The 115343-nt window shown below is 45.2% G+C and carries 85 protein-coding genes and 1 pseudogene (1 of these 86 running past the window's edge); 49 read left to right on the top strand and 37 right to left on the bottom strand.

The window, feature by feature from the left end:
- Window positions 1-3211, bottom strand: partial view of a chromosome segregation protein SMC gene (locus tag BEL05_RS03490; RefSeq protein ID WP_069670309.1) — the 5' portion only. 197 nt of this gene lie to the left of the window's left edge; the window shows 3211 of its 3408 coding nt (coding positions 1-3211); it begins with the start codon at window positions 3209-3211; its stop codon lies off the left edge, out of view.
- Between the two features lie 187 nt (window positions 3212-3398).
- Between BEL05_RS03490 and cysZ the strand changes: the two genes are divergently transcribed.
- Both cysZ and BEL05_RS03480 read left to right on the top strand, forming a co-directional pair.
- Window positions 3399-4172, top strand: coding sequence for a sulfate transporter CysZ (gene cysZ, locus BEL05_RS03485; protein ID WP_028765414.1), 774 nt, complete (start codon window positions 3399-3401; stop codon window positions 4170-4172).
- Window positions 4173-4349: 177 nt separating this feature from the next.
- Window positions 4350-6701, top strand: a complete 2352-nt coding sequence (locus BEL05_RS03480) for a carbohydrate binding family 9 domain-containing protein (protein WP_069670283.1) — start codon at window positions 4350-4352, stop codon at window positions 6699-6701.
- Window positions 6702-6731: 30 nt separating this feature from the next.
- On the opposite strand, the gene BEL05_RS03475 is transcribed toward BEL05_RS03480, so the two are convergent.
- On the bottom strand, window positions 6732-7973 hold the full coding sequence (locus tag BEL05_RS03475) for a diguanylate cyclase (RefSeq protein WP_069670282.1): 1242 nt from the start codon (window positions 7971-7973) through the stop codon (window positions 6732-6734).
- Window positions 7974-8064: 91 nt separating this feature from the next.
- Window positions 8065-9156 (bottom strand): RDD family protein, encoded by a 1092-nt coding sequence (locus BEL05_RS03470; protein ID WP_069670308.1) that lies wholly within the window; start codon window positions 9154-9156, stop codon window positions 8065-8067.
- Between the two features lie 257 nt (window positions 9157-9413).
- Here BEL05_RS03470 and cysK point away from each other — a divergent pair, with 257 nt between their 5' ends.
- Complete coding sequence (gene cysK / locus BEL05_RS03465; RefSeq protein ID WP_069670281.1) at window positions 9414-10382, top strand: cysteine synthase A; 969 nt, start codon at window positions 9414-9416, stop codon at window positions 10380-10382.
- 75 nt (window positions 10383-10457) lie between these two features.
- Here cysK and BEL05_RS03460 read toward each other — a convergent pair whose 3' ends face one another.
- Entirely contained in the window at window positions 10458-11105 is a 648-nt protein-coding gene (locus BEL05_RS03460; RefSeq protein WP_028765419.1) for a TetR/AcrR family transcriptional regulator, read from the bottom strand.
- 282 nt (window positions 11106-11387) lie between these two features.
- Here BEL05_RS03460 and BEL05_RS03455 point away from each other — a divergent pair, with 282 nt between their 5' ends.
- From BEL05_RS03455 to BEL05_RS03445, 3 genes are all read left to right on the top strand, one after another.
- A complete protein-coding gene (locus BEL05_RS03455; RefSeq protein ID WP_069670307.1) occupies window positions 11388-12461 on the top strand; it encodes a methyltransferase in 1074 nt (357 codons plus the stop codon).
- 96 nt (window positions 12462-12557) lie between these two features.
- A complete protein-coding gene (locus BEL05_RS03450) occupies window positions 12558-13523 on the top strand; it encodes a TDT family transporter (RefSeq protein WP_069670280.1) in 966 nt (321 codons plus the stop codon).
- A 562-nt stretch (window positions 13524-14085) separates the two neighbouring features.
- Complete coding sequence (locus BEL05_RS03445) at window positions 14086-16923, top strand: TonB-dependent receptor plug domain-containing protein (protein WP_069670279.1); 2838 nt, start codon at window positions 14086-14088, stop codon at window positions 16921-16923.
- A 92-nt stretch (window positions 16924-17015) separates the two neighbouring features.
- Here BEL05_RS03445 and yfcC read toward each other — a convergent pair whose 3' ends face one another.
- Window positions 17016-18494 carry a putative basic amino acid antiporter YfcC gene (yfcC, locus tag BEL05_RS03440; RefSeq protein WP_028765423.1) on the bottom strand — a complete coding sequence of 493 codons (1479 nt, stop codon included), beginning with the start codon at window positions 18492-18494 and terminating at the stop codon, window positions 17016-17018.
- 456 nt (window positions 18495-18950) lie between these two features.
- On the opposite strand from yfcC, the gene BEL05_RS03435 reads away from it, so the two are divergent.
- The gene (locus BEL05_RS03435; RefSeq protein WP_069670278.1) at window positions 18951-19862 is read left to right on the top strand and encodes a LysR family transcriptional regulator; all 912 of its coding nucleotides are present in this window, start codon (window positions 18951-18953) and stop codon (window positions 19860-19862) included.
- Window positions 19863-19911: 49 nt separating this feature from the next.
- Here BEL05_RS03435 and focA read toward each other — a convergent pair whose 3' ends face one another.
- The gene (gene focA / locus BEL05_RS03430; RefSeq protein WP_083250289.1) at window positions 19912-21387 is read right to left on the bottom strand and encodes a formate transporter FocA; all 1476 of its coding nucleotides are present in this window, start codon (window positions 21385-21387) and stop codon (window positions 19912-19914) included.
- Window positions 21388-22320: 933 nt separating this feature from the next.
- On the opposite strand from focA, the gene BEL05_RS03425 reads away from it, so the two are divergent.
- From BEL05_RS03425 to pflA, 3 genes are all read left to right on the top strand, one after another.
- Complete coding sequence (locus BEL05_RS03425; RefSeq protein ID WP_028765426.1) at window positions 22321-23853, top strand: DUF3360 family protein; 1533 nt, start codon at window positions 22321-22323, stop codon at window positions 23851-23853.
- Between the two features lie 555 nt (window positions 23854-24408).
- Complete coding sequence (gene pflB / locus BEL05_RS03420; RefSeq protein WP_028765427.1) at window positions 24409-26691, top strand: formate C-acetyltransferase; 2283 nt, start codon at window positions 24409-24411, stop codon at window positions 26689-26691.
- A gap of 102 nt (window positions 26692-26793) precedes the next feature.
- Complete coding sequence (gene pflA, locus BEL05_RS03415) at window positions 26794-27534, top strand: pyruvate formate lyase 1-activating protein (protein ID WP_028765428.1); 741 nt, start codon at window positions 26794-26796, stop codon at window positions 27532-27534.
- 3 nt (window positions 27535-27537) lie between these two features.
- Here the strand turns inward: pflA and yfbV are convergent, their stop codons facing one another.
- Window positions 27538-27981, bottom strand: a complete 444-nt coding sequence (yfbV, locus tag BEL05_RS03410; protein WP_028765429.1) for a terminus macrodomain insulation protein YfbV — start codon at window positions 27979-27981, stop codon at window positions 27538-27540.
- Between the two features lie 197 nt (window positions 27982-28178).
- On the opposite strand from yfbV, the gene ackA reads away from it, so the two are divergent.
- From ackA to BEL05_RS03390, 4 genes are all read left to right on the top strand, one after another.
- Window positions 28179-29375 (top strand): acetate kinase, encoded by a 1197-nt coding sequence (gene ackA, locus BEL05_RS03405; RefSeq protein WP_028765430.1) that lies wholly within the window; start codon window positions 28179-28181, stop codon window positions 29373-29375.
- A 96-nt stretch (window positions 29376-29471) separates the two neighbouring features.
- On the top strand, window positions 29472-31610 hold the full coding sequence (gene pta / locus BEL05_RS03400) for a phosphate acetyltransferase (RefSeq protein WP_028765431.1): 2139 nt from the start codon (window positions 29472-29474) through the stop codon (window positions 31608-31610).
- Between the two features lie 353 nt (window positions 31611-31963).
- Window positions 31964-32395, top strand: a complete 432-nt coding sequence (locus tag BEL05_RS03395; protein WP_028765432.1) for a nuclear transport factor 2 family protein — start codon at window positions 31964-31966, stop codon at window positions 32393-32395.
- 616 nt (window positions 32396-33011) lie between these two features.
- Window positions 33012-33236, top strand: coding sequence for a hypothetical protein (locus BEL05_RS03390; RefSeq protein ID WP_028765433.1), 225 nt, complete (start codon window positions 33012-33014; stop codon window positions 33234-33236).
- Between the two features lie 94 nt (window positions 33237-33330).
- On the opposite strand, the gene BEL05_RS03385 is transcribed toward BEL05_RS03390, so the two are convergent.
- Window positions 33331-34254, bottom strand: coding sequence for a class I SAM-dependent methyltransferase (locus BEL05_RS03385; RefSeq protein WP_069670277.1), 924 nt, complete (start codon window positions 34252-34254; stop codon window positions 33331-33333).
- 26 nt (window positions 34255-34280) lie between these two features.
- Complete coding sequence (locus BEL05_RS03380) at window positions 34281-35360, bottom strand: AI-2E family transporter (RefSeq protein WP_069670276.1); 1080 nt, start codon at window positions 35358-35360, stop codon at window positions 34281-34283.
- Window positions 35361-35435: 75 nt separating this feature from the next.
- Here BEL05_RS03380 and folX point away from each other — a divergent pair, with 75 nt between their 5' ends.
- Window positions 35436-35801 carry a dihydroneopterin triphosphate 2'-epimerase gene (gene folX, locus BEL05_RS03375; protein WP_028765436.1) on the top strand — a complete coding sequence of 122 codons (366 nt, stop codon included), beginning with the start codon at window positions 35436-35438 and terminating at the stop codon, window positions 35799-35801.
- Window positions 35802-35884: 83 nt separating this feature from the next.
- Window positions 35885-36805: a TIGR01777 family oxidoreductase gene (locus BEL05_RS03370; RefSeq protein WP_028765437.1), complete on the top strand. Its 921-nt coding sequence runs from the start codon at window positions 35885-35887 to the stop codon at window positions 36803-36805.
- A 142-nt stretch (window positions 36806-36947) separates the two neighbouring features.
- Here the strand turns inward: BEL05_RS03370 and BEL05_RS03365 are convergent, their stop codons facing one another.
- The gene (locus BEL05_RS03365; RefSeq protein ID WP_069670275.1) at window positions 36948-39398 is read right to left on the bottom strand and encodes an ABC transporter permease; all 2451 of its coding nucleotides are present in this window, start codon (window positions 39396-39398) and stop codon (window positions 36948-36950) included.
- Window positions 39398-40123: an ABC transporter ATP-binding protein gene (locus tag BEL05_RS03360; RefSeq protein ID WP_069670274.1), complete on the bottom strand. Its 726-nt coding sequence runs from the start codon at window positions 40121-40123 to the stop codon at window positions 39398-39400. Before BEL05_RS03360 ends, BEL05_RS03365 begins: the two co-directional genes overlap by 1 nt.
- Before the next feature lie 34 nt (window positions 40124-40157).
- Between BEL05_RS03360 and BEL05_RS03355 the strand changes: the two genes are divergently transcribed.
- From BEL05_RS03355 to BEL05_RS03345, 3 genes are all read left to right on the top strand, one after another.
- Window positions 40158-40775, top strand: a complete 618-nt coding sequence (locus BEL05_RS03355; protein WP_373316144.1) for an arylesterase — start codon at window positions 40158-40160, stop codon at window positions 40773-40775.
- 792 nt (window positions 40776-41567) lie between these two features.
- Window positions 41568-44222 carry a parallel beta-helix domain-containing protein gene (locus BEL05_RS03350; RefSeq protein WP_069670273.1) on the top strand — a complete coding sequence of 885 codons (2655 nt, stop codon included), beginning with the start codon at window positions 41568-41570 and terminating at the stop codon, window positions 44220-44222.
- 54 nt (window positions 44223-44276) lie between these two features.
- A complete protein-coding gene (locus BEL05_RS03345) occupies window positions 44277-45449 on the top strand; it encodes an SO2930 family diheme c-type cytochrome (protein ID WP_069670272.1) in 1173 nt (390 codons plus the stop codon).
- Between the two features lie 52 nt (window positions 45450-45501).
- Here BEL05_RS03345 and BEL05_RS03340 read toward each other — a convergent pair whose 3' ends face one another.
- The 3 genes from BEL05_RS03340 to BEL05_RS03330 all read right to left on the bottom strand — a co-directional run bounded on the left by BEL05_RS03340 (window position 45502) and on the right by BEL05_RS03330 (window position 50322).
- Entirely contained in the window at window positions 45502-46515 is a 1014-nt protein-coding gene (locus tag BEL05_RS03340; RefSeq protein WP_069670271.1) for a helix-turn-helix transcriptional regulator, read from the bottom strand.
- A 141-nt stretch (window positions 46516-46656) separates the two neighbouring features.
- A complete protein-coding gene (gene sohB, locus BEL05_RS03335) occupies window positions 46657-47700 on the bottom strand; it encodes a protease SohB (protein WP_069670270.1) in 1044 nt (347 codons plus the stop codon).
- A gap of 135 nt (window positions 47701-47835) precedes the next feature.
- Entirely contained in the window at window positions 47836-50322 is a 2487-nt protein-coding gene (locus BEL05_RS03330) for a VolA/Pla-1 family phospholipase (protein WP_069670304.1), read from the bottom strand.
- A gap of 260 nt (window positions 50323-50582) precedes the next feature.
- Here BEL05_RS03330 and BEL05_RS03325 point away from each other — a divergent pair, with 260 nt between their 5' ends.
- Complete coding sequence (locus tag BEL05_RS03325) at window positions 50583-51320, top strand: YciK family oxidoreductase (protein ID WP_069670269.1); 738 nt, start codon at window positions 50583-50585, stop codon at window positions 51318-51320.
- Window positions 51321-51425: 105 nt separating this feature from the next.
- Here BEL05_RS03325 and fabB read toward each other — a convergent pair whose 3' ends face one another.
- Window positions 51426-52637, bottom strand: coding sequence for a beta-ketoacyl-ACP synthase I (gene fabB, locus BEL05_RS03320; protein WP_028765446.1), 1212 nt, complete (start codon window positions 52635-52637; stop codon window positions 51426-51428).
- 103 nt (window positions 52638-52740) lie between these two features.
- Here fabB and mnmC1 point away from each other — a divergent pair, with 103 nt between their 5' ends.
- Window positions 52741-54756 (top strand): FAD-dependent 5-carboxymethylaminomethyl-2-thiouridine(34) oxidoreductase MnmC1, encoded by a 2016-nt coding sequence (mnmC1, locus tag BEL05_RS03315; RefSeq protein ID WP_069670268.1) that lies wholly within the window; start codon window positions 52741-52743, stop codon window positions 54754-54756.
- A gap of 118 nt (window positions 54757-54874) precedes the next feature.
- Here mnmC1 and BEL05_RS03310 read toward each other — a convergent pair whose 3' ends face one another.
- The 6 genes from BEL05_RS03310 to prmB form a co-directional block, all read right to left on the bottom strand.
- The gene (locus tag BEL05_RS03310) at window positions 54875-55396 is read right to left on the bottom strand and encodes an RNA methyltransferase (protein WP_069670267.1); all 522 of its coding nucleotides are present in this window, start codon (window positions 55394-55396) and stop codon (window positions 54875-54877) included.
- A 5-nt stretch (window positions 55397-55401) separates the two neighbouring features.
- Window positions 55402-55683: a YfcL family protein gene (locus BEL05_RS03305; protein WP_028765449.1), complete on the bottom strand. Its 282-nt coding sequence runs from the start codon at window positions 55681-55683 to the stop codon at window positions 55402-55404.
- A gap of 57 nt (window positions 55684-55740) precedes the next feature.
- On the bottom strand, window positions 55741-56868 hold the full coding sequence (locus BEL05_RS03300) for an ATP-NAD kinase family protein (protein WP_069670266.1): 1128 nt from the start codon (window positions 56866-56868) through the stop codon (window positions 55741-55743).
- Window positions 56869-56903: 35 nt separating this feature from the next.
- Window positions 56904-58091 (bottom strand): MFS transporter, encoded by a 1188-nt coding sequence (locus BEL05_RS03295; RefSeq protein ID WP_069670265.1) that lies wholly within the window; start codon window positions 58089-58091, stop codon window positions 56904-56906.
- A gap of 266 nt (window positions 58092-58357) precedes the next feature.
- The gene (gene aroC / locus BEL05_RS03290; RefSeq protein WP_028765452.1) at window positions 58358-59452 is read right to left on the bottom strand and encodes a chorismate synthase; all 1095 of its coding nucleotides are present in this window, start codon (window positions 59450-59452) and stop codon (window positions 58358-58360) included.
- A gap of 112 nt (window positions 59453-59564) precedes the next feature.
- On the bottom strand, window positions 59565-60509 hold the full coding sequence (gene prmB, locus BEL05_RS03285; protein WP_028765453.1) for a 50S ribosomal protein L3 N(5)-glutamine methyltransferase: 945 nt from the start codon (window positions 60507-60509) through the stop codon (window positions 59565-59567).
- Window positions 60510-60588: 79 nt separating this feature from the next.
- Between prmB and smrB the strand changes: the two genes are divergently transcribed.
- Entirely contained in the window at window positions 60589-61119 is a 531-nt protein-coding gene (gene smrB, locus BEL05_RS03280; RefSeq protein WP_028765454.1) for an endonuclease SmrB, read from the top strand.
- 68 nt (window positions 61120-61187) lie between these two features.
- Here smrB and sixA read toward each other — a convergent pair whose 3' ends face one another.
- The gene (gene sixA / locus BEL05_RS03275) at window positions 61188-61658 is read right to left on the bottom strand and encodes a phosphohistidine phosphatase SixA (protein ID WP_028765455.1); all 471 of its coding nucleotides are present in this window, start codon (window positions 61656-61658) and stop codon (window positions 61188-61190) included.
- Window positions 61659-61877: 219 nt separating this feature from the next.
- On the opposite strand from sixA, the gene BEL05_RS03270 reads away from it, so the two are divergent.
- From BEL05_RS03270 to BEL05_RS03260, 3 genes are all read left to right on the top strand, one after another.
- Window positions 61878-64661, top strand: coding sequence for an insulinase family protein (locus tag BEL05_RS03270; RefSeq protein WP_069670264.1), 2784 nt, complete (start codon window positions 61878-61880; stop codon window positions 64659-64661).
- Between the two features lie 362 nt (window positions 64662-65023).
- A complete protein-coding gene (locus BEL05_RS03265) occupies window positions 65024-69262 on the top strand; it encodes an EAL domain-containing protein (protein WP_439332362.1) in 4239 nt (1412 codons plus the stop codon).
- 146 nt (window positions 69263-69408) lie between these two features.
- The gene (locus tag BEL05_RS03260) at window positions 69409-69957 is read left to right on the top strand and encodes a hypothetical protein (RefSeq protein WP_069670262.1); all 549 of its coding nucleotides are present in this window, start codon (window positions 69409-69411) and stop codon (window positions 69955-69957) included.
- Between the two features lie 275 nt (window positions 69958-70232).
- Here BEL05_RS03260 and BEL05_RS03255 read toward each other — a convergent pair whose 3' ends face one another.
- From BEL05_RS03255 to fadI, 3 genes are all read right to left on the bottom strand, one after another.
- Entirely contained in the window at window positions 70233-70421 is a 189-nt protein-coding gene (locus tag BEL05_RS03255) for a hypothetical protein (protein WP_245686933.1), read from the bottom strand.
- Between the two features lie 272 nt (window positions 70422-70693).
- Entirely contained in the window at window positions 70694-72814 is a 2121-nt protein-coding gene (gene fadJ / locus BEL05_RS03250; RefSeq protein WP_069670260.1) for a fatty acid oxidation complex subunit alpha FadJ, read from the bottom strand.
- A 4-nt stretch (window positions 72815-72818) separates the two neighbouring features.
- Complete coding sequence (gene fadI / locus BEL05_RS03245) at window positions 72819-74129, bottom strand: acetyl-CoA C-acyltransferase FadI (RefSeq protein ID WP_028765459.1); 1311 nt, start codon at window positions 74127-74129, stop codon at window positions 72819-72821.
- 405 nt (window positions 74130-74534) lie between these two features.
- On the opposite strand from fadI, the gene BEL05_RS03240 reads away from it, so the two are divergent.
- From BEL05_RS03240 to BEL05_RS03155, 18 genes are all read left to right on the top strand, one after another.
- Entirely contained in the window at window positions 74535-75491 is a 957-nt protein-coding gene (locus BEL05_RS03240; RefSeq protein WP_069670259.1) for an AAA family ATPase, read from the top strand.
- The gene (locus BEL05_RS03235; RefSeq protein ID WP_069670258.1) at window positions 75491-76420 is read left to right on the top strand and encodes a DUF58 domain-containing protein; all 930 of its coding nucleotides are present in this window, start codon (window positions 75491-75493) and stop codon (window positions 76418-76420) included. The genes BEL05_RS03240 and BEL05_RS03235 overlap by 1 nt, the downstream gene beginning before the upstream one ends.
- The gene (locus BEL05_RS03230; protein ID WP_069670257.1) at window positions 76421-76912 is read left to right on the top strand and encodes a DUF4381 domain-containing protein; all 492 of its coding nucleotides are present in this window, start codon (window positions 76421-76423) and stop codon (window positions 76910-76912) included.
- Window positions 76906-77907 carry a vWA domain-containing protein gene (locus BEL05_RS03225; RefSeq protein WP_069670256.1) on the top strand — a complete coding sequence of 334 codons (1002 nt, stop codon included), beginning with the start codon at window positions 76906-76908 and terminating at the stop codon, window positions 77905-77907. The genes BEL05_RS03230 and BEL05_RS03225 overlap by 7 nt, the downstream gene beginning before the upstream one ends.
- Window positions 77907-79862: a vWA domain-containing protein gene (locus tag BEL05_RS03220; protein ID WP_069670255.1), complete on the top strand. Its 1956-nt coding sequence runs from the start codon at window positions 77907-77909 to the stop codon at window positions 79860-79862. Before BEL05_RS03225 ends, BEL05_RS03220 begins: the two co-directional genes overlap by 1 nt.
- A complete protein-coding gene (locus BEL05_RS03215) occupies window positions 79856-81487 on the top strand; it encodes a BatD family protein (RefSeq protein WP_069670254.1) in 1632 nt (543 codons plus the stop codon). The genes BEL05_RS03220 and BEL05_RS03215 overlap by 7 nt, the downstream gene beginning before the upstream one ends.
- 88 nt (window positions 81488-81575) lie before the next feature.
- Window positions 81576-82139, top strand: coding sequence for a sigma-70 family RNA polymerase sigma factor (locus BEL05_RS03210; protein WP_028765466.1), 564 nt, complete (start codon window positions 81576-81578; stop codon window positions 82137-82139).
- Entirely contained in the window at window positions 82132-82836 is a 705-nt protein-coding gene (locus tag BEL05_RS03205) for a DUF3379 domain-containing protein (protein ID WP_028765467.1), read from the top strand. Before BEL05_RS03210 ends, BEL05_RS03205 begins: the two co-directional genes overlap by 8 nt.
- 137 nt (window positions 82837-82973) lie before the next feature.
- A complete protein-coding gene (gene putP / locus BEL05_RS03200; RefSeq protein WP_069670253.1) occupies window positions 82974-84425 on the top strand; it encodes a sodium/proline symporter PutP in 1452 nt (483 codons plus the stop codon).
- Window positions 84426-84776: 351 nt separating this feature from the next.
- A complete protein-coding gene (locus tag BEL05_RS03195) occupies window positions 84777-86087 on the top strand; it encodes an OmpP1/FadL family transporter (RefSeq protein WP_069670252.1) in 1311 nt (436 codons plus the stop codon).
- 115 nt (window positions 86088-86202) lie between these two features.
- Complete coding sequence (locus BEL05_RS03190; protein ID WP_028765470.1) at window positions 86203-86583, top strand: VOC family protein; 381 nt, start codon at window positions 86203-86205, stop codon at window positions 86581-86583.
- A 92-nt stretch (window positions 86584-86675) separates the two neighbouring features.
- On the top strand, window positions 86676-87386 hold the full coding sequence (locus tag BEL05_RS03185) for an SIMPL domain-containing protein (RefSeq protein ID WP_069670251.1): 711 nt from the start codon (window positions 86676-86678) through the stop codon (window positions 87384-87386).
- Window positions 87387-87508: 122 nt separating this feature from the next.
- Window positions 87509-88522, top strand: coding sequence for an efflux RND transporter periplasmic adaptor subunit (locus BEL05_RS03180; protein WP_069670250.1), 1014 nt, complete (start codon window positions 87509-87511; stop codon window positions 88520-88522).
- A gap of 33 nt (window positions 88523-88555) precedes the next feature.
- Window positions 88556-91804, top strand: coding sequence for an efflux RND transporter permease subunit (locus tag BEL05_RS03175; protein ID WP_069670249.1), 3249 nt, complete (start codon window positions 88556-88558; stop codon window positions 91802-91804).
- Window positions 91805-91813: 9 nt separating this feature from the next.
- Window positions 91814-92029: a YgaP family membrane protein gene (locus tag BEL05_RS03170; RefSeq protein ID WP_028765474.1), complete on the top strand. Its 216-nt coding sequence runs from the start codon at window positions 91814-91816 to the stop codon at window positions 92027-92029.
- 14 nt (window positions 92030-92043) lie between these two features.
- On the top strand, window positions 92044-92436 hold the full coding sequence (locus BEL05_RS03165) for a rhodanese-like domain-containing protein (protein WP_069670248.1): 393 nt from the start codon (window positions 92044-92046) through the stop codon (window positions 92434-92436).
- A gap of 490 nt (window positions 92437-92926) precedes the next feature.
- Entirely contained in the window at window positions 92927-95347 is a 2421-nt protein-coding gene (locus BEL05_RS03160; protein WP_028765476.1) for a S8 family serine peptidase, read from the top strand.
- 109 nt (window positions 95348-95456) lie between these two features.
- The gene (locus tag BEL05_RS03155) at window positions 95457-95780 is read left to right on the top strand and encodes a VF530 family protein (protein WP_069670247.1); all 324 of its coding nucleotides are present in this window, start codon (window positions 95457-95459) and stop codon (window positions 95778-95780) included.
- A 58-nt stretch (window positions 95781-95838) separates the two neighbouring features.
- Here BEL05_RS03155 and BEL05_RS03150 read toward each other — a convergent pair whose 3' ends face one another.
- From BEL05_RS03150 to rssA, 7 genes are all read right to left on the bottom strand, one after another.
- Window positions 95839-96672 carry a hypothetical protein gene (locus BEL05_RS03150; protein ID WP_245686930.1) on the bottom strand — a complete coding sequence of 278 codons (834 nt, stop codon included), beginning with the start codon at window positions 96670-96672 and terminating at the stop codon, window positions 95839-95841.
- A gap of 117 nt (window positions 96673-96789) precedes the next feature.
- Window positions 96790-97410, bottom strand: a complete 621-nt coding sequence (ribA, locus tag BEL05_RS03145; RefSeq protein ID WP_069670246.1) for a GTP cyclohydrolase II — start codon at window positions 97408-97410, stop codon at window positions 96790-96792.
- Window positions 97411-97655: 245 nt separating this feature from the next.
- Complete coding sequence (locus BEL05_RS03140; protein ID WP_069670245.1) at window positions 97656-98012, bottom strand: YibL family ribosome-associated protein; 357 nt, start codon at window positions 98010-98012, stop codon at window positions 97656-97658.
- Window positions 98013-98097: 85 nt separating this feature from the next.
- The gene (gene nrdG / locus BEL05_RS03135; protein ID WP_028765480.1) at window positions 98098-98565 is read right to left on the bottom strand and encodes an anaerobic ribonucleoside-triphosphate reductase-activating protein; all 468 of its coding nucleotides are present in this window, start codon (window positions 98563-98565) and stop codon (window positions 98098-98100) included.
- A 112-nt stretch (window positions 98566-98677) separates the two neighbouring features.
- Window positions 98678-100795, bottom strand: coding sequence for an anaerobic ribonucleoside-triphosphate reductase (nrdD, locus tag BEL05_RS03130; protein ID WP_069670244.1), 2118 nt, complete (start codon window positions 100793-100795; stop codon window positions 98678-98680).
- 250 nt (window positions 100796-101045) lie between these two features.
- A complete protein-coding gene (locus BEL05_RS03125; protein ID WP_069670243.1) occupies window positions 101046-101750 on the bottom strand; it encodes a hypothetical protein in 705 nt (234 codons plus the stop codon).
- Between the two features lie 479 nt (window positions 101751-102229).
- The gene (rssA, locus tag BEL05_RS03120) at window positions 102230-103165 is read right to left on the bottom strand and encodes a patatin-like phospholipase RssA (protein ID WP_028765483.1); all 936 of its coding nucleotides are present in this window, start codon (window positions 103163-103165) and stop codon (window positions 102230-102232) included.
- A 217-nt stretch (window positions 103166-103382) separates the two neighbouring features.
- Between rssA and BEL05_RS03115 the strand changes: the two genes are divergently transcribed.
- The 3 genes from BEL05_RS03115 (at window position 103383) to BEL05_RS03105 (ending at window position 106183) form a co-directional block, all read left to right on the top strand.
- Window positions 103383-104726, top strand: coding sequence for a DEAD/DEAH box helicase (locus tag BEL05_RS03115; protein ID WP_028765484.1), 1344 nt, complete (start codon window positions 103383-103385; stop codon window positions 104724-104726).
- A gap of 468 nt (window positions 104727-105194) precedes the next feature.
- Window positions 105195-105635: a DUF3010 family protein gene (locus BEL05_RS03110; protein WP_028765485.1), complete on the top strand. Its 441-nt coding sequence runs from the start codon at window positions 105195-105197 to the stop codon at window positions 105633-105635.
- A 47-nt stretch (window positions 105636-105682) separates the two neighbouring features.
- The gene (locus BEL05_RS03105) at window positions 105683-106183 is read left to right on the top strand and encodes a M48 metallopeptidase family protein (protein WP_028765486.1); all 501 of its coding nucleotides are present in this window, start codon (window positions 105683-105685) and stop codon (window positions 106181-106183) included.
- A 41-nt stretch (window positions 106184-106224) separates the two neighbouring features.
- Here the strand turns inward: BEL05_RS03105 and BEL05_RS03100 are convergent, their stop codons facing one another.
- From BEL05_RS03100 to BEL05_RS03090, 3 genes are all read right to left on the bottom strand, one after another.
- Window positions 106225-107511 carry a peptidoglycan DD-metalloendopeptidase family protein gene (locus BEL05_RS03100; protein WP_069670242.1) on the bottom strand — a complete coding sequence of 429 codons (1287 nt, stop codon included), beginning with the start codon at window positions 107509-107511 and terminating at the stop codon, window positions 106225-106227.
- Window positions 107512-107752: 241 nt separating this feature from the next.
- The gene (locus BEL05_RS03095; RefSeq protein WP_069670241.1) at window positions 107753-110809 is read right to left on the bottom strand and encodes an AAA family ATPase; all 3057 of its coding nucleotides are present in this window, start codon (window positions 110807-110809) and stop codon (window positions 107753-107755) included.
- Window positions 110806-111951 carry an exonuclease SbcCD subunit D gene (locus tag BEL05_RS03090; protein ID WP_069670240.1) on the bottom strand — a complete coding sequence of 382 codons (1146 nt, stop codon included), beginning with the start codon at window positions 111949-111951 and terminating at the stop codon, window positions 110806-110808. Before BEL05_RS03090 ends, BEL05_RS03095 begins: the two co-directional genes overlap by 4 nt.
- Window positions 111952-112378: 427 nt before the next feature.
- On the opposite strand from BEL05_RS03090, the gene BEL05_RS03085 reads away from it, so the two are divergent.
- Window positions 112379-113629: a valine--pyruvate transaminase gene (locus tag BEL05_RS03085; RefSeq protein ID WP_028765490.1), complete on the top strand. Its 1251-nt coding sequence runs from the start codon at window positions 112379-112381 to the stop codon at window positions 113627-113629.
- Between the two features lie 115 nt (window positions 113630-113744).
- Window positions 113745-113876: pseudogene (locus tag BEL05_RS21145) on the top strand (IS91 family transposase); the annotation flags it as partial.
- A gap of 289 nt (window positions 113877-114165) precedes the next feature.
- Here the strand turns inward: BEL05_RS21145 and BEL05_RS03080 are convergent.
- Both BEL05_RS03080 and BEL05_RS03075 read right to left on the bottom strand, forming a co-directional pair.
- Window positions 114166-114546: a hypothetical protein gene (locus tag BEL05_RS03080; protein WP_069670239.1), complete on the bottom strand. Its 381-nt coding sequence runs from the start codon at window positions 114544-114546 to the stop codon at window positions 114166-114168.
- 119 nt (window positions 114547-114665) lie between these two features.
- The gene (locus BEL05_RS03075; protein ID WP_069670238.1) at window positions 114666-114959 is read right to left on the bottom strand and encodes a hypothetical protein; all 294 of its coding nucleotides are present in this window, start codon (window positions 114957-114959) and stop codon (window positions 114666-114668) included.
- 207 nt (window positions 114960-115166) lie between these two features.
- On the opposite strand from BEL05_RS03075, the gene BEL05_RS03070 reads away from it, so the two are divergent.
- Window positions 115167-115343, top strand: a 177-nt coding sequence (locus tag BEL05_RS03070) for a phage integrase N-terminal SAM-like domain-containing protein (RefSeq protein WP_175427312.1), incomplete at its 3' end; no start/stop codon positions are given.

Genomic DNA, 115343 nt, shown 5'->3' with positions numbered 1-115343 from the left:
CTAGCGGTGCATCGACCTCATCCAACATACAAAATGGCGCTGGATTGAGCCTAAAAATTGCAAAGACCAATGATAAAGCGGTTAGCGCTTTTTCTCCACCAGAAAGCAGGTGAATTGTACTATTCTTTTTCCCTGGCGGTCTGGCCATAATGGTCACACCGGTTTCAAGTAAGTCATCATCAGTCAACGCCAGTTGCGCGCTGCCGCCGCCAAACACTTTGGGGAATAGCACACCTAAATCTTGATTAACTTTATCAAAGGTCTCTTTAAAACGTGTTTTTGTCTCTTTATCTATCTTACGGATAGCTTCTTCTAAACTGGTGAGCGCTTTATTTAGATCCGCATCTTGATTGTCCAGATACTGTTTGCGCTCACTTTGTTGCTCATACTCTTCAATCGCTGCCAGATTAATGGCCCCCAAATGTTCAATGAGCGCCCGGGTACGATCTAACGCTTTCTGTCTTTGCACTGGCGAGAGCGTATTGTCAAGTTGCGACGCAACAGCTTCCACTTCAATCTCATGGCCTTTGAGCAACTGCTGTTGGCTATCTATCTGGCCCTTATAACCTTCGCGACGTAACTTTAACGTGCTGATAGTTTGAGTCAAGTGTTCTATCTTACCAAGCTGTTGTTTTTGCTTCTTTCCTAGCTCATCAAGCTCACTTTGCAGCCTAGCTTGCTCCACTCGCAATGCATCCAATGCCATCTGTTTTTGCTGTTGTTGTGTCAGCGCTTCGGCCAACTCTTGTTGCATCTGGCGTACGCTGGCATCTTGGGCGGCATGCTCGCTCCCTTCCAGTTGCTGACGCAATTGCGATAAGCTCTCTTCAAGCTCCGCTATCTGCGCAGTATCTTGCGCGCGTTGTTGCTGATTTAGCGCCAATTCTGTATTGGCGGCTTGCACAAGTGCTTGTTGCTGCCGTAACTGAGTGACTAAACCAGCGCCTTGCAGCTTTAATCGTTTGATCTGCTCACTATGCTCTGCCAGTTGCGCCTTAACAGCTGCACTTTGTTGGACTAATAACTCTTGCTGCTGTTTATCTTCAGCTAAACGTTGATTCAATGCATCCAGCTGCTGTTGCTCTGTTTCTTGGGTGCCAGCAAGTTCATCTCTTTGCGCGTTGAGGCTTTGCACTTGCTCTTGCTGATGAGCGATACGCGCCTGCGTTGCACTGACCTCAGCTTTTAAACGAGCAAGATTCAACTGTACACCTTGCAGCTGTGATAAGGTTTGCTGCCCTTGGGCGCGCATTGCAAGCCGTTGTCGATGACTTTCCTCTGCATCACTTTTGACCATTTCAAGTAAATCAAGGCTTTGTGTGATACTAGCTTGTAATGCTTCTTTCTCAATTTTAAGTTGCAATAACGGGCTGGTATCATCGCTTTTTTGCAACAAAAAACCTTGTCCCAACAGATAGCCATCGGCGGTAACAATACGCTCATACGGTGCAAGTGTGACCAGCAGCTCTTTTGCAGCGGTAATGTCTGCGGCCCAACGTAAATCGGTCAACCAAGGCGCAAGGTTAACGGGTGCACTAAGTCCCTGCCATTGCTGGGGTGCTGTGAGCGCAAAGCCTGTGGTATTTTGTGTATTATCGACTTTCTGGGTGAGCAGATTGTCAAAAATAACTTCAATGGCTTTTTCCCAGCCGGGTGTCACATCAAGCAGTTGCCACAATGCTTGGCCATCAGTTTGATCTTGCTCCGGCAATAGGCGCTCAACCACATTAAGGCGCCCACGCTCCTCCGCCAATGACTGGCTTAGCGCATCCGCTTGTTCCGTCAGGCGCTTACTTTGTTGTTCTAATTCATTAAGCTGTTGAGTTTCTACTTGATGATTTGCACTTAACTTAACCTCTTCTTCGCTAAGGGTTTGCACCTGAGCCTGTTGCAAGACCAGCGTTTGCTCACTATTGTCTTGGGCCAGTTTAGCCAACTGTTCTCCAAGCGCTTCTCGGCGTTGCTGTTTCTGAGCCAAAGCGGATTGCAAATGGCTACGTTCAGATTGAGAAACTTGAAACGCTAAAGTGTGCTGACTGACCTGTTGCTGAAGTTGTTGATGCTGTTCATTGACAGCTTCAAATCCATATTCGGCTTCGCCAATTTGCTCCTCAATAAGAACCAGCGCTTGCTCGGTCTCTTGATGTGCACTGACCGCCGCAAGATGTTGCTGACTAAGCGTGTCGTGACTTAACGTCAACCCATGCAGATGCCCCTGTTTGAGGGTTAGCTTGTCATCCAACTGGGTGACTCGCTCGTTGAGATGGGCATCTTGTTGCTGACGGTGTTTTAGTGATTGCTCCAATTTTGCGATATGGGTGCCACTGAGGTAAAACGCTTCGACTTGACCATGCTCTTGTTGATCAAGTTCATCGAGTGCCACTTTTAAGCGAGTAACCTCGAGCTGTAACGCTTGGCTCGCCGCATCGAATTCACTCTTATTTAGCTCACTTTGATTAACTTCTTGGGTCAGTTTTTCGGTTTGTGCTTGCAGTTCTAACAGCCGTGATACCAAGAGTTGCGCCTCTTGGCTACGCTCTGTCTCTTTTAGTGCACGGTACTGTTTTGCCGACTCGGCTTGTTGCGCGAGTTTATCGATCTGCCGCCCTAACTCTTGACGTATATCTCCTAGTCGCTCGAGATTCTCGCGCGTATGACGAATACGGTTCTCGGTCTCACGACGGCGCTCTTTATAACGGGAGATCCCCGCCGCTTCTTCAATGAAAACCCTTAACTCTTGTGGCTTTGACTCAATAAGACGGGAGATGGTGCCCTGCTCAATAATCGCGTAGCTACGCGGCCCTAGGCCTGTGCCCATAAACAGATCGGTAATATCTTTGCGTCGGCATTTTTGTCCATTGAGAAAATAACTTGAATCGCCGTCGCGACTGACCTGACGTTTAACCGCGATCTCTTGATAACTGGCATATTGGCCCGCTAAACGCCCATCTTGATTGTCAAACGACAGTTCAACACTGGCGACGGACACAGGTCTGCGCGCCGATGAGCCGTTAAAAATCACATCGGCCATGGAGTCGCCACGCAGATGTTTAGCTGAACTTTCACCCAGCACCCAGCGCACCGCGTCAATCACATTGGATTTACCACAGCCATTTGGACCAATAATGGCGGTCAAGGGTTGATTAAAGGGGATTTTAGTAACATCGACAAACGACTTAAATCCAGCAAGTTTTATCTGTTTGAGTCTCATGGTGCTAGTCAGGTCGTCTTGATAAGGAGGAATAGAATCTTCCCTGTTATTATTGGTTGTCACTTTAACAAAGCACGCTGCATTTTGTAACGTTTTTATCGCGCTAACGGCCATTTTACGCTTGTTTTTATGTAACTGCTGACACACAATCGGTGCATATTAGGTTTAACGTGACACTCATAACATTATGAATCAAAAAGCGCGATCTTTGCCCAAAAGCGGGGTTAACTATTTTCTGGACGGATTTAGTCTGATTAAGCAACCAGGCCTTAGGCGGTTTGTATTTGTGCCGCTATCCATTAACTTACTGCTGTTTTCTGCGGTCATCTATTTTGCTATTGGCCAACTTGAGGAGGTGTTTGCTTGGCTAAGTGGGCAGTTACCCGACTACCTAAGTTGGCTCAACTTCCTGTTATGGCCCATTGCCGTGCTGACGTTACTGGTGGTGCTATCGTTTATTTTTAGTTCCGTCATGAACTGGATAGCCGCCCCGTTTAACGGGTTATTGGCTGAGAAAGTGGAACAGTATTTAACAGGCAAAGACCTCAATACCGGCACCACTGTTGACTTAGTGAAAGATCTACCACGAATTTTGGGACGAGAGTGGATAAAACTAAAATACTATCTGCCGCGCGCCATTCTATTCCTCATTCTATTTTGGATCCCTTTTATCGGTCAAACGGCTGCCCCCGTGCTGTGGTTCCTCTTTAGTGCTTGGATGATGGCGATTCAATATTGTGATTACCCCTTTGATAATCATAAGGTGCCCTTCCCTGATATGAAGTTTGCCCTAAAGCAAACGAAAGGCACCAGCTTTAGTTTCGGCGCAGCGGTTACCCTGTTTTCAATGATTCCTATTGTGAATTTTATCGTGATGCCAGTCGCCATATGTGGCGCCACCTCAATGTGGGTAGATAAATATCGCGTTGCTTATAAAAACGATCAGATAGCGCCTGACTAATCACAACAAACACGTGTCATCATCCAAACTAGCGGGCTGGTGACACTGGTTTTACCACTGAAAAAAGCCACAAATTTACACCTTTTGTAACAATTAGCCATCAATTAAGGCGCTGTTTTCTGTCACAATAGCGCCACACAAACATAACAACCCGCACCCAGATAATTCTAATAACCTATGAAACGACAACTACTGCTGGCTTGGTTTGCATTATGCTGCCTAACGCTATCTACAGCTGCGCTATCGGGCAGTGCCGAACAATTCCAATTGGTTATTCCAACGCTGGATACACCCGCTATCATCGACGGAGACTTAGACGATGCGGTATGGCAACAAGCCGCAACAACTCAATTGACGTTTGAAACCAATCCGGGCGAAAACACACCGGCCCCCGTCAAAACAGAAGCGAAAGTGTTTGCCACTAAAACCAGTCTTTTTGTAGCATTTTATGCGTTCGATCCAGACTCCAGCCAAACCAGTGACAAGGTGCGCGCCAACCTCGCCGATCGTGACGGTGTGTGGGGAGATGATCTCGTGGGCATTAAACTGGATACCTTTAATGATGCTCGTTTAGCCTACCAGTTTTTCATTAATCCCTATGGCGTGCAGATGGATTCTATAGAGAATGAACTGACCGGACAGGAAAGTGATGCTTGGGATGGCATTTGGTATAGCGCAGGCAGGAAAACCGCTAAAGGTTATCAGGTTGAGATAGAGTTGCCCCTGCGGATGCTCAATTTTGACAGTCAACAAGAGATACAGACGTGGGGTATTGAGCTAGTAAGGTTTTACCCAAGAAACCAGCAGCACCGGCTATCAACCCACAGCATTGACCGCAATAATAGTTGTCAGCTTTGCCAAATGGGCATTGCTACAGGCCTCAACGACGCACAGTCGGGTAACGATTTACAATTGACTCCGGCGTTAGTCTTAAACCGCTCTGGTAGCCGCGACATCAATCCCGTTGGCGATTGGAACAATGATAACAGTATTGAACCCGGACTCGACATTCGATGGGGCATCACTCCGAGTACTTTACTTAATGCCACCATCAACCCCGACTTTTCCCAGGTGGAAGCCGACGCTGGTCAGTTGGACATCAATAGCACTTTTGCGTTGTTCTTTCCCGAAAAACGAGCCTTTTTTCTCGACAACAAAGACTACTTTGACTCGCAAATGTCACTGGTACATACCCGAAATATTGTCTCTCCCGACTATGGCCTAAAGCTCACCAGTAAAGTGGGCAACCACACCCTTGGTTTCATGGCAACCAATGACACTCACACCAACTTTTTGGTGCCGGGTAATTTGAGTTCAGACATTGCCACCCTCGACAGTACCAGCTATAACTTGGTGGGCCGCTATCGAGCCGATCTCAGCGATGCACTCTCTGTTGGCACTATTGTTACAGCCAAAACCAGTGATGATTACCATAACTACGTGGCCAGCAGCGATGTGAAGTATCAGCCTTCGGAACAAGATACACTGACAGCCCAGTATGCATATTCTGACACGCTATACCCTGACACACTCTACCGCTCATTTTGCAGTAGCGATGACTGTGAGCCACGCATCAATTGCGACTTAGGCAACTGCGGTATTAATGAGCGAGTGTTACGCACCCAAATAGACGACAATATCAACGACAGCTACTACAAAATAAAATATGAGCATAAGCGCAGAAATTGGTATGCCTTTGGTCAGTATGAGTCTGTGGGCGATGATTTTCGGGCTGATCTCGGTTTCATCGATAAAGTCGACATGACAAAAACCGTCATTGGCGGCGGCTATAATTGGTACCCCAACTCAAACCTCCTCTCTTTTGTGTCCCTTCGTGGCGATTGGGACATTACCCATAATCAAGCCGGTGAACTGTTAGAGCGGGAAGCGGAAGCAAAAATAGAAATGGAAGGGGCAATGCAAAGTTACACCGCCTTTGGTTATGTACAGCGTGATAGAGTTGGCCGACGACACAATGGCGCTAGTCTCGCTATCGATGATAATACTCAGCTATTTAACGAAAAAATGGGCTGGTTTTATAGCAATATCACCCCTGTGAGCGCGTTAAAGCTGGAGTTAGATATCAATTATGGCGACGCCATCGATTTCGCCAATGACAGATTAGGCACAGAGCTGATGCTCAATCCTGGGTTGGTGTGGAAGATGACAGACTCAATGTCGTTAGACGTGTCACATATTTATCGCTCTTTAGATATTCAAGGCCGTGAACTGTTTAGCGCCAACTTGACCGACATTCGTCTAAATTGGTACATGACGATAAATCAATTTATCCGCGTATCGAGTATCTATACCGATATCCAACGCGATCCATCTATGTACCTTTACACTGATCCTCAAGCTGAGTATGCGCAGCTAGGTAATGAGGTACTCTATGGCTATAAGCTCAACCCGCAAAGTGTTTTTTATTTGGGCTACTCAGATGGCATGCGCCGTAATGACGAGATAGATTCGCTCACACGCGATGAGCAAACCTATTTTATGAAAGTCAGTTATGCTTGGTTGCTGTAACCGTTATACCAGTCAGTATAACGATGGGGGTTAACTATCAATACAGACCAGGTTGCGCCCAGATTCTTTGGCATCGTAAAGGGCTTTATCGGCCCTTTGAATTAAGTTGTCGAGGCTGTCATCGGTTAAGCTAGCCACTCCGATACTAGTCGTGATATTTAGCTCTCCATCGGAGGTTTTGATTGGGCTAGCAGCCAAATTGGCTCTAAATTTATCAAGTAAAGTAAAGGCTTTGCTGCCATTTAACCCTTTAAAAGCCACCACAAACTCCTCGCCACCAAATCGTGCTACCACAAAGTGCTGCCCAAAAAACTGCTTAAGGCGCTGAGCAAACTCAATCAGGACTTCATCACCGATATCATGTCCATAGGTATCGTTGACCTTCTTAAAAAAATCGATATCTAACAACCCCACAGAAAAAGCGGTTTGTTTTTGGTTTAGCGTAATCAACTGAGGCTCAAAGCGTGAGAAAAAGTAACGGCGATTATAGACTTCAGTAAGGTAATCAAGGTTCGCCTGCTCCCATAATCTTCTCACCATATCGAGAGCGTCTAACGTGTTTAATACGCGGCAATGAAACTCTTCATGCACAAAAGGTTTCTTTAAAAAGTCATTGGCACCATTTTTAATAAAGCGTGCCGAAAGGCTTTGGTCATCATCACTAGAAAGACCAATAATTGCCATCTCTTCACGGGTAAAACGCTCTCTGACTTTTAAAATCAATCCAAAGCCATCTAATCCCGGCATGTTGTAATCGGTGATCAGTAATTGAATATCCTCTTGAGTATTGAGAACGTCTAAAGCTGATAAGCCATCATCGGCCTCAATCACCTGATATAAATGTTGCTCCAATAAGCTGCGAACAAACTTACGACTCACAACAGAGTCATCGGCCACCAGCACTTTGACATGTTTATTGCGTTGTAGGCGTTTAACTAGCCGCACCGCATATTCATAACTAAAACGGTTCTCCTTGAGGATGTAGTCAACAATCCCCAACTGCAGCAATCGTTGGCGCTGCTTGCTATCTAGACTGCCCGTTAGCACGATACAGGGGATCTGTTGCGCTAAAACTTGTTTAACAATCTCCCCTTCTTGCGCATCTGGTAGGTTCAAGTCCGTGATGGCTACGAAATAATCGTGCGAGGCAAGCAGTTTCTTGGCACAGGTAAAATCCTCAGCAAAGTCAACTTCACAGCCTAACTCCTGAGCAATTAAGTGCTGCAATATACGAGAAACAACTTTGCTGTCCTCTACCACTAATATCCGCACTCGACTCTCCTTAATGTCTCAACTTTTAGCACTATTATTATTGATAAGCGTACAGGCAAAGATCACATGTGCCCTAACCCTTTTTTGTTTTTTAACTCTCACCTACTTGGACATTGGTGGAAATATCGTCAGGAGACTGCTTTGGCTTTGACAGATCAATCACAACCGTTGCCGATATTTTATCCTGTATCGCTTGTCGATTGGCGTCCCAATAAATCTGGATAAAACCCAATAACCCGGTAGCAAATCCTGCACCGTAACCCCCGTACCGCCCAAATGCATCCCACAAGGAGATTGTTGAGGCGTCTAACTGGATTACCCGAATATTCAACAATTTTTTGCCTAATGTTTGACCATCGAACCACGCGGTAAACACGGTAAAATAAAATGCGGCCCAACCAAAACCCAAGCCTAAATCGTTAAGGATCCCTTTAGCCCACTCCAGTAAACTGTATTTAGGTGCGCTATTATCAAGCCTCTCCTCTTCTGCAATCGCCTTTTCACCTATATCGCTCTCGGTTGACTGCGCCGCTGCCGAAGTTAGCTTATCAGCAGTATCAACTATTGCGTTGTCATCATTAATATCTTGAGTCGCGTCAACGGATGGTTCATTGACTGGCGTTACTGCAACGGGGCCCAATGCTTCATCAACAATCGCCATCAAACGCAGGCGCTCATCCGCGGTAAGGCTCAGATCCGTCACAACACCAGTGAGTATCTCGCGCTTCTCAGCCATGCTGATTGAAGCAAGATTAAGCTTATCAACTAGCACCATTAGCTTCTGCTCTTTACAGCTAAACTCCTCACAAAAACTTATTGCCAATATACTTGGCAACATCGCCAGTACTTCCGAGGTGTCTTCCCCTTTTTTTACTGATGATGAGGTTTCATTATCCAGTGATGCACTCCGATTATAGTCAATGATGTTGTCGCTCGTGACATAGATAGTCATGATAAGCATAGAAAAATAGAGGAACCATTTTAACACTCGGCCAATTTGGTGACTTTTACGCTCAATGAGCAAGGTAAGCCCCACAAGCAGAATAAACAATCCCCCCGCCTGTTCAGCCAATACTGCAATTAATAGTGCATCAACCAACATAGCTAACCCCCTTTTTGTGGGTGATGCTAGCGGCGTATAGAGGACACTGGGCGCAATACTAAATGCAAAAGGCGTGACCATGGTTTTGGGATCTTTGACTTGGTTCACACATCGACTCCATGATGAAGAGAGTAAAATGACCGCGAAATCACGGTAAATTCATTTTAAAACACTAATCTATCAAGCAGATCCGCTTTAGACTAGGCTTTATAGCGATACAATGATGATAGAAAGTTACCCTTTAATAACTAAATGGAATAACGAAGATGAAACTATCATTTCTAAAGCAGCGAAACCGCACTATGATTTAGCAGTATAAATAAAGGAGCACGCTATCCATGAGTAAAATTTTCGAAGACAATTCACATACAATTGGCAATACCCCTTTGGTTCGTTTAAACCGTGTTAGTCATGGCAAAGTACTAGCAAAAGTTGAAGCGCGTAACCCAAGTTTCAGCGTAAAGTGTCGTATTGGTGCCAATATGATATGGGATGCCGAAAAGAAAGGTTTACTCACTCAAGATATAGAGCTTATTGAACCAACTTCAGGTAACACTGGTATTGCACTAGCCTACGTTGCCGCGGCACGTGGTTACAAGCTCACCCTAACTATGCCTAATACTATGAGCCTAGAACGCCGTAAGCTGCTTAAAGCTTTGGGCGCAAACTTAGTGCTGACAGAAGGCGCAAAAGGGATGAAAGGGGCTATTGATAAGGCTGAAGAACTACGCCAGTCAGCACCTGAAAAGTACCTAATTTTAGGCCAGTTCGATAACCCAGCAAACCCTGAGATCCATGAAAAAACCACAGGTCCAGAAATTTGGAATGATACTGACGGTGAAGTCGATGTGGTCGTGGCTGGCGTGGGAACTGGTGGTACCATTACAGGTATCAGCCGTTACATTAAGAATGTACAAGGCAAAGCGATTACTTCTGTCGCTGTAGAACCTGTAGATTCACCAGTGATTGCACAAACTCTTGCAGGGCAACCTGTTCAGCCTGGTCCGCATAAAATTCAAGGTATTGGTGCTGGTTTCATTCCTGGTAACCTTGACTTAGAAGTCATTGACCGTGTTGAAGCCGTGACTAACGAAGATGCTATCGAGATGGCGCAGCGTCTAATGAAAGAAGAAGGTATCCTAGTCGGTATCTCATCTGGTGCAGCGGTTGTTGCTGCTAATCGCATCGCAGCATTGCCAGAATTTGCCGATAAGAATATCGTTGTCATTCTGCCTTCCGCTGCCGAACGTTACCTATCGTCTGTATTATTCCAAGGTCAATTTGGCGACGCGGAAAACGTACAATAACGTACTGAAAACATAAATGCTTCATAAAAAAAAGCCCTGATAATCAGGGCTTTTTTATGTTTAAACTAAATCGCTTCATTTCAAAATATTCTGTATCGTCGCACCGATGATCCCGTCAACCTTTGCTCGGTTAAACTCACCTTTCACTACACTTTGATATTCAACCCAGCGAATCACCGCTAACAACTGATGGGCGTCTGACATAGCAGAATCTCGCCCTAGCTGAATAAAGAAATTCTCAATCGTTGCGATAAAGCCATCATCTAATGCGCGGATAGCTTTGGCTAATTCAGGATTACGTAGCGCCTCTTCATGAAATGCGAACTCAAGCACCCTATCATCTCGATGACTCACTTGCTCTTCAACGTGATCACACAAAAACTGCGCTAAGTTAGCGGCAAACGCTTGTGATCCAATCGGTTGTTCACTATCAGCTAAGGCTTGCAGAAGCTGAAAACTCTTCTCCTCTAACGCATTGTTCATCCACAAAGTTTTCTCGGCAAAATAGGTCAATGCATCGTTAATCAGATCTTTAATATCTTTAAAATAATAGGTGGTTGAAGCAAGTGGCACATCGGCTTCACTGGCTACAGCGCGATGACGAACGCCTCTAATCCCCTCTTTAACGATCAGTCTAAGCGTTGCTTCTAAGATAGCAATTCGCCTCGCCTCACCATCGACTCGATGTGTTGTACGGCCAACATAACTTAAAGGAAGAAGCATAATGTGTCCTTTGCGATCAGAGGTATAAAAACGTTTCAAACCCGCACTTTAGTTGGATATTAACACTTAAGGATGATATCGACTAGTGAGCACCATGACCAACGCCCCATCGGCCACACCAGTATCGCCACGCAACGCCTCAAGCCGTTAACAAGACTGTTTGATGCATCACAAAAGCAGTGTTCAATAGGAGAGCTAGTTCTCTTAATGACCAATATTCTGATGTATCTTAGCGACGATAGCGCTACAGTGCCCCTTATTTATAATCAAAGAGTTGTACCGATGCCTTTTTATCAATCGCCAAAGAAAATTGGCGCTTTTGATGCCAAATTTGAAGCTCAAAAAATTGCCTTTGCACCAATAACCTTTCAAGTTGCCCGCTGCTTACTTAAGTTTAATCTTCTCGCGATAATCGACAGCCATGGCAAAACGGGCTGCACCTTACAGCAGATCACCGCCCAAAGTGAGCTGACCGAATACGCTATCGGAGTGCTGGTTGACATGGGTCTAAGCATGGGACTACTTTGGCATAAGGATGAGCATTACCATGTTGATAAAATTGGCCACTTCTTACTCCATGATAGAATGGCTCAGATCAACCTAAATTTTGTCCAAGATATCTGCTACCAAGGCCTCTATGATTTAGATGAGTCATTAAAATTAGGCAAGCCTAACGGCCTAAAAGTATTTGGGGATTGGCAAACTATCTATCCCACCTTAAGTGAGCTACCCGAAAATGCTAAAAAAAGCTGGTTTGAATTCGATCACTATTATTCAGATCATGCCTTTCCGGTGTTACTACCACTCATTTTTAAACACCGGCCAGCGATGATCGTCGACATTGGTGGCAATACCGGTAAATGGGCATTTGCCTGCACGGCATTTGATACACAAGTAAAGGTCACCATCATGGACCTCCCTGGCCAGTTAAATGTCGCTATGGCTAATGCTGTAACTCATGGTGTCAATGATAGAGTCACGGGGTTTGAGTGCGACCTACTCGATGACAGCACCCCTTTTTATGGCGGAGGCGATCTCTACTGGATGAGTCAGTTCTTAGATTGCTTCTCTGATGAGCAGATCCTTACTATTTTACAGCGCACCGCTGCCAATATGAGTAAAGACAGTGAATTATGTATATTAGAAACTTATTGGGACAGACAGCCATTTGAAGCCGGCGCCTACTGCGTTAACGCAACGTCTCTTTATTTTACCGCCATCGCAAATGGCAACAGCCGCATGTACCACTCAAAAGAGATGCTTAAACTAATCTCTCAAGCGGGCTTATATGTCGATGAAGACATCGACAACATTGGCTTGGGGCACACGTTATTGCGATGCAAACTCAAACCATAAGCAATTCTTAATCGACAAGTAAATAGAATCAAATTTTATTATCATTAAGCAGACCCTATTATGAGCAGCAAAGAATGAATCAGCAATGGGGTTACCATGATAAATAGTATCAAAGCACTTCACCACAGTACGTCACGCTTACCAAGCCCCATGGGCGGTCTCGCATTGGCCATAGCCAGCCTCGGCTGGGCTTGGGACAGTTTACTTCCACAATATAACGGCCTAGGACAGACAACAGGGGCAATAATTGCCAGTGCACTTCTATCAGCACTGCTATGCAAATTTCTGTTACACCCTAAAGTATTAAAAGAGGAGCTCACCCACCCCGTTGTTGGCAGCGTTATTCCAACGTTTGCCATGGCATTAATGGTGGTCTCCAACACACTTTGGCACCAAAATCCCTTAGCGGGTCAATACCTATGGCTGATTGCCATTTGCATTCATTTAGTGTTTTTAAGTATGTTTGTCTATTACCGAGCATTTGACTTTAAGCTTGAACACATGGTGCCTAGCTGGTTTGTTCCACCCATTGGCATTATTGTCGCGGCAGTGAGTTTTCCTAACGATGGGTACCACTGGGTCGCAACAGCCACACTGATGTTCGGGATGGGGTGCTATTTAATTATGCTGCCGCTGATGCTCTATCGACTTATATTTTGCCCACAAATACCTGATGCAGCAAAACCAACAATCGCCATCTTGGCGGCACCCGCCAGCTTAAGTTTGGCAGGTTACCTAACTATTGTTGAACATCCATCTGTCACGATTATTGCACTGCTACTGAGTGTCGCGCTACTGATGACAAGTGTTGTCTATTTAGCTTTTTTCCATCTCTTTAAATTACCCTTCTCGCCAGGGTACGCCGCATTTACATTCCCTATGGTAATCGGCGCAACCGCTCTATTCAAAGTCTATCACTGGTTAGTTGCTAAGTATGGTGTGACACAGTTGGCAATAAGTGTTGAAACAACCGCTATAATTGAGCTGTTAATTGCTAGTTTCGTGGTTATCTATGTCGCTTATCGTTACATCAATCACTATGCCACCAAAAGTTATAAATAAACCTAAAAATAAAAAAACGAATCCGATTACTCATTAAATATGAAGGTAAATACGATTAACTGCACACTTAAAATTGCCAAAATTTAAAATATATTTAACATTTAACGGGGTTTTAAAATTCATTTAGGTAGTGATATCGCTCACATAAAAGTCATTTCCTAAATATTTTTCAAATTTTACAAAAAATATTTAAATAACATTTGATACATATATAGAACATAGCAACCCCACTTGAAAAGCAAAATACAAACAAAATTAAACAATAGCAAAAACAAAAAAGCAACAACAAGCCACTTTATGCAACATGACACTGCAAAATAAAACAAAGTAGCGTAAGACGAAGCTAATGCGACACACATTTGTTTCGCCTTTGTTATTAAAAAGATAATAAGTAAAACCCTTTAGCCACAGATTCACCTGTAACCTCTATGTTGCAGTTGTTACCTCTCTATGATTATATCGATGGCGACGTAAAGACTTTTATATATAAGTAAATATTTTAAAAGTTTTTACTGATTCAAAAGTCACATCAATAAAATAATAAGTCTCAGGGAGAAACAAAATGCAGCCTAATTCTATATTGGCTAAAGCTGTGCGTTTTGCATTAATTGGCGGAGCGGCGACTGCAGCACTAAGTGCACCAGCGGTCTATGCAGCAGATGAAGACAAAGTTGAACGCATTCAAGTCACAGGTTCACGTATTATTCGTGAAGGGGCAGTAGCTCCCACTCCTGTGACAGTAATCAGTGGTGCCGAACTACTCGCGACAGGGGCTACGAACATTGGTGAAGCGCTTAACCAACTTCCAGCTCTCGGGAGCACTTATTCCCTTGCGAATTCAGGTAGAAGCATCGGCACGGCAGGTTTAAACGTTCTCGATCTACGCAATATGGGAACAGCCAGAACACTTGTACTAGTGGATGGAAAGCGTCATGTATCTAGTTCTGCAGGCTCACAGAGAGTTGATGTTAATACAATTCCAAGTAGTTGGGTTGAGCGAGTAGAGGTTATCACTGGTGGTGCTTCAGCAATATATGGTGCGGATGCTGTAACTGGCGTTGTTAACTTTATCCTAAAAGAAGATATTGAAGGCTTAGACTTTTCTGTAACTAAAGGGTTCGCAGATGATTCAAACCACTCCAAAGAGAAGTTCTCACTATCTTACGGTACAGAGTTTGACAATGGTAATGGTAATGTTGCCTTTGCTGTTGAATATGCAGGGCAAGATCGTTTACGTAGCCTAGATCGAGATCAAACAGCTGTATCATTTACAGAGTTACGTAATCAAGATCAGCAACCAGGTAGTATAGACCCAAATGATCCAGACAAAATATTAACGCCTAATGCAGGGTATTATGCTATTAATAAAGATGGTGTATTTAATCTAGATGGCTGGAAAACATTTAACCCTGATGGTTCAATGCGAGAGGTCTACACTGGTAGTAATGTTGACGGTGTAAAGTGTGCAGACTGTGACTCTTTTAACTTGAGAGAATATACAGACTTACAACCTGAGTTTAAGAGATATAACATCAATTTCAAGGCCAACTATCAGATTAATGACGACATGAAAGCTTATTTTGAAGCTAAGTATGTTAACAGCCAATCGAGTGATTATGGTCAACCAGCCTTTTTCTTTGGTACTCCATTAAAGGTTAAACGCGACAATGCATTTTTACATTCCAGCGTTACTGACCTAATGGATGCTCAAAATGCAGATACTATTGGCGTTAGATTGTTCACTGATAGTATCGGTCAACGTATTGAAGACGATACTCGCGAAACACAGCGATACGTATTTGGCCTTAAAGGTTATATTGCAGATGACTGGGAATACGATACATTTGCTATCTACGGACAGACAGATCTTGAGCGTGTAAATAAAAACAACATGATCAAGAAAAATTTTGCCTACGCCTTAGATTCCGTCATTGAAAATGGTGTTGCTGTTTGTCGCGATGCCGGCGCACGTGCTGACGGATGCGTTCCGCTCAATATTTTTGGTGCAGGCAATGCTTCTTCAGAAGCTCAAAATTATGTGAATACTGTCTCGACAGGAACCTCTGTCATTAAACAAACAGTATTAGGTGGAACCCTAACTAACTCAATGCTTTATGAGTTACCAGCTGGGGATATCGGCTTCTCGACAGGCGTTGAATACCGCAAAGAAGAGTCCATACAGAAAGAGCCGAAAAATGCTGAAGGTACTTTCTTCAATGTGTTAGGAGAGGACAGCGGCGAATACGACGTAAAAGAAGTGTTTGCTGAAGTGAATATACCTTTACTCGCAGATCTTCCTGCTATTCAGCAACTTGATCTTGAACTGGCAGCTCGTTACGCTGACTACAGCACAATAGGCGATGCTACAACTTGGAAAGCGGGTCTAAGCTGGCAGCTTAATGATGAACTTCGAGCACGTAGTACCTATTCTCGCGCTATACGTGCACCGAATATTGGAGAGCTATTTGGTGCATTAGGACAAAACTTCTTTAATATCGATGACTCTTGCAAACTAGATAACTTGAATGATCTAACACCTGAACAAGCGGCTATTCGCAAAAATAGCTGTGCAGCCCTAGGTGTACCGGCTGACTTTAACTCAGATTATGATTCAGCAAGTATCGAAGGTCTAAGTGGTGGTAACGAAGATCTTAAAGAAGAAACATCAACAAGTTATACCATCGGTGCCATTTACCAACCCGACTTCATATATGGTCTGTCTATTTCAGCTGATTACTGGAATATCGAAATTGATGATGCGATTTCAAGTGTAAGTGCACAAAACATGATTGATAAATGTCTCGACTCGACCACAGGTATCGACAACATATATTGCCAACGAATTACTCGCGATCCAGCCACTGGTGAGATCACCAGTTTGACATCTCAATCATTAAATATCTCCAAGCTTGAAGCCGCGGGTATCGATTTTGATATCGGTTATGTGTTTGATTTATATAATGGTGATGTCAACACTAACATGGTGGTGACTCACTTGCTTAAACGCAACGAATATCCGTTCCAAAATGAGCCTGGTACGAGCAATGAGTATGCGGGAACAACAGGTGAGGCCGAATGGCAAGCTAACTTTACTGCAACCTATAGCAAAGATAACTGGGGTGTTTATTGGAGAACTCGCTTTATTGATGGCGTATCGCTATATACGCCACAAGATCTAGAGAAAAATCCAAACCCAAGTAGCAACATGTCATATGGCAAGTACTTCATCTCAGATGCTTCGATTGCTTACTCTTTCGAGAATGGCATTAAATTGAAGTTTGGTGTAGATAACTTATTTGACCGTGATCTCCCGTACGGTACAACAGGGACTGGCGCAGGTTCAGCATCTTACGACAACGTAGGTCGCTACTACCATGCAACCTTTAGTTTCGCGATGTAACCACAATATTTAATTTTAAAAACGGCATCTTAGGATGCCGTTTTTTTATGGCGCTATTTCTTCTGATTCTCTAAAGCCATAGCAAACAGGGATTAGTTAAAACCCAGGTAGTGCGCGGTGACCACGACTACACTCGAGACAATAAATAGCGCCAACATAAAGCGCCATATGAACTTGAGCCAAGCCCCCCAATCGACGCGGCATACGCCTAAGGTCGCCATCAGTGATGCCGATGTCGGCACCAACACATTCGTAAAACCGTCACCAAGTTGAAACGCTAACACTGCAACTTGACGGCTCACACCAACAATATCGGCCAACGGTGCCATCAGTGGCATGGTTAGCGCGGCCTGCCCAGAGCCTGATGTCACAAAGAAATTAAACACTGATTGAAACAGCAACATGAACCACGCAGAAAACACAGCAGGAAGTTGACCTATCACACTGCCTGCGCCACTGAGTAAGGTATTGAGCACGCTGGGCTCTGTAGGCTTTCCACCGCCTAATAGAATTAAAATACCTGAGGCACAGCCAACCAAGATGGCGGGTTCCAGCATAGTGGTAGCGCCTTGTTTAAAGCTAGTGGCAATACGATTAACTGTCATGCCGTTTAAACGAAATATCACCGCAATCACACCAACGATAATCCCCATGGTAAAAAACTGGCTGGCGATTTCAGGGATAAACCAAGCTTGAGTAACGACGCCCCAGATGACCCACACAACAGTACTTAAAATGGTCAATAGCACTAAGATATCACCGAGGTTAAAGCGGCTTTCCAAACTCGCGCTAGACTGGTGGTCGCGGAAGTATTGATCACTTTGATAACAGTAAGATAGCTGGGGCTGCTTACGAATTTTTGCCCCATACCGCATGGTGAAAATAATCCCCATCAGGGTAAACCCGGCCCATAGCAGGCCACGCACTCCCGCGCCCGATAACACAGGGATCCCAGCAATGCCTTGTGCAATAGCAACGCTAAATGGGTTCATCCAAGAGCTGGCAAAGCCTATTTGGGTGGCGACATAAGTCACCATCACCGTCGTGATACCATCAAAGCCCAAACGTATCATCAAAGGACAGATGATAATGGCGAAGGCTATCGCCTCCTCACCCATGCCAAATACCGCACCCCCTAATGAGAACAAGGTGAAAATGACCGGAATGAACAAGCCTTCGTTACCGCGGGTTTTGTCGATAAGGCGCAAAATACCGTTGTCGATAGTGCCAGTTTCCATCACCACACCAAACGCACCGCCTATGACTAACATAAACATGATCACACCAATGGCGGTGCCCCATTTGGAGCCGGAGGTCATCCCCTCGAAGGCAAAGTTGAAAAAGCCGACCCCGCCACCGCCCTCAAACAACCCCACAGGTTGCTTGACCGAATTACCCTGTTCATCGATTTGGTAACGAAAGGATTCTGGGTCGACGACACTACGCGTCTTCTCTACGCCATCACTGACATAGGCTATCTCTTGCGTATCGAAAGCACCTACCGGCACAATATAGGTCAATAACATTGCCGCTAAGGCGACAAAGAAGATGATGACTAAGGTATCTGGCATCTGCCATGTTTTGTTTAAATCGGGAGAAGCTACGGGGCTTGATTGCGAAGGAGGGAGTGTTACTTTGTCCATTTTTAGCCATGGTTATTGTTTTATGACGCTAAATATAAACTAAAAGTGCGACAGTTCACAGTCAGCAAAGAGGATGATTGAACCACCATCACACCACAAAAATGGCAATAATAGTCACCATTATTTAACTAAGGTTCTTATATAAACCATCAGCAAGCTTCACCGTTCTTCAACATGGAAAATGGCCTAGCTCCCAACATCAATGTAAATCTGCGCCAGCGCACACTAGCATAAAAATGGTGAAGCCCCTCTAGCTTCAACTATTTAAATCAAACAGTTACTTGTAGCTTTGGCCTACAGCTCATAGAATCATCTTTAATCAATCATCAATAATATTGATAGTTTTAATTTGAATCTGTTTCAGATAGGAACCCTACACATCACATGAAATATTCACTTAAGCAAATTATCGTTTTTGACGCGGTAGCCAGCTTAGAAAGTGTTAGCGCTGCAGCCAGAAAGTTATCGATGACCCAATCTGCGGTCAGTATGTCTCTAGGACAACTGGAAAACCTGCTTGGCCGCCCGCTCTTTATCCGTCAAGGGAATCGCCTCACGTTAAGTCATTGGGGAAATTGGCTGAGACCAAAAGCAAGGCGCCTACTTCAGGATGCGCAACAGATCGAACTAGGGCTTCATGAACAGCATCTTATCAGTGGCAGATTTAGGGTGTGTTCTAGCCAAACAGCTGCAGAACACCTCCTGCCAGCGCTTATCAGTAAAATCGATACTGACTTTCCCGAATTACGCATAGAGGTCACAGTAGAGAATACCGAAAATGTGATCGAGGGCCTACTTAACTATGAGTATGACTTTGGTATCATCGAAGGTAGAAATGATGATAGCCGACTTTATCAAGAACAGTGGATAGACGACCACTTAGTGATTATTGCCTCTCCTCATCATCCTTATGCACGTTACGACACAACTAGCCTATCTCAGTTGGAGCAGGCCAAATGGGTATTGCGAGAACAAGGTGCTGGTACGCGACGCATCTTTGAAGGGGCAATACATGGCGTGATTGAAAAACTCAATGTCTGGAAAGAGTATGAACATGTCTCTTTGCTTAAAGCACTGGTTAAAAATGGGGTCTACCTCAGCAGCCTACCCTACTTAGATGTTGAAAAAGAGGTGGCTTCGGGCGAGCTAGTAATACTGGAAACACCGCAGCTCAATATGCAGCGTCACCTCTCATTTGTTTGGCGTAATGATTCGGGTGAAAACCCATTAAGAGATTGCTTTATTACCGAAGCGCGCCGATTGAGTAAACATCGGCAACTACACAAGCAAAATTGATCAATAAAAATGGGGCTAATAGCCCCATTTTTATTTGCTTGTATTGTGATTAGCTATAAACCTGTGACACTTTTAAGGCTATCATCTCTCTGGTAATCACCCCCACAAGCTTACCCTGTTCAACCACTGGAAAGCTGCTTGGCTTATTGGCATGCGCAAGTCTTAAACGCTCTTCGTAACTAGCGAAAGTTGTCCCCATCAATATGCCCGTGTCACTCACAGGGAACAGTTTCTCTCTGTCTACGACCATTAACTCAATAAGCTGCGCCACTGAATCATTCAAAGAAACCGTCATCACCCTTGTTTGCATTAAATCCGCCACCTTGTAACTAATGCCACGCACGTACTCCTCAGACCAAAGACTACGCAGCAAGTCTTGTTGTGACACATAACCCACCAGTTGTTGTCGACTATCAACCACCGCCGCGCCGCGCTGCTCAGCATTAGACAAACACTTAAGTCCTTCATAGACAGATAAATCAGGTGTTAAGGTAAAAGGTGTGGTATCCATCAGCTCGCTGACGGTAAGTTTTTGAATTGATTTTGGCATTGAAATATCTCCAGCAAGATTGATGTGATGTTTAGGATTCGATATTGGTAAGCATTGTGCTAAAGGAATAGGCGCCAATTGCAGCGCAGTTTGATGTTTGGGTTGTTGTTCTATCATCCAATAGCCTAAACCGACAAATAGGCCACCGCCGACGATGTTCCCAAGCGTCACAGGAATAAGGTTATTAATAATGAAATGGTAAAAGGTGAGATCCGCAAACTGACTCTGGGCAACGCCCAGCTGCGCAAAATAGTCAACAGAACCAAAGTTGGCGATGATGATCCCCAGTGGCACCATAAATAGGTTGGCAATGCTGTGCTCAAAACCGCTACTAACAAACATCGCCACGGGTAGCATCAGTAAAATGGCCTTAGTCAACGCATCTTTGCTAGCAAAGGTCATCCAAACCCCGAGGCAAACCAACATGTTGCACAATATCCCTAGGGAAAAGGCTTGCCCCCATCCATGGTGTAACTTGTGTTGGGCGATGTGCAAGGCATTTAGCCCCCACAGCCCGCCATCTAACTCATACATACGTGCACTAAAGATAAGCAGTAACATTAGTAAGGCACCGAGCAGGTTACCCAAGTAAACACGTAACCAGCAAACAAGCAGCGAACGTGTGCTTACCAGCTTTTGAGCCCATGCCACGCTGCTTAGTACTGTACTGGTAAAAAGCTCACCGCCGCAGATAACGACCAACATTAAGCCTAGGCTAAATGCTAGCCCCCCCGCTAGACGCACCAAGCCCCAAGGCCCCTCGCCTGCACCCGTTGTTACCGTAATATAAAAAACAAATGCAAGCGCAATGAATGCCCCAGCAAAAGTTGCTAAACCAAAGGATTGCCAAGGGGATTTAGTGATCTTCAATTGCCCATATTGCTCAGCCTGGCTAAACAAACTTTGCTGACGTAACGCTGTCCCCCCCTTTTGTACGACATGACGATGGGGTAGATTAATCCCTGACAATGCCATGAATGGCTCTCCTTCCTGTGATGATTGCGTCGATTAATGCGTTAGTTGGCATACCTATCTCCTAATATGAAGCTCGCTAAAGTTATTGGCTTAATTGCCTTGGCTCTCAAAACATTAACGACAAAAAGTCACAAATAAAATTGGGTAATAGTGATAGGAGCCATCAATTTATTTGATAAGGAAAGGGTTTTGCTATCAACATGTAAAATAAAATTGTTTTATTAAATATCAGTAAGTTAGTAACCTTTTCAAACGAGTGCTATAGATATTTAGTTGGTGTCCTATAGTCGCGTTAGCAACTTTGACTAAAAGGGAGATGGGTAATAAACAGCAGGCTTACCACTATGCGCTGCGCTATAAATTTACTTGATATGCTGCAAGAGAGCGTCAATAACACTGCAGGTTTAATTGTTTAGCTATAAACTTAATTTGCATTAAGCGGATGCTAAACATGACCGACAACACACTTTGGCGAGATTACGTGACACAGCCACCCTGATAAATGTGAGTACGTTGCATCAGTTCATAAAAACAGTGCCACAAGCCTCTTGGCTCGCAAAATAGCGATTAAAGGAGAGCTAGTGACAAACGCAATATATATGCCTAATGTAAATTTAATTTGAAGATTGGCTCACAAGTTGTTAACTAGATCTCAATTTGCTGAATCCTCCCCTTCAAGAATATTGATACTTAATGCCACACCCTGCTCGCTGTGTTAATATTTATGAGGTAAATTGGTCTGACCAATTTTAACAAGTGTTAGGGACACAACTGCTCAAGCCGAATAGGGACCTTATCTAATCGGACTGCGCAGATAAGTAAACTAAATCGCATCAACCAAACACGGTTACGGCTTAGTTTAACTTCAAGGAATTAATTGCAGTCATCATCATGTAGATGAGTCACTATGTTCTTCTCGGAGAATGAGAAATTATGTCAGAAACAGTCAAACACGAAGAAACGGAAGCCTCTGGGCAGTCTTATCAAGAGCTTCATCGTCCCGCCTCAGAGTTTAATACTCGAGAAGAATATTTAGATCATGAACTTAAGATCATGAAGCCTAGGCGCTGGGGACTGAACTTGCCAGGTAGAGATTTTCGCTTTGAATGGGAAGACCTAGTTCCTGCTATCGCAGGTACCATAGGTATTACCGTGATGTATTCAGCAGTGATGGCGGCATGGGCTTCTGGCCTAACAGAACGCTGGGACCACATTAACTTAGGGGCTGAATTTGCCATCCAAGTGGTACGGGTTGAGATGCTTATTCCTGCGCTACTTTTCTGTATTATCAGCTCTGGATTTATCAACCCTCGAGCCAACTTGGGGGGTAACCACGGACCTATGATTCCGCTGATCGGTGCCATCGCACTGGCAGGGGCACATCCGTTAGCATTAGCAATTTTGTTGGGGGTTTTTGGTCTTATCTTAAGCTACTTTAAGGGGGGGTCGCGACTGGTTAACCTCACCTCCAGTGGGGTTGCAGGGGGCTTACTGGTGTTCTTAGGCTTTATGGGCGCTAAGAGCCAAATCACGTCTCTGTTTGATTGGTCTGCGAGTTTACAGGACAAACATTCACTTGATTACAGTCTTGGGTACGTTGCCTTTTTCATCCTGCTCGCAAACGTTGTACTCTATGCGTTCTTGGCGAAAATCGGTAAGCGCTGGTTAGCGATTCCACTGTGTTCTATTTCGGCAATTGTCTTAGCGTTTGCACTTGGTGCGGGACTTGACCTTCAGTTTGTCACCGAGCCTGGCATCCCAAATCTTAACCCTATGTATTGGTGGGGATCGACCGAATATGGTTGGCAGCTTGGCCTACCTAACTTCGAACACTTCGTTGCCTCGTTACCATTTGCTATCTTGGCTGTGGCCATGTGGTCACCAGACTTTTTAGGGCATCGTATTTTTCAAGAGCTAAACTATCCAAAAGGTTCTGAAAAAGTATTGATGGATGTCGATGACACCATGACCACCTGTTCGCTACGTCAAATTGTCGGTACAGCGGTTGGTGGGGGTAACATCACCTCATCATGGGGAACCTACATGATCCCAGCGGCCATCGCTAAACGCCCAATTCCTGCAGGTGCCATCCTTTTAGGCGCACTATGTATTATTGTTGCTATCGTTGGTTACCCTATGGATGTGACCGTATGGCGTCCGGTAATGTCTATCGCGCTGCTTGTTGGTGTTTTCTTGCCATTACTTGAAGCGGGTATGCAAATGGTTAAAGACACCCAAAGCAGCCAAGCAGCTGGTATCTGTATCTTCGCATCGTTTGTGGCTAACCCTGTATTAGCGTGGGCATTAACCATGTTCTTAGATAACAATGGTCTTATTGGTGATAAAGAGCGTGCTAAAAACCTTAGCGTTGCCGATCGCCTCGTGATCCCCGGCCTTGCTTTTGTTATCTGCCTGGCTGCCATGTTAGCCGTTGGCATGATCCAGGGCATACCACCACTGCTTTAATCGCTTCCCCAGTAAGAAGAGAGCTGCGGCTCTCTTCTTGCCTTTCTCTTCTATACTTATTATCAATTTTATTTATAACACTAAGGCGCGCCAACTTCGCCTCGTAATGAACGCCAACTGTCGTCCGGTGATGATTATCCTTATCACTCTCATTAGCGGCGGTATCGCCAATTGAATTTGCTAAATAACTGACATCAAGTTGAGATGCAAATAGAAAATGACGCCTAAAATGATACCTTGATAACAGTTTTGGCAATATGTCGTGTAAAAGCGACCTGATTCGGATGCAGGCTATAAGCAGATATGGTAATATCTTTACGGTAAATTGGTCTTACCAATTTGTTGGTCGGGAAAACTGAGATAGATTTAGCTTATCGACTAACAAAATTTGAATTTCATCGACACGTTAACGCGGTTCGATAACCCGTTCCCATCATCAGGGCTATACAGTGAGGGGAGCTTTACGACTTAGCTATTGGTGTATCGCTATCATCGCTTGTATCAAGCCAACTAGATACCCAATAACCTTTATCTCAAACAGAAGGTATTAGTACGATGACCGAAAAAACTGAACTGTTCACCAAAGCGTGGGAAGGTTTTACTCCTGGTGATTGGAAGTCTGAAGTGAATGTACGTGACTTCATTCAGGCAAACTACACGCCATATGAAGGCGATGAATCATTCCTTGCAGGCGCAACTGAAGCGACTGACACTTTATGGGATAAAGTGATGGAAGGGATCAAACAGGAAAACCGCACCCATGCGCCTGTTGATTTTGACACTGACAAAGTTTCTACCATTACCTCTCATGCTGCCGGCTACATCAATCAAGATTTAGAAACGATTGTTGGTCTACAAACTGATGCCCCACTTAAGCGCGCTATGCTGCCTAACGGTGGTATCCGCATGGTTGAAGGTTCTTGTGCCGCTTATGGTCGTGAGCTAGATGCCGACATCAAGTACGTTTATTCTGAGCTACGTAAAACACACAACCAAGGTGTTTTCGATATCTATACCCCAGAAATCATGCGTTGCCGTAAATCAGGTGTCTTAACCGGTTTGCCAGATGCCTATGGCCGTGGTCGTATCATCGGTGATTACCGTCGTATCGCGCTGTACGGTATCGACTACCTGATGCAAGATAAATTTGCTCAATTTGGTTCACTGCAAGCAAAATTCGAAGCGGGTGAAGATTTAAGCTACACCATGCAACTTCGTGAAGAGATTGCTGAGCAGCACAAAGCGCTGGGTCAAATGAAGCAGATGGCTGCAAGCTATGGCTTTGACATCTCAGGTCCAGCTACCAATGCTAAAGAAGCCATTCAATGGACTTACTTCGGTTACTTAGCCGCAGTCAAGAGCCAAAATGGCGCAGCAATGTCTCTAGGGCGTACCTCTAGCTTCCTTGACGTTTATATCGAACGAGATATCAAAGCAGGTGTACTAACAGAGCAGCAAGCACAAGAGATGGTTGACCATTTCGTCATGAAGCTACGTATGGTGCGTTTCCTGCGTACACCTGAATACGATGAGCTGTTCTCTGGCGACCCAATCTGGGCAACTGAATCTATCGCAGGTATGGGCCTTGACGGTCGTACATTAGTAACCAAGTCTAGCTTCCGTTTCTTGCACACTCTGTACAACATGGGCCCAAGCCCAGAGCCAAACATCACCGTACTTTGGTCTGATAAGCTACCTATCGGCTTTAAAAAGTACTGCGCTAAAGTGTCAATTGACACTAGCTCAATCCAGTACGAAAACGATGACCTAATGCGTCCTGACTTCGAGTCTGACGATTATGCTATCGCCTGTTGTGTAAGCCCAATGGTTGTTGGTAAGCACATGCAATTCTTCGGCGCCCGTGCCAACCTTGCTAAAACCATGCTTTACGCCATCAACGGTGGTATGGACGAAAAACTTAAGACCCAAATCGGTCCTAAGTTCGCACCAATCACTGACGAAGTGCTTAACTACGATGACGTTATGGGTCGTTTAGACACCATGATGGATTGGTTAGCCACACAATATGTGTCTGCGCTAAATGCTATCCACTTCATGCATGACAAGTACTCTTATGAAGCAGCTCTTATGGCACTTCATGACAGAGATGTACGTCGTACTATGGCGTGCGGTATCGCTGGTCTTTCTATCGCTGCCGATTCATTGTCTGCAATCAAGTTTGCAAAAGTAAAACCTATCCGTGACGAGCATGGCATCGCTGTCGATTTCGACATTGAAGGTGACTACCCTAAATTTGGTAATAACGATGCACGCGTTGATGATTTAGCCACAGAGCTAGTAGAACGTTTCATGGCTAAGATTCGTGACATGAAAATGTACCGTGATGCGATTCCAACTCAGTCAATTCTCACCATCACCTCTAACGTGGTTTATGGTAAGAAGACAGGCACAACACCTGATGGTCGCCCAGCTGGTGCACCGTTTGCCCCTGGTGCAAACCCAATGCATGGTCGTGATGAAAAAGGTGCTGTAGCATCGCTGACATCTGTTGCTAAACTTCCATTTGCTCATGCTCAAGATGGTATCTCTTATACCTTCTCTATCGTGCCCAATGCACTGGGTAAAGATGATGATGGACGCCGTGCAAACCTTGCAGCCTTGATGGATGGCTATTTCGCACACAACGATTCACGCGAAGGTGGTCAACACCTTAACGTGAACGTGATGAACCGCGAAATGTTGGAAGATGCAATTGTAAACCCTGATAAGTACCCACAATTAACGATCCGTGTTTCTGGTTATGCTGTGCGTTTTAACGCCCTGACACCAGAGCAACAGCAGGACGTTATTACACGTACTTTCACTCAAGGGATGTAAATCTCCATATTCCCACGCTGAAACGGTAGATTTTTGGTGAATTTAAGCTAGGCTGTGCTCTAATTTAGTACAGCCTACTTTAATGAAGTAAACGGAGTCACAATGGCAGTAAAAGGTCGGATTCATTCACTTGAGTCCTTTGGTACAGTCGATGGTCCAGGCATCAGGTTTATCGCCTTTATGCAAGGCTGTCTAATGCGCTGCCAATATTGCCATAACCGTGATACGTGGGATCTTCACGAAGGTCGTGAAGTCGAGGTCGATGAGCTAATGGAACAGATCATTAGCTATCGCCCTTTTTTGGAGTCTAGCGGTGGTGGCGTAACCGCCAGTGGTGGTGAAGCTATTCTTCAAGCAGAGTTTGTCAGCGAACTATTTAAAGCCTGCAAAACCCAAGGTATTCATACCTGCTTAGACACTAACGGATTCGTTAGAAAATACACACCTGTTATCGATGAACTGCTCGAGAATACCGACTTGGTACTACTTGATATCAAGCATATCGATGATGACAAACATATAGAATTAACCAAAGTCAGTAATCATCGCACACTGCAATTTGCACAGTATCTGCAACAAAAACAACAAAAAACTTGGATACGCTATGTTGTAGTTGGAGGATTTACCGACGATATCGACTCAGCCAAAAAGCTCGCTGAGTTTATTAAGCCTATGAGCAATGTGGAAAAGGTTGAATTACTACCTTACCACGAACTGGGTAAGCATAAATGGGAAGCGATGGGAGAAGAGTACGAGCTTAGTAACATCTCCCCGCCAAGCAGAGCAACCATGGACCAAATAAAACAGATCTTTTTAGAGGCGGGGATTAATGCCGTTTATTAGCGGCTAAAGCTCTTCCCAATAGCTAGTGTCGAGACGTTCAAAGGCGACTTTTAATATGATGGCCATATCTCGATAGCAAGCATTAGCCCCCAAGGGGGCACAAGCGACCCCCATACCTTGCAGTTTGTTGGATAGCGCATTACACCAATCAAACAGGGTTAACGGCAAAGGGTGCTGCGCTCGCCAGCCGAGCCAAAGTAAGCCTTGAATAGGCAAACTGAGAAAAAATAGTGCGATAGTGATCGCTTGGGGAAGGAACGCCCAGCCATAAAGATACACTTGGCTAGCCCCAGCAAACAGCGCCAAAACAGGCATTAACTTAATGGCCAGCATGGTTGCCCGCACGACACGATATTCTGGAAAGTAAAAACTAAGTTGTTTGACCATAGGCCAAGTCTTCATATAACGACGACCCTCACCTAAGGTTTTTAACACTTTAATGGTCAATGATGACACCTAACTTTTGAAACACTGACTTTAACATAGCACAAGCACAGCAAGAGCCCCAAGCACTCTGCGTGCACAGAAGACAGTTTTCAACGCCTTTATTCGGGCACATAACGTGGTTTTCAACTTAACTGGTTGAGGCCATTTTAATTTCGGTGAACGCAACAGATTCACTAACTTTGCAAAAGGTTTTAAACATGTCAAACAAACTGGTATTAGTACTAAACTGCGGCAGCTCTTCGTTGAAGTTTGCTATTATTGATGCCTTAACAGGTGACGACCAGATCTCGGGCTTAGCCGAGTGCTTTGGTCTTGAAGACTCTCGCATAAAATGGAAAGTTGATGGTAAAAAGTTTGATGCAAAATTAGGCGCTTTTACCGCTCACCGTGAAGCCGTTGAGTTCATCGTCACCAAGATTCTTGGTGAGCACCCACAGATTGCCGAACAGATCCAAGCAATTGGACATCGTGTTGTTCACGGTGGTGAGAAGTTTACCCACTCTGTGATCATCGACGATAGTGTTATCCATGGTATCGAAGAAAGTGCAATATTTGCGCCGCTACACAACCCAGCTCACCTAATCGGTATTCGTGCAGCCCAAGCCTCTTTCCCTAATTTGCCACAGGTTGCTGTGTTTGATACCGCATTTCATCAAAGTATGCCTGAACATGCCTATATCTATGCCCTACCTTACAAGCTATATCGTGAGCATGGTATTCGTCGTTATGGTGCACATGGTACCAGCCACCTGTTTGTCAGCCGTGAAGCAGCGAAAGCCCTTGGTAAAGAGTTAGACGACACCAACGTCATCTGCGCTCACTTAGGCAATGGCGCCTCTGTCACCGCTATTAAAGGTGGCAAGAGTGTAGATACTTCAATGGGACTAACGCCATTGGAAGGACTCGTCATGGGCACTCGTTGTGGCGATATGGATCCATCTATTGTTTACCATCTTATTCATAAGCTTGGCTACACTGCTGATGAAGTTAACAACTTGATGAATAAACAAAGTGGTCTGTTGGGGATTTCTGAGTTGACCAACGATTGCCGTGGTATCGAAGAGGGTTATGAAAATGGCCACAAAGGTGCAACCCTTGCGCTAGAGATTTTCTGCTACCGTCTTGCTAAATATATCGCGTCATACACTGTTCCACTTGGCCGATTGGACGCCTTAGTCTTTACTGGCGGCATCGGCGAAAACTCAGATTTGATCCGAGAAAAAGTGCTTAACCTGTTGAGTATCTTTAACTTCGAAGTGGATAAAGAGCGTAACACAGCAGCGCGTTTTGGTAACCAAGGTCAAATCACCACAGACAATGGCCCTATTGCCATGGTTATCCCAACGAACGAAGAGTGGGTGATTGCTGAAGATGCTGTATCACTGCTGAAATAGTCATCATTGTATTTTGTCATGTGGGCTAAAGCCCACATGACCCATTGCATTTATTTTTCTAGCCTTTAGGCAAAGAGAAACCACATTGAGGTATTTATGTCTCGCAATATCATGCTTATTCCTAACGGTACTGGAGTTGGCTTAACGTCCATCAGCCTTGGTATGGTTCGTGCGTTAGAGCGCCATGGAGTAAAGGTTCGCTTTTTTAAACCGATTGCCCAGCAACGTCCTACTGATACAGGTCCAGAGCGTTCAACGACCATCTTAAGTAAATCGCCAACGGTTAATCCGCTTGAACCATTCGATATGGAACATGCTGAGAAACTTATCCGTACCGATCAGACCGATGTATTAATGGAGCAGATCATTGCTCGCGCAACTGAATGTGCCGATCCGTCCGAGACATTGATTGTTGAAGGTTTAGTACAGACGCGTAACCACCCTTTCTCGGACGACATCAACTATCAGATTGCTAAAGCGCTCGATGCCGATATCATCTTTGTTGCCGCACCAGGAAATGAAACCCCCACTGCGCTGATGAATCGCCTTGAAATTGCCCATAACGCATGGGGCGGTAGTAAAAACAAACGTCTTATCGGCGCTATCATCAATAAAATTGGTGCGCCTGTCGATGATGAAGGCCGTGCTCGCCCAGATTTGTCAGAAGTGTTTGACCATCAAGATATTCAGCGTCCCGATGCAGCAAGCATGTTCCAGCTTCCAGGTAAGAGCAAATTACGAATTTTAGGCAGTGTACCTTATAACCTAGATCTCGTGGCACCACGTGCCTCCGATTTAGCCAAGCACTTAAGTGCTCGTATCATCAATGCAGGTGAGATGCACACACGTCGTCTACGTAAAGTCACCTTCTGTGCTCGTAGTATTCCTAATATGGTTACCCACATTAAGACTGACTCATTGTTAGTCACATCGGGCGACCGCTCTGATGTCATTGTGTCAGCGTGTCTGGCTGCAATGAACGGTGTTAAAGTTGGCGCGTTATTGCTAACAGGTAGCTATGAGCCAGAACCAGAGATCATGGCCCTTTGTGACCAAGCTTTCGAAACTGGCCTACCCGTATTTTTAATTGACACCAACACGTGGCAAACATCACTTAACATACAGCGCTTCGATCACGAAGTGCCTGTCGATGATGCGGTACGTATTGAAGAAGTCCAAGAGTACGTCGCCAGCCATATCGACCAAAATTGGGTTGAAACCATTACGATGAACTCGCCACGCGAGCATAGACTATCACCACCAGCCTTTCGTTATAAGCTTACCGAACTTGCACGCGCTGCGAGCAAGACGGTGGTATTGCCTGAAGGTGATGAACCAAGAACAATTGAAGCGGCCGCTATCTGCGCTGAACGTGGCATTGCCCGTTGTGTACTTATCGGTAACCGTGAAGAGATTGAGCGTATCGCAAGTCAACAAGGCGTCATATTAGGTGATGGGGTTGAAATCATTGAACCTGAAACGGCTCGAGAGCGCTACGTTGCACCTATGCTTGAGCTTCGTCGTCATAAAGGTTTAACTGAAGTTGTTGCCCGTGAACAACTTGAGGATAACATGGTACTGGGTACTATGATGCTGGCTCAAGGTGAAGTTGATGGTATTGTCTCTGGCGCGGTAAACACCACAGCCAATACAATTCGTCCACCACTGCAGTTGATTAAAACTGCACCAGGCTCAAGCTTAGTCTCCTCAATCTTCTTTATGTTGATGCCGGATCAAGTGCTTGTGTATGGTGACTGTGCCATCAACCCAGATCCTAATGCTGAGCAATTAGCCGATATCGCAATCCAATCAGCCGAAAGCGCGATTGCATTTGGTATCGACCCGCGTGTTGCCATGATCAGCTACTCTACTGGCAGTTCAGGTACTGGTTCTGACGTCGATAAAGTACGTGAAGCGACCCGTATTGCAAAAGAAAAGCGTCCTGATCTGATCATTGATGGTCCGTTACAATACGATGCGGCCGTAATGCCAAATGTGGCGCAATCTAAAGCGCCAAACAGCCCTGTAGCGGGACAAGCAACAGTATTTGTATTCCCAGACTTAAATACGGGTAACACGACTTACAAAGCGGTTCAGCGAAGTGCTGACTTAATCAGCATAGGTCCAATGCTTCAAGGTATGCGCAAGCCGGTTAACGATCTATCTCGTGGTGCATTGGTCGACGATATCGTCTATACCATCGCGCTAACTGCGATTCAGGCGTCTCAGAATTAAGATTGTTGCGGTAACAAAAAGGCCTGTCATCTGACAGGCCTTTTTTTTGAAAAATGAGCTGTAAAACTTAATTTTAAGCTGCTGTATGAGTGAAAATAGTCCAACAACACACAATGCATCAAAATTTAACCAAATTAATTTATCATTTAAGTTCAATAACTTAAAAGTTATGCATCTACTCTTCAACATAGTTGTCCACAGATTCTGTGGATAAGAGTAAAAAAAGCTTCATTCAGATATGCCCGACTCTATCCCTGTAGTCAACAAATAAATGATTGCCCACACTAAAAACCTCACTTGCCAAGCAAAACCATAATCGCGATACTAAAACCAAAGTCTTGATGCCGAATTATATGAAAAAACTAATTTTTATTGTCACACTATTACTACTTGGTTGTAGCCAAGACTCTGAAACCATGAGCGGAGCACAAACTCCTGAGCAGGTCTCTCTAGGGTTTTTCAAGGCAATCTATGTCGATAGAGACGTAGAGCAAGCCAAACAATATGTCGATGAGCCGATGCAAAAGGTACTGTCTCATTACTACATCGCCTCGGCAGTACAACGCCATGTACTCAATCTATCCATGACTAATGTCACCATGGAGATTGAAGAGATAGATATCGATTTTTTCCGTAAGTTTACAGATGACGTGACAGTGATCGTAAAAATGCAGGGCGTAAGAGGTAGTGAGAACTGGGTTGATGATCGAACCATTCGATTACATAAAGTAAAAAAACAATGGGTTATCGTCGAGATACTCCCTGAAAAAGGCAATTTAAATTAATAATACCACTGGAATGTTTAGCCCATACACTGCGCTTTATAGGTTATAGCCTTGAGTCTTTAGCATTAATCAAATAAAAAAGAGCAACCTAAGTTGCTCTTTTTTTATCTGACGCGAGTGTTCTGCTAAACATATAGCGACACTAACCTATGGGTGTTTGGATACTTAACTAATCCAAAAACGCTTCTTCGTCTTTCTCTAACGGTAAAGACTCCATTACTTCATCTTGTACTTGGTAATATGCGCTTTCGTATTCACGAGCTTCCATAACAACTCCAGATATTAAGTAGGGTACAGGCATGCTATTTTTACTGCATTTTGCCTGGGGTTAGGTATTTGCCTATCTGCAAACTCCATGGCAAGAATAATAACATCAAAAAAGCTGGAGTTACAGAAAACTTTCAGTTTGGGCAGCTAAAACAGCTGCAAAACCGACTCAAACACTAAAAAGCCTCAAAAATACGAACCTCAACATGAAAGACTTTCACCTTTTAACCTCCAATAACGCTAAAAAACAGTTCTGTTAAAACAAATAGGTCTAGGGAAAAGCTAAGAAGCTGCTATCAATTAATAGATAACAGTAAAAATGTTTGCTGGATAGGATGAGGGGCAGTCAATGAATGCACTAGTTGAGTTTGAAGCAAATAAACTTGCAGATCTATTTTCCCAAGGGGACATCTTATCCATTCATATGTTCATGGATACCATGTCGATCTCTTTTGATGTACAAGACGTTCTCTTTACACGGATATCGGCGCTGCGACAGCCAGATCCCATCAAAATCGCGCAGATTATTGAATCTTATGGGGCGTCCTTAATTCATGAGCAGATGAGATATTAGAGTTAATTTAACGAATCGAAACACCTAACGGCTATGTCACACATAAAAATGAGCATAGCCTATTAAGTTATTTATCAGTATCTTAGCAGAAACGCTAGATAAGCGATGACAGTTTATGCCGATACAGTAGAACTTTCAGTGCTTTATTCGGGTCGACATCGGCAAATACAGTAGGGTTATCAATTTTCTCAACAAATTCAAGTTGAGGGCTTTGCTGTGATACTTGCTCTTTTAAGAAATCAATGTCTAACTCGGGCGCATTCAAACAAAGTAACAAGTCCCCTTGGTGCGCAAGTAAACTTGGCAGACGCTTGAGTAAGCGGGCATAGTCTTTCGTCGCAACAAAACTACCTCTCTGGTTGCTCGGTGGATCGGCGACAATGAGATCATAAGGCCCCATTTTTGTCAGCTTACCCCAAGACTTAAAAATATCATGACCTAAAAAGCGTGCTCCATGGTTGAAGTCATTGAGTAAATGGTTCTGCTTACCGATAGATAAAGCGCCTTTACTCATATCGATATTAACCACCTGATCGGCACCACCTTGCAACGCCATCACCGAAAATCCACAGGTGTAGGCAAATAAGTTCAAAACATTACGCTGCTGGCTGTGCTGTTTTACCCATTGACGACCCGCTTGCATATCGAGAAACAAGCCATGGTTTTGACCGCGCAATAGATGAATTTGAAATAGCGCGCCGTTTTCTGTCACGACATGAGGTTCTGGCACCTCCCCTTGCAATAGCGTCGTCTCAGTTTGCCCACCACAGCGATGTTGAAACACTAAATTAAGTGGCTCACTAGGGTTCAGCTCATTCCAATGCTCACCAATGGCCGACGTTAGTTGCGCCACTTCCTCTTGCGAAGTGGCTTTAAAACTCGTCAATAATAATACTGGAGGAAACCAATCCAAACAGAGATGTTCTGAACCGGCATACATGCCACCACGGCCGTGAAAAACCCGTTGAGCTTCTTCGCCAAGGGTGACATTGTGTAGCGCTTGTAAAAATAATTGCATTAAATTCGTTAACCTATCGAAATATTCTACTTATCGGTGTTGTCTTCAACAACGTCTGTGGTATCAAGGCTTACCTCATCCACTTTGTCACTGAGTAAAATGGCTAACCATCCACCATTTTTACTCGACTCAAGAGCGATTTTAACAATCATAGTAAGGGGCACTGATAGCAACATGCCCACGGAGCCCAATAGCCATCCCCAAAAGATCAATGATAGGAACACCACTAAGGTCGATAATCCAAGCCCTCTGCCCATATACTTAGGCTCAATAACATTGCCCATCACCATATTAGTACTCAGATAAAGCAGCCCTACTCCGCCTGCGGCAGCAGGACCGATCTGAATAAACGCTAATAATACAGCTGGAATCGCAGCAATGATGGAACCAATGTTAGGAATATAATTAAATAGAAACGCAACAACCCCCCATAGCAGCGCATAGTCGACTCCTATGATAGCGAGCACCACACCGACAATAATACCTGTACCTAGGCTCACTAACGTCTTAATCACCATATATTGGTTGACGGAATGCAGAAACTTATCAATCTGCTTCAAACGCATATCAGGGTCATCAAGGGCAAAATGCAGTTTCTTAGGTAAGATTGTTGCTTCCGATAGCATAAATACCACAGTCAGAATGATCAGAAACAGGTTAGCCATGACTCCACCAACGCTAGATAGCATATTGGTTGTCATTGACAAGGCGACACCTGGGTCGAAATAGGCCAAAATCTGCTCTCTTGACAGAGAGATGTTAAACGCCTCCAGTTTGGTGAGTATCCAAGCAAATTGCTCTACCAATTGATCGCGATATTGTGGCAATTGACGAGAGAATTCATTAATCGAACTGCCAACTAACTGCGCCAACCACAATCCCATCAATACGATAAATATCATCATGAGTACCACGGCTAAACCACGTGGCACGCGCATCCGCGTCATCCAATTGATAACGGGATTACAGATCACGGCAACAAACGCAGATAATACGAATGGCACCACAATTGGACTAGCAGCCTTAATGCCCGCCAAAATGACCACTATAAAGGCCATGATGGCAAATCCTTTAAACGCCATACCTTGATTGTCAAATCGAGTCATAAAAAATAAAGTCCTTCTGAATTACTCATAAAATTGATAGGCTTAAAATATCTAACAATTAATACACTACCGCTTATGAAACCTGAAATCGCCATAATTAGAGTTAAAAACCTGCGCCTACGCACCTACATTGGCATCAAAGATGACGAGATAAACAATAAGCAAGATGTCACCATTAACGCTGAAATTCATTATTGCGCCGTGAAGGCGCGCAACAGTGACAACATGGACGATGCATTAAATTATCGCACGATTACTAAAAAAATCATCGCTTTGGTTGAAAACAATCGTTTCTCTTTGTTAGAACACCTCACCGATCAGGTCCTCAATATCGCGAGCGAGCATGACTGGGTTGATTTTGCTAAAGTTGAAATCGACAAACCCCATGCATTGCGATTTGCCGATTCGGTATCACTGCAGCTATGTTACGCCAAACAATAACTATTATTCCTACCACTAAAAGTTGATCCTAACTCCGCTTATTGGTGTATATTTTTGATATCCCCCGAAAAAGCGGAGTATCAATGAAAATTCTCATCACTGGTGGCACAGGTTTTATTGGCAAGCAATTAGTTCAGGTATTAAGTGCGGACAACGAACTGACCTTACTCACCCGTTCCGCTGGTAAAGCTCATCTCGAACTGGGTAATCATCATAGGTTTTTAGGTAACTTGGGTGCACTCACTTCACTCGATGGCTTTGATGTCGTCATTAATCTCGCTGGTGAGCCTATCGCTGATAAAAGGTGGAGCCTAGAGCAGAAGCAGAAGATCTGTGACAGTCGCTGGGATATCACCGCACGGTTAACCGATCTATTTCATGCCAGTGAGAATCCACCGCATCTCTTTATCAGTGGCTCCGCCATTGGGATTTATGGCGATCATGCCCAGAGTGAGCCTGTGGATGAATCATTTAATTTAGCCCATTTTGACAATACTGATGCTAACGAAATGTTCCCCCATAGCGTCTGTAGCCGCTGGGAAGAGCTAGCTCTGGCTGCGACAGATAAAACTCGTGTCTGTATCATCCGCATAGGCCTCGTCTTAGGCTGCGAAGGCGGTGCATTAAAGAAGATGTTACTGCCTTTTAAACTCGGCGGCGGAGGGATTATTGGCAGCGGTGAGCAGGGAATGAGTTGGATACATCAGCAAGACTTAATTGGCATGATTATCCATCTCATGACACATCCAGAATGTCAGGGGATTTACAACGGTACAGCCCCTGCGCCAGTTAGCAATAAGCAATTTACTCAATCATTGGGCCAAGCATTGCATCGCCCCACATTTCTGCCTATGCCCGCTTCTGTGCTTAATATCGCCTTGGGTGAGATGTCGCAACTACTAACACAGGGGCAATATGTGTACCCCAAGCGAATATTGGCATCAGGCTTTGAGTTTAGCTATCCAACGTTAGATGAAGCCCTAGCAGGGCTGTTGCAGCGATAACACGCTATTGGGCATGCCCTCAACTCAGTACATTTAAAAACTAGAAATCGATAAAAGCAGCTGCTACAAACGACAAACCGAACCCTTTAACTCTTGATTAGAGTGGTTCGGTTATAATGCCAATCAGTATCGAAACTGCTATTTACGCTTTTAGTAATTCACTGCACGACTTTTGTAACAGCTGCCTACAGCGCCAGGTACCCAGCAATGCAACCACCAAGGCACCGCTCAACGGCGCTATCGCCCACCAGTTCCAATGCATATAGACCACTAATTCAAACACCTGAGTCTTAAGCAAATAAAGGGTAAATTCAGCAACAATCACCGCGAGCAAGCCGGCAATGGTCCCCAACAGCGCAAACTCCAAGGCGGTCGCCATACGAAGTAACCATCCTGATGCACCAAAGGTTCTCAGCACTGCAAGCTCTCTTTGCCTAGTTGCCATTCCTGCTTCTGTTTGTGCAATCATCACCAAACTACTTGCCAAAAGAACTAACACCAAGACTAACGTCAGTGACAAAGAGACTTGATCGATGATCTCGCGCAATTGTTTAACCATCGCACCAACGTCAATAATGGATACCGTTGGAAAAGACCTAATCAAACCCAGTACTAAGTGCTTCTGTTCCTCTTCAAGGTAGAAACTTGCCATTGAGGTATAGGCAAACGGGGCTAAGGCTTCTTTGGTAAATATCATGAAAAAGTTAGGCTGTAAGGTTTCCCAATGCACGCCTCGTATACTGGCAATGGTTACCGTTAACCTTTGATTATCGATCACATAGGTCAAGGTGTCACCCAATCCAACGCCCAGACGCTCTGCAACACCAGACTCGACTGATACCTCATCGGCAGCTTGATTGAACTTACCCTCAAGCAGGTCATTGTTAGGCGGCAGTGAGTCGCGCCAGGTTAAGTTAAGCTCTCGAGAGATCCCCACTCGTCCCTCAACCCCGTCATTAGCTTGAGCGGATGAGATCAAAGTTTCACCATTAACTTCAACCAAACGGCCACGGATCACAGGGTAGATATCGGTCGCTTGAATGCTGTTTTGGCTAAAATAATCCTCAAGTGGTTGCTGCTCATCGGGTGCTATATTGACCAAAAAGTAGTTAGGTGACTGTGCTGGCAACTGCTTTTGCCACTCATCGAGTAGATCCTGACGTAACGCAATAATGGTCAGCAGCAGCACTAGAGCACTACTAAACCCAACCAGTTGTACTGCATTTTGCTTTGCTCGACGCCGCAGTCCCGCTAGGGCTAACTGCATAGGATTGGTGGTTTTCATGCCAACGCTGTGGCCCGCTCTGATCAGCAAAAAACCAAACAGGCTCAATAACACACCCAGCAGTAATACCCCAGCAACAACCGTTAAGGTCAATGGCAGGCTTTGGGAATAGAGGTATCCCAGTAATGCCATAGCCGAAACACTCAATAGCAGGTGAAGCCACATGCCTAGCGCAATGCCTTCAAGTTGGCGTTGCAACACACGCAGAGGGGGGATCGCTAGCAAACGCATCAATGGGTAGGCCGAGAACATAAACGCTGAAATAAGCCCAGTCGCAACACCTAACCCAATAGGTCTAGCCACTGGTGGAGAATAATCTGCTATGGTTTGAGGTAGGTAAGCTGTAATAATGCCATCTAATATCAATCCACCAATTAACCCTAAGATAATCCCAAGCGATGTAACCAACAGCAAGTGCACGCCAAACAAAACCCGAATCTGCTTACTCGATGCGCCAAAGGTCTTGAGCATAGCGACCACGTCAAAATGACGTTGGCAATAACGTTGCGCTGCAATGCCAATTGCGGCACAGGCAAGCGCTATTCCGAGTAAACTAGCTAGTAACAAAAAGCGCTCGGCTCGCTTTACCGCACTGGCTATCGGCGAATCTCCAGACTGCACATCAACCCAGCGTTGCGAATTATTCAATAATGGTTTAACGGCCTGCTCAAACGCCGTTAACTGTGCTGCTTCGCCAGTAAATTGATGCACATAGTTCACCCGACTCCCAGGTTGAATTACCCCAGTTTGTGCTACATCATCTAAGCGCATTAACACCACAGGAGAGGAAGCGAACGGATTAAAGCCAGCATCAGGTAAACGTGCAATTTCAGCACTTAAGTTAAACTCACTATTGCCCAACTCTAAACGCTTGGGGTGAGCCAAAATGCCACCTAAACGGCTCTCATACCACAAGGTTCCTTGCTCTGGTAGCGCTTGAGTTATGCCAGTTGTTAGCTCAATCTTTCCCTTTAGGGGGTAGCCTTCATCAACGGCCCGCACCGTTACCAGTTGAAAATTATCATTGGCATACACCATGGAGTTAAACTGCATGCTGGCAACATGTGCTAAGCCTAACCTTTCAGCTTGTAGCACTATGTCGGGGTTTAATGGCGTGGGTGAATTGATAATACGATCGGCGGCAATAAACTTTGATGCTTGGCCATTGATTGCAAGCTGTAACCGCTCACTAACCCGAGACAAGCCTGTCACAGACAGTACTGCTAAGGTAATGGCCAAAATAATCAGCATCAGTTGACCTTGAAATAGCTCGCGCTTAAATAACTTCCATGCGATGCGCATCTCCATTAGCTCGCCTCCACTGAGACCGACTTCATCACAGGCTGACTCTTGCTTGTCGACTCACTGAGTTGACCCGACTGCATTAAGAATTGACGTTCGCAGCGATTGGCCAGTTGCATATCATGAGTCACCAGAATCAAAGTAGTATCACTTTCTCGGTTGAGCTCAAACAACATATCCGCGACTTTGTCGCTATTTGCACCGTCAAGGTTACCCGTAGGTTCATCGGCAAACAGTACCTTTGGCTCACAAATAAACGCTCGAGCAATGGCAACACGCTGCTGCTCTCCACCAGATAATTGGTTAGGAAAATGATTTAACCTATGACTCAGGCCAACGCGCTCAAGCATAGCCTCCGCTTTCTGTTTAGCATCCACGATACCCGACAGCTCAGCTGGTAGCATCACATTTTCTAAGGCATTGAGCGTATCGACCAGCATAAAGGACTGAAAAATAAAGCTCACACTATGCTTTCTCAAAGCGGCCTTACCCTCTTCATCGAGTACGCTCAGTGCAGTGCCATCAAGCCAAATTTCACCAGCACTAGGCGAGTCCAATGCCGCCAGCAACCCTAGCAAGGTTGACTTCCCCGAACCCGAAGGGCCGAGAATGGCAACACTCTCTCCTAACTTGACATCCATGTTGATGCCGTTGAGGATAGTAAGTTCTCCCTCTTGGGTAGCCACAGACTTAATGAGATTATTTACCGTGATAGCGCTATTTTCTGACATAAAATCCTTCTTTGCTTCCAACTCTAAAATGATGATGGGAGTGACATCTTTAATTTTGTTGTGCGCCACTCAATTTGCCCATGCTAACCCTATATTAATCCTAGGTGATAGCCTAAGTGCAAGTTATGGCATGGAACAAGACAAGGGCTGGGTTAACCTTTTATCAAAAAAGATGCCCCAACAAAACATTATTAATGGCTCGGTTAGCGGCGAAACCTCCGCTGGAGGATTGCGTAGACTCCCCACCCTGCTTGAATCCACTCAACCACAGCTGGTGTTAATTGAACTCGGCGGTAACGATGGTCTCCGTGGTTTTTCGCCTAAACAGCTGAAAGATAATCTTACAAAAATGATCCAACTTTCAAAGCAAGCTGACGCCAAAGTGATATTAAGCGAAGTCATGGTGCCACCTAACTACGGCCCCCGCTACGCAAATATGTTTACTCAAGTATATAAAACGTTAGCTCAAGAGCATGAGATCACTCTGATGCCTTTTTTTATGACTGAGGTCGCGATACATCCAGAATTAATGCAAGCCGATGGCATCCATCCCAATGAACAGGCACAAGCGCAAATAGCTGAATTTGTAAAACCTTGGTTAGAAGCGGCGCTAGCCGATACCAAGCCGCTCACCTCAGTAAAGCTTAATTGATGATGGCCTAAAAGTTATTGTTAAACGGTTAACAGTAGAGGTGTTATTTATGGCCACCCCTTAAACAACGCTGTGCGAGGCACTTTGACGCTAAACCTTTGTTTTACGAATTTAATCCGTTCTTAAGCAGTACTCAAAATGATGAAGAGATCCCGCTGACGAGTGATGTCTAAAGTAGCACAGCCCTCGTGATTGAAATGGTTTATGATACTGAATTAACAGATGATATCGATTTTAACGCTTTATATCGTATTAACTACGCAAATTAAGACTTCGGTGGTTATTCCCGCCATACTGTCGCCACATTTGGCATTGAGCTGACCGACATGTTTGCTCTAGACCTGTCTTTGGAATGGGATCACATTGGTACGCCACAAGGGGACTCAGAAGATACGACGCAGAATAAAAGTGACTCCCATTGACTGCCGGTTTTATGTCGGTTTTTAGCATCGATTTTTAACGATCTGGTCCGTAACTGTAACTAAAAGGCTTGCTCACGGTCTTTGCTCAAGCCACCCTTTGGCGCAACATTAAGCCAACAAATCCACTTCAAGCGCATTATCATGTCTTTTCCTATCACTGGTCGGAGGCCTTATCAAGTCGAAAGTATCCGTTTAATAAAACACGCTACCTGTTGTTTTTTATTAACAAAAAAACAAACACTTGTTTAAACCCTTTCAAAAGCACCTTTGATAACAAAATGTTATCAACTTGTTGGCCAGATTTCACATTGCATATATGGTACGTCAGTGCAATCTAAGGCAGGAATAATAAAAATAAGCTGGAGACGCTATGTTCAACAAGAAACCCCATTGGTTAATTCCAACGCTCGTGGCCAGCGCCGTGGCGTTAAGTTTAACTGCTTGCTCATCAGACGATGAAGATACTCCCAATGTTGAAGTACCACCCACGGCGGTAACGCCACCAACAGATCCCACCGCAAACTTTCCTGAAGGTGCCATCTTAATCGAGGAAGGTGAAAACCTGACCACTCGAATTCAAGAAGCGCTTATCAATGCACAAAGTAATGATGTCATTGTTCTGCCTAAAGGTAATTTTAAAATTGAATCGACGCTGCTGTTTGACGGCGATGTTGATGGTGATGGCGCCTACGCAAAAAACATCACCATTATGGGATATGGCATGGATGAAACAGTATTAGACTTTTCAGAGTCCATCACTGGTGATGGTATTTTTGTGCAAAATGCTGTCAATGTGATCATTCAAGATCTTTCGGTCAACGAAGCGAAAAACAATGGTATTAAACTAAAAAATACCAACGGTATCATCTTAAGAAGACTTGCCACAGTTTGGGAAGGTGAACTCGATGAGGATAACGGTGCCTACGGGCTCTATCCTGTTGAGTGTGAAAACATTCTGATTGAAGACACCTATGTTCGTGGTAGCGCCGATGCAGGTATTTATGTCGGTCAGTCGCAGTACATTGTTGTGCGCCGTAATATCGCAAAAGAAAACGTGGCCGGCATTGAAATTGAAAACTCGAAATATGCCGATGTGTATGACAATGAAGCCATGGGCAATACGGGGGGGATCTTAGTTTTCGACCTGCCAATCAATAATCATAGATATGGCTCTAGCGTGCGTATTTTTAATAACAAAGTTTACGACAACAATACGAAAAACTTTGCCAATGCGTCAGCCAATCCAGCTGGAGTACACATAGTACCGCCAGGTACCGGCATGATCATCTTGTCTACAGATGATGTGGAGATTTTTAATAACGAAATCACCAACCACGACACCATGGGCGTGACCATATCTAGCTTCTTTATTGCAGAACCTGACATGAACGCCTTCGTCGGTAACTATGGCCAACCTGGTCAGCCTATTGAAGATGGTTGGCGTCCGACACCCCGTAATATTTATCTCCATGATAATGTGATCACCGATTATGGTAAAAAGCCTAATGGCTACTTAATTGATGACATTATTAAAGCCTACCTGTTTACCCATGGAGCTTTCCCTGGCGTACTGTATGACGGCTTAGGGGAGATGCTATCTAACAATGGCACAGCGGCATATTTAGGGCTTCAGGAGCTACCTTTTGCACCAGACGGCAGCGACAATGTCTGTGCGCAAAACAACGGTGATGTTTCATTTGGTCGTCTCTATGCCAATAACAATACTGATATCAGTATTGCAGATGTGCTTTATGAAAAAACACAGCAAGATATCATGACCTGTGCCCAAGTGAGCTTGCCCGTGCATACCGTGACATTTGGCGATCAGATATTTGGTTGTGGCGTCGATGATGACGTCGCAGGTTGTGACGGTGGCAACCTCGTTGGGGGGGGCGGCAGTATTGGCGAAGGGGAAGGAGGCCTTGTTGGTGATGGTGACTTGGCCTTGTGTAGCAGCACAGCATCTGGCGTTAATTGGGATGCGCTATTAGGCGCTAACTGTCCAAATCTCTCAGATTATAAACTGTTTGCCGATGCAGCGAACCCAAGCACAGGTGCCAATTCAGGCGGCCTGCCTTACGATCTTAATACTCAGCTATTTACCGACTACTCGAGTAAGTATCGTTTTGTATTTGTACCTGAGGGGCAAAAAGCAGACTACTCTGCAACCGAAAGCATGGACTTCCCTGTCGGCACTGTGATCACTAAAACCTTTGCCTTGCCAGCGGATACGGCTAAACGTGGTATTGCTAACGAGTCGTTAGTTGAAACTCGCCTGCTGATCAAGCGTGCCACGGGTTGGTCTGCATTACCTTATGTGTTTAATGCTGAGCAAACCGACGCCGTGCTTGCTAAAGCGGGAGCCATTCAAGCAAAACAGGTGGTTCACAATGGTGAGACCCTTAACTTTGACTATGTTGTGCCAAGCATGAATCAGTGCAAACAGTGCCATCAGTTTAAGGCCGATGATGATAGCCAAGCCGTATTTGTACCAATTGGTCCTAAAGCACGTCATCTCAATAAAGACTATGCCTTCAGCGACGGCACCATGAACCAACTGTTGAAGTGGCAAGCAGCTGGTATATTGCAGGGCGTGCCTGACGTCACCACAATCGATACTGTGCCGGCTTTCCATGATGGTGATGAGATAACATTAGCGGCGCTATCCGATGAAGCCTTGATGAAAACGGCTAAAGGGTATCTTGATATCAACTGTGCCCATTGCCATCGCCCTGAGGGCAATGCTTCGAATACCGGTCTCAAGCTTGAGTACTGGCGAACCTATGATGAGGATGCAGGTTATTCTCATGGCACCTGTAAGTCTCCTGTCGCTTATGGAGGAGGCTCGCTGAGCTACGATGTGGTCCCGGGCAGCGCAGAAACCTCAATCTTGCACTTCCGTATGGATTCGACCAACCCCGGCGATCGTATGCCAGAGATTGGCCGCAGTTTATCCCACGGAGAAGGCAGTGCCTTAATTGCAGAGTGGATAAAACGTTTACCAAGAGCGAGTTGCTCACTTTAAACGCCCACAGAAAAGGCTGCCAATAGGCAGCCTTTTTTCACTGAGAGAGACATTATGCGCATCATCAACTTACTATTGATAAGCCTTATACTGTTTGGCTGTGGCGGCAATGATGATAGTTCATCCGCTGTAAGCCCGCCGCCCGCAGTCACGACACCACCGCCAATAAGCGGTAATGATAGCTTATGCAATAACCCAAGTAACCAGATCAACTGGGATGCTTTAATGAACGAGGATTGCCCGCAGCTGGCCGATTATCAGCTATTTAGCCAAGCTGATCATCCGACGACAGCCCCAAATACTCCAGGCATAAAATACGAGCTATCGACGCAGTTGTTTTCTAATTACGCCAATAAATACCGCTTCATTTTTCTGCCAGAGGGGAAAACTATCAGTTTCAATGAGTTTGATACCTTTGGCTTGCCTGTCGGTACAGTGTTAACCAAAACCTTTGCCCTGCCCTTCGATACCCAAGTCAGTGGCAGTGAAAATGAGGTAATGATCGAAACCCGCTTGTTAATTCACCGAGAAGCGGGATGGACAACACTGGCTTACCTTTGGGAAAATGGACAGGCGACACTCATTCAAGCAGGGGCAAATGTCAGCCATACGCTCAATCGGCAGGGTGAGCAACTCAGCTTTAATTATCACGTGCCGAGTCGCGCCGAATGCAAGCTGTGCCACCAAGTGACAAGCGGCACCGACAACCATATCAGCCCAATCGGTCTAAAATCTCACCTGCTCAACCATAAGATTGAATACCAAGGCGTCACCATAAACCAGCTAGCATTGTGGCAACAGAAAGGCTGGCTAGACAGATTACCCGCCGCAAACGAACTTAGCAGCGCGCCCGCCATCGATGATGGAGCCGCATCATTGACCAACAGAGCCAAGGGTTATCTGGATATTAACTGCGCGCATTGCCACAGAGCAGAAGGATTTGCCAGCCTGTCAGGTTTACGCTTAGGCTACAATGTCGATCACACCAGCTTTCAATATGGTATATGCAAACAGCCACCGGGTTGGGATGGGGGCGAAAAAGGCTTGAGCTACGATATCATTCCTGGAGATGCAGAACATTCTATTTTGCTATATCGGCAAGAATTGAATAACGCCAAAGATCGTATGCCCCCTATTGGGCGCAGCCTAGTACATCGAGAGGCCGTCACCATAATTAGAAAGTGGATTGACACCATGGCCCCCTCAATCGGCACTTGCCAACATTAAGGTTTTATCGCCTATTAAGCATGTTATTAGGCCTGTGACAAAACCGGCCTAATTAAATTTTGCGGATAAAATGCCCAGGAGGATAACCGAGCCAATGTTTGAAACTCTGGCGAAAATGGCTGACATCACTAAACCCCATCAAATCGGCTATCTCAACCACACTTCTGTCTCCTTGCACAATAAGACCGATAGCGATTTGCGAGCGAACCTGATCAACAAGGCGCTGATAGGTGGTTCCTGCACTGGCTAATCGACGACGCAAGGTTCTATCACTGATATTGTTCATCAAGGCCATCTGTTCTAGTTTAGGCAGCTCAGGAAAGTTCGCTTTAAGCTGATTCAATATTTGTTCTATATAGGAAGCTTCTCCCAATGCATGTTCCGTCATCACCACGCTTTCAAAATCATACAAAATCGGCAATGTTAGCTCTTGATGTCCAATAGACCACTGATAGAATTCACGTTCAAACTGAACGTCACATTGGGTAAAATCTTGTAAAAACTGTGATTGCCTTGCTGATTCGGCCATATGGATTTGCATTAACGCAATTGGGTGTTGTGTCAGTTGCCTTGCTAAAGCCAACATAGAACAGACACTATGTTGAAACTGCATGCCAAAGCGTTCTCGATCAATCTTACCAGTGTTAAGCCATCGAAGAGATAAGACTCCTGCATTATTACTGATCAATGTATCGGAAAAGCTCCCAACTAATTCGGGGTGAGACAAGACAAATTGCAGACAATCACCTAAGTTGGCACATTCTTTCAAATGATTGAGCATAAACCCCAAGTCCTCGACTTGGTAGCAAGCACCCAATTTTGCACCTAACTCGAGATCATGTTCACGCTGCTTAAGATAAGCCATCACATAATCGACTTGCCACACAAACACCAACTGCATCTGCTGTAATTCGTTAATGCCAACTCCAATCTCTTGACATAATTGCTCTCGTTGCTCAACACCATAGTGCAGTGAGACATAACTTAGCAGATACCTAAGCTCATACGCGGGATAGGACTGATCGCCCACCATTAAAGTAGGCTTGTAACTGCGAGCACTCTTCATCTTTGAATACTTATCATGCTAGAGGTATCTATTTTGTATAAGATTTCAATGAATAATTAAAGCCTAAAAGAATAAAAATTCAATAAAGATAAAAAAACCTGCATGATGCAGGTTTTCAGTAACGAATAGTGCGCGTTAAGACTAACTAACAGGTTGGTTCTTTTCCGCCAACTTATTAAACAACGCATTCAATGACATCGAAGCACCATGCGCAATCTTGTCAGCTAACTTTTTCTTTAGCTGATAGCGTACTTTAATCACGGTTTTATCCTTTGCCAGCTGCATGACAACATCATCGCTTGTTGATAAGGCATCGATCAAACCTAAATCTATCGCTTGTTGCCCATACCAATGCTCCCCTGTTGCCACTTTGGCAATATCAAGTCCTGGACGGTACTTAGCAATAAACGCCTTAAATAGCACATGGGTCTCTTCAAGCTCTTTTTGGAACTTCTCTCGCCCCTCATCAGTATTTTCACCAAATACCGTTAACGTGCGTTTAAAATCCCCAGCGGTGTGCTGCTCGTAGTCAATATCATGCTTTTTAAGCAAACGGTTAAAATTTGGAATTTGCGCCACAACACCAATAGAACCAACAATCGCAAACGGCGCAGCATAAATTTTGTTCGCGACACATGCCATCATATAACCGCCACTGGCCGCCACTTTGTCAACACAGATGGTCAATGGGATATCAGCCTGACGCAAGCGGTCTAACTGACTTGAAGCAAGTCCATAACCATGGACCATACCGCCACCACTTTCCACATTAACAACCACTTCATCGCCAGGCTCGGCAATGGTCAAAATTGCGCTGATCTCTTCACGTAGTGATGCGACTTCTGCAGCATCAATACTACCGTTAAAGTCAATAACGAATACTCTTGGCTCTACTGGTGACTCAGTTTGGTTTTTCTCTGCTTTCTCTTTGGCTTTCTCTTTGGCTTTTTCATCAGCTTTTAACTGCTTTTCATAGGCTTTGAACTGCTTTTTGGATAGCAACTCCTCTTTCAAATCATGTTTTAACAGCTTCAACTCTTCAGATAAGTTAGTGAGTTTTAACTCGCCCTTATCTGATTTCTGTTTCACCGCTGAGGCCAATATCACAATCACGACAGCAGCTATCGCAATAACGATAGTGACGGCCTTGGCGAGGAATAATCCATACTCGTACAAAAATTCCAAAATAAGCTCCGTTTGAGGCTTTCTTGTTACCCTTAAAATGTGGCAGTTATTCTATCAGTCAAGTCGGGAATAACAAACGCCACAATAAAAAAACCCAGCAAACGCTGGGCTTTTGTTTAGTTATTTGTGCAGCAATTAGCCAGCAGGTACAGCGCAAGGCTGAAGCATCGACTTGTCTTGTACTAAAATAGTCGCTTGCTCTTTACCCGCAGTCAACGCGAAGGCCGCTACTTGTTGTTGCATCTCAACGGTGGCATCCGCCGCTTTGCCATCTGTTACACCTGGTATCTCGCTTGGGCTAACAATCGAGCTATGGTGACCTTTACTAAAGCGCACCGCACCAGAACCTGCGCTTGTTGTATCAATGCACTCTAGGCCTAGGTTAGCAATCAACGGCTCTGTACCCGATAGCGGGAAGTTCTCGACACTATTTGGCAACACCTGATCAGGTAGGTTACTAGCATCACCAACCACCTCAACTAGATGAACCGGTAACTCAGTGGCTTTTAGCGCTGCGGCGTGATTAACAGGATCCATACTATCGACCGCTGTTTGTACCGCAAAGGCGAAGGTTGGCAGAAATTGAGCATATACAGCCTGAACAAGCGCGCTATATTCTGGCGACCCAGGTTCATAGCCAGCCGTATTAGCCTCATCAACTAACGCTTGGAAGCTATCTGTTGCAGTTACAGTGCTAAACAATACTGGACCAAAAGTCGCTGAGCCGATAAAGGCACCCGCAACACCTCCCGCTGGCGCCACTAATGACACAGCATTGATCTTATGCACATAACTTAAATCTGCACCATTTTCTGGGTGAGTTAAGCCGGTGCTAGCATAAGTCGCAAAATCCGTTCCGACTATCGCACCTAAGCTAAGCCCTTGTGCGCTTATTTTAGTAATGTCGAACATCTGCGGCATCTGCGCCGCCGCAAGACCACCAGCAAGCCCTGTTAGCGATGCACGAAGGCCTAAATGATCAACAGTTGCTTGTCTGAAATTATCTCGCACAGACAAAGTACTCGCGATATTAATAAAGACTAACGGACTGCCATTTTTAAAGGCGTCTTCATTGCCAACCACAGCTCCGTAAGACGGATCGGTCGCAGACACCTCATAAATACCATCACCATTTGCATCGAATGATCTTGCACCGTGCAGTGGCATATCAATGGCAATCGTCGCAACGCCCATCGCCGCATAGCTGCCAGCATAAGCTAATGACATCTCTTTACCACCGCCTAGACCATGCATAGCAATCGTTGTCGGCCAACCCGCTGTCGGTGGCGTAAACGGTAAACCTTGTGCGCTATAAAAGGCCGCTAAGCGCTCTGCATTTGGCATAGAAATTAACACTGGCACAGTTTCGCTGCCAGTCGGCGCTGGGATAGGATTAAACTTAGTCAGGTGTTTAGCTTTATCGGCTGCTGTACCATCATCTAATAACCAGGTTTTACCCGCCAGTAACGCTGGATTAGCTATGCCCTCAGACGGGTCTATCCCGTAACCCATGGCTTGAGCGCCATAAGTTTGTTGACTCATGGTGCCAGACTGTAGTGCTAATAACACTGACACTGGGCTATCGCCAAGCGCACGCCAATTACCATCGATACCGGCACACGTTACCGAGTTACAGGCGCCATAGGTTGGCAGCGTTAACTCAGCCACATACACATCCGCCAGGCTCGACACGACATAGGCAAGACCATCAGCTTCAGTCAAGCCTGCCGCTTGGGCGACGGTAATACCATATGGATGCGGCATTGGGACTGTCATAGACGGCGCAAAAGGTGAACCCTCTTGCAGCATTAACAGTTTGCTTGTTTCATAAACATCGCTAATCGCCTGAGTTGTAAACAAACCGGCATAGCTTATCGTTGCGGCATCAACACCGTGGGCCGATGCCATTCCCTTCTCATAGCTATTGACCAGCGTTTGCAGCATAAGCTGCTCAGGCGTTTCTAATGGCTTAGTTTCAATGTCTAATTTTAACAAACCATAGGTGCTTGAAGGCGCTATCGGACGACCTTCTGAATCTTGAATCAAACTCGTGGTTGCGTAGACATAGGATTGACCCGCTTTTAACGGTTTAAGTGGCACAATCGCAATCGTGTTACCAGAGGCTTTAGAGACAAAGTCCACGCCGAACTGTAGCTCGTTACCAATCTTACAGGCAGAGACTGAAGGCGCTGATTGACACTCTGGGTCGGACGACAGTGGTCCACCAACCGTGGCTTCAAACATGCGAATCGCACCAGGCTGAAATACCGATGCAGCAGAAAGTGTCAGTTTAGTACCGTCGTGGTCGGTAGCAGGGTCAACCGTTATAGAGATGGGTGAAGTGGTTGACCAACCATCAAGCGCACCAAGCGCCATTTGTGGGTCAGTATAGTCGCTACTGCCGTCGGCTTTCTCTCCTGGGATAGTGATAGTACCGTCGAGTGTTCCGCTAAATAATAAATCGTTTGGTAATGGTACCTTTCCGTTTGCCGGATCGAACACCATGTGAGATTCAGGAATCAGTGGCTGCGTCTTTTCTGTAAGCTCATCGACACTATCTTCGCTACAACCAGTCATTCCTAAAGCGGACGCAATTGCGACACCCAAAAAGAGTCTTTTCATCTTTTTTCCCCAAATCTTGTTGTAATAATTTTGTTTTCCCCAAAAATTGGTCACAATAGTCTTCCTTGCGTGACCAATAGGACTTTTTAAGTCCCTAGCTTTGCTCAAGTTAACGTAAAATTATTGAGTTAGCTACATTTTTGTCACACTTACAGGCTAGATAAATGGTCGTTAATTAATCATTTGTTTTAAACAGGCGTTTCAGGCTTGAATAAATCACAGAAATAGCGGGCAATTCCGCGAACGGGAAAATTTGACTCATGTTGGAATATCAGGCAGCAAAAGATTTACTAAAAGATAAAACTATTCTGGTTACTGGTGCAGGTGATGGCATTGGACGCGCCGCTGCACTGGCATACGCCGAACATGGCGCAACGGTAATTCTATTAGGCAAAACGGTAAAGAAATTGGAAGCCGTTTATGATGAGATTGAGCAAGCTGGCTGCCCAACACCAGCGATTGTTCCCCTCGACCTTAAAGGCGCGTCTGAGCAAAACTACATTGATATGGCGGAAACCATTGAGCAGCAGTTTGGTCACCTTGATGGCTTATTGCATAACGCCAGTATGCTAGGTGTTTTAGGTCCGTTTGAGCATATCTCTATGGATTCAGTGAAAGAGGTTTTACAGGTTAATCTGGTGGCTGAAATCATGCTCACCAAAGCCCTTTTACCGGTAATGAAGAAATCGCCTTTGGCATCACTAGTGTTTACATCGAGTAGTGTTGGCAGGCAGGGACGTGCATTTTGGGGCGAATACGCCATCTCCAAATTCGCCACAGAAGGTATGATGCAATCAATTGCCCATGAATATGAAGGTACCAACCTTAGGGTCAACAGTATTAACCCTGGTGCAACCCGCACTGGTATGCGAGCTAACGCCTATCCGGCTGAAAACCCACAGTTACTAAAAACACCGGCAGAAATTATGCCTACCTACTTGTACCTGATGGGTGATGAGTCAAAAGCGGTTACCGGTCAGCAGCTAAACGCTCAGTAATCCTTTCTGATACTGATTGTTATCATTCCAACCAGCGTCTGACATTCAACGCAAACAAAAAAGGGAAGCTATTATGCTTCCCTTTTTTATTAATGCTGCCAGTACTTATTTGTACTTGCGCATCACTAATGTTGCGTTAGTGCCACCAAAACCGAAGCTGTTGCTCATGATAGTATTAAGCTCCGCATCGCGATACTCAGTTACAATCGGCATACCAATCGCTTTATCATCAACGTTATCGATGTTAATGCTTGGTGCGATGAAGCTGCTTTCCATCATGATTAAGCTGTAAATCGCTTCATGAACACCAGCAGCACCAAGGGCATGGCCTGTCAGTGACTTGGTCGAGGCGATAGCAGGAAGATTATCACCAAATGTTTCCGCCAATGCTTCAAGTTCACGCATATCACCTACTGGTGTAGATGTACCGTGGGTGTTGATGTAATCGATTGGAGTGTCAACATCAGCTAGAGCCATCTGCATACAACGCACAGCACCTTCACCTGATGGCGCAACCATGTCGTAACCATCTGACGATGCGCCATAGCCAATCACCTCAGCGTAAATCTTAGCACCGCGAGCTAACGCATGTTCCAGCTCTTCAACGACAACGATTCCACCGCCACCAGAGATAACGAAACCATCACGGTCAGCATCATAGGTACGAGACGCCTTCGTTGGCTCGTCATTGTATTTGGTCGATAGCGCGCCCATGGCATCAAAACCCATGGTTAAAGTCCAATCGACTTCTTCTGCACCACCAGCAAACACCATATCTTGTTTGCCCATCTGGATTAGTTCAACAGCATGGCCAATACAGTGAGCACTGGTTGCACACGCAGAACTGATTGAGTAGTTCATGCCTTTAATCTTAAATGGTGTTGCCAAACATGCGCTTGCCGTGCTCGACATAATACGTGGCACGATATATGGCCCTACGCGTTTGACACCTTTCTCGCGCAATGTATCTGCAGCTTGAACTTGGTTCGCTGAAGATGCACCACCCGTACCGGCTATAATACCGACGCGATGATTAGAATATTGCTCTTCAGTAAGACCAGCATCGTTAATCGCTTGCTCCATGGCGATATAAGCGTACGCTGCAGCATCGCCCATAAAACGCAGTGCTTTGCGATCAATATGCTCTTTAGGGTCTAACTTAATGTCGCCCCAAACATGGCTACGAAGCTTCATTTCTTCAAACTGATCTGAGTGGGTAATACCGCTACGACCCGCTTTGAGTGATTCGGTTACTTCTTGCTTGTTATTACCAATACTTGAAACGATGCCAAGTCCGGTGATCACGACTCTTTTCATTATTTACTATCCATTCCGTACGTGTAGTACCAATTTTACTGGGCCAATAGTAGCGCTTTTGTCGCATTTAAGTGGTCAGCTTTCCATAAAGGCGGGTAAAATAATGCCTAATATCATTGTGAGAGTAAATTCATTGACCACAGAACGTGAAGATAAAACACAAATAAGTGTAAACATAAGTGAAATCGACTCATTATTTAGTCATTTAACGACAAATACTCCGTTTGGCGCCCCCATAATTGTAGGCGTTATTGGCAAAGATCATGCGACGATACTTAAACAATGGTTAGTTTATCACGGCTCTTCGACCAATCAGAGCCGTTGGCAACTGAAGTTTTTCATCAAACATGTCGATGAAATCACAGGTCTATGCGACGCAATCAGCCAGCTCACGGATATTGCTACTCATCTGCAGGATATCCGAGACGCAAAGATCAATGGCTGTCACCGTATCTCCTTATTCGACGGCACACTCAGCCTAGATCTGCATATAGGAGACACAGCTCCACAATTGCGAGAAATAGTTAGCCAAACGGATATAAAATTTAAGAGCTGGTTAATCACTACGCCAACAGTGACTGAACACTTAACCCAAACGGATCTGTGGCAGATGGCAAAACTCAGCCACGTATCAGCATCTATCGTGCAAGTTACACCTCTAGATATTCCACAGCATACGTACCTCGCCTCAATGTGTGACTTATGTGGATTTGAGTTCATCGCACTCACGGGGGGGAAGGCTGAAACCAACAAAGAGCTAGCGAAAACTAACGCAACCCAAACGCTCAATCGAGAGCTCGCACTTAAAGAACGCTGCGCCTTACTGCGGCAACAACAAGAAAGTCTAAACTTTAATCCCTTAACACCGGCAAGTAGTGGTTCAATTGCAGTTATTGGCGGCGGTGTCGCCAGTGCTTGTTTGGCGCTGTCATTAGCTGAGCGTGGCAAGTCTATTTCGCTATTCTGTATGGATGGTGCTCCGGGCCAGCAGGCATCAGGAAATAAACAAGGCGCCATCTATCCCTTGTTAACACCCGAGCATGGCACACTGAGCCACTTCTTTTTACAGGGATACCTGTTTAGTCGTCACCGTATTCATTCATTGGTCAGCCAAGGCTACCCCATTGACCATGACTTTTGCGGCGTATTGCATACCGGTCATGACGCACGTAGTCGCGCACGTTTACAGAAAATTATTGCAGGCCAACCTTGGGCGATGAACATAGCTCAAGCTGTAACAACAGAGCAAGCAGATGCGATGGCGGGGATCAGCATCGATGAAGCTGGTATCTATTATCCTTTGGGTGGCTGGGTCTGTCCCCATCAATTGACTCAAGCCGCTTTAGATAACGCTAGCAGCATCACAGACAACAAGTTGTATTTTAATACTCAAGTTACCGCTATTGAACAACTCAATGATAAGTGGTTTTTAACTGCTGTAGCGAACGGTAACACGACACGATTTGGCCCCTTCGATAACGTAGTACTCGCCAATGGCCGCCACTTGACCGATTTCCCCCAAACCCGTGAACTGCCTATCAGTGGCTTTCGTGGTCAAGTTAGCCACATTCCATCCAGAGGCGCATTAAGCCAGTTAAATACAGTGCTTTGCTCTCACGGCTACTTAACCCCCAACCATCAAGGCTTACATTGCACTGGCGCAAGTTACGTCAAAGATGCCCCAAATAATGAGTATAGTCACACCGAGCAGTTTGAAAACCTGGATAAAATACGCCAAAGCTATCAAGGCGACTGGACCAAAGAGATCGACATTACAGGTCACAGCGCCAGAGTCGGCGTACGAATGGTAACTCGCGATCATGCGCCTATGGTTGGCTGTGCACCAAATTATGACGCCATCATGGCTGCGTACCAAACCCATCAACACACTAAAGAGAGTATTGATTATTGGGTTAAAACCCCTGCCCCCACTCATAAAGGACTATTCATTCTCGGTGGGCTAGGCTCAAGAGGATTGACTTCGGGTCCGTTGTCGGCAGAAATACTTGCCGCGCAAATGTGTGGTGAGTTATTACCCACCACTACAGATATATTGACACTATTAAACCCCAACCGAATGTGGCTGCGTAAGCTGTTGAAAGGCAAAGCACTGATTTAGACTAACAAGGACTTGCTCAGCATACTGAAATCGCTCGAGACTACAGCAAACATTGCACCAAATTAAAACAGCCATAAAAATGCCACCCTTTTAGGTGGCATTTTTACCTCGAATCAAGTTAACGTTTTACTTTAACCCGATTATTGGTATCACGGCTTTGCCTTATCAGAGCATCACTTCCCGTAGGCGCGCCTTTAGCAAGCCTATCGTAAAGCAATACATTGACCGAAGAGGCTAGATTCATACAACCAACCGTCGGCACATAAACAACCGCATCAGCGCTATCAATTAGCCCCTGATCTATGGTGCCATCTTCAGGACCGAACACGTAGATCGCTTTAGCTGGATGCTGAAACTCTGGTAGTGCTACCGCGCCTTCAACCAGATCGACACACACCACTTTGGTGTCACTATCGAGCCCCTCTAATATGGTGTCTACGGCAATTAGAGGAATATTCTCGCTCGCGCGTTTGGTATCTGTGTTGTATTGCTCGCCGCGATTTTTAGCTGCCAATGCATAACGCTTACCCGTATAACGCACTTCGCTAGCCTGATAACAGCCTGCCGCTCGCATTACTCCCCCGACATTTGTCGGGCTTTTGGGATTGACGAGACCAATCTTAACCAAGGTTGCGCTCATGTTGATCACGCTGCAACGCTAGCAGAGATTTTTCCACTAAGTTCATGCCAAGCCGCCAAGACCAATTGAAAATCAGCAGGTTCAAGCTCAGTTTTAGCGGTATCTAAACAGGCTGCCATTTTCGATTCTAGTGCTTGTTGCCCTTGCTCGGTTTCAACCTCTAATTGTGATAACACCACAGCAAAATGGCCTTGAAGATAGCCACTGGCAAACAGTTGGTCGTCATCACCTTGCTCAACAATTGCACCAATCCACTCTTCTAATGCCTGTTCGTACTGCTCTAACATGATCTGTCTAATCCTATTTTATGGGTAAATACTTTAACAACAATGCAGTGGTTCAGGCTATGCTACCAAATCAGGGTTAGCAACCTGATACATGACATAATCATGATAGCCAGTGATCACTTTGAAATAGCCACACAACGCTTTGTCTAATTCCGGGTCGCCACTATCCACAATTAGTGGCCGTCCTTCAAGCGCTTTTAACTTAGTTTTTGTTGCCAAGAGAATAATATTGTCTCGACCGACACGGCGAATGAGTGCCGGTGATAACTGTTGATTACCTCGCCCGAGAATGTGTCCTTGACCACCAATTAAGGTGATCACTAATTTACAAGGACTAGCCTGAGTTTGTGCCAATAGGGCTTGAGCACTCAAATCGCTTGCGACAAGTTGCTGATGCTGAACCAGATCAACCCCTAAAAGGGTGTTGTCTAACCCTAACTCAGCCATCACTGCAGCCACTGTACTGCCAGAGCCCATGATAAAAAGCTCATCGTCCATCTGCTCAATGACTTCTGCCGCCATATCATGTAGCACTAACTCATCAACTTCCTTACCGCCCATTTTCACCGCTTGAATATAGCGCGGTTCTGCGGGTACCTGCATCTCACCAAATCGGCGCGCTTTGACAGTGCCAGAACGAAAAGCCACTTCATCGATATCCATCACATCGGCTGCCATCAGGCTCACTAATTCACCATCGAGTAGCATTTTCACCACCATGCCTGATGCATGAGGGGTGATACCGTAGACACCCGAATGAATTTTGACTCCAGCAGGCACCCCTAGCACTGGTAACGCTTCATCAACAACCGAAAAGAGATCGCGAGCCGTACCGTCACCCCCAGCAAATAACAACAGATCTAATCCGTAAGCCTGCAGCGCAGTCGCTGCCGCTTGGGTATCGCCCGCCTCAGTCTGTTTATTCGCCTGATAAGCCACTGTCACCTTAAAGTCCATCTCCTTAGCAAGTAACTCCCCCATCTCTCCTGAGGCGGTGATAATTTCAATGCGATCGCGATAGGCTAAAATCACCTCAAGCGCTTGAGCCATCCTTAACTGCGCCTTGGGCTCCGCGCCACGGGCAAGGGCTTCTTTTGCCACACCATCACTGCCTTTAAGGGCGACGCTGCCGCCTAAACCTGCCAAGGGGTTAATGATCAAACCAAGACGAAAAATCCTAGACATAACTTACTTAATCTCTCCGAAATTGTTTGCGGTAATCATGCAGTGGCCTTTGTATGATCGCTATTATCGCGATTATCGACCTTAGGGATCAACAGTATTGCGAGCATGGATAGCAAGGCACAACACGCCGCCCCAATCCATGCTAACCATGCGGTTGAGCCATCACCCCAAATCACACCGCATAGCCAAGTACCTAATGCCCCACCAACCCCAAAACTTAAACTGGCATACAAAGCCTGTCCTTTGCTGCGATGACGAATATCAAAGCGTTGATGTACAAACTGAATAGATGCGGCATGTACTAAGCCGAACGTAAATGCATGTAATAATTGGCTAATGCCTAACGCAAAAGGATTATCCACCCATAACCCCATGATCAACCAACGCAACGCTGTCATCGTGAGGCTAACCAGCAACAGTGGCCGCACACCAAATCGCCCCAGCAATTTAGGTGCAATCATAAACATTAGAATTTCAGCCAACACCCCTGCCGCCACGTATACACCAGCAATCGCTTCGCTGTAACCAGATTGCTTAAGATAAAGCACAAAGAAACCGTAAAATGGTCCAGCACTCATCTGCAATAGCATTGCAGAAACTAGAAACCAGAAAATGCCTTTATCTATATTAAGCTTGCCATCGCCAATCTTCTTACTGACGACCACTCTATCGCTAGGTAACGGCATAGCACTGAGGAGTAGCCCAATAAATAGCAGCATGCCAACATAGGGCAGTACTTCGGTCCCCCAAATATTAATGGCAAATCCCATTCCTACAACAAAGATCAGGTACCCCAAACTACCGAAGCTACGAATAGCACCATAACGTGCGGTATTCTCACCGAGAGTCTCTAAAGTAATCACCTCAAGCTGCGCCAATATGGCATTCCAGAAGAAAGTATAAATGGTTAGACTAACGGCGAGGTAGGTAAAGCTGCCATTGTAGAAAAAGCTCAAATAGGTCACAGACGCAGCGGCAGCGCCCCACTTAACCAATTGCGAACGCATACCGGTTTTGTCGGCAACCATCGCCCAAATATTTGGCGCAATAATCCGCGTTGCCATCAAAATAGCGAGTAAGAAACCAATCTCTTGTGGATTAAAACCCCGGTGCTCGAAGAACACCCCAAGATAAGGCACCATCACACCGAGTATGGCGAAGAAAAAGAAATAACAGCTGCTTATCCAAACCAACTGGCGACTTGGTTGTCCTGCTTGATTCATAGTTGACTGTCTTTAATCACAATTACATTGAGTTAGTGATTGTTTGTTGATGATTGCAATGGGTTTACACAAGGCGTAAGCGCCACAACTGTTTATATGATTTAAGAGCATACGCTAACCATAAATCGCAGCAACAAGCGCTACCGCTGTTATCAAGCAACGCACTGATGCTCAATGCCAAAACGTCTATTAGGTAGACGAAAAACGCTCACATGCATTAACGCAAGAAGGCACATAAATGTGCCCTCTTTTGTTTAACGTTTCGCTTAACGCATGCCTAATATTGGGGTCTGACTATGAACATCACTATTTTGAGCGCGATGTCTCAACATGTGATCCATCAATACAATGGCTAACATCGCTTCGGCAATAGGCACTGCGCGAATGCCCACACAAGGATCGTGACGACCTTTAGTCACCACCTCAGAACGCTCGCCTTGAACTGTCATGCTTTCACCAGGAACGCTGATACTTGAAGTCGGCTTCATGGCGATGTGCGCGACAATAGGTTGACCGGAGGAGATCCCACCTAAGATACCACCAGCATGATTTGATGCAAAACCCTCTGGTGACATCAAGTCGCGATGTTCTGAACCTTTTTGATTAACCACCTCAAAGCCATCGCCTATCTCAACACCTTTTACAGCATTGATGCCCATTAAGGCATGGGCGATATCGGCATCGAGTCGGTCAAATACGGGTTCGCCGAGTCCGACAGGCACATTGGTCGCAACCACTGAGACTTTAGCACCAATCGAATCACCACTCTTTCTCAAATCGCGCATATATTCATCAAGCGCTTCCAATTGACTCACATCAGGAAAGAAAAATGCATTTTGTTCTACCTGAGCTAAATCAACATTCTGAGCGGTGATCGGCCCAAGCTGCGACAGGTAAGCATTCACTTCGATGCCGTGCACTTGCTTTAAATACTTTTTTGCAACCGCGCCGGCAGCAACACGCATTGCCGTCTCGCGAGCAGAAGAGCGACCGCCGCCACGGTAATCACGTAAACCATACTTCTGCTGATACGTATAGTCGGCATGACCTGGACGGAACTGATCTTTGATATTGGAATAATCTTGGCTACGTTGATCGGTATTTTGAATCACTAAACCAATCGATGTCCCTGTAGTTTTGCCTTCAAACACACCAGATAAGATCTGTACTTCATCAGCTTCACGTCTTGCAGTGGTATAACGAGAGGTGCCAGGTCGACGACGGTCAAGGTCGTGTTGCATATCAGCTTCACTCAGCTCAAGTCCCGGAGGGCATCCGTCGATAATACAACCCAGTGCTTTACCATGGCTTTCGCCAAAAGTTGTCACCACAAAATTTTGACCTATACTATTTCCCGACATCCGCTTCCTTCACCTCTTTGTTATATAGTCACTTTTCAGCATAACCCAGTTTAAACCTGCGCCATATTCCTAAATCAACTTACTCATTCATAAGCCTTAGCAATAGCCGCTATTATTCACTATCTTTGTAGATGGCGAATAGTGATTCATTTTCAAGTAGCTGATCACGGCTAATCACAAACACACCGTCACCGCCATTCTCGAAACTTACCCAAGTAAAAGGTACATCAGGGAATTGCTCAATCAAATGCACCATAGAGTTACCCACTTCAACGACCAGTAGGCCATCTTCAGTGAGGTAATCCGTTGCATTCGCTAAAATTCGCTTGGTTAAATCTAGGCCATCGCGTCCCGATGCTAAGCCAAGTTCAGGCTCGTGATGGTACTCTTCAGGCATATCACCAATGTCTTCAGCATCAACATAAGGTGGGTTGGAAACAATCAAGTCGTATTGTGGGCCTTTAGGTATTGCACTAAATAGGTCTGATTCAATAGGGAAAACTCGGTCCATCACGCCCAAGGTTTCAATATTAATTTGCGCTACTTCTAGCGCATCAGCACTAATGTCTAAGGCATCGACTTCTGCAGTATCAAACTCATAAGCGCAGGCAATGGCAATACATGCACTACCAGTACATAAGTCTAATACCCGGTTCACAGGCTTGTTGTATAGCCATGGGCTAAAACGGTCGGCAATCATCTCCGCAATGGGCGAACGAGGTACAAGGACACGCTCATCCACATAAAACTCAAGCCCCGCAAAATAGGCTTTATTAGTTAGATAAGGCACGGGTAAGCGCTCACGTACACGACGAATAATCAACTCAACAATTTTGTGTTTTTCACTGCTGGTCAAATTAGTGTGGATCACCTGCTGGCCAATCTCTTCAGGGAGGTGTAAAGCATGAAATACCAATGCAATCGCTTCATCCCACGCGTTATCAGTACCATGACCGTAATAGATATTCGCGTCATTGAAGCGGCTCACCGCCCAGCGCAACATATCACCAATTGTCCGTAATTCTGTCACGGCTTCATCTACAAAAATCTTATCCAAAACTTGCTCCAGCTAGATAGTTCTGAATCATTGTAACTGAACTCTATTCATATGGCATCGGATTCAATAAAATAGCCCCATGAATAAAGAAAAAGATGAGGGTATGGCGCTTTTTTCAGCGTTAACCCAAGGCATAAAGCCATTAAAACAGAATAAACGTCACTTCGCCGCGCCACAAAGCCCGAAGAAGCAGCTTGAGGAAAAAACAACTCAACTGCACGCAGACAGTTACTTTTCAGATACCTATCAACCATTGTTACCACTAGAAGGGGCGATGCGCTGGGCACGAGAGGATGTGGACAGTTATGAGGTCAAGCGATTACGTCGCGGCGATTACCAGCCTGACTTGCTCTTAGACTTACACGGTATGCGCCAAACTGAAGCCAAACTGGAAATCGCGGCACTGATCCAAGCCTGCATTAAGCAACACAGCCACTGCTGCTGCGTCATGCATGGCCATGGGAGCGGCGTGTTGAAACAAAACATTCCCATGTGGCTGGCCCAGCACCCCCATGTGAAAGCATTTCATAAAGCCCCTAAAGAATGGGGTGGTGATGCAGCGCTATTGGTATTGGTCGATGTCGGTGAACATCCACAGTGGGATGACTAACAGCCTTAGACAAGGTAATAATTGACCTGAATGTAAAAAGGACGCCTCGGCGTCCTTTTTTGTGTTCACTAACTCACTGTGTGGGGTGTTTGCTGCCAAGTAAGCGAGGCGCTCTCGCCATGTTTATCGATTAAGGTCAATCCCGATGTTGCAAACAGTGGCGGTTCAACACCCGCCACTAATTCACTCACCATATAACCAAGTAGCGGCATGTGAGCAATCACTAGCACTTTATCGGCCTTAAAATGGTCTGCATAAGCTAGCAATGTATCAACTGCGACGCTTGGTTCTCCCGAGGGGATTAAATCATCCATCACTAGCCACTTTCTGGGCTCAGGAAAGTGTTTACTTACTTCTTGCCAAGTTTGTTGCGCTCGTAGATACGGGCTCACTAGCACCAAATCAAATTCTGTCACTGACCGCGCGAGCCAATTACTCATCAGTTCAGTTTGATAACGGCCAACTTCAGTCAACACACGCTCTCTGTCTGAATGAGCGTTATACCCAGCCTCACCATGTCGCATCAAATATAGCTGCATACTACTCTCGCTATGATTATTTTTGTTCTTCTTTGCAATTGTAGCGTTAAAGTGCGTAGCAACAAACCAAAAGTCAGTTAATAATTAGTCGAATAGATCATAAGATATTTGCCAAAGTTGATTTTGCAGCCCAATATGTACTCTTGTCGCTTCGACAAACAGATACTTCACTTTTCAACGCTATCACTGCCCCCTACCCAATGGAGCGACCAATTGCCAATGACGACGCTAATCACTAAGAGTCCAAATGATCACCGCCAGTATCAATACATCCAATTGGTGAATGGTCTGCGAGTGCTACTGGTTGAAGATCAACAGGCGAATCAGGCGGCGGCATCCATGGCTGTTAATGTCGGTCACTTTGACGACCCTGTTGCTCGCCCAGGTATGGCCCATTTCCTCGAACACATGCTCTTTTTAGGCACAGAAAAGTACCCTCAATCGGGAGAGTACCATCAATTTGTCAATCAACATGGTGGCAGTAATAATGCGTGGACAGGAACTGAGCAGACAAACTTCTTCTTTTCTATTGATAATGAGGTATTTGAGGAGTCATTAGATCGTTTTAGCCAATTTTTTATCGCACCCTGTTTTGATTTAGAATTAGTCGATAGAGAACGGCATGCCATTGAGTCGGAGTTTAGCTTAAAACTTAAAGACGATGTACGTCGAACCTACCAAGTTCAAAAAGAGACAGTCAATCCTGCGCACCCTTTCTCAAAATTTTCCGTGGGTAATCTTGCAACGCTCTCAGGAGAAGAATCCCAGTTAAGGGATGAACTACTCGCTTTTTATCAGCAGCACTATAGCGCAAATTTAATGACGTTATGCATGGTGGCTCCGTTGCCGTTAGCTAAGTTAAAAGCATTGGCGGAACGCTACTTTACCTCCATAGTCAACGGTAACTTACTCAAACAATATCCAGATATCGCTATTTATGAGCCACAACAATTAAAACAACAGATCAATATTGTCCCCCTTAAGGAGCAGCGCCGAGTCGCGATAACGTTTGCCCTCCCCGCGATCGATAGCTTTTACAAACGTAAACCGCTGACATTTATTAGTCACCTTCTCGGTTATGAAGGTAAAGGCAGCCTGTTGAGCTACCTTAAAGAACAAGGCTGGGCCAGTAACTTATCTGCTGGCGGTGGCGTGAATGGCTATAACTTTAAAGATTACAACATTAGTATTCAGCTTACCGAAAAAGGGTTAACTCAATTAGATGAAGTAATTCAAGCTGCTTTTGAATATATCGAACTAATCAAAACGGATGGACTACAGCAGTGGCGCTATCAAGAGCGTGCTAACTTGCTGAAACTGGCATTTAAATATCAAGAGCAGATAAAACCGCTAGATTTAGCCAGTCATCTTAGTATTAACATGCACCATTATGCAACCTGCGATCTTGTTTATGGTGATTATCGTATGGATGGCTTAGATATTACGCAAACATCAAGCTTATTGGCATTGATGACACCTGACAATATGCGCATTCAACTCATCTCACCTGAACTCGATACAGAAAAACAGGCAGCTTGGTATCACTCTCCTTACCAGGTCAAACCGATTGCAGCATCTAGGCTACAGCAGTGGTATAGCCCACAGGTGCGTGAAGCCCTCTCGCTGCCAGAAGCCAACCCTTTTATCATTGCTGATTCAGTGCCAAGAAACGACAAGAGCCATCACCCCGTACCCACTGTCGTTTGCCAGGAAGAAGGCTACCGTATCTGGCATAAAAAAGATGATGAATTCAATGTCCCCAAGGGACATATGTATCTCTCTTTAGACTCTCAGTTTGCCGCACGAACACCTAAACATGCTGCGCTCACGCGCCTTTATGTTGAAATGTTGCTCGATTACCTTACCGAGCATACCTATCCTGCAGAGGTTGCGGGATTAAGCTACAACATCTATCCCCATCAAGGTGGCATAACCTTGCATTTAACCGGCTTTACTGGCAAACAAGAAGCCTTGCTATCGCTATTAATTAGTAAAGCAAGAGAACGTAATTTTACCCAAGCTAGATTTAAGCAAATTAAGAAGCAAATTTTACGCAACTGGTACAATCAAACACGGGCCAAACCTATCTCTCAGCTTTTTACTAGCCTAACCGTTACTTTACAGAAGCGCAGCTATGAACCACAACGCATGGCCGAAGAGCTAGAAGAGTTGACCTTAGATGATCTCCATGAACATGTGCGCGATTTTTATGAAAAAATTCACCTTGAAGGCTTAGTTTACGGTGATTGGCTTACCAGCGAAGCACAAGCGTTAGGCCGAAGACTTGATCACATTTTGTCGCTAGTATCCACACCCAGCGGCGAATCTGAACGTGAATTGGTTAAACTGGACAATGTCGGTACACTCATGAGAGAACTTGCCGTTGCTCATCAAGATAGCAGTATTATTGTCTATTATCAGTCGACCGACGCAACACCGACAAACATGGCGCTATTTAGCCTTTTAAACCACACCATGTCATCGACTTTCTTTCATGAATTACGCACCAAACGCCAGTTAGGCTATATGGTCGGTACAGGTTATCTGCCACTTAACCGCTACCCAGGAATGATCTTCTACATTCAATCCCCCTCCGTTGGTCCACTGCAACTGCTACAAGCTATTGATGAGTTCATCGCTGACTTCAACTACGCCGTCATGCAAATCACCAATCAACAGTGGGAACAAACTAAACAGGGCCTAATCAACCAGATCATGGAACATGACCCGAATCTAAAAACCCGTGGTCAGCGGTATTGGTCCAGCATAGGTAATAAGGATTATGAATTTAATCAGCGAGAGTTGGTGGTTGAGGAGATTAGTAAGTTGACTCGCTCTGACTTAATTAAGTTTATGATGCAAAAAATGCGCACCAAGCACAGCGACAGATTGGTATTATTCACTACTGGTGAACAACACACGGCCTTTGAGCCACTGACATCAGACAATATGATCACCGACCTACGCTCATTTAAGCAGCATGCTGCAAATTTCGATTATTGATACAGCACGACACAAACTGCTGCAATTCACTCTCGTCTAAGCCAGTCCCTTTTAAGTGGGAGAGAAGATGTTGAGAAAAACATTTTGTTAATAAAAATAATAGGTTCGCATAACAGCGGAAAACACTAGTATCTCCACCAACAGAAGCTTTTTAACAGCTCTAACTCAGCTTAAGACAACAATTAAGCTAAAACAAAATAAAAATAAGAACAATTAGCAACCAACAAAAACTACTGTTCTTTTGACAAATCCTTCACTTTCTGAAAAAGTAGGTTAAATACCTGTTGCCTAAGCGCTATTGGCTAATAATCAAACTAATAATTATGCCTAACTCTTTGCTAAAAATTTTACTGATTTCCCTCATGGCCATCATGTTTCCTGGTCACTCTTCCGCCGACGAAAATGCAGGACCATCGATTTTACTAAAAAGTAAAACTTACAGTGTTCCTGAAGGGCTTTCTCAAAGTACTGTGACATCTATAACCAAAGATAAAGATGGGTATATTTGGATAGGTACTCTCAATGGACTAAACCGATTTGATGGTGATGAGTTCAAACATTACTTTGGGGGAGAGGACTCTGGCCTTCCAAGTTCTTTCATTAGAAGTGTGCACTTCAGTGATACGGGGGTTTTATATGTCGGAACCGATAATGGTTTAGTCGCTTACAATCCTGTTTTAGATAGGTTCCAAACTTCAAAGTCAATAGAAAAATTACAAAAAAAAGCAATTTGGCAAATAGAATCCACTCCAAATAGCCTTTTAATAGGTACAAATAATGAGTTCATTATAGTAAGCAATGACAATGTTTTTTCGACACAAAATTACAGCGATATAAAAGAAGCAAAAAAAATCGTAAAAGACGAAAAATACATTTATATAAAAACCTACAACAACCTTCTTTTCAGAGTAAATATAAAAACATCAGAAAAAGTTATAATAGACAAAAATGTTTTAGACATATCCAACTCTAAAGATGGGGTTATATATGTAAAGAGTGACATATTAATATATATAGATTCTAGCCAAAAAATAAACAACGAAAACAAAATAGAAAAGATTTTCTTCGCTAACAACTCTCTGTATGCCACAAGTAAAAACAAGTCATTTTTAATAAATGGAACACAAGAGATTGAAATAGGTAAATACGAAAACCCTAAAACCCCATCAAACATATCTTACTATTTCGTAACGCCTGAAGCACAGTACATTGGTTTAATTAACGAAGGGTTAGTGATAGTCAAAAAGTCTAGAAATCTAGTAGCAAATCTAAATGGCTTTGATACTAACATATGGCATTTCAGCGCTAATGATAAAAATGAACTGTTGGTATCCTCTGATAGTCCATTTTTAAAAGTATATGACGAAAATTTAAAACTAAAAAAATCTATCAACACCAACATTCATGGCTATAAAAATTCAATATCCATTGATAATTCAATATACATAGGGAGTCATACAGGCCTCTATGTAATGAAGGATAACAATAACAGTAAAATAACTAATGAGAGGATCACTGTTCTTAATAACTTTGATAACTTGATTTATTCAGGTACAGCATCAGGGAAGATATTAATCGTTAATGGTGAAAAAATAAAAGAGGTTATAGATACCAATATCTCCGAACCGATATTAGGAATAATAAAAACACAGGGTAATGAACTTTACTTAGCAGCTCAGAGCGGATTATACCAATTAGCGGGTGGCAATCTTAGTAGAATATATGACAAATTGACGTTTAGCGTTAACAAGATTAACCCTAAAGAGATAATATTTGGGACATCTACATCAATTATGATGTTTAACACTGAAACAAAAAAAGTGTCCGAGCTATTTTCCAATAGAAAAGACATTTACTCTGTAGTTTCAATAGATGATACAGTTATAGCGTCATCTATCGGAGAAGTAATAGTTATAAACAAGGAGGTGAAACGTATTCTCCCGACTAGTTATGGAAGTCAACACGAATACAACACTCCAAGCGGAATCATATACAACTCAAAAAACATTTTATTTGGAGGTATTGAAGGTGCTAGCTTAATAAATCTTGAAAAAATAAAAAAATATATTGATTCACTGTCATTACCAAGCACTATAATTGAAGAATTCCTTATATTTAACAACCCTGTAAAAATAGGAACTGAGTCCCTGGCAGAGTCTATCTCTCATACAAAAAAAGTTAGCTTAAAATATTCAGACTACCCATTTACTTTTAAGTTCGACACTCCAAATGCAGCCGTAAATAATCTTGAGTATTTTTATCAAATGCAAGGACTTTCTGATGATTGGATCCAGTCAAAAGGAAATAATTCATCTACTTATACGAACCTCTCTCCAGGAACATATCAGTTTAATGTGTATGCAGTTAACCCTATAACTAAAGCCACTGGCGAAATAAATGCTATAACGGTAAATATCACCCCTCCATGGTGGTTATCACCTCAAGCTAAGCTATTTTATCTATTTGCATTTGTATTGACGACAATAGCAATCATAAAAGCAGTTCTTCGTCGCAGAGAGGTCCAACGACAAATCGCCAAGTCTGAAGAACGTTTAAAGTTGTCGCTGTGGGGTAGCGGCGATGAGATGTGGGACTGGGATATCGAAACCGGACAGATATATCGTTCTAACATTTGGGGCTCTCTCGAATTTCCACGTGATGGCCAACGCTCAGGGGAACATGGTGAAGAGAGCAACATCCACCCAATGGATCAAGAGCGAGTCACCAACGCACTTAACAAACATTTTTACGGTGAAACCGAACACTTCGAAGCTGCCTATCGTGTTAAAGGTAAAGACGATCAGTGGGTGTGGATTTTAGATAGAGCAAAGATTGTTGAGCGTGATGAAGATGATAAAGCGCTGCGTATGACTGGTACCATTAAGAACATCAGCAACTTTAAGCAAGCAGAAGAGCAACTAAGACTGTTCGAACGTGCTATTGAGAATATTTCAGAAGGGATGTTCATTCTAGACAATAACTTTAGCTTTGTAGAAGTGAACGAAGCCTGCTGCGATCTATGTGAAAAAGGCCGCAACGATTTCATAGGTCAGTTATTCAATTTTGATCTCTATCCTGAAAGCTACTCACAACAGATTCGTAATATTCTCCAACAACAAGGCAGCTGGAGTAATGAAGTCGAATCAGCAAAAGGTGATGGTACTAGCTTCCTGATGGAACTCACTGTCGATGCTATATACGATGAGCAAGGCACGTTGTCTCACTATGTTGGCGTATTCTCCGATATCTCGCGCAGAAAACAGCAGGAAGAGGAGCTAAGAAAACTCACTAACAATGACTTGTTGACTAACCTACCGAACCGTTCAAGCCTAATGGTGACCTTAGGTAACTTAGTGAAAAAAGACACTCACCATACCTTGATGGTATTAGATCTAGATAATTTCAAGAAAATTAATGATTCATTAGGACATCAGGTCGGTGACGAGCTACTTATAAAGGTAGCACGTCGAATAGAGTCAACCGTTCCCTACCACACCAGTATCTATCGACTCGGTGGTGATGAATTTGCCATACTCGTCGACAATAACCCTGACATTGGCTCTAGTGCCGTAATCGCTAATAACGTAGTAGATGCCTTCTGTAGCCCCTTTGAACTCACTAAAGATAGAGTTGTTGTCGGTGTCAGTATCGGCATTGTGTTGTACCCAGAAGATGATCAAAATGAACAAGCACTGCTGCGTAAAGCTGATATTGCCATGTATCACGCTAAATCGGCTGGCGGGAACCGCTACCAGTTCTACTCAGAGTCATTAAATCGCAACGCAATTAGACAATTGGAAGTTGAGAACTTAATCCGCGAAGGCTTAAGAGATGATCTATTTGAGGTCTACTATCAGCCAAAAATTGATCTTAAGTCAGGCAAGATGGCAGGCATGGAAGCGCTAGTTAGACTGAATCATCCAGAACATGGGTTAATTCCGCCGGGAGATTTCATTCCGCTAGCGGAAGAGAACGGATTAATCGTCGAAATTGGCGAGGTAGTTTTACGTAAAGCATGTTTCGCGGCACAAAAATGGCGTCGTCAAGAATTATTCGAAGGACGTGTAGCCGTCAATTTATCATCACAACAGTTCGCTCTCCCCGACCTTCAACAACGAATAGAGTCAATTTTACGTCTCACACAGCTACCGGCAGGCAACTTAGAGCTCGAAATTACCGAAGGGACCGTCATAAAACAGCCAGAAAAGGCAATAAAGGTGATGATGCAGCTGTCTAAGATGGGGGTTAGCTTGGCATTAGATGATTTTGGCACCGGATACTCGTCATTGTCATACCTAAAACGCTTCCCTATTGATACTTTAAAAATTGATAAAGCTTTTGTCGATGACATTGATAAATCAGACCGCGACTTAAAAATGGTCGACTCTATTATTACCATTGCTCATAACATGGGACTCTCTGTGGTAGGTGAAGGTGTTGAAGATGCTTCACAACTCAGCATATTAAAAGCGTTAAAATGTGAAGAGATACAAGGGTTTATATACAGCAAAGCTGTCAATGAACAAGCCTTTACAGAGTTATTGCGACAAGAAGAGCTCCTTCCTTGTTCTGTTAAGAAACAGAAAAAGATTAACCTTTAGTCCAATAACAAAATCGCTAACTACAACTTAAGGGTAACTATTTTACAATATAGGTAAGCCATTGGCATAACACCTGCATTACTTCTTTCAGACGTCAACATTTTGTTGGCACAACAGAATCACTTAACTCTGAGAGAATAAAGACAATGATTAACGGACTAGTTACTGCTATCGCTTTCGCCCTTTCTTGCACTACTGCGAATGTCGAAAATATTTCCCTTGCAGGTTCTCCAAACGTTAGGCTTAAGCCTATAGAAGTTGCTGGCTCACCAAATATTAAGTTTAAGCCGATTCAAGTAGCTGGCTCACCAAACATTAAGTTTAAACCGATGCAAGTAGCTGGCTCACCAAATATTAAGTTTAAGCCGATTCAAGTAGCTGGCTCACCAAATATTAAGTTTAAGCCGATTCAAGTAGCTGGCTCACCAAACATTAAGTTTAAACCGATTCAAGTAGCTGGCTCTCCAAATATTAAGTTTAAGCCGATTCAAGTAGCTGGCTCTCCAAACATTAAGTTTAAACCGATTCAAGTAGCTGGCTCTCCAAATATTAAGTTTAAGCCGATTCAAGTAGCTGGCTCACCAAATATTAAGTTTAAGCCGATTCAAGTAGCTGGCTCACCAAATATTAAGTTTAAGCCGATTCAAGTAGCTGGTTCACCAAACATCAAATTCATCAACTCAGCTGTTGCTTAAGTTTAAGGAGAATGATTATGTTAGATTCACTAAAGAAAGCTCTTGGACTTAACCACAAACCAGAGCGTAAGAAAGTACAACTTCCTGCAGGGTTAGATCACCTAGAAGTGATCCCAGCAAAAGGCTGGTGGAACTAGTTGGAGCATCAATTATCACCAACGCCAGATACATAAAAAGGAGCATTAATGCTCCTTTTTATTTTCATTCATGTCGACAATTTACCTTTCATAGGGATGATAAGATAGGCAGGAAATTGATGACAGCGTAGACAAGGGTTAAAGCGTTATCTGAACCGACCCTTTACCTTGGGCACGCTTAATAGCAAAACGTTTGTGGGTATTGAACAAAGGGTACCCAACAGGCCCCAACACTAAACCGATAGCAGCCCAGCGTTTAACGCCCAGCCCAGCACGAAATGCTAAGTTGCCCATCACCACACTACTGACGGCCAGTATACCAGCCACTAATACCACCACTTATTACACCTCTACTTCAATAAGTTAATGATGCCACCAATTAAACGTTTACTTGGCAGCATATATCATTACTAGCCTAAAGCGCTTACTTCCTTTAGCAAGTATGTTACCCAACGATAACTGACTAGGAAGAATGCCATCAAACAAGCGCGTATGATACCCAAAACCTTGCCAAAAATGAACAAAAAACAGGCAAACATATTCCTCTAGACATAAAAAATGCGGCATTATGTTGCCGCATTGTTAAGTGGTATAAAGTATTATGAATGGAAACGAGATCCCGTTTCTGCCATTTCAACTAACATGGCACACGGTTTAAAGCGCTCTCCATGATCCTGGGCATACTGGTTTAGGATTTCAACCAACTTAGCCGGCCCCATTGTATCAATGTAGCGGAAAGGCCCCCCCAAGAAAGGTGGGAAACCAATACCAAAAATAGCACCGATATCACCATCACGGGCACTCGCAATAATGCCCTCTTCTAAACATCGCACCGCTTCATTAAGCATCTGCACCACACAGCGCTGTATAACTTCAGCGGCATCGCTAGTAGCAGTTGGCGTGATCCCCAGTACAGCATATACCGATTCATCAACCAGTTTCTTCTTCGACTTAGTGCCATATTGGTAAAAACCTTTACCATTTTTACGCCCTTTACGATCATCACCAAGTAACTTGTCAAAAGCGGTTGGCGCCTGAAAGCGTGCACCAAGCTCTTTTTCAAGAATTGGAGAGATCTTCGCACCAACGTCAATGCCCACTTCGTCCAGTAACGTCATTGGGCCAACAGGGAATCCAAATTTCACTAAGGCTTTATCAAGATGCTCGACGCTCTCGCCCTGCAGCAACAGGTTTGCCGCCTCATTCATGTATAAGGCTAAGATTCGGTTAACATAGAAACCGGCACCATCTTGAACAACAATAGGTGTCTTACCCTGCTTGCGCGCAAACGCGACGGTGGTCGCAATTGTTTCAGCAGAGGTTTTCTCATGAGCAATAACTTCAACCAGAGGCATTTTCTCTACTGGCGAAAAATAGTGCAAGCCAATCACATTCTCTGGGCGTTGCGCTGCTTCGGCGATCTGAGATATTGGCAACGACGAGGTATTTGATGCAAAGATGGTATGTTCACCACATTCACGTTCAACATCCTTAACCATCTGATGCTTTAAGCCTAAATCTTCAAATACGGCCTCAACAACGATATCAGCGTCTTTGATCCCTTTATACTCAGTGGTTGTCGTCATTAACGCCATGAGATTGTCACGAGCTGCAGACGTCATGTGACGACGTTTAACGCCTTTATCTAACAATTTATAGGCATACGACAGTGCGTTACTTAAACCTGTTTCGTTAATATCTTTTACGCGAGCAGGAATTTTGGCTTTAGTTGTAGTTACCGAGGCAATACCGCCCCCCATTAAACCACCACCCAAAATCATGGCTTTCTTAACGGGTTTGGCTTGCACGTCACCAGCACCGCTCTCTTTTTTCATCTCTGTGGTTGCAAAGAAAATGCTTCTTAACGCTTCAGATTCTGGTGACATAACCAAATCAGCAAAATGCGTAGCTTCAACCTCTAGACCTTTAATCAGCCCTTTCGTCATACCTTGACGAACACAATCAATGATCTTCTCTGGCGCTGGATAATTACCATGGGTTTTCTTGTTAACTTGCTTTAGCGCTTGGTCAAAAATAATATTGCGCCCAGCAGACGTGCCCTCTAAAACGCGATTGACCATAGACGCTTTGGCTTTCTTGGGCATTTTTTTACCGCTTAATGCCATCTCAATGGCGGTACGCAGTAAAATCGACTCAGGAACGACATCGTTAACTAACCCCATTTTAAGTGCTTGTTTAGGGCGAAGCTGCTTACCAGTTAACATCATATCCAGTGCAGTCGTAATACCGACTAACCGGGGCAAACGTTGGGTGCCGCCCCCGCCCGGTAACAAGCCTAACTGAACTTCGGGCAAGCCCATCATGGTCTTAGCGCTATCGGTACACACACGCATATGGCAAGCTAAGGCAAGCTCTAAACCACCACCTAAACAAGGGCCGTTAATCGCTGCAACCACGGGAATAGTGAGTGCTTCTAAGGCCAAAAAGACTTCATGCCCCTGTTGTGACAGCTGTTTCGCATCATCAGCCGATGTGCAGGCATCAAGCATGGAAATATCGGCGCCAGCAACGAATGAATCTTTTTTGCCTGAGATAATCACCAAACCTTTAATCTGATGGTCACTACGGATTTCAGTCAGCACTTCACTGATCTCAGGGCCAAATTCTGCACGTAACGTATTCATGGTTTCGCCAGGAACATCCATCGTTAATACAGCAATACCGTTCTCGTTACGACTTAATGTAAAACTCTTATCCATGAGATCACTCCACTTCTACTATCATTGCTGCACCAAGACCACCCGCAGCACATGCGGTTGCTAAGCCTGTTCCACCACCACGACGTTTTAATTCGCGACACACTTGGGTAATTAAACGTGTTCCCGTTGCAGCAAACGGATGACCATAAGCCAAAGAGCCGCCCAGTACGTTAAACTTGCTCATGTCTATTTCACCAATGGCACGGTTGCGACCCAACTTTTCTTCGGCAAACTTTTTAGAGCCAAACATCTGCATGTTGGCAAGCGTTTGCGCGGCAAACGCCTCATGCATCTCGATCAGGGTCAGATCTTCAAGCTCCATCCCAGCGCGCTTTAGCGCAAGAGGTGTCGCATAAGAAGGCCCCATTAACATATCTTGCCAAACATCAATGGCAGTAAACGCATAGCTCTTAATGTAACCAATAGGTTGATAACCTAACGCTTTAGCGCGGCTTTCACTCATCAAGAGTACAGCTGATGCACCGTCGGTCAGCGGCGTACTGTTTGCAGCAGTAACCGAACCATGTTTACGGTCAAACGCTGGTCTGAGTTTGGCGTAAGATTCAATCGAAGAGTTTTCACGAATATTGTTGTCACGGTCAATAAATGACTTATACGGCGGTACGTGAGCGGTCATCACCTCATCACGCAAATTACCTGAATTCCATGTTTCTGCAGCGAGACTGTGTGAACGGAAAGCCAGCGCATCTTGATCGGCGCGGCTAATATTGTATGTCTTCGCCATCTGCTCTGCGGTTTGTCCCATTGACAAGCCAGTAGAATATTCAGCAACCGCTGGCGGCACAGGCAAAAGATCTTTTAAACCTAAGCGACGAAAGATAGCAAGTTTCTGCCCAAAACTGCGGGCTTTATTCAAGTCAACCAAGGCGTGAGCCAGTTTTTTGGACACGCCAATTGGCAACACCGATGATGAATCAGCACCACCTGCAATACCGATATCGATATTGCCCGTCATGATAGACTCTGCGACATTAACGGCTGATTGAAAACTGGTTGCACAGGCACGCGTGACACTGTATGCATCGGTGGCGACATTCATGCCAGTACCCAGAACAATTTCACGTGCAATATTAGGCGCTGCAGGCATCTGTACCACTTGCCCATAAACAAGTTGCTCAATCTCTTTTGGATCTAACTCAGACCGTGACACTAGCTCATTGACAACCATTTTGCCCATGTCCAATGCCGAAACGCCGTGAAACGCGGTTGCTTGTTTAGCAAAGGGGGTTCGCAGGCCCATCACAATCGCAATACGATCGCCCTTTGCATTTCTCACTTGCTGTAGATCACTCATCTTTTGCCCTCATGACACGCCTAATCGAACAGTTTCTCTTGGCGCAATTATTATTGTTCCCTTACCCAATGATTTAGCTCATGTTAATAAAGCCATCAAAACAGGTCAGACCATCAAAGTGTGATCTGATTCTAACTTCTTATTTAAAAGTTTTAAACACCTGTTTGGTTTTTAGTCGGTGAAATTAAAAAAATAACAGTATTAACAATGTTTAATAAAATAAAATTAGTCCCTTTGATCGGTTTAAATCCCTTTGTAAGCATGCTAACTTATTTTCCACGAATCTGATTTCTATCGATAGTTAATGCCTAATTGGACAACAACGAAGACTAGCCAAACCCTATCTGAATTTTTTACCATATTAGCTGTCTATAGCTCACATAATTTATAAAACCGAGTAGCATCATGCCTTTGAGTCGACTTCATTCATTACGCGAATACCTAGATACAGTTATCTTAGGTCAACCTGTTCTTACCGAAAACTTACTTATTGCATTAATCGCTGACGGACATCTTTTGGTCGAGGGCCCGCCAGGCCTAGCAAAAACCCGTGCAGTAAAAGCCTTGAGTGATGGTGTTGAGGGCGACTTTCATCGCATTCAGTTTACTCCTGACTTACTGCCAGCAGATTTAACCGGTACTGATATCTATCGCGCGCAAACGGCTACCTTCGAGTTTGAGGCTGGCCCTATCTTCCATAATCTGATCCTCGCCGATGAGATAAACAGGGCGCCCGCTAAAGTGCAATCGGCGCTATTAGAGGCGATGGCTGAGGGGCAAGTAACCGTTGGTAAACACAGTTACAAACTGCCTAAGCTATTTTTAGTGATGGCAACACAGAACCCGCTTGAGAACGAAGGCACCTACCCGCTGCCAGAAGCGCAATTAGATCGCTTTTTAATGCACTTAAACTTAGATTACCCTAGCGCCGAAACTGAATTTAAGATCATGCGCTTATCTCGTAATGAAGCGCTATCTCACGATATTCCTACGGTGAAACCCATCGTCCAAGACGAGATTTTTGCAGCCAGAGCGGCCGCCCTAGCTATCTATCTAGCCGAGCCGTTAGAGCAGTATATTGTCAGCATTGTCATGGCCACTCGCCAACCACAACAGTATAGCGATAGCCTTGCCAACTGGCTTGAATATGGCGTCAGCCCCCGTGCAACTATCTCTATTGAGCGTTGCGCTCGCGCTCGCGCATGGTTAATGGGACGAGATTACGTCTCGCCTGAAGATATTCAGGCAGTCGTTCCTAATGTGCTACGTCACCGTCTGCTGCTCAGCTATCAAGCGCAGGCAGAAGGCATCAGTGCCGATCAGGTCATTAGCCATATTCTCAGTCAAGTCGCGGTACCTTAATGTCAGCAGTGCAACTACCTCTATTTGCCGATGGTGTTTCACTGACTCAGCAAGAGCTATTGGCGTGTCAAAATATCGCCAGAGCACTACCTGAGAAGCGAACAAAAGCGCGTGCGTCCCTAGCGGGTCATCGTGCGAGCAGCATCAAGGGACGCGGGATGGAGTTTGCTGAAGTGCGTCATTATCAAAGTGGTGATGACGTACGAACTATCGACTGGCGAGTCACTGCCAGAACCGGTAAAGCTCACACCAAGTTATTTGTCGAAGAGCGCGAACGCCCTGTACTACTATTACTCGACCTAAGCCACAGTCTTTACTTCGGTTCCAGTCTAATGCTGCAATCAGTTCAAGCTGCGCACCTTTCCGCCACCCTGGGCTGGAGCGCTATCGGCAATGGCGACAGATTAGGGGCATTGATAGCCAGCGAGAAACAACATATTGAACTCAAACCCCGTAGCCGCCAACAAGGTATTTTGGCGCTCATCAATGCTATGCAAGCTGTCCACCAGCAGCAACTCGATGCATTAGATGAGGTGCAAGCAGAGCCAAACCATATCTACAAAGCTTGCCTGCGCCTAAGACGTATCGCCAAGCCTGGCTCATTAGTGTGGATCATTAGCGACGGAACGCACTTCACACCCGACTGTTTGGGACCGTTAGCTGAGTTAAAGCGTCATTGCGATATCGGAGCATTTTTAATTACCGACCCGCTTAAACAGGGCAAGATAGCATTGCCTAAGCAGTTTCAATTACCAGTGAAAGATGGTGACAGAGAGCTGGTATTAACGCCCCACAGTTATCAATCATGGCTCAAGGTACAACGCCAACATCAACAACAGTTTATAAGTATGATGGCCCAACTAAACGCGCAGCCACGCACTATTGATGCGGGTATCAATCTGCAGCAACAGCTAGGAACTTTCAGTTAGATGCAAACGGCAACTCCCCCCACATTGGCTAGCATGCAAGATATCCAAACACCGCCCGATATAGGTAATTGGCCACTCGCTTATGGCTACTGGCTAGTTATTTTAATTGCAATAACCCTTATCATTCTAGTCTGCTTTGGGTTAATTAAACGCCATAAACAACGGGCCATAAAACGTGCAGCGATTAATGAACTAGCACAACTGAAGCTTGATGACCGTCAATTCGCGTCACATGTTAACGCACTACTCAAACGCTGTGCCATGAGCCATGGCACCAGAGAACAGTTCGCGCATCTTGATGGCGAACCATGGTTTACCTGGCTTAATAGCAAAACTGCAGCACCCGACACTACCTTGACCTCATTACTGGCAAAACGCTATCAACCAATGCCGCTGTCTCAAGATGAAGCCCAGCAACTTCACGATGCGGCTAAACGCTGGCTGCAACAAGCCCTACCGCTTAAAACGCTTAAGGGGGATACAGCATGTTGACCTTAGCTTGGGCATGGCTGCTACTGCTACTACCATTACCACTTTTATTTGCCAAACGCGCTCATGTTCAAACCGTCACCAGCGGTCACTTGCAGCTACCAGGCAGCAGTGAAACCTTGCAGAAAACCGCTGCACAGCGACAACGAAAATCGCTGCTGCCATATTGGCTAATCTGGGTATGTTTAGTCACTGCCGTTGCTCGTCCCCTTTGGGTTGGCGATCTAATTGAACTACCGAGCAAAGGCCGAGATCTTATGCTGGCTGTCGATCTCTCTGGCAGTATGCAGATTGAAGATATGGTACTAGATGGCAAACCTGTAGACAGATTCAGCTTGGTTCAGCACCTCATGAGTGACTTTATTGAGCGCCGCCAAGGTGACAAGATTGGACTGATACTGTTTGCCGACCACGCCTACTTACAAGCGCCACTGACACAAGATAGACGCTCTGTCGCTCAGTTTTTATCGGAGGCACAAATTGGTCTAGTGGGCAAACAAACTGGGATTGGCGAAGCGATTGCACTTGGAGTTAAGCGCTTTGACAAGGCACAAGAGAGCAACCGGGTGCTGATCCTCTTGACTGATGGTTCTAATAACTCTGGTAGTATTACCCCAGAACAAGCCTCAGAGATCGCCGCAAAACGTGGTATCACTATTTACACCATAGGTGTGGGTTCAGAAGTCATGGAGCGCCGTACCCTTTTTGGTAAAGAGCGGGTTAATCCCTCGATGGATCTTGATGAAGCCCAATTGACTAGTATTGCCAACACCACCGGCGGTCGCTATTTTCGTGCGCGTAATGCCCAAGAACTAGCACAAATTTATCAAGCAATTGATAGCCTTGAACCGACCGATAGTGAGCAGTTAAGTTATCGGCCTCAATCAGAGCTATTCTATTATCCCTTGGCCGCAGCACTCCTAATTAGTGCACTGATGATGCTATGGCGACTGCCTATGATTCAATCACTCACCTATTTAACAAAACGGGAGGCATAATGATCCACCTACTGCGTCCTGAATGGCTATTGGCACTCCTACCGCTCGCGCTGCTTCTTTTTGTTGCGCGACGCAGTACAGGACAACAATCAAATTGGAACAAATACATTGCACCGCACCTTGCAAAACGGTTAGTCGGGCACTCATCCAACGCCAAACGTAACGACCTAAAGGTCATCGCTTTTTGCTGGTTGGTAGCAGTTATCGCCCTCTCCGGCCCCGCTTTTACCAAGCAGAGCTTACCTGTATTTGAAGCCAATCAAGGACGAGTGATCGTCATGGATATGTCGCTGTCGATGTATGCCACAGATCTGGTTCCTAATCGCCTTACCCAAGCTAAATTTAAGGCCACCGATCTGATTACTGGGCTAAAAGAGGGCGAAACAGGTTTAATCGCGTACGCTGGCGACGCATTCACTATTAGCCCACTGACACGAGATAAGGCCACGCTACTAAATTTATTACCCACCTTATCACCGCAAATCATGCCGGTTTTGGGCTCTAACTTACCCGTAGCCCTCACTCAGGCTAAAACCCTGCTGAGCCAAGGTGGGCATCTGCGTGGTGACGTCATACTATTAACCGATGGCGTATCAACAACGCAGGTTAATGAAGCTAAAAAAGTATTTGAAGACAGCCAATACCGCTTGTCAATTATTGCGCTTGGTAGCAGCCAAGGTGCAGCAATTCGCCTACCCGATGGTCAGTTAATGCGAGATAAAGTCGATCAAGTCGTGGTCGCTAAAACAGACTACTCGCTATTGAAAGAGATTGCGGTTGATAATGGTGGCAATCTATTCCCTTATCGTGCCGATGGTGAAGACTTAGTTCAGCTTTATCAGTCGTTAACCCAAAGTCAGTCCAATAAAAAATCGGATCTAGAAGGCGAAATCTGGCAAGATGCAGGGCCTTTTATTGCCCTGCTACTACTGTTACCCGCACTGATGAATTTTAGGCATGCTGTCGCAGCTCTGGCCTGTTTACTCTTGTTTACGCCACCAACACCAGTTTACGCCAATAGTTGGCAATCGCCTTGGCAGACTAATGATCAACGCGCTATGCAAGCCTATGAGCAACAAGATTATCAACAAGCAGCTGCGCTATTTAGCGACCCGAACTGGCAAGGCGCAGCCTTGTATAGAAACGGACAATATGAAGAAGCGTTAGCGCAGTTTGAGCAAGATAATTCCGCCACAGGACTTTACAATCAAGGCAACAGTCTGATGCAATTGCAGAATTACCAAGCAGCGATAGAAAAATACCAACAGGCACTCAAGAAACAGAGTGATCTTACGGCCGCCAGCGAGAATTTAGCCTTAGCGGAACAACTCGACGCACAGCAAAAACAGCAGAATCAGCAGAATCAGCAGAATCAGCAGAATCAGCAGAATCAGCAGCAAGATGATCAAAACCAGCAGCAGGATGATCAACAAGGTAATCAACAAAATGATTCCCAAGGAGAGTCGCAAAATCAGGGCCAGCAAGACCAACAACCCACTGACGAGCAACAGCAGTCAGAGCAGCAGCAATCCTCATCGGATCAAAGCCAAAGCCAGGAGGATAATGCCCAGCAACAAGACGCTTCCTCACAGCAATCTAATGAGGCCTCCTCTGCCAATAATGAGGCCCCGATGAGTGCTGAGCCAGAGACTAAAACGCCTACGACCGCTTCTTCGCCGCAAGATGAGGAAACTGAGCCTGACGATACCTCATCGGCTCAGCAAATGGCAGACGCCCAACCTCAATCGGCTCCACAGGAGCAGCCCCCATCAGACGCATCCCAAGCCTTGCAAGCGGCTGACGCGCCAGCACCAGATGATTTACCGCTAGAGATGCAGCGAGCACTCTCATCGGTTATTGATGATCCTCAGGTGCTGCTGCGCAACAAAATGCAATTGGAATACCAAAAACGTCGCCGTCAAGGCCAGACTTCAAAGGATACCGAACAGTGGTAATACGCACGCTTTCTATTTTAGCCCTTTTGGCACTATCACTTTCCACTCCCGCCTATGCGCTCACTACGCTGGAAACCTCTGTAGACCGAAATCCAGCAATAGAAGGTGAGTATTTGGTGCTTAGCATAAAGGCTGATGATGACGTCGATAACGGCAGCTTAGATACCTCTATTCTGCTAAAAGACTTTATTGTTGGGCGCACCAGTGTGAGCAGAAGTACTCAAATCATGAACTTTGACGCCAGTAAAGAAACCCGCTGGCAAGTGTTGCTCGCCCCCAAGCGTGCCGGGATCATAGAGATCCCAGCGCTCACCATCAAAGGGGTGAGCTCAGCGCCAATAAAACTCACCGTTAGCGCGCCAGGTAGCCAACCGCAGCAGATGAAGAGTCTATTCATCCGCAGCAGCCTCTCATCGGAAGAAGCTTACGTCGGTCAGCTCATTACCTATAAAGTTAAACTCTATCTCGCAGTGGAGTTGCAGCGTGGCGTACTGAGCGCGCCTAACGTTGAAGGCGCCCAACTCAAACAGCTAGGTGAAGATATTGATACCACCGAGATTTTGGATGGCAGACGTTACCGAGTCATTGAACGTACCTACAGTATTATTGCCGATACGCCAGGCAAACTTACTCTTTCTGGTGCCAGCTTTTCTGGCGATGTCTTAGTTGAGGCGGCACGCCGAGGCGGCATGTTCTCCTTTAATGAAAGCCGCCCCATGCAAGCCAAAGCAGCACCAAGCGAAGTGACCATTTACCCCATTCCCAGTGATTATCATGGTAAATGGTTAGTCAGTGATCTTGTTGTGCTAAAAGAGGATTGGCCTGCCTCGCAAACATTTGAAGTCGGTGTACCTCTCACGCGTAATATCACGCTGTTGGCGTCAAATACCGATGAAACGAGTCTGCCCGAACTAAGCATTAATCTGCCTGAAGGTTTTAAACAATATCCTGAAAAACCCCAACGTCAAACCTTTGTCAGAGAAAAGCAGGTCGTGGCGCAGCTGAAACAAACCACTGCTATCGTACCGACACAAGCTGGCAGCTATACCTTGCCAGAAATTAAGGTGCCTTGGTGGAATAATCAAACCAATAAGCAGGAGTTCGCCACGCTTCCAGCCCGCACCATTACGGTCAGCAGTTCATCATCAACACCTGAGGTTATTCCCTCAACGGTGGATACGACGACAGCGAAATCTCATGGCTATTGGCAAATACTAACCGCTATTTTTGCACTGTTATGGCTTTCCACTCTACTACTGTGGCGCCGTCACATCCGTAAACTGAAACTTGATCACGTTAGCCCACCAACCACGACTAAGCATAGCCACTCAGAAACGCCGTCAATGCTTGCTATTGAAGCTGCCTGCCGTAGCGGGCAAGCTGGTGCAATCATCCTGGCGTTACAGCAGCATTTCAGTGCTCAGTTTGCTAACAAAATGACCCTTGCTGAAATAGCAGGCTTAACACCAGCCCTTGGTTCAGCGATTAAACAGCTACAACAAGCGGCGTATAGTCCAGCCACGCAACATATCGATGGTCAGCAGATCCTCGATGCCGTTAAAAATTGCCCAATGGTTGCCAGAAAGACGGCAAAAAGTGCACTCAATCCGTTAAATCCTCTCTAACAAACTTGCCACATGTTAGCCTATCGAGGTAGGGTGAGCCCTACCCCGATAGCGCACATCACTTAGTTATTAATAGAGTGAGTAAAAAATGTTTGGCTTCAAACGAAATAATTTGGCCGATTCCTCGGTCAATAATGACATGCTAAGTAAACAACGACGATACGATAGCCTTGTCAGGGCACTTCACGCCGATCTATTCCGCTATGCCTATTGGTTATGCGGTGATAAACATATCGCTGAAGATATCACCCAAGAGACGTTTCTTCGCGCCTGGCGCTCGCTTGAATCACTAAAAGACGATAAAGCGGCAAAGGCTTGGTTAATTACCATTTTGCGTAGAGAAAATGCCCGCCGTTTTGAGCGCAAGCAATTTGACTACTCCGATGTAGAGCAGTCAGAGTTGGCCGACAATGTTTCATTATCAACCGAAGATAATATGGAACAATATCTAGTCAGACGCCAAATCGCCCGACTCGAAATAGAGTATCGTGAACCCCTTATTTTGCAGGTCATCGGCGGGTTCAGTGGTGAAGAGATTGCAGACATATTGCAGCTCAATCGCAATACGGTGATGACACGTTTATTTAGAGCTAGGAATCAACTTAAAGAACTTCTCGATCAAGAGCATACAAGAGGGCGCTCTAATGGATGAGCTAAAATTTCGCCGCGAGGCTTATGAAAATCCAAACAATCATGATGACGATTTTTTGTCAGCCATGCGTAGCTCTGATGAGCGACAAGCATTCGTAAAAGACCTCAAGCGCTTAGATAGCCAGATAGAGTCAGCGTTAAAAGTCGATGTGCCAGAAGGACTTGAAGCCAAGCTGCTGCTCAATCAACAGCTACATCAACACCAAGTTCAGCGACGAAAAACCGGTTTCACTATGGCTTTAGTCGCGTCAGTTGCCTTTGTGGCTGGTATCAGTTTTACTCTGTTACGTTTAGGACCTGTGGATCTGGGTCAACACGCATTAGCACATGTCTATCATGAGGATATGGCGCTGATAAGTCATGACGATGTCAGCTTTAATACCATCAATACCCAACTGGCTTCATTGGGCACGTTGGCTAACGCCAGATTTACCGAGCAGCCAGGCCAAGTGCTATACAGCACTTACTGCGACTTTCAAGGGGTAAAAAGTATTCATCTCGTTATGCAAGGTGCCCAAGGTAAAGTCACTCTGTTTATTGTGCCAGTCGAAGATAGAATGATTCTAGATGAAGCTTTTGCCGACAATCGCTACCAGGGCATGGGCTTTGCCGCAGACAATGCCTATATGTTGTTAGTTGGTGAACACCACGACGACCTCAACAACATTAAAGAAGAAATTAAGCAATCTTTCATCTAAATGTTCAACAGCCTGTGGTGACCATCCCGTCACCACAGGTCAGATCTTCATCACATTTCCATACTTTATTGAGCTCCTCATCAAACATCTGCTAGCATAGCGAGTTCAAATCAAACATAACAATAAACGGCGCAAGCATGACTATTGAATTACCTATTTTGATCACCTTTTTTGGCTACCTCATCCTTATGATGGGCATTGGCCTTTGGGCATATAAAGCCACAGACTCTGTCGATGACTATATCTTAGGTGGTCGTTCGATGGGCCCCGCCGTCACCGCATTGAGTGTCGGCGCTTCTGATATGTCAGGCTGGTTACTGCTGGGTTTGCCAGGTGCCGTATACCTTGGCGGCTTAGGGGAAGCATGGATTGGTATTGGCCTGGTATTCGGGGCTTGGCTAAACTGGCTATTCGTTGCGAGACGACTCCGTATTTACACTCAATTTGCCGATAACGCACTCACGCTGCCAGATTTCTTTGAAAAGCGCTTCGCTGACAAAAATGGTCTGTTAAAGCTGGTTTCTGCGATCACGATTTTAGTCTTTTTCACCTTCTATGCCTCTTCAGGTATGGTCGGTGGTGCAATATTGTTTGAGAAAGTCTTTGGCCTAGATTACACCCTCGCGCTCATCATCGGCTCTGCAATTATCGTCGCCTATACCTTTGTGGGAGGCTTCTTTGCTGTTAGCTGGACAGATTTCTTTCAAGGTTGCTTGATGCTGGTTGCTCTACTCATTGTGCCTGTGGCGATATTCAGCCAACCTGCAACGCAAAATGGCCTGCACGATCTCGATCCGGCTATGCTATCGATGATCAGCGACAATACCACGTTTATCGGTCTTGCTTCACTGCTAGCATGGGGCCTAGGCTATTTTGGCCAACCACATATCTTGTCACGCTTTATGGCCATAGGTAGTGCCGATGATATCCCTGTTTCACGCCGTATTGCCATGAGTTGGATGGTCGTTGCCCTGATTGGCGCTCTAGCTACTGGCCTGGCAGGCACACTCTATTTTGCTAACGACCCATTGGCTAACCCTGAAACTGTGTTTATCCACCTCGCCCATGCTGCATTTAACCCTTGGATTGGGGGTCTACTTATCGCGGCTATTTTGTCCGCCATCATGAGCACCATCGATTCGCAACTACTGGTCTGTTCAAGTGTGATCACTGAAGACTTCTATAAAAAATGGTTACGGCCAGAAGCAAATAGTAAAGAGTTAATGTTAGTAGGCCGTATAGGTGTACTCATCATCGCTGTCATTTCCGGTATCATCGCCCTCAACCCTGAAAGCAGCGTACTGGGCTTAGTCAGTTACGCATGGGCAGGTTTTGGTGCGGCATTTGGACCAGTGGTGTTATTGTCACTCTTTTGGCGCAGCTATAGCCGTAATGGCGCGGTAGCAACCGTGCTCGTTGGAGCTGTCACTGTGGTGCTGTGGAAACAAGCAGAAGGCGGCATATTTGAGCTTTATGAAATATTACCTGGATTTGTGTTTGCAACACTTGCAGGGGTTATCGTTAGCAAATTATTTAAACCCTCTGGTGAAATTACTCAGCAATTTGACCAATTCAGCGCCAAGCTTTAACACTCAAAATTGATTGAAACCCTAAATAGCGTACATGTGTACGCTATTTTTTTACTTTATTTTTTTTACTGAAAAATGTGACATTCACATTCGATTAACGTCAGTCGAAATGTTGCAAAATGTTAGATTTGGCGCTAGGTAGCGCTTAGCAAGCCTAATTCAAACACGTATCATTTTTCTTTTATATAACAACCACTAAAAGTAACAAATAACCAACATAACTTCACATCTGGTCGGAGTTGTTGAGTCACCAACTCATCCCTACTATGCACATGACTTATAAAATGGACCCCACTGCATGGTAATCACCTTGCGACATAATTGGGGCCAATAATAATAGAGAACACAATAATGAAGCGTTTCAACAAGACACTATTAGCCGTTGCCGTCACTCTTGCGAGTTCACAAACCATGGCAGCTGGTTTCCAACTTAATAGCCAATCAGCAACAGGGATTGGCCGAGCTTTTGCTGGTGATGCCGTGATTGCAGATAACGCTTCTGTGTTGTCTCGTAACCCAGCAGCGATGGCATTATTTGATACCAAACAACTTTCAATGGGCCTAACCTATGCGGATGTTGAAGTTCAGGTTAAAGATGTATACGTCAACTCAAATTTAGGTGAGCTCCATTACGGTAGCGTTAATGATGCAGCTGAAGCCAAAATCATCCCTAACTTTTATTATGTTAGCCCAGTAAATGACAAGTTTGCCTACGGCGTGGCGATGTTCAGTAATTTCGGTACAGGTACCGATACAGGCGCTTTATCACAGCCAAAACCAATCCTTGGTGGTACCGCGCAAATTCCCGCTCCAGTTGATCTACTAGGTAAAACAGAAGTCACAACTATTAACCTCAACCTCAGTGGTTCATATCGTATCAACGACCACTTCAGTATCGGTGCTGGTGTCGATGTTATCTATGGTGAAGGAACTCTAACCCGTTCAGGTGAACTGCCATTAGGGCCTGATGGTGCTTATGTACCAGTTGATCTTGTCGATGTCGAAGCTGACGGCGTGGCTTTCGGTGGAATTCTTGGTGCTGTATATGAAATCAATGCCGATCACCGTATCGGTGTAAGCTACCGTTTCAGCCCAGATTTTAAAGCCGACGGAACAGTAAAATATGGTGGGGTTGATTTCCAAGAGATCAACATTCCAATCCCTGATATTTTCCAAGTTGCTGGTTTTCATCAACTAACTGAAAAATTTGCCCTACATTACACGGCGCAAATGACAACCTGGGGTGATTTCCATGAGATCACAGTCAATGATCCTGCTGAAGCACAGCTTAAAAAGTATGCGTGGGATGACTCTTGGTTATTCAGTGTAGGTGGTACTTATACGCTTAACGATAGCTGGACACTGCGTGCAGGTTATATGTTCGATCAAGGTGTCGTTGGTGAAGTGAGCTCTATCTCTATCCCAGATTCAGACCGTCAATGGTACACCATGGGTGCGACGTACAACCTATCTAAACATACCAGTCTTGATTTCGGCATCGCATTTATTCGCGGTGAAGAAACGCAGCTAACCGAGCACAGCTCAGTATTAGAGCTAATTGGGCAGCAAATGCCGGCATTAGGTAATGATTTAGGCACAGTACATGCAACAACGCTTTCAAATGCCACCTATTACTCAGTACAGTACAACTACAAGTTCTAAGCTTGTAACTCACAGTTAGAACAACAAAAAGCCGGGCTCAATGCACGGCTTTTTTGTACTTATCCAAAATATTTCCTACAGTTAATACTACTCGCTCATAAAGACACAAATACACATGGCCAAAGTAATAGGTTTAGGTGGAATATTCTTTAAAAGTAAAGATCCTAAGGCTCTCGCGCAGTGGTACAAAAACCATCTGCAACTCCCTGTTGAACCATGGGGTGGCGCGGCATTCTATCTTAACAATCTCGAGCCCATTGCTGGTAGCAGCTATAGTGTTTGGACGCCAATGTCAGATGATACAGACTATCTTGATCCATCAACTCAGCCTTTCATGTTTAACCTCATTGTTGACGACCTCAATGAAGCCTTAGCACAGGTGAAAAATGGTGGTGCTCAGATCATCGCAGAAACCGAAGAGTCGGAGTTTGGTCGGTTCGGTTGGTTTATCGACCCTGATGGGAATAAAGTGGAGCTCTGGCAGCCTAGCACTTAATCCCCATCAGTATAGGGCTATAATCAGCTAGATTATTCTATTTAAAAGGAATATGCTGATTCACATCTTAACGTTGACTAAGGTAATCCCCCATGCAAAAACCACTTTCAGCCACTCTCCTAGGCGCATTTATTTGTATTGGGCTTTACCTACTTGGCAATAGTGTCGGTAACAGTTTTATCCAGATGAGAGCGCTAGAGCGTACCGTGACAGTAAAAGGATTAGCTGAATTAGAGGTCACTGCCGATACCGCGATCTGGCCGATACGTTTTACTGAAGTAGATAACGACTTAAATAGTTTGTACCAGAATGTACAAATAAAGAGTGACAAGGTAATCGCTTTCTTGGTTAAACAAGGCTTTACCCAAGATGAGATATCCAGCTCCCTCCCCTCAATAGAAGATCGACAAGCACAAGGATATGTCGATCCGAACGTGCGTTACCGTTATGCAGCTAAAGTTACCATTTCCCTCTACACCAAACGGGTTCCGCTGTTATTAGAGATGCAAGGGAATCTGCTAGAACTCGCTAAAGAAGGCATTGCCATCTCCAGCCAAGACTATAATAGCCGTACCGAATTCTTATTTACCGATCTCAACAGTATTAAACCTGGCATGGTACAAGCTGCGACCGAAAATGCGCGTCTAACTGCTGAAAAATTTGCCAAGGATTCATCATCACAACTAGGTAAAATTAAAACCGCCTCTCAAGGGCAGTTTACCATTTCAGATAGAGACAGTAATACGCCCAATATTAAGAAGGTCCGGGTCGTTTCAACACTGACCTACTACCTCAATGATTAAGCGATCATAGCGGAAACACGCACTACAACTAACACGGTCAATCGCATTTTTCTAATAAATGATTGCATCGTTCATAAAAGTCCATTAGAATTTTCTTATGAAGTTTTTTAGGTGGTCTGATAATGAATAAACAACTACTCGCACTAGCCATGCTGCTGACAACTCTCTCGACGACTGCGGCCTCGGCTGATATAGAAACCCTTAGTGTTGACGCCCAACTACGCCCGCAGTGGGTGTCGTTAGATGCGCAACTCGAAGCGGTTAAATCAGCGACCGTCTCAGCACAAACATCTGGACGCATCATTAAAGTCAACTACGACGTCAACGATATTGTCCCACAAGGCGCAGCACTATTAGAGATCACTAGCAAAGCACAAGGGGCTGAGCTTGCTGCCGCTGAAGCCGAACTCGCCAGGGCACAAGCTCAAAATGAAGAAGCACAGAAGCAACGTAAACGTTACGAAGAGCTATTTCCTCAAGGTGCTATCTCTCAAGGCGACATGGACCAGGCGATAGCCAATGCACGCACCTCATCCCAAGCGGTTAGTGCTGCAAAAGCACGCATTATTCAGGCCAACGAATCACTGCAATACACCATCGTCAGCGCCCCTTTCTCTGGCATCGTGACGCAGCGGTATGTTGAAGAAGGGGAAACCGTCGCTCCGGGTCAGCCTTTACTCAGTGGTTTTTCAACCGATCAGTTGCGAGCCGTCACAAACGTGCCATTTCGCTACATTAACGCACTGCGTAGTCATCCGGAAGTGCAAATTTTCTTGCCAAATGGTGACGTGATGAACGCCAATCAACTCACCATTTTCTCCTTTGCTGACCCAAGTAGCCACAGCTACAAAACCCGTATTAACTTGCCTAGCAATGATGCGGGGCTTATGCCAGGCATGTGGCTAAAAGTACAATTTATTGCGGGTCAACGCAGTACCATGATGATTCCGCAATCTGCGGTACTCAATCAAAATGAACTCAGTGCCGTTTATCTGATTAAACAGGGCGAACCTGTGCTCAATCAAGTACGTCTCGGTGCTATTCGAGAGGGATATATTGAAGTGCTTGCAGGATTAAGTCCCGGAGACAATATCGCTATAGATGCCTATCAAGTCCTACTTAATTTAAACAAATAATGGATTTGGCCGTTTAATAGGAGTCTTACAGTTATGAACCAGCCAACAAATAACGATCTTGATAAGCACAAAGCACTCGGGTTTTCTGGCCGTGTTGCCGCCATGTTTCAACTAAGCGCCATTACGCCACTGCTGGCACTTTTGGGATTACTACTCGGGCTTTTTGCGGTGTTAGTCACGCCCAAAGAGGAAGAGCCACAAATCGATGTTACCTTTGCCGATGTCTTTATCCCCTTTCCTGGTGCGACTCCTAGCGAAGTAGAGCAGATAGTCACTTTACCGATGGAACAAGTACTGTCGCAGATAAAAGGTATTGATACCCTCTACTCATTTTCTCAACCCGATGGTGCACTACTCATTGCTATCTTTGAGGTGGGAATTCCTCGAAATGAAGCGATCGTCAAACTTTACAATCAAGTGTATTCCAACATGGATAAAGTGGCGACCGCTGCTGGCGTCGGCGAACCACAAATTAAGCCTCGAGGCATCGACGATGTCCCGATCATGAGTCTCACGCTATGGTCAAAGTCCCAAACACAATCAGCAGAGCAGTTAACCCATGTCGCCAAAGGCTTAGAAACTGAACTTAAACGGATCCCAGGTACCCGTGAGATCACCAGTATTGGCACTCATGACGTCAGCCTTAATGTCCGTATTGATCCCGCAAAAATGAGCTTCTATGGCATCACGTATGATGCCATAATTTCAAACCTATCCAGTAATAATCATGTTTCGATGCCAGTCTCTTTGACCCAAGATAACCAAGAGATAAAGGTACAAACCGGACAGTTCTTAAAAACCCAACAGGAAGTTGAGCAGCTCGTGGTAGGCCTCTACCAAGATGCCTATGGCCAGAGCGCGCCTGTGTACCTGGCAGATATTGCCAATATCAGCCTCAATACCGATATCCCAAACCAAAGCGCTTGGCACAGCGATAAGCAAGCGAGCTATCCTGCTGTGACCATCGCAATAGGTAAACAACCGGGTGAGAATGCCGTCGATGTTGCCAACAATATTTTACAACGACTCGATAGCGTCGATAACGTGTTGCTGCCCCATGATGTTGAGGTCACGGTTTCTCGCAACTACGGCAAAACGGCTGGTGACAAAGCTAACACCCTCATTTTGAAGTTAGTTTTTGCTACCACAGCGGTAGTGGTACTCGTATTTTTAGCGATGGGACTGCGAGAAGCGATCGTTGTCGGTATCGCCATTATTATTACCTTAGCGATCACCCTTTTTGCCTCATGGGCTTGGGGCTTTACCCTAAATCGCATCTCCCTATTTGCGCTAATTTTCTCCATTGGTATCTTAGTCGATGATGCCATTGTGGTGGTCGAAAATATTCATCGGCATATGGCCTTAGGTAAACATAGCTTTACTGAACTCATACCCATTGCGGTGGATGAGGTCGGCGGCCCCACCATCTTAGCTACATTTACCGTTATTGCCGCACTCATGCCAATGGCATTTGTTTCAGGACTTATGGGACCTTATATGAGCCCCATTCCAATTAATGCCAGCATGGGGATGCTGATCTCATTGGCTATCGCCTTTGTTGTCACCCCATGGCTTGCCACCAAGCTGCTGAAAAACCATCAAGGCGCAAATACAGAACATAAGCCTCACGGTGGAAATGAGCGCATGATGCAGCTATTTACTAAGCTAATAACGCCTTTTGTCAGTGGTAAAAGCGCCGGGCGAGCACGCCTTGGTTTAGCGGCTGCGGTAGCACTACTCATTGCTATTGCCATCTCATTACCCATCACACAATTGGTGGTATTAAAGATGCTGCCGTTTGACAACAAATCTGAATTTCAGATCATGGTCGATATGCCTGAAGGCACTCCCGTAGAGCAGACGCAGCGTGTACTCATGGCGTTGGGGACCGAACTCAATAGTGTGCCGGAGGTGGATAACTACCAACTGTATGCAGGCACAAATGCGCCAATGAACTTTAATGGGTTGGTGAGGCATTACTTTTTAAGGCAGACTCAGGAGCTTGGTGATATTCAAGTAAATCTGGTAGACAAGTCCGATCGCAGCCGAGATAGTCACTCAATTGCGCTTGCAGTAAGAGAGTCACTAAAACCTATCGCGCTGGAGTATGGCGCAAACGTAAAAGTGGTTGAAGTGCCACCTGGACCACCAGTATGGTCACCTATTTTAGCTGAAGTTTACGCCCCCAATGAAGCATTGCGTGAGCAAGCAGCGCGAGATCTGCAGGCGCTATTCCATCAAACTCAAGATGTGGTCGACATCGATATCTACCTGCCTGCAGAGCAGCAGAAATGGCAGGTAAATATCGACCGTTCAAAAGCCAGTTTGCTCGGTGTCCCCTATGCGAACATAGTCGATTTAGTCGCCACTTCGATTGGCGGCAAAGATGTCAGTTACCTGCACAAACCCAACCAAAAACGCCCAGTTCCAATCCGTATACAGCTAGAAGAAGGCGCAAAAGTTGACCTAGAGCAGGTACTCAATCTGAAATTGACCACCGCAACGGGGCAATCTGTGCCCGTTTCGGAGCTAGTGACCATAGTTCACAGCCAAATTGACTCACCCATCATACATAAAAATATGATCCCGATGATCATGGTGGTCGCCGACATGGCAGGCCCACTTGATAGTCCGCTGTATGGAATGTTTGATATGGCTGGTGCGATCAACGATGAGAACGGACTCGGATTTGATCAGCACTTTGTCTCTCAACCTTCTGGGCTCGACACGATTGCGGTACTTTGGGATGGTGAGTGGAAAATCACCTATGAAACCTTTAGAGATATGGGAATAGCCTATGCCGTTGGCATGATTGCCATCTACCTCTTGGTGGTTGGTCAATTCCGCTCTTATGTGGTGCCACTTATTATCATGGCCCCGATTCCGCTCACCATTATTGGCGTCATGCCAGGACATGCTTTGCTGGGCGCACAGTTCACTGCAACGTCTATGATAGGCATGATAGCGTTGGCAGGGATTATCGTTCGAAACTCTATCTTGTTAGTGGACTTTATCAATCAGGAAACCGCGGCTGGCGTGCCGTTTGAGCAAGCCGTTATTCATTCTGGTGCCGTGCGAGCGAAACCCATTATGCTGACAGGCTTAGCGGCGATGATTGGCGCCCTATTTATCTTAGACGATCCCATCTTTAACGGTTTAGCCATTAGCCTTATCTTTGGCATCTTAGTTTCCACCCTACTTACTTTGGTCGTTATCCCCGTGCTGTACTATGCGGTGATGCGCGACAAACACCAACAAGTTGCGGCATCTACCGCATTATAAGGAGTCATTATGTCCGTTGAACGTAGTATTTTCGCTTTTGCTGGATTCATGGTTTTGCTTTCTTTAGCGCTTACCAACTGGGTTCACCCAAATTTTATCTGGCTAACCGTCTTCGTAGGCGCTAATCTATTTCAAAGCGCCTTTACTGGCTTCTGCCCTGCTGCGATGATAATGAAAAAGCTCGGCATTAAAAGTGAAGCTGAGATAGCTCGCGCTAAACCATAATCTAAGGAGACATTGTGCGACACCAGACTCAATTAATCGTTAATCGAATAGCATCGGTATGGAGCCTATTGCTCATCGCCTTAATGGCTTTCACTCTCTCGGCACAAGCAGCAGAAAAAGATGCTCACACTGCTTGGGAGATGATTAACAATGGTGCACTTGTTGTCGATGTCAGGACCGCGGAAGAGTTTGCGCAGGGCCACCTAGATAATGCGATAAATATCCCATTTGAAAACATCAGCAATGAGTTCAAACAACGTGGTATTGCAAAAGATCAAGCTGTTGTCGTCTATTGTCGCAGCGGTCGCCGCAGTGGTATTGCGCAGCAAAGTCTTATCGAACAAGGCTATGGCCGTACCTATAATGGTGGCGGCTTGGAATCATTGGCGGCGCATAATAAGCAATAAAGTCATACAAATACATTATCCATACCAAATGGCATCGTTGACGATGCCATTTTTTTTGCCCAATACTGATGGTAAGTGAGCCATCGTCGACTGTTACAACTAAATGTAACAACCGGCCCCTTATCACCTTTGGGAATAACTTATTACAAATAGAAGGGAAATAAATAAATAAAAAACAACAACTTACAACAAGCCGATGAAAACACTAAAAATCACCATCTTATCAGACACATTCACTGCACGAGTCCAACTTAGAATAGAAATTCACGCAAAACACCAAATTTAGACTTTTTAGTCACAATTGCAGCTTACCTACCCACTCAGCTTGCCCTCCTCCACTAACCACCACAAACAACTCGATAATTAACAAACAATTTACAAATGTTTCACCAACAGATAGATTCACTATCGAGTGACAAGTTTTATAGCAGTAATGCTGTAAAGCACTCTAATAATAACTAATAATACTAACCTTAAATGGAAGACAATCATGACAGTTAGAAAAACAACTGCGGTCGCTTTGTCGTTATCAGCACTAGCTTTAGCTATTTCTGCTAACGTTAACGCAGCACCTTCAAAAGGACTTCAACTTAAAGCGGACAATGCGCGTCTTACGCACGTATCACCGCTACCTAAACGTTACATCGTTAAATTCAAAAATCCACAGAGTGCTGCAGCGCTTGCCTCTGTTGAATTAAGTGATGCTAATTATGAACCTCGCGTAAATGAACTGTTTTCGCATCATCGTGCGCTAAACAGCGTTAAAGCTAAGCAGATGAAGCGTATCGGTCGTTCAAACGCTTACACAGCTCAGCTTGATACCAAAGCGATTAAGGCATTAAAACTGCGCAGTGACGTCGACTTTGTCGAAGAAGATGCACCGCGCCGCCTTTTAAGCGAAACCACGCCTTGGGGCCAGACTTATGTTGGTGCGACCACCCTCAGTGACAGCCTCGCGGGCAATCGTACTATCTGTATCATTGACTCGGGATATGATCGTAGTCACAGCGACTTGAGCGGCAACAATGTTACTGGTACCAATAATTCAGGTACCGCTAATTGGTTTGATCCAGGTGCCGGCAACGCTCACGGTACCCACGTAGCGGGTACCATCGCCGCCATCGCCAACAATGATGGTGTTGTTGGTGTCATGCCAAATCAAAATGCCAACATCCATGTCATTAAAGTGTTTAATGCTGATGGTTGGGGTTATTCATCGTCGCTGGTTTCAGCAGTTGATACCTGTGTCAGCAATGGAGCTAACGTTGTAACCATGAGTTTAGGTGGGGCAAGTTCAAGCACAACCGAACGCAATGCCTTAGCGACACATGCCAACAATGGTGTACTACTCATCGCAGCCGCTGGTAACGATGGCAATAGCACTCATAGCTATCCGGCCTCGTATGACTCTGTCATGTCAGTTGCTGCAGTCGACAACAACAAAGATCACGCTGCCTTTTCTCAGTATACCGATCAGGTGGAAATCTCGGGGCCAGGTGAAGCGATTCTATCTACCGTTACCCGTGGTGAAGGTCGCCTAGCAAACATTACCGCTGGTGCCCAATCTTACTTTAACAATGGCGTAGTACCACATAATCGCTATGTTAAATCAGGCACTAGCCATGTTGGCGCTCCTATCTTGGGATCCGTCACTGCAGAATTAGCTGAATGTTCGGTTTCAGGTAGCACATTTAACTGTGGCAACATGACAGGTAAAGTTTGTCTTGTTGAGCGTGTGGGCAACCAAGGCGCAAGTTATCCTGAGATTGATGCCGTTAAAGCCTGTGACAATGCGGGCGCTGAAGCTGCCATTGTATTCAGTAACACCACGTTACCGGGTCTACAAAATCCATTCCTAGTCGATACCAATAATGAAGCACCTATTGTATCGGTATCTGTTGACCGTACAACGGGTCAAGCATTACGTGCTCATATCGGCACTAATGTGACTGTTGCCAATACCAACAACGAAGACTATGAATACTACAACGGTACATCAATGGCCACGCCACATGTTTCTGGCGTAGCTACATTGGTATGGAGTTACCACACAGAATGTAGCGCAGCACAAGTGCGTGCAGCGTTAACGGCAACAGCCGAAGACTTAGATGCAGCAGGTCGCGATAACAAAACAGGTTACGGCCTTGTTGATGCAGTTGCTGCAAAAGAGTATTTAGATGCTTCATGTGACGGCCCTACCGATCCAGGTAATGGTGGCGGTACTGGTGACAACGTATTAGCAAACGGTGTAGCTAAAACTGACCTAGCGGGTGCTAAGAGTGATGAGTTACATTTCAGCTTTGAAGTACCAGCAGGTGCTAAAGATCTGAGCTTCGTCATGAATGGTGGCTCGGGTGATGCGGACCTTTATGTACAGTACGGCGCTGCGCCGACACTTAACAGCTACGACTGTCGTCCATGGAAAGGTGGTAATAGTGAGTCTTGCCCTGTGACTGATGCACAAGCAGGTACTTACTATGTGATGCTTCAAGGTTACAGTGCATTTAGCGGTGTCAGCCTCACAGCAAGCTTCACAGAGCCTAGCACAGGTGGTGACACAGGCGGTGCAGCAACCTATACCAACAGCACTGGTTATGCTATCCCAGATAACAACTCAACGGGTATTACCAGCCCAATCACAGCAACACGCACAGGCGACTCTGGAGTGGTCAGCGTGACGGTGAATATCACTCACACTTACATTGGCGATCTTCAAGTTGAGCTACACAGCCCGACGGGTCAAATTGCCGTGTTACATGACAACAGTGGCGGTAGCGCTAACGATATCGTTAAGAGCTACACTGTTGATATGTCAGGTGTAGAATCATCAGGCACATGGAAACTGAAAGCAGTAGACAGTGCACGTCGTGATACTGGTACTATTGATGCTTGGCAGCTAAGCTTCCAATAATCAAGCGACCATGAAAAAGAGAGCCTATATGGCTCTCTTTTTTTATCTGCCACCGACTCATAAAATACTGTTATAATTGCCTCACTTATCTGGTGGCAAAATACGTACAATGACCCAAGCGAATAACCCTTTACACGGTATAAAACTCGAAACACTCCTCAATGATCTCGTCGACCACTATGGTTGGGAAGAGCTAGGCCAGCGTATTGATATTCGCTGCTTCAATCACGATCCCAGCATTAAATCTAGCCTCAAGTTTTTACGTAAAACGCCATGGGCAAGAGAAAAAGTTGAGTATCTGTATTTGAAGATGAATAAGTTGCCGCTGCCAAAACTTAAGCCGCAATCGGAACGTCCAGCAGCCTCTGCAGTAAACAGCGGTGACAAGGATGCCAGTTCAGTCAATGCCAATATTTGGGGTAAGAGCGAGTAGTTGGCGCTACTAATAAAGCGATCTAGGGCGGCGACGTTCGCCCCTTAAACTTTTAAGGCTATATTGGGAATTCAAATATCAATCGCCATGCCTGAACCCCATCACCTGCTCTATAGCTTAAGCCTATTCTATCTATTCCCATCCATTCCCATAAAATCGGCTTAGAAAAAGCCAACGTCGCGCCCACTTCTAAACTGTGTGACACCAAGACATCTTCTCCGAGCGGCATCACAAACCTGAGTTTATCAAAGTACCAATACCCTGCGGCAAACAAACGTGGCTCCACTTCAACACCAAGCCAATCCCAACGCCAATAGACATTGGTGCCGATATCGATGCCAGATTGAATCGCAGAATAGGTCTCACTTACCCCACCGTCAAAGCTACTGTAACCGGCAAAAAACAAACGATTGACCCAAACGGGTCGCGCCTGCTTATAGTCCACATCTAATAGACTTGAAACACCGGCAGACATAATTGCAACATCGGTACCCGATGAAAAATTATTGCCATAACCTAAGTCGACATAGCTCTGAAGCTCATGATTGGCTGCGGTTCGAGTACGATACTCAATACCGGGAGTAAAGGTTGCGGTACCGACACTCGACGGAAAATCACCTTCAGGGAGATCGCGCCATTTAAAGTTAAAGAAGCCCAGTGATATCGGTGTGCGTAGACTCAAGCTAGAGTGTTCATCTTCAGACAAGGTAAAGCTTATCGGCACATTTATGACGGTAGTATTTTGATTTGCGGTGCGGTACAAGCCACTACCTAGGTAGTTGGCAAATGCGTAATGGGTAAAGTCTTCGCGTTCATCAGCTTGAGAAAGAGAGGCTAAACTCCCGCAACAACAAAAGAGCAATAATGAACGAAAAGATCTTGAAGGACTCATCAAGCAATATGCCTAACTATAAGAAATTAGACAAAAATATAGCGGCTATCTTAATTAAAAGCTAGCCGCCATAACAGAATAATTAACAGCTAAGACACCAGGCCTACAGCGCCAAGTTTATTTGCTGGTGTCTTCATCAACAAAGTGATGCTCAGACATCATATGCCCAAGTTCAGTCGACTTGGTTTTCAAGTAACCTTCGTTATAACGATTTTTACCCACTTGCAACGGCACACGCTCTATCACTTGGATACCGAGATCTTGCATCGCTTTTACTTTTCGCGGATTGTTAGTCATCAATTTGACCTGATGCACACCTATCATCTCCATCATAGGTTTGATCATGTCATATTTACGCATATCGGCAGCAAAACCTAAACGCTCATTGGCTTCAACTGTGTTAGCGCCTTGATCCTGCAGCTCATACGCTCTGATCTTATTGAGCAAACCTATGCCGCGACCTTCTTGGCGTAGATACAAGATAAAGCCCTGACCTGCTTCTGCTATATTTTGCATCGCCGTCTGCAACTGAAAGCCACAATCGCAACGCAAGCTAAACAGTGCATCGCCGGTTAGACATTCAGAATGAATACGCCCAAGCATTGGGGCGTTGGCATCAAGTTCACCGAATGTCAGTGCGACATGTTCCTTACCTGTTTCGGTATCTTCAAAACCATGCATAGCAAATACACCCCAAGGGGTCGGTAGTTTTGAAGTGGCGACATACTTAATCGACATGAAATAACCTTTACAACTCGCTCGTTCCGATACGTCTTGAGCAACTAACCCATAAGCAACTGACGTTACTCAAATTCAGACCGAGCATTCTAAGTGTTTTTACCTATCAGTGAAATAGCCGAGTCGTTTAATCGGCTATTGCTTCACCTTTAAGGTGTGTGGTGGCCTGTCAGGATACGCCTTGCTGCATCAAAGGGATATGACACCGCTCACGCCATCTCAATCGCAGAATAAAAAACAGCCGACTAAAACTCTTTAGGTGCAAAACCGGTCACTTTAGTCAGTCCCATCTCACGACCCAACGCTGTCATAGGATGAACCACAACTAAACCTTTTACCGACTTTTTCAATTTCCCCATATCAGCCTGCTCAGCTTTAGTGAGCACACGACTAAACGGCAGTGCTTTTACATCGCCGCCTTGCTTATTCAATTGGCGTGTATGCTGACCTTTTACATGGGCAATTTGCTTAGTTACCGCATTGATCTCTTGTTTAAACTGTAAAATAACCGCCTGATCACCACGCTTTTCGGCTGCGGCCAATTTACGACGACACTTGTCTAAACGATCATTAAGTTGCTGTAACTCTTGCTTTAAATTCATTAACTTGCCTTAAAATATAGCTATAATGTAAACACGATCAGAACCCGTTTCTGGTGGTGTTTAACGCTCCGGAGCACATTATACACTATTGCTTGAGATGGTGGATAACCTGATTACTACTACCACGAAATTGCAGACTAGGGTCGGCAAGCTGCTGCTCAAATTTGCCGTCGACTAACACGTCGATATAGTCGAGTACTTGGCTCTGCTCGGCGCTGAGTTCCTCAAGCAGATAACCGCTCCACAGCCAAATATCTTTGTCGGGACATTCACGTTTGACCAGCTGAACCAGCGCCAATATAGCTGGTACATTAGCGGGAAACAGTGGATCGCCACCAGACAGCGATAATCCTCTGCGCTTAACACGAGTATCTTTTAGATCGCTAATGATTTGCGCAACCATATCACGGTCAAACTCATGGCCTGAACAGGGGTTCCAGGTACTCTGGTTATAGCAGCCACGGCATTGATGCTCACAGCCTGACACAAACAAAGTACAGCGAGTGCCTGGGCCATTGACCACATCAAGTGGAAAATATTGCTGGTAATTCATCTAAATTATGCCACCTAATCAGATTCGCTAAACGGCATCAATAACGTACGTTTAGCAGAGCCAAAAAGACGCCTCTGTGGCGTCTTTTTATCAGAGTTGTCACATAACAAGCTTAAAGGTGCTTCACTCGTCTCTTAACTTCTTCCTGCTTACCGAAATTAAACGGTCTTGCATCTGGACTGCCTAAGTAACCGCACACTCGTCGAGTGACTGATACACGGCTTGGCTCATGGTTACCACACTTAGGGCAGGTAAACCCTTTACTGGTGCAGCTAAACTCACCAGTAAAACCACAGTCATAGCACTCATCAATCGGCGTGTTAGTACCGTAATAAGGCACTCGGCTATAACTATAATCCCATACATCCTCAAGCGCTTCGATGTTGTGTTGCATATTAGGGTATTCGCCGTAGCAGATAAACCCACCATTGGTGAGTGCCGGGTATGGCTGCTCAAAATCCAACTTATCGTAAGGGTTAACCTTTTTCTCAACATCGAGATGGAAACTGTTAGTGTAATAGCCTCTATCCGTTACCCCGTTAACCACCCCAAACACTTTAGTATCGAGTTTACAGAATCGACTACAGAGGTTTTCACTTGGCGTACTGTAGAGGCTAAATGCATAGCCAGACTCTTCGCGCCAGCGAATAGTTGCAGCTTTCATGCGTTCAATAATCGCAATCGCTTTACTGCGAAGTTGTTCGCTATCAAATAGGTGGGTATCGCTACCATAGAGTGCATTGACCGTTTCATGCAAGCCGATATAGCCCAACGAGATAGATGCTCTGCCGTTTTTAAAGATGGAGGAGATCTCATCATCGGCACGCAAACGTACGCCACAAGCACCTTCCATATAAAGGATTGGCGCTACGCGAGCTTTCACCCCTTCTAAGCGTTCGATACGGGTATCGAGTGCACGTCTAGCAATGGCTAAACGCTCATCGAGAATATCGAAGAAACGCAGCTCATCACCTGCCGCTTCTAATGCTACTCGCGGCAAGTTAATGCTCACGACACCTAAGTTATTGCGCCCCTCGTGGACAAGCTCGCCCTCTTCCTCATAAGTGCCTAAAAAACTGCGACAACCCATTGGGGTCTTAAATGAACCTGTTACCTTTTCTACCTGTTCGTAGTTAAGGATGTCGGGATACATGCGCATCGTGGCACACTTCAGCGCAAGCTGTTTGATATCGTAGTTACAATCACCCGTTTTATGGTTAATGCCATCTCGAATCGCAAAGACCAACTTAGGGAAAACCGCAGTCTTACGGTTTTTACCTAAACCTGTCATGCGTACTTTCATCATAGACGCTTGAATTAGGCGCGACTCCCATGAAGTACCAAGACCAAAGCCAAAGGTCACAAAGGGAGTTTGACCATTGGCGGTATGCAGTGTATTGACCTCATACTCTAGCGATTGAAACGCATCATGGCACTCTTTTTCAGTCTGGGCTGTTGCAAAGGCTTTTGCATCGGTGATCCCCCATTTGAGGGCGACTTCATAATGCTTGTCATAGCTTTTTGCGACAAACGGTGCCAGCACCTCATCGATACGATTGATAGTCGTACCGCCATAAATATGGCTCGCAACTTGGGCAATAATCTGCGCCGTCACTGCTGTCGCGGTTGAGATTGACTTAGGCGTTTCAATTTCTGCATTCCCCATCTTAAAGCCATGGGTCAACATACCGGCTAAATCGATAAGCATGCAGTTAAACATTGGGAAAAATGGCGCATAATCGAGATCGTGATAGTGGATCTCACCGGCTTCATGGGCCGACACAATATCTTTAGGCAAAATATGACGTGTAGCATAGTGTTTGGCCACAATGCCTGCCAACAGATCTCGTTGGGTCGGGATCACTTTTGCATCTTTGTTGGCATTTTCATTGAGCAGCGCCGCATTGCTCTGTTCCACAAGACCACGGATCTCGCGATTAAGACGGCTGCTCACTTCACGGTGAACATCACGATCGTGGCGGTATTCAATATAAACACGGGCCAAAGATTTATACGGCCCTTCCATCAAATGATTTTCGACCACATCTTGCAGATCATGGATATCGACTTCCTCGACATCAGCCATGGCGCTGGCAACTTGAGTCGCGACTTGCGTCGCATAAATAACATCATCAATACCTGCCGAGTTTGCCGCTGCAATCACAGCATCTCTAATCCTTGTTTCGTCAAAAGGCGTGCGGTAACCATCCCGCTTAATAACTACTGGCATTGTTTAATATCTCCTCAAGTAATGGCCAAAATAACACCATATATAGTGCCAACCAACCATTACGGCACAAGATGTAGCGTATTAAGCTACAAAGCGGCCTAGAGTACCTTGATCCAGATCATGATTTTACCGATGGAATTTCGCGACAAAAGATTACTGCCAACTAGGCCACTTATCTATCAAAGTGACCTTGACCGAAGGAGAAAAGAGAGCTAGATAATGTAAAAAATCGGGACAAGCTGTGGATAAATTACGTAATTCGTTTAGATAAGGCTAGATAGCTGCTTAATTGGCCACTAGATTGTTGTGAATTTCCCATTGAAGCAGCCAATTGCATGGTCGATTTCAATCCTTGCCACTGCTGTTTGTCAGCCTCGCTCATCGCCACATCGCCATTAACAAACACCGACAATTGCGCCGAAACTCTCGCAGCTAATTGGCAAGTTTCTTTGCCATCAGCGGTGTCCATCTGCTCAAGCACATGCTTGGCATCGTCAAGCACCTTAAGTAACACATTATCAGGTTCAGCTTTGCTCAATTGCTCTTTCTGTCTATCAATAAATTGCATCAAGCTTTCAGGCGTTTGGTTACCTTGAGGGATCTCAAAACCGGCTGCACTTAACCGATTTAACTGCCCATCAGATAAAATGCCATCTTGATGTAAGCGTTGGATCAATTTTGGGATATCGGCAGTACTGAACTGGCCATCAGCAAAAAAGTCTTTCGCCATCGCCTCAATCTTTTGCGCCCTAACCGCCCGAGGTGAAAATGACACTTCTTCCTGTTTTATCGACGCACCTTCAGGTTTCGCCTTAGCCGCTTGACCAGACAAGCTCACTTTATCAGCGCTCTGGCTGGTTTGCGTTTTCGACTCTGCCGGCACTGACGCGCCATAAGCCTCTGTCAACAAAACATTACTACTTGGTGGTGTTGCTACCTGACTAATTGGATTCATTGTCAAAAATTCGACGACTGCTGATGAATGAAAGCATTAAAGCAAAAAGTGCGCCGTTTTCATCGCCAAAAGTAATTAACCCCAATAATGAAGCCTAAAAAGTAAGATCTTCTTAAGCTTTGAGTAGGCAAAGGAGTAAATGAATCATACCTCCACTCCTCATCAATACCTTGCCCAGATACCCATCAATATAAACATTTGATCTACTCAGTGAGTTTTTGTGCACCCGATGCCTTATTAATGGGCTTAAACCTAAGTAGACGATGTGCCTCACTCGTAGCCATTAAGATGGTCTTGACGCTCCCCCTCATACTTAACGCATCTCTTCATCTGTGCAGATCCGGTGTTATCAATGGCCTCAATGCACAACGAAATGGATATAAAAGTTCAAGCTAAGCAGAATGCTCGCGCCGATGAGTTATTAAGGGCCTCGCCTCGCTACAATCTTGCTTAGCACTGAATCTTTATCCTGATTGGTATTAGTCTTGCGCCAGTGCCGCCTCAATAATGTGCGCAACCTGTCTCACTGCTTGTGCACCAGCCTCTATCGCTTCATCCGCGCGATGAAACTCCATGGTACCAATCTCAACCACATTCGGCGTGATAAGAATATCTGGCGGATCTCCCATTAACCGCACCCGTTTATGGCGCTGCTCTAAAATATCCATAGATTGCGACATCACCGCGAGCATTCCCGGTTCACTGCGATTACCTAACGAGAACTTATCGGTCAAACCAGAAACATAATCGCGCCCTCTGGCCAGCAGATCCATAAAGCCAACCTCTTGCCCTTGATGCTCAGATGCCGTGTCAGTTTGCGCATCAATCGTGGAGGAGATAGACACAGGTAACTCTTTCAAGCGAGCTTTTCGATGACCATGAAGATCTACGGCTATCACAAAATCAACGCCCATGGCTCGGCTCACCGACACAGGTACAGGGTTGACCACCGCGCCGTCGATTAACCAACGGTCACCCATTTTTGCTGGCGATAAAATTCCCGGCATTGAACAGGAGGCACGTACCGCATGACGAAGGTTTCCTCGTTGAAACCATACCTCTTGGCCACTATAAAGGTCAGTGGCAACCGCCGCATAAGGCAAGTTCATCTGCTCAATATCGATTTCACCAATGTGTTGCTGCATGACATCAAAGACGCGCTCGCCACCGATTAACCCGCCTTTACGCCAGCTTAAATCCATCAGCCCCAGCACATCCCAACTTGAGAAGCTGCGCACCCAATGCTCAAGTTCGGGCAGCGCGTTTTGCGCATAGGCCGCGCCGACTACCGCTCCAATAGAGCAACCTGCCACCTTATCCGGTTTAATCCCTAACTTAGCAAGCTCATTCAGCACACCTATGTGCGCCCACCCTTTTGCAGCGCCACTACCGAGCGCAATACCAATTTTTGCCATGATTACTCCAAAGAAGGCTAAAACACCCAGTGCCTGACGCTAGCATAACACTAACCTTGAGCCCCTTTTAACACCATTGTGTGGGGCAGACTAAATAAATGCCGACTCAATCTGACAGTCAGATCACAGACTAAATTCTTTGCGCCCCCTTAAGCTAATGGCTCAAACCGATAACTCAATGTATAATGCGCGCTTACTGTTATTTTGGAGCACACCTTTGCAATTTTCAGATTTTTCACTCGATAAACGCCTACTAACAAGCCTTGAACATATGGGCATCGAAAAGCCGACCGAGATCCAAGTGCAATCGATACCTGTAGGCCTATCGGGAAGAGATCTAATGGCGTCGTCAAAAACAGGCTCAGGGAAAACCTTAGCCTTCTTGCTACCAGCCATGCAAAGAGTTATCTCAAAGAAGGCCTTGAGTAAACGCGACCCGCGCGTGTTGATTTTGCTGCCGACACGAGAGTTAGCCACTCAAGTCTATAGTCAGCTGCGTCTACTTGTCGCAAACACCCAATATAAAGCGATGAAGATCCTCGGCGGGGAAAACTTCAATGATCAAGCCAAAGGTTTGGCGCGCGATCCACACTTTGTGGTCGCCACCCCTGGTCGTTTAGCCGATCACCTCAAACAAAACCATTTGCATCTCAATGGTCTAGAGCTATTGATTCTAGACGAAGCAGACAGAATGCTTGACCTTGGTTTTGCCGATCAACTGCGTGCCATCAACAAAGCGGCGGACCATAAGCGCCGCCAAACGTTGATGTTCTCTGCCACTTTAGATCATGGTGACATTAACGAAATTGCTGGTGAGCTACTAAAAGAACCTGAACATGTCTCTATTGGTGCATCCCATGTGGAAAACCAAGATATCAGCCAAAAAATCTATCTATGTGATCACTTAGATCATAAAGAACAGCTACTGATTGCACTGCTCAAGCAAGATCAACAAAAACAGGTGATCATCTTCACCGCAACCCGTGGCGACACAGATAGACTCGCAACCAAACTGGCTGAGCAAGGTTTTACCACCGCCTCACTCAGTGGCGAATTAAAACAAACGGCACGTAATCAGATCATGGATAAATTCAGCCGTGGTCAGCAACAGATATTAGTCACCACAGATGTGGCTTCACGCGGCCTTGATCTTCTTAATGTCTCCTTAGTGATCAACTTTGATATGCCAAAGTTTGCCGAAGAGTATATTCACCGTATCGGGCGTACTGGCCGCGCGGGTGCCAAAGGCGACGCGATATCCTTAGTGGGCCCCAAAGATTGGGACAACTTTAAGCAAGTGCAACTGTTCCTGCGCAAAAAGTTTGAGCTTAGCGAAGTCGAGGGACTAAAACCCAAATTCAGTGGCTTAAAAGAACAAGCTAAAAATAGTAAAACCGCAACTAAAAAAGTGGCCAAATCCAACGCTAAATCAAACAAGTCTAAACCTCAGGCCAAAGCGAAGGACAACCGCGACAAACGCTTTATTACTGGTATAGATGTTGGTGATGCGCCCATGTTACGCAAGCCTAAATCTAAACTACAAGACACTCCTGAAGAGTAAATATCGCCCTCGGAGCAGGTGGTTAATAGCCACCTGTTTGCATCATAGCCACTAGGTTGTCCCTATCCTTCCCTCGTCAATATCTTAAAAAATCATTTTCTCGCTGAACCTCAGTCGGCAACCACAGCCGTATTAGCGAATAATACCAGTAGAAGCATATCATCGACTCAGCCTGTTTTTTGACAATTAAATCAAGGCGAATGGATAACAGAAGACTTGCTCCATTGTGAGGCCAGCCAACGCAGGAGTAGGCAGCGGTATCCGATGCAGTGTTAACAAGCTTAAACCTAGAACAAGTATCTTCATCACTCATAGCAAACAACAAGGACGTTGTGAACGTCTTTAAAGCTGGAGCAATTAAAGACCTTGGTGCTGAAGCGCTTACCCTTCCCTGAGCGAACAGATCTTTATACTGACTGGTATAAAGGTTACAATAAGCGTCATTATGGTTTTTTTATTAGGTTTATCATGAGAGTTTGTGGCGTTGAGTTAAAAGGTGGCGAAGCCATCATCAGTTTATTAAGTTATGAAGGTGAAACCTTTAACGTGCCAGAATGCCGTTCTCGTTCATTAACGGTATCAAATTCGGCCGCGACCGAATCAATCAAAGAGTTTCACTTCGCCTTTTCTAAACTAATGGAAGACTACAAAGTCAACGAAGTGGTGATTATCGAGCGCGAACAAAAAGGTAAGCTAGCAGGTAGTGCCACCAGCTTTAAAATGGAAGCCGCCATCCAGCTTTGTGGATTACCTGTAGCGTTAATGTCACCCGTGACCATCAAAGAGCAGCTTAAGCGTAACCCACCTATGGTTGATTTTGATGGATTGGATCTTAAGCGCTTTCAAAAAGTGTCTTTCGAAGTAGCGTACGCTTACCACAATCAACGCATCTTCGCCAAAGAAGCCTAGCCCTCTGTCGATCCGGGCAAGACACTGCCCGGATCATCTCAATAATTATGACCACTCTAAACTACCTTCAGGGTTACAGCCCACAACTGCTCGCACAGATTGACACTCTTATTGCAGAAAACAGGCTGCGTGCGGCACTTGAAAAACGCTATCCACAGATCCACGATATACGCAGCGACAAAGCGCTGTACGACTACACCATCGCACTGAAAAATCGTTACTTAAAAAAATCTCAACCACTGAATAAAGTGCTCTATGACGACAAGATCACCTTGAAGAAGCAAGCGTTGGGGCTACACAGTTATATTGCTAAAAACCATGGTGGCAAGACCAAATCAAAAAATGAAATACGCATTTCGTCGAAGCTTAGGTATGTGCCAGAGCCGCTGTTAAGAATGGTGGTGGTACATGAACTCGCTCACCTAAAAGAGAAAGATCATAACAAAGCCTTTTATCAGCTCTGCTGCCATATGGAAGGTGATTATCACCAGTTAGAATTTGATCTTCGCTTATGGCTAACCATGTTGGAGCTTGAAGCTCAGGCATAAAAAATGCCACATAATGTGGCATTTACCAGGGCAAAATGGCCTCAGCTTTGACCCATGATCATCTGCCGAACTCTTACCAACTGTTCAAACTCATTCATCTGCTTTTTAGATAACTTGCTCGCCATAGGAATATTGGCTTTCATCGGGTCCACAGGGCGACCATTGACATGAAACTCATAATGCAGATGTGGGCCTGTGATACGGCCGGTATTGCCTGACAATGCGATAACTTGACCACGAGAAACACGCTGTCCCTTATGCACGAGTGCTTTTGACAGATGCAAATAACGAGTGCGGTACTTATTGCCGTGTTCAATCACCACATATTTGCCCGCAAAACGATGGTCGGTCACCAAAGAGACAATCCCATCCCCTGGCGCGACAATTTTCGTCCCAATAGGGGTGGCAAAGTCAGTGCCGTTATGGGGCGCTGTGCGGCCTGTCACAGGATGATGGCGATGGGGATTGTAGCGCGAACTAATGCGATAATTCTTTTGTAGGGGAATACGCTGAAACGCTCTGGCTAAGCTACGTCCCTGTGCATCATAGAAGTTACCATCACTGTTTTGGTAGGCATCAATGCTACTGCGCCCACGCTGAATATGTATCCCTAAGATGTCACTGTTCCCCGTGGCTTCGCCATCAATGAACTGCTCACTCATCAACACTGAAAAAGCATCGCCAGCACGGAGATCGCGGGCAAAATTAAGCTTCTCTTTAAGCAACGACTCGATACGTTGGATCTCACCAGCATTTAACCCAATGCGCTGCGCCGAAAGATAGAAGGAACCTTGAATATCGCCGCTTAGCGCACGATTTTGCCAAATTCCATCGATATTAATCTCATCAACTTTAAAGCCACCCTCTTCGTAGCGGCTAAACACCACTTGCCGCGCGGCATTGAAGTACAACTCAAGCTTATCTAACTGACCGCTATCATCGAGCCAAAAACGGATGCTGTTACCTGGTAGTAGCGTGTCTAAGGCCAGTACATTTAAATCGGCCTCAAGCACTTTATACATGGTCTGCTGATCGACATTCGCTTCCATAAACAGGCCACTTAAGGTGTCACCTGAGACAATCGTCTTAACAAAATCGGGAGTACTTTCAACCAATGTGGCCTCATCTGGCTGGGCTATAGCCGCTACCAATGACTCAATATCTAACGCCACGGGAATACGTTGCGGTATGACTTGCTTTTGCGATGGCCAAAGCAGTGCGATACCGACGATTAAACTCGCCCCCATTAATATCTTTTTATGGGGGGATGGTAATGCCATTAAACGAGCTGGAGACAGTTTAAAAATAGAAAATTTACCTGCGCGCAACCTATGCCTCAACTTTCATTATTATGGTTATCATTTGCCCCTAAAAAGCCTATGGCCAGAGGGTTGAGCTCCATTTATATCAAAAATAATGCATTTTACAAACAGATCCAGCGCACATATTGTCAGTATAAAAATCTGCCTCAACTGAATCTCTCAACAAATGCTCGATAACACGGCATAAAAAACGTGCCATTACAGCACGTTTCACTTATCAGCTCTGGTCAATCGTCTGAAATAAGCTTTAAGGCAGAACCAGCTCAACCTCACTGCCTGTGGCCGATTTAACAATATCAATACGGCTGGCAATCTGCTCTTTCATCTCGGTCACATGGGAGATCACGCCAACCATACGTCCGGCAGATTGCAGATCCATTAAGGTACGAATGGCTAACTCCAGAGAATCTTGATCCAAACTGCCAAATCCCTCATCGATGAACAGGGTGTCGAGTTTAATGCCGCCAGCATAAGCCTGCACTACGTCAGATAACCCAAGAGCCATCGACAACGCAGCCATAAAGCTCTCACCACCACTGAGCGTCGCGACTGAGCGCACCTTGGCAGTGTATGCATCTTCCACCTCAAGCTCTAAACCAGACGCCTTATTGCCTTTCGCTCGGTCCTCTTTACGTAACAAGCGATAGCGCCCTTTGCTCATTAGTTGCAAGCGTTGACTCGCCTCAAGCAACACGTCATCTAACAGCACACTGAGGACAAATCGCTGTAAACTGATCTTATTGCCAGTATTACCATTGGCGACATCAGACAGTGTGCCGACAACGGCATACTGGGCTTCAAGCTTTTCAGATTGCCTATCTAAGCTCTTGAGCTGCTCCGCGGTTTGCGCGAGCTGACGCATACGCCCGCTCAATTGCTGCCACGCATCAAGGGCGCCTTGCTGCTGCGTCTCTCGTTGAGTCTTACACTCAGTGATGGCAGCGATATCGGGCAAGGTACAGTCGACGAGCTTAGCCGTTAACTGGGCAATATTGGCTTGATTGGTGATACATTGCTGCTCATATTGCTTAATCTGCTGCGCCAAGGTCGCCATCTCATCGTCAGTTACCAAGGCCAGTTGGAAAGCCGATAAAGAGTCAAACTTTGAGGTTTGCAACTGTCGTTCAAACTCACTGAGCGCGAGCTGAAATTGCTCATTGGCTCTGGCCAATGTTTCATTGGCCGATTGCAGCTGCGCCGCAGCGCTGGCAGATTGCTGCTCAACTTGTGTATGTTGTTCACGCAAAGATGAGATTTGTACCTTTAACTGCGTAGCTGTTTGCTCTAGCTTAGTGATCTCTTGCTCTAGCGCCGCTAAATTTACCAGCTCTGGCGGTATTGCCGCCTGCAACTGTTTAAGCTGGCCTGCGCTTTCATTAAACTGTTTTTCTCGTTGGCGAAAGTGTTCACGCTCTTGATCAAGCTGCTGATTAAGTTGCAACTCTTGCTGTTGCATGGCCGAAAGACTGTTTTCTATCTCCGCCAGTTGTTGCTGCGCTTTTGTCGCCTCCGCAAATTGTTGCTCAAGCTGGGCTAAGGCAGACTCTAAGCTAGCCTGTGTAAGCCTGTCGATACCGGGTAACTGCTCGCCTAACTCACTATTTCTTTGCTCGACTTCTTTAAGTTTCTCTTTTAACTGGCGATAATCGGATCGCGCATTGGTCAGCTCAGTCAATGCCCTCTGCTCATTGGCTTGCGCCGCTTCGCGCTCCTCATCGGTCGGTACCACCTGTTCACTTTGTGCCAACTGTGGGTGCTCAAGACTGCCGCAAACAGGACAAGCCTCTCCCTTTGATAACTGTGCGGCTAAGATAGCCGCTTGGCCCTGATGCCAGCGCAGCGTCAAGGTTTGGCTATAAATTTCGCATTGTTCATGGTGCGTATTTAATTGTGCGCCCCGCGCTTTTGCCGCTAGCAAGCGAGCATGAATTTGCTCAATCTCAGTGCGACCGCGTAACCACTGAGCATAAAGCTGAGCATGATGTTTGGTATCGCTTATCTGTTGTTGCAACACCAGTAACTGCTGACTATCGGCTTTTAGTTGTGGGACGCGCGCTTGAGCGGTGAGCTTGTCATCATTTAACTTTGCCAGTGTTGTTTTTGTCTGTTTTCCTTGCAGCTCGGCCTTAGCCATCTGTTGCTGACAATCACTCACATGGACGTTCAGTTGCTCAAGCTGTTGCAATTGTGGCAATAATGCTCGGCGCTGCTGGGCTGTGTTCAATATCTGTTGCTGCTGAGCTTCTAAATCAGGGAGCTTTGCTATGGCAGCTAAACTTTGATTCAGCGAGTCTTGGCTATGCTGTTGATGGCGTTGCAACTTTTGCTGCAGCTCAGAGGCCTGAGTTAACTCAAGTTTTCGCGACTCAACGGCTTGAAAAACAGGCTGCAGCAGTTTGGCATTACGCCCTGCGAGTAACTGCGCTTCTTGCTGATCGTTTTGTGTTTTTTGCTCATCGAGTTGCCGAGCCAATACATTAAGTTGCGCTAGCGAAGCAAACTCATCGCTTAATTGTTTTGCCTGCTCCAGCTGTTGATTCACCTGTTGAACTTGTTTATCTATCTCAGCCTTTTTCGCCACGGCACTGTCAAGCTCAGGTGCTAATGTCTCAAGCTCATTGGCCAACGCTTCATCACTTTCAAGTTCCGCCCCTTGTAGAACCCCATCGCGGCGGTTACGCATCGCCTCCACATCTTTTTTAATACCTAAGGCTTGCTGTTTCAATTTGTCTTCAATCTGACGGTAGATATGCGTTTGAAATAGCTGACTAAAAATCTTTTCTCGCGCTTTAGAATCCGCCATCAAGAGTTCACGAAACTTACCTTGCGGCAGAACCATTACCTGTCGAAACTGATCGACATCTAACCCCGTTAGCTGCTCTATTTGCGTAGTGGCTTCAGAGACTTTTGCCGCCACCAATAAATTTTCGCTGCCATCGGCCTCGATACAGGTTAATTGCGCTTCGGGTTTCTGTAAGGTGTAACCGTCTCCACTTTTTTTCGCTCGAGGCTGCTCGGGGACGCGACGGATATGATAGTGACGCTCACCCAATTGAAAGCTAAAGTTCACCTCAGTTAGCAGCTCATCGCTTGCCATATCACAGCGCATCTGCGCGCCTTCTCGCTCATCTCCTGTGGTTTTGCCATAGAGCGCAAAGCAGATGGCATCAAGAATAGTGGTTTTGCCTGCTCCGGTAGGGCCGTTAATCAAAAACAGAGGGTTTGTGCCCAGCGCTTTAAAGTCGATGACTTGCTTAGTGGAAAATGGCCCAAATGCCACCATGGTTAGGCTTAAGGGTCTCATTGGTTATCCTCCGACTTGTGCAGGGTGTCGAGAATATCAACCATCAACGCCTGTTGCTCATCCGTCATGGCATCACCGGCGACTTGGCTAAAAAAGTCACTGAACATCTCCAGCTCGCCCTTTTTAATATGGTCGGCACGTATCGCCAATTGTTCACTTTGAGCCATTAATCCGGTACGTTCCAGGTGCAACACATTGGGGTACACAGCGCGTAACTTGCCCATGGCATCTAGAATGGCGTTCTTATCAGACAGGCGTACCATCAAATAGTCTTCTCGCTGTGGGTCTTTGATGCCATCGGCTAATAGCTTAGATAACTCTCCCTCAATGATGCGCACATCACGCAGTGGCGTCAGCGGCAATAGCTCAATACTTGCCTTTCCCGCCGCATCGATGTCAACTAAGGTCACCGACTTGTTTTGGTGCTGTTCGCTAAAGGAGTACTTTAAGATAGAGCCTGAGTAGCGAATATGTTCAGCTCCCTTATATTGTGGTCCATGAAGATGCCCCAGCGCGGTATAGCTAAAGTCGTTGAACAAGCTTGGGGATATCTTATCGGCGCCGCCAATACTCAAAGGGCGCTCTGAGTCCGACTCGCTCCCACCATCAAGAAAGCAGTGACTTACCACCACTTTAGGTAACCCTTGACTGTCATCATGTGATACTTGGGCTAATAGAGTGGCCATCGCGGCTTCATGGCTAGCTGCATCACAATCAAAAACCGTTCGTACCGTCGCAGGCTCAGCATAAGGCAAGGGATAAAACAGCGCTTCACCACTGGGACTATTGATTTTAATCGGGCTGATCTTAGCCGTCAGCGGGCCTGTAATATGTAAACCACTCTCTTGCATCTGTCGCGACGCAAAGCCTAAACGTTCATGACCATCATGGTTACCTGCAATTAAAATAGTTTTGATGCCTAGCTCATTAACCACTTGATTGAGTATCTCATCGAGCAAGGCAACCGCGTTAGCTGGCGGAACAGAGCGGTCGTAGATATCGCCTGCCACCACTAACGCGTCCACTTCATGGGTCTTGGCTAAAGCGACAATTTGAGATAGCACATGACGCTGATCGTCAAGCAAACTTTGATTGTGTAGTTGACGACCGATATGCCAGTCCGAGGTATGGATAAATTTCATCAGTTCTCGTTTAAAAATGAGGAGGATACGAGCGTATCTAATGACAGTTATAGTAAGAAATGTCGCTTCAATAGGCAATGACGTTAAGCCGCTCAGTTAATGTTATTCACCGCCGTTGGCACATGGCGAGCTTTTAAGTGATAAGAAAACAGATCGCCAACAGGATAAAGCAACTTTTTGTTTGAGTTTGAGCACTCATGACTGACGACTAGTAAGAATGAGCGCGGGCTAATAACGCGCTACGCTAATCTCGATGTCAGCCAAATAATCGCTAGCTGAACGCCGCCAAAGTAATCAATTGCAACGGCAAAACATGATGTAGCCCAAATAGGGCAACGAAAAATCAGAAAACATGTGCGTTTGCAGCAAAATATTGTTACTACAGACAGCATTGATGGCAAATTTTAGTTTCAAGGTGTTGGGCGTAATGCAATTTTCAAAGTTTGGTGAGAAGTTTAATCGGTACTCTGGCATTACTCGTTTAATGGATGATCTCAATGATGGCCTACAAACGCCAGGGGCCATTATGCTGGGCGGCGGGAATCCCGCGGCCATCCCAGCCATGCAGGACTACTTTCACCAAGTTAGCGCAGAAATGTTGAAAAGTGGTGAGCTCATTGCCGCCTTGGGTAATTACGATGGCCCACAAGGTAAAGATGGCTTGTTAAAATCCTTAGCAGCTTTGCTACGCGATACCTACGGCTGGGAGATCACCGAGAAAAACATTAGCCTCACCAATGGCAGCCAAAGTGCGTTTTTCTACCTTTTTAATCTGCTGGCAGGCACCCAACCTGACGGAAGCCATAAGAAAATTCTGCTACCGTTAGCACCTGAATATATCGGTTACAGTGATGCAGGGCTCGATGATGATATTTTTGTCTCCTATCGCCCTGATATCGAGATGCTAGATAACCGCATGTTTAAGTACCATGTTGACTTTGACCAGCTAAATATCGATGAATCGATAGCGGCTATTTGTGTGTCACGCCCAACCAATCCCACTGGCAATGTACTGACCGACGATGAAATAGCTAAATTGGACAAATTAGCCCAAGAAAACGGTATTCCGCTCATCATCGACAACGCCTATGGCACACCATTTCCCAATATCATCTTTGAAGAGGTGACGCCTTCTTGGAACTCCAACACAGTATTGTGCATGAGTTTGTCAAAACTTGGCTTACCCGGCGTGCGCTGCGGCATCGTTATTGCCAATGAAACCATCACAACAGCACTGGCCAACTTAAATGCCATTGTCAGCCTCGCCCCTGGTGGCGTCGGCCCAGCAATTGCTAACCATATGATAGGCACAGGCGATTTATTACGCCTAAGCGAAACAGTCATCAAACCGTTTTATCAGCAAAAAGCGCAATTTGCAGTGTCATTATTACAGCAATCAATAACTGATAGCCGATTTAGGATCCATAAGCCTGAGGGCGCTATGTTTCTTTGGCTGTGGTTTGATCAACTGCCAATTAGCACCATGGCGCTTTACAGCAGGCTAAAGGCTCGGGGGGTACTTATTGTCCCTGGGGAATACTTCTTTTTTGGTCAAAAAGCCTCATGGCAACATGCACATCAATGCCTGCGAATGAACTATGTGCAAGATGAATCACAAATGCGTGACGGCATCGCCATTATTGCTGAAGAGATTATCAAGGCCTACGCAAACGGTTGATTGACCTGTCAGACAACAAGTTTTAAGCCTCGTTTGGGCAACTTCATTGGCCGAGACTGATATTTGGTATATTAAGAATAAAGAAGCGAGTTCACGGCCTCAAGTAGTAGGAAGTCCCCTAGTCGAAGAGGCAAAACGCATTGCGGCAATACGGCCTTGTTCTTGCTGCCAGCAGCCGATGACATTTATGGGCGTACATGGAAAAAAGCAGGGGCGACTGACAAGCTTTCATAGCCAGAGCACTTAGCAATCTAACGCCACTGTTTAAGCAGTAAGATAACAGGATTTTGAAATTTTAGATCGCTAGAAGTGAAACGCAGGAGGTGATTAAGCTTTTGAAAATATAGACTTACTTATTGGCTGTCGGTGCTAAGGGATAGCTATGGCTAGCCAAAAGTGTAAATTAAGCTCCCCGACCTAAACCAGCGTGAGCTCTCACGCCGCTATTTACTATATAAAGGTATCACTTCCTACAAACCCGGGCTTGTTCAACACTCGGAATAAGGACGCGGCTACGCGCGGCCTATCCTTATTTGTTATATTTTTTTTGTGCCGCTAGAAATTAATACCGCTATTAAAAGTGTTGGTATTGCTGCGAACATTAACGGCGCTACTGCAAAACTTAAAAATACCAAAAGATAAGTTAAGAATAAAACTATTGGCAGAGCAAAGTAAAATAAATTTTGTTTAGTAAATAATGTGAATACTTTGCGTACCACAAACATAATAATGAATGATAAAACTGCCGCAAATATGACGATTAATATGTTTGAGTAATACGAAACCACAAACTCATTGTATGGCCGAATAAATTCAGGAACTGGCATTGCAGCAACAACACCAATTAACCAAACAAATAGATAAGCAAAAGAACTGCCTAGCAGAAATGAAATAACATTTTTGTGCACTATAGTCATAATTGACTCCTATCCTTGTGAAAAATATAACGCCCTGCTAATAAGTGAACCATGTGCTGGCGGGCGATTTGCTCAGCAAATGGCATGACAGCCTTGGTGAATCTGGATTTAGCAGCTTGTTATAACTTGCAAAAGTCAAATGACTCCTTAGCTACGATTGACTCAATGTTTTTCTTGTGTTCATTATCATTTTTGACAAGTAACTCAACACCTTCCCTAGCTAAGTCCAACCGATCCTGCTTAAAAGCTTCCAAAATTAGTGTGTGTTTATTCATTTGAGATATTGAGTCACTGGCAAACGTCTGAACTGTATACTTAGCCCCGTCTTCGGCACCCACTTTATATCCAAAAAAGTATGAACCAAAAGAACATCCCAATGTTGCTAAAATAAATAAAGTTATGTGTAATTTCATAGTGAGTTATAACGCCCTGTTAACAGGCAAAAAATAGTTGGTTAAAATTAGTGACGAAGGAGCAAAACCAACTGTTTTTTGTCCTTGTTTAACAGCTTGTTGAACGAAGCCGCTGTGCGGCAGAAGAGATAACAAGCCTCTTTGCTCACTCATCCTAAATACTTTCTAGTAGCGACCAGCCTTGGTCGTAATCCTAGGAGTATTGTCATGAACACATCCGAACAACAACGCTTTGATTTTCTTTATGAACAACATCTTACCAACTTAACACTGCAAGGCAAGCGACCCGCTACTATCGATGCCTATAGCCGAGCAGTGCGGCGTATTGCTGCTTACTTTGACTGTTGCCCTGATAACCTGAGCACCGACGATTTGAAGCGCTAC

The organism is Shewanella colwelliana (assembly GCF_001735525.1).
GTDB lineage: Bacteria > Pseudomonadota > Gammaproteobacteria > Enterobacterales > Shewanellaceae > Shewanella > Shewanella colwelliana.
Note: the sequence above shows the minus strand (reverse complement) of the source record. Positions and strands in the feature narration are given on the sequence as shown.

What these genes read in the sequence shown, in the direction of transcription:
- BEL05_RS03230 (WP_069670257.1), top strand. Translation starts at nt 76,421, where the DNA reads ATGCAAACGGCAACTCCCCCCACATTGGCTAGCATGCAAGATATCCAA.
- sixA (WP_028765455.1), bottom strand. Translation starts at nt 61,658, where the DNA reads ATGCAGCTATATTTGATGCGACATGGTGAGGCTGGGTATAACGCTCAT.
- BEL05_RS03340 (WP_069670271.1), bottom strand. Translation starts at nt 46,515, where the DNA reads ATGAAGAGTGCTCGCAGTTACAAGCCTACTTTAATGGTGGGCGATCAG.
- BEL05_RS03270 (WP_069670264.1), top strand. Translation starts at nt 61,878, where the DNA reads ATGACGACGCTAATCACTAAGAGTCCAAATGATCACCGCCAGTATCAA.
- BEL05_RS03160 (WP_028765476.1), top strand. Translation starts at nt 92,927, where the DNA reads ATGACAGTTAGAAAAACAACTGCGGTCGCTTTGTCGTTATCAGCACTA.
- BEL05_RS03190 (WP_028765470.1), top strand. Translation starts at nt 86,203, where the DNA reads ATGGCCAAAGTAATAGGTTTAGGTGGAATATTCTTTAAAAGTAAAGAT.
- putP (WP_069670253.1), top strand. Translation starts at nt 82,974, where the DNA reads ATGACTATTGAATTACCTATTTTGATCACCTTTTTTGGCTACCTCATC.
- BEL05_RS03455 (WP_069670307.1), top strand. Translation starts at nt 11,388, where the DNA reads ATGCCTTTTTATCAATCGCCAAAGAAAATTGGCGCTTTTGATGCCAAA.
- BEL05_RS03180 (WP_069670250.1), top strand. Translation starts at nt 87,509, where the DNA reads ATGAATAAACAACTACTCGCACTAGCCATGCTGCTGACAACTCTCTCG.
- BEL05_RS03265 (WP_439332362.1), top strand. Translation starts at nt 65,024, where the DNA reads ATGGCCATCATGTTTCCTGGTCACTCTTCCGCCGACGAAAATGCAGGA.
- fadJ (WP_069670260.1), bottom strand. Translation starts at nt 72,814, where the DNA reads ATGGATAAGAGTTTTACATTAAGTCGTAACGAGAACGGTATTGCTGTA.
- BEL05_RS03350 (WP_069670273.1), top strand. Translation starts at nt 41,568, where the DNA reads ATGTTCAACAAGAAACCCCATTGGTTAATTCCAACGCTCGTGGCCAGC.
- BEL05_RS03365 (WP_069670275.1), bottom strand. Translation starts at nt 39,398, where the DNA reads ATGGAGATGCGCATCGCATGGAAGTTATTTAAGCGCGAGCTATTTCAA.
- fabB (WP_028765446.1), bottom strand. Translation starts at nt 52,637, where the DNA reads ATGAAAAGAGTCGTGATCACCGGACTTGGCATCGTTTCAAGTATTGGT.
- BEL05_RS03175 (WP_069670249.1), top strand. Translation starts at nt 88,556, where the DNA reads ATGAACCAGCCAACAAATAACGATCTTGATAAGCACAAAGCACTCGGG.
- aroC (WP_028765452.1), bottom strand. Translation starts at nt 59,452, where the DNA reads ATGTCGGGAAATAGTATAGGTCAAAATTTTGTGGTGACAACTTTTGGC.
- BEL05_RS03170 (WP_028765474.1), top strand. Translation starts at nt 91,814, where the DNA reads ATGTCCGTTGAACGTAGTATTTTCGCTTTTGCTGGATTCATGGTTTTG.
- mnmC1 (WP_069670268.1), top strand. Translation starts at nt 52,741, where the DNA reads ATGCCTAATATCATTGTGAGAGTAAATTCATTGACCACAGAACGTGAA.
- pflA (WP_028765428.1), top strand. Translation starts at nt 26,794, where the DNA reads ATGGCAGTAAAAGGTCGGATTCATTCACTTGAGTCCTTTGGTACAGTC.
- BEL05_RS03095 (WP_069670241.1), bottom strand. Translation starts at nt 110,809, where the DNA reads ATGAGACCCTTAAGCCTAACCATGGTGGCATTTGGGCCATTTTCCACT.
- ribA (WP_069670246.1), bottom strand. Translation starts at nt 97,410, where the DNA reads ATGTCGATTAAGTATGTCGCCACTTCAAAACTACCGACCCCTTGGGGT.
- BEL05_RS03210 (WP_028765466.1), top strand. Translation starts at nt 81,576, where the DNA reads ATGTTTGGCTTCAAACGAAATAATTTGGCCGATTCCTCGGTCAATAAT.
- BEL05_RS03480 (WP_069670283.1), top strand. Translation starts at nt 4,350, where the DNA reads ATGAAACGACAACTACTGCTGGCTTGGTTTGCATTATGCTGCCTAACG.
- BEL05_RS03150 (WP_245686930.1), bottom strand. Translation starts at nt 96,672, where the DNA reads ATGAGTCCTTCAAGATCTTTTCGTTCATTATTGCTCTTTTGTTGTTGC.
- focA (WP_083250289.1), bottom strand. Translation starts at nt 21,387, where the DNA reads ATGGCATTGTCAGGGATTAATCTACCCCATCGTCATGTCGTACAAAAG.
- BEL05_RS03075 (WP_069670238.1), bottom strand. Translation starts at nt 114,959, where the DNA reads ATGAAATTACACATAACTTTATTTATTTTAGCAACATTGGGATGTTCT.
- BEL05_RS03325 (WP_069670269.1), top strand. Translation starts at nt 50,583, where the DNA reads ATGTTGGAATATCAGGCAGCAAAAGATTTACTAAAAGATAAAACTATT.
- fadI (WP_028765459.1), bottom strand. Translation starts at nt 74,129, where the DNA reads ATGAGTGATCTACAGCAAGTGAGAAATGCAAAGGGCGATCGTATTGCG.
- BEL05_RS03125 (WP_069670243.1), bottom strand. Translation starts at nt 101,750, where the DNA reads ATGAATCCAATTAGTCAGGTAGCAACACCACCAAGTAGTAATGTTTTG.
- BEL05_RS03305 (WP_028765449.1), bottom strand. Translation starts at nt 55,683, where the DNA reads ATGTTAGAGCAGTACGAACAGGCATTAGAAGAGTGGATTGGTGCAATT.
- pta (WP_028765431.1), top strand. Translation starts at nt 29,472, where the DNA reads ATGTCTCGCAATATCATGCTTATTCCTAACGGTACTGGAGTTGGCTTA.
- BEL05_RS03445 (WP_069670279.1), top strand. Translation starts at nt 14,086, where the DNA reads ATGCAGCCTAATTCTATATTGGCTAAAGCTGTGCGTTTTGCATTAATT.
- cysK (WP_069670281.1), top strand. Translation starts at nt 9,414, where the DNA reads ATGAGTAAAATTTTCGAAGACAATTCACATACAATTGGCAATACCCCT.
- BEL05_RS03435 (WP_069670278.1), top strand. Translation starts at nt 18,951, where the DNA reads ATGAAATATTCACTTAAGCAAATTATCGTTTTTGACGCGGTAGCCAGC.
- BEL05_RS03300 (WP_069670266.1), bottom strand. Translation starts at nt 56,868, where the DNA reads ATGTCTAGGATTTTTCGTCTTGGTTTGATCATTAACCCCTTGGCAGGT.
- BEL05_RS03330 (WP_069670304.1), bottom strand. Translation starts at nt 50,322, where the DNA reads ATGAAAAGACTCTTTTTGGGTGTCGCAATTGCGTCCGCTTTAGGAATG.
- BEL05_RS03450 (WP_069670280.1), top strand. Translation starts at nt 12,558, where the DNA reads ATGATAAATAGTATCAAAGCACTTCACCACAGTACGTCACGCTTACCA.
- BEL05_RS03395 (WP_028765432.1), top strand. Translation starts at nt 31,964, where the DNA reads ATGAAAAAACTAATTTTTATTGTCACACTATTACTACTTGGTTGTAGC.
- folX (WP_028765436.1), top strand. Translation starts at nt 35,436, where the DNA reads ATGAAACCTGAAATCGCCATAATTAGAGTTAAAAACCTGCGCCTACGC.
- BEL05_RS03370 (WP_028765437.1), top strand. Translation starts at nt 35,885, where the DNA reads ATGAAAATTCTCATCACTGGTGGCACAGGTTTTATTGGCAAGCAATTA.
- BEL05_RS03140 (WP_069670245.1), bottom strand. Translation starts at nt 98,012, where the DNA reads ATGAATTTAAAGCAAGAGTTACAGCAACTTAATGATCGTTTAGACAAG.
- BEL05_RS03235 (WP_069670258.1), top strand. Translation starts at nt 75,491, where the DNA reads ATGTCAGCAGTGCAACTACCTCTATTTGCCGATGGTGTTTCACTGACT.
- BEL05_RS03195 (WP_069670252.1), top strand. Translation starts at nt 84,777, where the DNA reads ATGAAGCGTTTCAACAAGACACTATTAGCCGTTGCCGTCACTCTTGCG.
- BEL05_RS03260 (WP_069670262.1), top strand. Translation starts at nt 69,409, where the DNA reads ATGATTAACGGACTAGTTACTGCTATCGCTTTCGCCCTTTCTTGCACT.
- nrdG (WP_028765480.1), bottom strand. Translation starts at nt 98,565, where the DNA reads ATGAATTACCAGCAATATTTTCCACTTGATGTGGTCAATGGCCCAGGC.
- BEL05_RS03110 (WP_028765485.1), top strand. Translation starts at nt 105,195, where the DNA reads ATGAGAGTTTGTGGCGTTGAGTTAAAAGGTGGCGAAGCCATCATCAGT.
- BEL05_RS03225 (WP_069670256.1), top strand. Translation starts at nt 76,906, where the DNA reads ATGTTGACCTTAGCTTGGGCATGGCTGCTACTGCTACTACCATTACCA.
- nrdD (WP_069670244.1), bottom strand. Translation starts at nt 100,795, where the DNA reads ATGCCAGTAGTTATTAAGCGGGATGGTTACCGCACGCCTTTTGACGAA.
- BEL05_RS03295 (WP_069670265.1), bottom strand. Translation starts at nt 58,091, where the DNA reads ATGAATCAAGCAGGACAACCAAGTCGCCAGTTGGTTTGGATAAGCAGC.
- BEL05_RS03220 (WP_069670255.1), top strand. Translation starts at nt 77,907, where the DNA reads ATGATCCACCTACTGCGTCCTGAATGGCTATTGGCACTCCTACCGCTC.
- BEL05_RS03085 (WP_028765490.1), top strand. Translation starts at nt 112,379, where the DNA reads ATGCAATTTTCAAAGTTTGGTGAGAAGTTTAATCGGTACTCTGGCATT.
- BEL05_RS03155 (WP_069670247.1), top strand. Translation starts at nt 95,457, where the DNA reads ATGACCCAAGCGAATAACCCTTTACACGGTATAAAACTCGAAACACTC.
- BEL05_RS03310 (WP_069670267.1), bottom strand. Translation starts at nt 55,396, where the DNA reads ATGAGCGCAACCTTGGTTAAGATTGGTCTCGTCAATCCCAAAAGCCCG.
- BEL05_RS03080 (WP_069670239.1), bottom strand. Translation starts at nt 114,546, where the DNA reads ATGACTATAGTGCACAAAAATGTTATTTCATTTCTGCTAGGCAGTTCT.
- BEL05_RS03460 (WP_028765419.1), bottom strand. Translation starts at nt 11,105, where the DNA reads ATGCTTCTTCCTTTAAGTTATGTTGGCCGTACAACACATCGAGTCGAT.
- rssA (WP_028765483.1), bottom strand. Translation starts at nt 103,165, where the DNA reads ATGGCAAAAATTGGTATTGCGCTCGGTAGTGGCGCTGCAAAAGGGTGG.
- smrB (WP_028765454.1), top strand. Translation starts at nt 60,589, where the DNA reads ATGAATAAAGAAAAAGATGAGGGTATGGCGCTTTTTTCAGCGTTAACC.
- BEL05_RS03390 (WP_028765433.1), top strand. Translation starts at nt 33,012, where the DNA reads ATGAATGCACTAGTTGAGTTTGAAGCAAATAAACTTGCAGATCTATTT.
- BEL05_RS03355 (WP_373316144.1), top strand. Translation starts at nt 40,158, where the DNA reads ATGGGAGTGACATCTTTAATTTTGTTGTGCGCCACTCAATTTGCCCAT.
- ackA (WP_028765430.1), top strand. Translation starts at nt 28,179, where the DNA reads ATGTCAAACAAACTGGTATTAGTACTAAACTGCGGCAGCTCTTCGTTG.
- cysZ (WP_028765414.1), top strand. Translation starts at nt 3,399, where the DNA reads ATGAATCAAAAAGCGCGATCTTTGCCCAAAAGCGGGGTTAACTATTTT.
- BEL05_RS03470 (WP_069670308.1), bottom strand. Translation starts at nt 9,156, where the DNA reads ATGGTCACGCCTTTTGCATTTAGTATTGCGCCCAGTGTCCTCTATACG.
- BEL05_RS03345 (WP_069670272.1), top strand. Translation starts at nt 44,277, where the DNA reads ATGCGCATCATCAACTTACTATTGATAAGCCTTATACTGTTTGGCTGT.
- yfcC (WP_028765423.1), bottom strand. Translation starts at nt 18,494, where the DNA reads ATGCCAGATACCTTAGTCATCATCTTCTTTGTCGCCTTAGCGGCAATG.
- BEL05_RS03090 (WP_069670240.1), bottom strand. Translation starts at nt 111,951, where the DNA reads ATGAAATTTATCCATACCTCGGACTGGCATATCGGTCGTCAACTACAC.
- pflB (WP_028765427.1), top strand. Translation starts at nt 24,409, where the DNA reads ATGACCGAAAAAACTGAACTGTTCACCAAAGCGTGGGAAGGTTTTACT.
- BEL05_RS03360 (WP_069670274.1), bottom strand. Translation starts at nt 40,123, where the DNA reads ATGTCAGAAAATAGCGCTATCACGGTAAATAATCTCATTAAGTCTGTG.
- BEL05_RS03105 (WP_028765486.1), top strand. Translation starts at nt 105,683, where the DNA reads ATGACCACTCTAAACTACCTTCAGGGTTACAGCCCACAACTGCTCGCA.
- BEL05_RS03185 (WP_069670251.1), top strand. Translation starts at nt 86,676, where the DNA reads ATGCAAAAACCACTTTCAGCCACTCTCCTAGGCGCATTTATTTGTATT.
- BEL05_RS03385 (WP_069670277.1), bottom strand. Translation starts at nt 34,254, where the DNA reads ATGCAATTATTTTTACAAGCGCTACACAATGTCACCCTTGGCGAAGAA.
- BEL05_RS03380 (WP_069670276.1), bottom strand. Translation starts at nt 35,360, where the DNA reads ATGACTCGATTTGACAATCAAGGTATGGCGTTTAAAGGATTTGCCATC.
- BEL05_RS03425 (WP_028765426.1), top strand. Translation starts at nt 22,321, where the DNA reads ATGTCAGAAACAGTCAAACACGAAGAAACGGAAGCCTCTGGGCAGTCT.
- BEL05_RS03240 (WP_069670259.1), top strand. Translation starts at nt 74,535, where the DNA reads ATGCCTTTGAGTCGACTTCATTCATTACGCGAATACCTAGATACAGTT.
- BEL05_RS03205 (WP_028765467.1), top strand. Translation starts at nt 82,132, where the DNA reads ATGGATGAGCTAAAATTTCGCCGCGAGGCTTATGAAAATCCAAACAAT.